The sequence below is a fragment of the Clostridium sp. YIM B02569 genome (assembly GCF_022320765.1).
Lineage (GTDB): Bacteria > Bacillota > Clostridia > Clostridiales > Clostridiaceae > Clostridium > Clostridium beijerinckii.
In genome coordinates, this window is the sequence record NZ_JAKJJX010000006.1 from 1 (window position 1) to 115,343 (window position 115,343).

Below are 115,343 nucleotides of genomic sequence, written 5' to 3' on the forward strand. Positions count from 1 at the left end.
AGGATTTATCATAAATGTTTTTTTATTTTATTCAGTTGTAAAATTATTCAAGCATTTTTGCACTATTATAGTAATAATGTTTAATTTTAAGCGATGGGGTGTATCACTTGAGTAAGTTTTATGGATTTTCAATTCTTAGCATATTACTATTTATAATTGGAACATGGATGTTATTAAAAGATTTATATACATCATATACTCACGGTAGAAATATTGTAAAAGTAAATAAAGGAATAGGATTAGCTATTCTTTGGGGGGGATTATTAATAGTTTGGTGTATGTTATCGTGGAAGGATGCAAAACTTTATGTTAGATATGAAAATGATAATATTATTGAGAGTGTTTTTACTAATATATTTTGGATAGAATTTTCAATCTCTAATATAATAAAAGCATTAAAGAGTTCAGGAATAAGAGAAAATGGAATATATATATCAGGAGATTTTTATAAGTGGCCTAAGGTCAAGAGTTATAATTGGATAGCACCAAATATAATTGAATTTAAAGTTAAAGCCTTTTTCAAAAGTAATTCAAGTCTTGAACTTACAATAAATGAAGAAGTTAAGGCAGAAGTAGAAGAAGTGATTCAAAGAAATATTGCGTTATAGTTTTTTAGATTAATAAAAACAAAATATTCATTAGATTAGATGCCGCATTAGTTGAATGGAAGAATGGGGTGTTTTTTATATTTTATGTGTAGATTTGATGTAGCAATTGATATAAAATATTTTTTTAAAAATTTAATAATTATATGTTCATAAAATACATTGTAATTAATTTTTATGTGGCAAATTATTGTAAGATTCTAAATTCTATAGTTTTGGGAGGAAATAAAATGAAAGAAAGACTAAAAATAATTTATATTACATTTGCTGTGATATTTTCGATTTTTATATTATGTTATGTTGGTTTTCTAGCTCCTTATAATTTAAAGGAGTTAATAAATATAAATATTCAAAGTTTTAGTAAGGATCATGCTGGAGTGTTAAGTGAATACTTTGAGAACTATACAGTAAGTAAAGTAAAATATTTAGGGAATAAATCTTATGAAGTATTCACTGATAAGGGAGATTTTATTGTAATTGCAGATTATTCTGATAACAACTTTTGGAAATACAAAATATTTAAATATGAGGATGAATATCAGTATTTTTCAAACCGTATGTAATATTTTAAGTAACTTATCTTTTTAATTTGTGAAGCAATTTAAAACTGAACAATTTGGAATTTATAAAATATGCTACAATTAAATAAAAGATAAATCATAATTTGAAAGGAATTAAAATAATGGATTTTAAAGAAATTATGAAACAAAATAGAGGATATTGCTCAAAGCACACAGATATGCCATCAGAGTTACAACTAAAAGCGAAAGAATTATGCTGGGAATATAATCAGACTAGACCATCAGAAAAAGAAAAGAGAAGTAATATTTTAAAAGAATTGCTTGGAACTTGCCATCCGCTAACATTTATTGAGCCGTCATTTCGTTGCGATTATGGTTTTAATATACATACCAATGGGCTTGCTGTGATTAATTATAATTGTGTAATATTGGATACATCACCAGTTTACATTGGTGCAAATGCATTTATAGCTCCTGGAGTTTGTTTGGCTTGCTCGGGACATGCTGTATTTCCAACACAAAGGGCAGAAGGGATTGGAACCTCAAAACCTATTAAAATAGAAGATGATGTATGGATTGGTGCTAATGCAACTGTATGCGGTGGAGTTACTATAGGAAAAGGTAGCATTATTGGTGCAGGAAGCGTAGTAAATAAAGATATTCCAGCAGGAGTAATTGCAGTAGGAAATCCTTGCAGAGTATTACGGAAGATTACAGAAGAAGATATAATTAACTTGTCAGTTGAGCAAGGCAATTTCTAATTTGTAGAGTTTACTATATTTTTTTGCAATAATAAAACAAATGTGCAGGTAGAAGTTTAAATAATGTAATTTGAAAAGTTAATAGTGCGATATTTACAAGTATGTTATAATTTATAAAACAAATTGTAATTTAGACTTGGGGGAAAGAAAATGTTTATAGTAAATTTAACTTATGTTAAACCACTAGAAGAGGTTGAAAAGTATTTGGAAGATCATATTACGTTCTTAAACAAATACTATGCTAGCAACAATTTTATCTGTTCAGGGAGAAAAAATCCTAGAGATGGTGGAATAATTTTATGCATTGCAAAAAATAAAGAAGAGGTAAATGAGATTATTAGTGAAGATCCATTTTATAAAAATGGAGTTGCTAATTATGATGTAATAGAATTCCAACCAACAAAGTATTCTGAAGGTTTTAAGGAGTTTGTTGAGTAAAGTTTACTTTATAGATTAAGATAACTCTTAAAAAAATAAATAAGAATTTTAAATATCACATTATTCAAAATAATAAATGGGTAATGTGATATTTACTATTTATGTTAGAATTAATTACAATAGAAATTAGTTAAGAACTAGATATTTTCTATTTTTACTTGAGGAGATGGGATATTATAATACGCCAATAATCATAAAGAATATTGGCGTGAATTTTATAAATATATGATAATAAATAAAATTCATAAAAATATAATTTATTTTGTTAAAATGTTATTTCTTCTATCGTGAGCTTTCTTTTCAATTCAGGATAAATGTTATAGTAAAGATTCTTACGCAATATAGAATGATAAATAGCAAGTACTAAAGTAATAATAATTAAAATAGCAGGTATTATATATAATATAGGATTATTTAGAAAGAATTCAAATATGTTGAATTTTCCATCAATCCACTTACCATATATATAAGCTACTAAAATTATAAGAAGAACTGGAAAGGCAAAAATTCCTGATAGAATGTTGACGGTATTCATTTTTTTATGAGTAGATTGAAAGCAATTTTCCCCAATATAGCGTTCTAACAAAAAGCATTGCTTATCAAAGGAATCACTTTTTTGAACTTGAAGATCTTTTTTAGTAATATGCTTATGTAAAATATCTAATTGAGCACTGAATTCTAAAGTTTCATTTAAAATCTTTCCGAAATTCATAAACACACCTCCTAGAAATATTTTTTACAATTGCGCAATTTGATAACCTATATTGTATCAGGGGAGGATAATTATGTCAATGAATGATGATAGGAATTTCAGGAGAAGGTAAAATCGGAATTATAAGAGATTAATTTAGATATAAGTTAATAACTATAATTAATTAGCATTGTATTTAGTTGTCAAAAGTGCGTTATAAGCCTATTTACTTACGAAGAAAATAGACTAAGTATAAGAAAATTCCTTTACTATTTGGATAAAAGACAAAGCAGCTGGAGATGCCGTATTAAATGATTTAATCAAAATACCGATTGTCCTGGAATATTCAGGAGTTAATTTTATAATCTCTAATTTAAAAGTATTAAAATTCAATGCCATTTTAGGAACTATTGATATTCCTATCCCTTTATTAACCATAGCTAAAATAGCGTTATTATCTTCAATTTCAAACTTTATATTAGGATAAATATCATTTTCTTTAAAAATGTCTTTAATAAGTAAATCACATCCAGACTTCGGCATTATGAATGGCTGTAATTCAATTTCTTTAATAGAAATTGTTTCTTTTAAACCTAAAGGATTCTCTTTATTTGTAACAACAATTAAATCATCTTTCCACAAAGGAAAAAATTCTAGTCCCTTAGGGCAAATCGCAGAAAAACCCAAATCTATTGTTCCGTCAGAAATCCATTTTTCAATTTCAGTATAAGTGCCTTCAAAAATTTCCAAATCTATGTTAGGATATCTCTTTTGATAATTTAAAATTATATCAGGTAATATCTTAGAAGAAGCACTTGGAAAACAGCCCACCTTTAATATTCCAGATTCAATACCTAATATAGATCTAGCTTCTTGTTTTATTAATTCAGTCTTATTTAAAATATCTAAAGCATATTCAAATATTCTTTTTCCTTCAGCTGTCAGACTTATCCCACTACGATTTCTATATAAAAGTGTAAAACCAAGTTCATTCTCAAATGAAGATATAACATGGCTAATAGCTGATTGAGTAAGGGATAATTTTTGCCCTGCCTTTGTAAAGCTGCCTGTTTTAGATACTTGAACAAAAACTTCAAATTGTTGAAGTGTCATATTAAAACCTTCTTTCATGAAAAATATTCATATTAATTATTATAAACATTAATTTTACTAATTTATAGAGTGATAATATAATTAAATAGAAATATTACATAGAAGGAGTGGGATTTTTTGGCTAACAAAAAAATTTATACAAATGGGAAATTTGTTGCTATTATTGCAACCTTATGTTGTTTATTATGGGGGAGTGCTTATCCAGCAATAAAGAATGGATATTTATTATTTAATATAAATTCTAATGATATTCCATCAAAGCTTTTATTTGCAGGGTATAGATTTATATTAGCAGGAATATTTATATTTATCATTGCTAAATTATATGGAAAAACTGTATTTAACATTTCTAAAAGAAACATTTCTAGATTATTTATTTTAGGAATAAGCCAAACAACGCTACAATATATCTTTTTTTATATAGGATTAGCTAATACTACAGGTGTTAAAGGATCAATAATGAATTCTACAGTAGCATTTTTTAGTGTTATATTAGCCCATTATATATATGCGAATGATAAATTGACAAAGAAAAAGAGTATTGGATGTGTCATAGGTTTTATAGGAGTTATAATAGTAAATTTCAATACTGAGTTTTTGGAATTTTCTTTCACTTTAAATGGGGATGGATTTGTTATAATTGCAGCTCTTGTTTTTTCAGTTACAGCTATTTATTCAAAGAAACTTACTGAAGACTTAGATGTTATGATTATAACGGGACATAGTCTTTTCATTGGAGGAATTCTGTTAGTATTACTAGGATGGCTTTCTGGTGGACAAGTATATAGTTTTTCATTACTATCTTCACTAATATTAATTTATCTAGCTTTACTATCATCAGTTGCATTTACATTATGGAATATGCTATTAAAATATAATAAGGTCGGACCGATATCGGTTTATAATTTTCTAACTCCTATTTTCGGTTCTATACTTTCTGCAATTTTTCTAGGCGAAACTATTTTAGAATTTAAAAATATAATTGCTCTTATATTTGTGTGCATAGGAATATGGCTTGTTAACAAAATATAATTTTGGATTTGTCTATTAATTTTATGAATAATATTAATGCAATTGTTAATCCTATCATATTAAATCCAATACTAACTTCATAGTATTCTTACTATATAAGAACAATTAAATTCTTCAATATTATTTAATCAAAAAGAAGTGTGTTATAATTTAGGAATATATTTTTTAAAGTAGATTTTAATAATATTTATTTTAGAAAATTAAAAAGAAAGTATATTTGAAGTTTAATTTTGCTTCAATAGTTAGGGAGAATATATGATTATTATTTTATCAATTATAGTATCTTTTTTATGTGGTTCAATTCCTACAGGATACTTAATTATCAAAAAGTTGCATGGAATTGATATAAGGACCAAAGGTAGTGGGAATATAGGATCTACCAATGTTAATAGAGTAGCAGGACGTAAAATATCTATTATTACTCAAATAGTGGATATTTCAAAAGGTATAATTCCTGTAGCTTTAGGAATTTGTTTAGCAAAGATTTTTGAACTACAGATATCAATGGATACTTATCTTTCGATTATTGCTATAGCGGTAATTTTGGGACACGATTTTACACCATTCCTAGGATTTAATGGTGGGAAGGGCGTTAATACAACTATTGGTGCATTCTTTGTAATTGTACCAATTCCAACATTGGTTGGAGTTGCAGTTCATTTTATATTGCGTTTATTTACAAGTATAGTTTCTATAAGGTCAATTGCAATAGGGATAACAATACCTTTAATGTGTATAATTATGAGAGCACCTGTTTCAATAATAGTAAGTAGTTTAATAGCATGTGTTTTAATGATATATAAACATAAAGATAATTTAATAAGACTTTTACATAATGAAGAAAAATAATCTTAAATTATCATTAATAACTAGAGAATAGATTTACCACTATTTACAATACTGTTATAATTTGTTTATATAGCAAGTTAGTTTGTATTAAATATTAATTGAGTAGTGGGAGGGGTTATGAATATTTCTATTGTTGAAAAGGGAATAAAGGAAATTGAGTTAATGAAACCATTATGGGAACAACTTAATTCTATTCACTATAATAAATCTGTGCACTTTAAGGAGAAATATGAAAGATTTACTTTTGACAAAAGAATAGAATCTATTTGCAAAAAGGCTAAAAACGGTGTTGTTAAGTTTGATATGCTTCTAGACAATGAAACGGGAAGTTATGTAGGATATTGTTTAAGCTCAATTGAAAATAACTTAGGGGAAATAGAATCGATATTTATTGATAAAAAGTATAGAAAGTTTAAGTTAGGAGACAAGCTTATGAGAAATGCTTTAGGCTGGTTTGAATCTAACGCTATAGCAGATATTCAAATTAATGTGGTATATGCCAATGATGAAGCATTACCTTTCTACAGTAATTATGGTTTTAAAATTGGAAATTACATTTTGAAAAGGACGTGATTCTAAAAACTTACAGTCTTGTATTTATAAAAGTGCAATTGGATTGTAAATTTATATATCACATTGCGTGAAATTAGGAATATGATATTTTATACAAAAGTTCAGAATATGTAGTAGTATTAGTGGCACTAGAAATAATTAAATTTGAACTCAATCAATAGCAGGTTAGTAGAAAAATATTTTATAGAGATCGATAGTCTAGTTTATTATTAATTTGAGAGAAGTTTAGAGGGAGATATATGGATATTGAGAGTAAAGAAATAAGAAAAAGTGCAAGATACAGTTTGAAAGGTAATTGGAAGATTGGAATATTAAGTACGCTAGTGTACAGTGGTGCAGGTATTATAGGAGGCTTATTTCAAGATTCTAGTGTTATATGGAATTTGATATTAGAAATTATATTTGGTGCATTATTTACATTTGGATATTTTAGTATAATATTAAACATAGTTAGAGGAGAACAAGTTAATTTTTCAGATATATTTACTGGCACAAAGAAATTCACTAAAGCATTAGGAATTACGCTAGCAGTAAATATTCTTACACTATTATGGTCATTATTATTAATAATCCCTGGTATAATAGCAGCTGCAAAATATTCTATGACATACTATATATGGGCTGATAATCCTAATATAAGCATTCAAGAAGCAATTGATAGAAGTATTAAAATGACAGATGGACACATTTCAGAAATATTTTGGTTATATATAAGTTTTATAGGATGGAGCTTATTAGTAATAGTTCCAGCAGCAGCTATAAAATATTGGCATCCCGAATATTTTGATGTATTTATGTCTTTTGGAATGATTTTTGTAAATGTGTATGTTAATGTATCCTTTGGATCTTTATACACTAAGTTACTTCAAGAAGGGCAGAGAGATTAATTTTAAATTTCTCTAGTTTTTTTATTATTAATGCCTAGGTAAATAAGATATAAGAAAAACGACAGTACTTTTGCAGATACTGCCGTTTTTATATATATTTTAATGATTTAGAGATTAGAATATGGGTTTTAATTTTGCTATCATTTTTTAACTTTTGGAAAGATAATCATGTACAACCTTAGGTGTTCCAAGAGTTAAATCTGTTAGGATATGAGATGCTGATACAATCTCTAATACAGGTAAATCAGCAAGAGGAGCTAGTGCATGGCTAAATAATTGTAGACGTGCACTTCCAGTCCAAGCACCATGAATAGTTATATCAGTATTTTTTGCACATATTAGTTCACAAATTCTTGGCTTACCATCGTAACCTTGAATGATTTTTAGCATAAAATTGGGTCTTGCAATTTGAGCATAGGCTTCTTTAAGATCTAGAGGCTCGTGCTTATATCCCATTGTTGCGGTAGCTACTGGTAATGTACCATACTTAAGTGTCCCAACTAAAGTGTCTGAATCAACAAATAGCTTTGGATAGCCAAGCTTTTTTGGATAAGCGCTACTTTCTCTTCCAACAGCAATAGCAGGTTCATTATCTAGATACATCATATGCAAGTAGTCACCCTTAACACCATTATATTTTACTGGAATAGCTTGACCACATTCTGTATATGAGCCTAGTCCGGTTGTATCAGGCATGGCCATCATCTCAAATCTAACATATGCTCCATCTAATTCAAGTGGCTCTGGTACTATTTTTCGAAGAGCATCTAGATCAGTTCGATAAATAATGTTTAGATATTCTCTATTGTGAAATCTATATGGTCCTCTAGGAAACGCTGGAGCAGCAAGTGGAGTTGTAATTTGTTTAGATACTTCACTTTCTAACATAAAACAATCAACCTCTTTTCTTAGTTTTTAATACATAAGATTTTTAAAGTTATATATTTAAAATAGAATGATTCATATATCCATAATCTTTAAGTTATTTGGAATAATTAAATCTGCATCTGTTAAAAATTTTATTTCATCAATAGTTGTATCTTTATGAATTTCTTTTAAAAGTAAGCCGTCATTTGTTACATCAATTACACAAAGTTCTGTGACAATTAAATCCACCTGAGCTTTAGCAGTAAGTGGGAGAGTACATTTTTTAACGATTTTAGGTTTACTTTTTCCTGTATGTTGCATCGCCACTATTATTTTTTTTGCGCCTATTGCTAAATCCATAGCGCCACCCATACCTGGGACAATTTTATTTGGAACAATCCAGTTAGCTAAATTACCTTTTTCATCAACTTCTAGAGCACCAAGAACAGCAACATCAACATGTCCTCCTCGTATTAGTGCGAAAGACATTGAACTATCAAAAAATGAACCTTGAGGTAATAATGTTACATATTCCCCACCAGCATTTATTATATCTGGGTCATTTTCACCTGATGATGCCATTTGTGCCATACCAACCATGCCATTTTCTGATTCAAAAGTAATGTTCATTTCTTTTGGAACATAATTTGCTACTAAAGTTGGAAGTCCTATTCCAAGGTTTACGAGTTGGCCTTTTTTTAGTTCTTTTGCAACTCTTTTTGCAATTATCTCTTTTGCTAAAACTTTATCTACAATCAATTAAGCCGCCTCCTTAACGATATAATCTACTAATACGCCAGGAGTCATTATGGCATCTCTTTTTAAATCTTCACATTTAACTAAATTTTCTGCTTCAACTATAACTGTTTTTGCAGCCATTGCCATATATGGATTGAAATTTTTAGTAGCAGCTCTATAGAAGGTATTTCCAAATTCATCTACAACGCTACCTTTTATTAATGAAACATCAGCAGATAAAGGAAGTTCTAATAGATATTCTTTGCCATCGATAGTAACTTTTTTCTTACCTTCTTCAACGATAGTCCCAAGTCCAGTTGGAGTTAATACACCTCCGAGTCCAGATCCAGCTGCACGAATTCTTTCAATCAGTGTTCCTTGTGGGGAAAGCTCAACTTTAAGTTCACCAGAGCTCATTTTTTTTCCAGTTTCAGGATTAGTTCCAATATGTGAAGCAATTACTTTAGAAACTTGACCATTTACAATAAGTTTTCCTATTCCTTTATTAGGAAAAGCTGTATCATTGCTTATAATAGTCAGATTTTTTATATTTAAATCAACTAGCATATCTATAATATTTTCAGGAGTTCCACAATCTAAAAAACCCCCAACCATAATTGTCATGCCATCTTTGAAAATGCGCTTTAAATCTGTTAATTTTACTAATTTATTCATTTTAATATCTCCCTTCTAAATAGTTCTTAATATTTTGTGGGAACATTGCATATTAAAGTTATGTGAATAAATGTATAAATTTAGCAAGAAGTTAGCCGGCAAGTACACATCTTCTTTGTCTTGTAAAATTTCTTGCAGAGGTTACTCCTTCACCAGTAGATCCAGCAATAGTGAAAGTTGTAAATCCTTCAGCTTCATAACCAACACCAGCAAAAGATTTAGCATTCTTTACAAAAATAGTAGTATCAATTTCTCTTTCAAATCTATTTAGGTTGTCTATATTTTTAGAATAAATATAGGCACTATGTTTTCTATTTTGTTCTGCTATCTTTGCATATTTAATAGCTTCATCTATATCTTTAACTCTTACAATTGGTAATATTGGCATCATGAGTTCTGTCATGACAAATGGATGATTTGCATTTACTTCGCAGATTATACATTTAACATTTGAAGGAGACTCAACATCTATTTCATCTAAAAATAATTTTGCATCTTTTCCTACCCATTTTTTATTTATAGAGTATTCTTGAGTTTCATTATTTTTTTGTAATACTAAATCTATTAATTTTGATATTTGATATTCATTTATAATTACAGCATTATTTTTTAGCATGTTAGATATTAAATCATCTGCAACATTCTCAAAAACAAATACTTCTTTTTCTGCAATACAAGGTAAATTATTATCAAAAGAACAGCCTTCAATGATGCTCCTACCAGCCTTTTCTATATCAGCAGTATCATCTACAATAACTGGTGGATTTCCAGCACCAGCACCTATAGCTTTCTTACCAGAATTTAAGAGGGTTTTTACCATTCCTGGACCTCCAGTTCCGCAAAGAAGTTTTATTGAAGGATGCTTAATAATTGCATCTAGAGATTCCATAGTTGGATTTTTTATAGTTGTTACTAAATTCTCAGGACCGCCACATGAAATAATAGCTCTATTTATCATTTCGACAGCAAAAGCAACACATTTTTTAGCGCCTGGATGTCCGTTAAATACTACAGCATTTCCAGCGGCTATCATGCCTATGCTATTACATATTACAGTTTCAGTTGGATTCGTAGAAGGAGTTATTGCACCTATAACACCATATGGAGACATTTCTACAACTGTAAGACCATTATCACCTGACCAAGCAGTAGTAGTTAAATCTTCTGTACCAGGAGTATATTTAGCTACCAATTCATGTTTTAATATTTTATCCTCATATCGTCCCATATGTGTTTCTTCTAGAATCATTGTAGCCAAGACCTCTTTATTTTGTAATGCGGCCTTTCTTATCTCAGTTATGATTTTTTCTCTTTGCTCTTTTGTATAATGAAGGGATAATATCTTTTGTGCGTGTACAGCGCTGCTTATAGCATTTTCAACATTTTCGAATACTCCGAAACATGAAGAATTATCCTTGTAGTTCTTTAGAGTGGTATTTTCAACATTTGTTTTTAATTTTAAATCTTTTGTTACAGATACTAGTGTGTCTTTGATCATGACTAATCCTCCTTATGATTTAAAAATTAATAAACATTAAAAATTTTATATGAAAATTAAATTTTTATATGTTATTAAATATATGTTATCACTAAAATTTACAGAATCAACCTTTTGAACCAAAAAAGTAAATATAAGGAAGACAAAACGTTATCAAATGACAAGACTATATGATATTTTTTTTATATGGCTGTTACAGATAAATTATCGTATTATTTTGGAATTATTGTTATATATTGTTTGTAGGTAGAGTTTGTTTGGTATTTGAGTGAAATTTCGAATAAAGACTGTAATATTGTAATATAAAATAAATATTATTGATAATATTCCTTATAATTATATATTAAATGCGTAAATTTTAATAAATATAATCAATAATTCAAACAAGCATCTTAAAAAGTTCGACCTTTTATTAATAAAATATTGACATAAATCCAGAAATTAATTGGTAATTCATAGTGTAAGTGTTTTGAAAAGCAGGAAGTGATATATTGAATACATATGTTATAATCAGTTAGTAATAGCAAGAAGATATGACATACTAACTAATTAATAATGGAGGTAAAATGGAGTCTGAATTTAAAGTTAAGCAAATTACTAAGTTATATGAGAGTTGCAATAAATGTGGGTTGCCAATAATAAATTGTATCTGTAATATTGTGCCTAAAATAAAGACACAAGCAAAGATATTGATATTATCAACAGAAAGAGAATTCCGTAGGCCTTCAAATACAGCTAGATTACTGAAGTTGGCGAATCCGGAATCAACAGAGCTAATTCTTTGGGAGAGAGTAAAGGCTCCTGAAAAATTAATTGAATATATTAATAGCGATGATTATGAAATACATATATTATTCCCTATGGATGATGATGAGCCTCTAGAAAGAAAGCATAAATGCGAAGATTCAGAAAAAATTCCAGCATTTATTATCTTAGATGGCACATGGAAAGAAGCAGAGAAGATACTAAGAAAGAGCGATTACTTAAAGAAGCTTCCAAGAATATCATTAAATCCAATTAATAAATCAGAATATACTTTAAGAAAAGGTGCTTCAGAAGGAGAACTTTGCACTATCGAAGCAGCAATTGAAGTACTTAAGTTAAATTCTGAGTTTGAGAATGCACAGCTAATTAAAGGTACTTTCGATTTATTTATGAGAAGTTTTAAAGCAGGGGTTAGTGGAGTAGAGCTTAAAGATATAAATATATAAGGTTTTCAGATTGTTATTTCACTATAGATATCTAACTTTAAAACTACATTTAGGTGATGACTTACCGAAATCATAAATATTTTGATTCCGAAAAGCTATGAAAATATCGCTGAAGGTTCTAAGCCTCAGGTTGTATCCAGTTTAACATGCTCCAACTTTCATAGGGAAGCTCGACTCATTACATTCGCTGAGGAAGTTCGAGAAACCAAAATAAAATTTTGGATTCTCACTTCACAAGCTAAACTGGAACAACCTAAAGCTAAGAACCTTTAGCAGCTCATTTTCAAATGTTTTCTCCATATTATGACCCTTGCGGTTACAAATATATTTATGATTTTTAGTGAAAATATGACATTAAAGTTTTAGCAACTTTGTAAATATATCAATCTAATAAGTCGAATTATTAAATTGTTTATCCATATAAATGTACATAATTGATAGTTGCTACTTATAGAAGATATACTCGCATTATAAGCAATCTTAAAAATATTGAAGAAGTTAAGATAGAAGATCTCAAATTCATATTGTGAAGTTGGGATTTTTTTGTATAATTTTGAGATTGTATTTGATATATAGTGTTCCACAATGATATTCGAACTTATAAAATTTCAATATCACTGGTATTCATGAAATTGAAACAGTAGATATGTATTGTTATCAATATGGAACTTATATAGATAAGCCAATTATAAGTTAGATTTATATTATGAAATATATCCCAACTAGAAATGAGTAATATACTTTTGTGGAGTGTTTCATTGGTAATTATGATGGATGTGATTCTTTGGCTATAAGTTGTTCCAAATGTGCTAGTTCAAAGCTTGTTCTTTGAGGCTAGCACTTTGGGTGCAACTTTATAGCCTTAGAATCACCCATCATAATTACCTAGAAACTGGAACAAAAGTATGTTATTCATTTTGGCGAGTTATATGCATAAGTTCAGGTTTTAGTTGGGTTATCTATAAATATGCTAATAATAAAACTACATTTACAATATATGTTATAATTTATTTGTGATGGAAGTTTATTGTAAATTATTATAGAATATGGGGGAGTAAGTGAACATGAAAAGAAAATTACCTATGATAGTGATATTTATTGGAGATATGAGTTTGATTTATGCAGCCTTAATGATAATATCAATTTCACCTATGAAAAGCATTATGGAGAAGATTGGAGTTTATCCAATTCCTATATATAATTTTTTAGATGGTGCTCTTAGAGTATTAAGCGTTATATTCCTATTAACAATAGCCTATGGATATTTTAAGCTTAAGAAATGGGCATACTTAGAAATCATAATTTATAATGTATTTTTTTTAGCAGTATCTATGTTCTTTATAGCTATGAAAACAAGCAATCCGTATAATACTCCAAATATTATAGAATCACTGTTAGGACTCATAATTGCATTTCCATCTAAAAGATATTTTTTTAAAGAGGAATGTGATTCGTAATATATATTGACGTAATAAATTTATATTTAAAATTCTGGTAAGCCAAAGGTTAAGATAAGAATGATAATGTAAAAATCAAATTGAAAGGGATAATACATAAGTTAATATGTAAATTATATATCATGAAAATTTATGAGAGGCAAAGTGGTAGACTATGTTAATGTAAGAAGTATTTGATTCAAAATACATACTTCTAACTAACTAGATTATATGAAAGTTCATGAACAGGAGCAGAGGGAAGGGAATTATATGGGAAAAATATTATTTTTTATTTTTGATGAAATGACGGACTATGAAGTTACATTTATCAGTCATTTACTAAGTTCAGAGGCAGGTAAAGAAATAATTACTATCTCTTATGAAGATAAAATGATTAAAGGACGCTCTGGTTTCTTATATAAACCAGATAAATTAGTTAAATATGTCTTAAATTATGACGTAGATGGCTTGATAATTACTGGAGGATGGTATGGTGAAGTAAGAACGGAATTAATAGAGCTTATCGATAAAATGTATTTAGAGGGGAAACTAGTAGGAGGTATATGTGGAGCAGGAACCGTTTTTTTAGCAAAGTCGGGAATTTTAAATAATGTTAAGTATACTACGCCTATTAATCAATGGACACAAAAACATATTGATATATATGGAGAAAATGACCCATTTCCAAGAGAAAATTTTATTTCTGAAAGAGTCGTGAGAGATAAAAATGTAATAACTGCTCAGGGAACAGCTTTTATTGACTTTGCAATAGAAATATGTGATTGGTTCAATTTATTTGAAAGCCAAGAAGATAAGGATAATTTCGAAAAAGAAATTAAGGGATTATAAGTGGATAATTTTAGAAGAGAGACTTAATTATTGTAGAAAAGAGAGCCACTTTAAATTGAATAATATAAATAGGAGGATGATTATGAAGGAATTTATAGTATTTGGCATTATGGGTATAGCTTTTTTTATTTATAGTTTATTATGTTCTAAGAAAAGAAAAGTTATATATGCGATTAATGAATTTAATCTCGTTGTTTTAGATGATAAATATTTCGATTTACAATTAAAAACGAGTATAATAAATTCAATTATAATAATAATTGGAGCAAGCCTTACGCAAGTTCCTCAGTTAGACTCAATTAAATTAGTTCTCCCGTTCATTACCGTATTAATTTTTTGGATTATGAATTTTAGACTAAGAAAATTGGCAATAATTAAAAAGTATGCTGAGATAAAGCAATAAGTTCTTATCCAATTAAGATCATTAATAATATTATAAATTAAGGAGAGTATAAGAAATATCTGCTTTAAAGTTTATTATATTTTTAAGATCATTTATTTAAGGAGGAAGAGGAGAAAAAATATGCTTGAATATAAATTTGATACGCAATTATTAATTGAAGGAAAGAATCTTTCAGAAGATGAAATAAATGAATATATAACAAAAAACATTGAGGGAGATTCTCTGCTTGCAGTTGGAGATGATGAATTGATTAAGATTCACTTCCATACAAATACTCCATGGCAGGTGCTTGAATATTGTGCATCTCTAGGAGAGATATATGATGTTGTAATAGAAAATATGGAGCGACAAGCAAATGGACTCAAAGGCTAAAACAGTGAATTATTGAAATTAAATATAATTCTGAAAAATCCTATTATTCAAAGAAGATGATATGCTCCCTTTAAGATGGACAGATAAAAAATAAAAATCTGTTATTTTGAAAGGGAGTATTTTTATGTCTAAAAATGTGAAGTTTAAAGTTAGTAATTAAGTTTCTTGTAGGTTAACTTTTTCTACTAATATCAACTAGGAATCCATTTACGAAAAATATAGAAGCACATAAAATATTATTAGAGGTGAGGAATATGAAAAAGTTAAATATAGGAGAATGTATTGCTTATAAGAGGAAGGAGAAGGGTATAACGCAGGAGCAATTAGCAGATTATATTGGAGTTTCTAAAGCATCTGTTTCTAAATGGGAATCTGGATTAAGTTATCCTGATATCTTACTTCTTCCTGAGCTTGCGACTTACTTTAATATTTCGGTTGATGAATTATTAGGATATTCCCCGCAGCTTACAAAAGAAGATATTAAAAAGATTTATAAGGAACTTTCGCATGAATTTGCTATAAAGCCATTTGATGAAGTCACAAATAGATGTGAAAAGTTAATAAAAAAATACTATTCTTGTTTTCCTTTTTTGCTTTCAATGGCTCAATTATTAATAAATTATTCTATATTAGCAAAAACTGAGGATATAAAAAATGAAATTTTTCAGAAATGTATATTATTAAGCAAGAGAATAAAAGAAGAATCAGATAATATTTCTGAAATAAAGAGTTCAAATACCATGGAAGCATTGGCACAAATGTTATTAGGAAATAGTGAAGAAGTTATTCGATTATTGGATAATAAATTAATACCGTATAGTGGTGAGGATGTAATGCTAATTAATGCATACAAGATGCAGGGAGAAATAGATAAAGCAAATGAGGTCAATCAAATACTAGTATTTAATAATGTAATAAACATGTTAAGACTTTTAAACAACTATCTTTCAATAAATATTATGGATCGAGTTTTGTTTGAAAAAATTTATTCTCAAGGTATTCAGATCATTGAGTCTTTTAATCTTAATGAGATTTTGACAAATGATGTTTTAGGAATTCATATTGTTGCAGCACAAGGTTATTTAATGCACAAAGATAAGGAAAAGGCCATATGTGCTCTGGAGCAGTATGTAAATATTGTCTGCAAAATAAAGTTTCCATTGAAATTTAAAGGAAATGAATATTTTACTAAGGTTGATAAATGGCTTGAGGATAATAGCTATATTGGAACGAGCACTCCTGTAGATGAGACAACAATAAAGAAAAATTTTTCCTCTGCAATTACTGAAAATCCGGCATTTGTATCATTAAGAGAAGATGAAAAGTACAAATTTCTTGTTAAAAAACTGAAGAGAAAGTTGGATGAATAAAATGAATGCAATAAATATAGAGAATCTTAACAAGTCTTATGATGGAAAGATTAATGCTTTGAATGATATAAACTTGAGTATACCAAAAGGCCAGATATTTGGATTTCTTGGACCTAATGGTTCAGGAAAAACTACAACAGTTAGAATTCTTAATGGAATTCTTTCAGCAACATCTGGTCGTGCTGAAATTTTAGGGATTCCTGTTTTGGAAAATAATATTGAAATTCATAAATTATGTGGAGTTATGACTGAAAGTTCAAGTTGCTATGAGAATCTCACTGCAAAACAAAACTTAATGTTCTTTGGAAAAATGCACGGAGTTGAAGAAAATGTACTTAATGAACGTACTGATTCTATATTAAAAAGGTTGGAGCTGCTAGAGGTGAAAGATAAGAAGGTGAAATCTTTTAGTACAGGGATGAGAAAGAGAGTTTCATTAGCTATAGCATTAGTTCATAATCCCAAAATTTTATTTCTTGATGAACCAACATCTGGTTTAGATCCAGAAAACGCATTAAATGTTACAAAGCTTGTAAAGGAACTTGCAGAAGAAAACGAAGTTACAATATTTCTTTGTACCCATCAATTAAAATATGCTGAAGATATATGTACTCAGTATGGTTTTATAAACAATGGAGATATTCTTGGGGTAGGTACCTTTGATGAACTTGCTTCAAAGAAAAATGCAAAACTTCAGTTAAAAATTAGAGGAAAGAATATTTCTGATAAATTTGGATTTGTATATGAAGGTAATGATATATATAGCAAACCTATTTCAGGAGACCAAGAGGTAAATACTCTAATACAAAGCATAATGAAAGATGATGGAGAAATTTATGAGGCAATGCAGCAGAAATGGTCTTTGGAACAACTGTATTTCAAATATATAAAAGGTACATCTGATGATGTGTCTTTATAAATCAGGAGTGATTAGAATATGAAGAGTAATGAAAAAGCACTTATATATAAAGATATAAATGAGTTAGTAAGTTCAAAACGAGTAATTCTTCCTATGACTATTGTTCCAATTATCTTGACAATAATAGTGCCTCTTGGAATACTCATAGGTGCAAATTTTATTGGAAGTGACTCAAGCACTATTACAAAAATGGCTCCTCTTATAAGGAAATTACCTTATGAATATACAACATACACTCCAGCTCAATTACTAGTAAAAGTGGCTATAAACTTCATGTTTCCATCATATTTTCTTATAATACCTATAATGTGTTCAGCAGTTATTGGGGCTAGTAGTTTTGTAGGAGAAAAGGAACATAAAACTCTAGAGTCCTTGCTTTATACTCCAACATCCATGGAGCAATTACTTAGAGCTAAAATTTTAGGTGTATTTGTTCCATCATACATTGTGACATTGATTTCGTTTGTAGCAATTGGCATAATATTTAATATAGGTGGCTTTATATACTTTGGCGGACTTATCTTTCCAGATATAAAATGGCTGATAATTATACTTTGGCTTTCACCTGCAATTAATTTGCTATCGTTGATACTTACAGTTATGGTGTCAGCAAAGTCAGAAACTTTCCAGGAAGCACAACAAATAAGCGGGCTTCTTGTAATCCCAGTTATTCTTGTATTAATTGGTCAGATGACAGGAGTACTATTACTTAGTAATTTTATAATGATTGTAGCAGGAGGAGTTCTATTAATACTTGATTATGCTCTAATAAAGAGAATTTCTTCAAAGTTCATTCCAGAAAAGTTAATTTAAAATAAGAAAATTTATAAGCGTAGATTCAATAATGAAAGTATTTATTTAAAATTTAATAGAGTGATATCTTGGTGAAAAAATACTGTGATAAAATCTGTTTTTAAACAAATTTCTTGTAGTACTTTTTCACCATTATTTTATTCTATAGGAATTTATATTGGAGTGAAATATATGAATAACTTTTGAAATTATAAAAAAATACGTAATCTGAGAAGGAGATTTTCTTGTAAATTAATGTGATGTTTTAAATGTGTGTTATAATATGGTAAGGTTTCAAAAGGTTATATAAAATTTGGACAGACTTATGTTATAATGAGTGGAGTTGTTAATTATGATATTTGAAGACAAAAAAGTAAAATTGAAAAATGGAGAAGAATGCATATTAAGAAGTCCTGATGTAAAGGATGCAGAAAAATTAATTGATTACTTAAGAAAGGCATCATCAGAAACAGACTATATGCTTAGGTATCCAGAAGAAATTACTATGACTATAGAAGATGAAGAAAAATTCATCAATGACATTAGCGAAAGTAATAAGGATGTAATGATTTCAGCATTTATTGATGATAAACTTGTTGGAAATTCAAGTATATGTATTATTGGAAATATGATTAAAGTTTCACACAGAGCAAATTTTGGAATAGCAGTTATTAAAGAAGCTTGGAATCTTGGTGTTGGAAAAGCTTTGTTAACTGAAATATTAAAATATGCAAAAAAAGTAGGATTTGAACAAGTTGAATTAGAGGTAGCAAGTGATAACTATAAGGCAATAAACTTATATGAAGAATTTGGTTTTAAAAAGTATGGGACAAGAAGCAACTCTTTTAAATTAAAAGATGGATCATATTACACAGAATATTTAATGATGAAAAATTTATAGGTATTCAAGATTTAATATTATTCGCTTATTCTTAATAAAGCGTTATTTTTGTTGTGTGAGTATTTTAAGTTATATAATAAAAAAATGAAATTGTAGTTTTTGTTTAGATAAAATTCTGCTAGGCACAGTGGTGTAATGTTACAGAATTTGGGGTTAATAGAAAAATATTATAAGCTTTACTAACAAACTAAATAGAAGATGAAATCTATAATTTATTTACATTCAAATTATAAAGATAACTTAGAGATTTATTTGAGATTAAAGTAATATTATTTATAGTTTATTGTTTAATTATATTAATGAAAATAGATTGATATTTGCAAAATAATAAAGGAATTTGACTACTTATGTAGAATTATTAATTCTATAAAGATATAATATAGATGAATATAAATATTTGAGGGGGATTATCATGGGATATAAAGAGCATTTAACTGAGAATTTAACGGACGAGGAAATTTTAAGGGCATTTTCTATTGTTTTGCCATATCTTAACGATTTATCAAGAGATGATACAGCGTTTGGATTAACAGATACTGAAAAATATATCGAATATGAAGATCCTAAAGGATTTCAGTTGCAACTTAGAGCTGGTTCTGAACCATTAGATGTTATAAAAGATTCTTTAAGAAGTGGAAGACTTGAAAAAGGTGATACAAATGTATCTGGCAAAGAAATAAAAGTTATATCAATACCTATTAGAAATTCAAAAGGGAAGATTATTGGAACAATTAGTGATGGAATTGATTTAGATGATACTACTAGATTGGTAAATAGTGTTTCAGAAATATCAGAATCATTAGATCAAGTTTCTACAAGTGTTAGTGAATTAGCTAATTCGGCCTCAAATTTTGCTCTAACTGGACAAAAGACTCTAAAGCAGGCTCAAGATGTTATGGAAACTTCAAAGAAAACATCAGACGCTATAGAAATTATTAAAAGTATCGCTGATCAAACAAATTTACTAGGATTAAATGCAGCTATTGAATCTGCAAGAGCTGGTGAGCATGGCAAAGGATTTAATGTTGTATCAACTGAAATAAGAAAGCTTGCAAGCCAAAGTAAAGAATCAACTAGAACAATAAATGATATTGTTATTAATATGAATCAGTCAATAAATACTATAATTGGAGCTGTAAATGAATCAGCATCAGAAAGCGAAGAACAAGCAGCAGCCATTGAAGAAATAAGTGCTACTATCGAAAGTATAAATGCTAATTTAAAAAGATTAAATGAATTTATTGAAAGATTTGCATAATTTTAAGCAACAATAATAAATAATATAGATATTGAAATATCGCGGTATTCATATGAATTTGCGATATTTTTTATTTAGCAATTTTATAATATATAGATACCTAAATTTAAAACTGCATTTATGTGATAACTTACCGAAATCATAAATATTTTGATTCCGAAAAGCTATGAAAATATCGCTGAAGGTTCTAAGCAGCAGGTTGTATCCACTTTAGCATGCTCCAACTTTCATAGGGAAGCTCGACTCATTACATTCGCTGAGGAAGTTCGAGAAACCAAAATAAAATTTTGGACTCTCACTTCACAAGCTAAAATGGAACAACCTAAAGCTAAGAACCTTTAACAGCTCATTTTCAAATGTTTTCTTCACAAATATATTTATGATTTCTAGTGAAGACACGAACTTAAAGTTTTAGAAACCTTGTAAATATGTTCATCTAATAAATAAAATTCCTAAGTTGTTTATCTGTATATACGCTGAAATAATAAATTTGCACTTGAACTCTAGTAAGTCAAATGCTCAATTAAACATAGAATGTAGAAAATTAATTACAATATATATATGGAAGGAGATAGTCATGAATTTTTATATTTTTACTTTAGCTATATGTTCAATAATATTTTTAATATATGCTCTTAATGGAGTATTTTACATACTGAAAAAACCAGAAGCTATAATTAATAAAAAATTATCGAAAACAAAAAGGATATATGAAATTACAGATGTTGATGAGTATTTAAGTAATTTAGGAAAATTAAATTTATATTCAGCTATTATTCTTTATACAGGTGTTTTAATTTCACTTTATGCTGATAAATATAGATATCAGATTTCAATGTACATATATATCGTAATTTACTTTGCCTATTTTTATTTGATAAGAAGTAGATTTATGAGAAAGGTAGAAAAATGTTTAATTCGTAAAGATGCTAAAGATTAAAATAAATGAGCTAGTGATCAAGAATTTATTCTTAACCAGTGGTAATAAAGTATTTTTGAAGAATAAACATTAAATAGAAAGTGCGCATAGTTTTGCACAGATATTGTATAAAAAGTTCACACTTATTTTTGGAAATAAATATAAGTGTGAACTTTTTCGCTTTTTTATGTTTTAATTTTTGAAAAAATTTTCTTAACATAAAATCATCAAAGTGTCTTAATAAGGCAAAATTTGTTTTTTAACGACATTAATTGTTTAAAAGTTATTTTTAATTCTTAGAAATATGAATTTGGCATATGCTTTGCTTATTAAATAAGGTGTAGTAACAAAGCAAGCTTGTTTGTTAAATATTAAACATAGGGAGGCAAAAAAATGATAAAAGGATTATCTAAATTTTTTACAGCTATTGTTCAAAAATTTCTTCCAGACCCACTTGTTTTTGCAATGATTTTAACATTGATTATGTTTATTTCAGGTATTATATTTACTGGCCATACTCCAATTGATATGATAGGATTTTGGGGTAAGAGCTTTTGGAATCTTCTAGCATTTGGTATGCAAATGGCGTTAATTTTAGTCACTGGTAATGCATTGGCTAGTTCACCACCTGTTAAACGTATTCTGCAAAAGATTGCAGGAGTGCCTAAAACACCAGCTCAAGCTATTATGCTTGTTACATTTGTTGCAGCGGTTGCTAATATTATTAATTGGGGATTTGGTCTAATCGTTGGTGCTTTACTTGCAAAAGAAGTTGCCAAAAAGGTGCGACATACAGATTATCGTTTATTGATCGCGTGTGCCTATATTGGTTTTATGACTTGGCATGGAGGCTTATCTGGTTCAATTCCACTTCTGGCAGCGACTAAAGGGAATCCAATGGAAGCGACAATCGGATTAATTCCGCTAGGTGATACTATTTTTGCTCCGTTTAATATCTTTATAACTGTTGCTTTAATAATAATATTACCTTTAATGACAAGAATGATGATGCCTAAAGATGAGGATGTTGTGGAGATTGACCCAGCATTATTAGCAGCAGAGGCATCAAATGAGACTAGTACTGATACTATAACTGAAAAAACATTTGCAGTACGCGTTGAAAACAGCAGAATTATTGCATGGCTAATTGGTATTCTTGGGGTTTGCTATATGGTTCATTACTTCATGAATGGTGGTTCTATGGATGTAAACGCTGTAAATATGATTATGTTTTTTGCAGGTATCATTCTTCATGGTAGTCCTGTATCTTATATGCAGGCTATAGTTGATGGAGCAAAAGGAACAGCTGGTATAATGGTACAATTTCCTTTCTATGCTGGTATACAAGGCATGATGGATTTGTCAGGATTAGGTGGAATGATTACAAGTGGCTTTGTTAGTATATCAAATACTCATACATTCCCAATTTTTGCGTTTTTAAGTTCAGGAATAATTAACTTCTTTGTTCCATCTGGTGGTGGACATTGGGTTGTACAAGGGCCATTTATAATGCCAGCTGCGCAAGCACTTGGTGCAGATATGGGGAAAGCAGCTATGGCAATCGCATATGGTGAAGCTTGGATGAATATGGCGCAACCATTCTGGGCACTACCAGCTTTAGCTATAGCAGGTCTTAAAGTTCGTGATATTATGGGATTTTGTGTAACAACCTTAATTGTAGGTGCTTTAATATTTGGTGTTGGATTAGCTTTATTTTAACAATTGAAAAAAGCAAAAAGTACGTTTAAATCTAGCCCTTGCAACTTATTTGATACTTGCGGATTTTATACGTATTTTTATCAGTTAATAGTATCAGACTATAGTCTGAAATCTGCAAGGTTAAAGTTTGATTATATTAACATTATTATATGGAAAATTAAATATATGGAGAGAAAGGATGATAAAAATGGATATAAAGAATATAGCAGTATTAGGTACCGGAACTATGGGACATGGTATAGCATTATTTTCTGCCAAGGCTGGGTTAAATGTAGTTATGTATGGTAGGTCAGATGCAAGTTTAGAACGAGGCTTTAATAGTATAAAGGCTAGTTTAAATCTTTTGAAAGCTGAAGGAAAATTAGAAGATAGTGGGTATAAAGAAATCCTAAATAAAATAAAAGGAGTTAAAAGTATTGAAGAAGCTACTAAAAATGTTGACCTTATAATAGAATCGTTGGCAGAAGATTTAGAGCTTAAACAAGAAATATTTAAGCAATTAGATGAGCTTTGTCCACCAAGTGTAATTTTAGCAACTAATACGTCAGGATTAAGTCCAACAGATATAGCTAAATATACAAAAAATCCAGAGAGAATAGCAGTTGCGCATTTTTGGAATCCACCACAATTAATTCCTTTAGTTGAAGTAGTTCCAGGAGAAAAAACATCAGAGGATACAATAGTAAAAGTTATGAAATGGGTTGATTTTATAGGAAAAAAATCTGTTCGTATGGAAAAGGAATGTTTGGGGTTTATAGGAAATCGCCTACAATTAGCATTGCTTAGAGAAGCTTTATATATAGTAGAAAAAGGCTGGGCAAAGCCTGAGGAAGTAGATAAAGCCATTGAGTATGGTCATGGAAGAAGGCTTCCTGTTACTGGACCATTATGTAGTGCAGATTTAGGAGGTTTAGATATATTCAATAATATTTCTTCATACTTATTTAAAGATTTGTGCAGTTATACTGAGCTATCTAAGTTATTGCAAGGTATGGTTGAATCAGGGAATTGTGGAAAGAAGAGTAAGCAAGGATTCTATAATTGGTCACCAGAATTTATAGAAAGTAAAGAAAAAGAGCGTGCGGAAGTACTTTTATATTTCTTAGATAGAGATGCTAAAAAGTAACCTGAAGAAATTAAGGCTGTTGAATAAATAAAGTAAGATAAAGTGGGAGGGATTAATTATGAAGTCAAAGGTAATCTCTATAGAACAATCAGTTGATTTAATAAAAAATGGAGCTACTGTTGCAGTAGGTGGATTTGTTGGATGTGCCCATCCAGAACAAATTACATTAGAAATAGAAAAACAATATTTAAAAAGGCATGTTCCTAACAATTTAACATTAGTTTTTGCAGCTGGTCAAGGTGATGGTAAAGATAGAGGATTAAATCATCTTGGTTATGAGGGGTTAGTTCACAGAATAATAGGGGGACATTGGGCATTGACACCAAAGCTTCAAAAACTAGCTTTAGAAAATAAAGTAGAAGCATATAATTTACCTCAAGGAGTTATATCACATTTGTATAGAGACATTGCAGCTGGAAAGCCGGGAACAATTACTCATGTTGGATTGAAAACATTTATAGATCCTAGAATTGAAGGTGGTAAACTTAATGAAATTACAAAAGAGGATATTGTAAAAGTAGTTAATATTGAAGAGAAGGAATATTTGCTATATAAAGCGTTTCCGATAGATGTTGTACTTTTAAGGGCTACTTATGCAGATGAAGACGGAAATGCAACAATGGAAAAAGAGGCTTTAACACTTGATGCAACAGCAATGGCTCAAGCTGCTAAAAATTCAGGGGGAATAGTAATACTACAAGTTGAAAAGGTTGTAACTAAAGGTTCACTTGATCCAAGAAAAGTTAAAATCCCAGGAATATATGTTGATGCTATAGTTGTTGCATCAACAGAAAACCAAATGCAAACTTTTAGTGAAAACTTTAATCCAGCATATTGTGGAGATACTAAGGTACCAGTGGATTCAATAGAACCATTACCACTTAATGAAAGGAAGGTAATAGCAAGAAGATGTGCTAAGGAACTAGTACCAAATGCTGTTACTAATTTAGGTATTGGCATACCAGAAGGAATAGCTATAGTTGCTAATGAAGAAGGTATTGCAGATCAAATGACTTTAACTGTAGAGCCAGGTGGAGTAGGTGGCGTACCAGCAGGTGGACTAAGTTTTGGAGCTTCAACAAATCCGGTTTGCATACTGGACCAATCCAGTCAATTTGATTTTTATGATGGAGGCGGTCTTGATGTAGCTTTCTTGGGATTAGCACAATGTGACAAATCGGGTAATATAAATGTTAGTAAGTTTGGACCTAAGATTGCAGGTTGTGGTGGGTTTATTAATATAACTCAAAATGCTAAGAAGTTAATATATTGTGGCACATTTACAGCTGGTGGTTTAAAAGTAAAAATTGGAGAAGGTAAATTAATAATAGAAAATGAAGGTAAGGCTAAGAAATTTGTTGATGCTGTCGAGCAAATTACTTTTAGTGGTGAATATGCATCAAGCATTGGACAAACTGTCCTTTATGTTACAGAAAGAGCCGTATTTAAGTTAACTAAAGAGGGGTTACTTTTAGAAGAAATAGCTCCAGGAATAAATTTAGAAAAGGATATTCTAGATAATATGGATTTTAAGCCAATAATATCTCCTGAATTAAAGCTTATGGATGAAAATATGTTTAAATAGTTGATTTAATAAGTTCTTAATTGCAATTCCAAGAATATACCTTGTTCATGAATACCCCGCTAAGTAGATTTCAACACAAATGCTTACTTAGTGGGGTAATCTAATTATTATGCCGCAAGGATTTGCCCTTGCTTGACACGAAAATATAGACATATCATAATTATAAATGAGATATATGTAAAATATTAATATTTATGGGGGTATCCTGATGAGGCTTCTTAGTATGCGTTATAAGCTTATAATTATTCTTGCACTTGCGGTGGTAGTACCGCTTATTGGAAGTGGCTATATACTAATTTATAGTGCGGAAAAAGCTATGAATTCAGAGAAGGAAAGCAAGCTCTATGGAATAGCAAGAACTTTGGATGCTAGTATGGAAGGTGATTTTGAATCCTTATTATCTATAGAAGCTAAGAGTGCTTCGCATGACGAAAAGGTACGACTACTTAATCAAAGACTATCAGGAGTTACGGAAAAAATTGTTTCGGGAAATCCCGGAGTAGGAGCTGGGTATTATTCTAAAGATCTCGATTGTATTATTACATATGGACCAGGTTCTGAATATGACACCACGGTTGGACAATCAATAAGTCAAGAACATTTGGGCCGGGAAGTAATGGAAAAGGGGATACCTTTGACTGCAAGTGGTAAGATGGTTAGAGGGAATATTCTAAATGCCATGGTTCCGATCATTCGAAATAATAATGTAATCGGATACGTATGGGCTAATGAAATGACTGAAAGTATAGAGCGTCAAATAAATGAGATGGAAATTGTGATGTACGAAGGGTTAGCTATTGCTTTAGTTGTTGGGTTAAGTATAAGTATGACTTTAGCAAATAGAGTTTCTAATTCCGTTAATGGTATTATTCAAGGACTATCTAGTTTGGGCAATGATTTAAGTCAACGATTGCCAGAAATTAATGGTGAATTTGGAAAGATTGCTTCTGCCATTAATGGAATGGCTCAAAGTCTAATGAATACACGTTCACATACAGAAATTATTATGGAGAGTATGGTAGATGGAATTATTACAATTGATAATGATGAAAAGATAACAGAGATAAACGCTGCTGCTTGGTCTATTATGGGATTAAATAAAGATGTGATTGGAATTAACTATAAAGATCTATTCTCCGGGAATGCTAAAGTTCTTGACATAGTGCTAGAAACTTTACGTTTCGGTAAAAAAATTATTGGATATGAAGTAGAATTTACTCGTTCGGACGGTACAATTATTCCCATTAGTGTCAGCACATCTATGCTATGTAATAATAATAATGTATTGGGTGTAGTTTTAGTTTTCAAAGATTTATCAGAGCATAAGGCTTTTGAGGATTATGTAAGGAGATTAGATCGTCTTGCCGCAGTTGGAGAACTTGCTGCCGGTGTAGCTCATGAAATACGTAATCCTCTATCAGCTATTTCAGGGAGTGTGCAAATTTTGGTGGATGAATTGCCAAAGGATAATTCGACACGGATTTTTGGAAACGTTGTATTGAAAGAGGTTGATCGTCTTAACGGCGTTATTGAAGATCTCTTGTATTTTGCTAAACCTTCAAAACACTATGTGACATCAATTAATATCAACGAACTTGTGGAAAATTCTCTTTTTTTACTTTTACCGAGTATAAAAAAGGAGATTGTTGTTTTAGAAACACATTTTGATCAATCAATTGAAGCTATTTCAGTTGATGCTCAGCTTATTAAACAAGTTTTAGTTAACCTATTACTAAATGCGACACAATCTATGCCTCAAGAAAACGGAAAAATTACAGTTACAACACAAAGGGTGATTAAAGGGATTGAGATTATCATAGAAGACAATGGAAAAGGGATTGATCAGGAAAGTTTACCTAGGATTTTTGATCCTTTTTTTACTACAAAGGATACAGGTACGGGACTAGGACTTGCTGTTAGTAACAAAATCATAGAAATTCACCAAGGATACATTCGAGCTGAAAGTATAGTTGGTATTGGAAGTACATTTACAATATACTTGCCTTATGAAAGTGGAATTAAGGAAGTATAGTGTAAATTTAAATATAGAAAAATATATTAAATACAATTTAAGACTTGTAATCTTAAAAATAGATAAAATTATGTTGCATAACAGAGCACGTTAATATTAATAGTATGACAAGCTAATGCTATTAATATTGCATTGATGGTAAAGTAGCTCAAAATAAATAGAATTTCATCATTGAGTTCACAAAAAATAATCTCACTCTTTAATGTCGCTTTTTGGTATAGGGATTTCAACTGTAATATAAAATTTTAAAAGTATCATTTGAAATACAAAAAATGTCTGAAGTATTTATGCATTAAGAAAAGTAATTTATTACGTTATATTAATTATAAAAAGATGGGATGATTTTATGAAAAGTATTAAGACTTTACTCACGGTTGCTAGTATAATTATTATTTGTTTATCTATGACCGTACTGGAGGTTACAAGTTATATAGAAACAAAACAGATGGTTGAAACAGAAGTGAAGACAAGCATGACTTCTACCACTCAATCAACAGCTAAAGAAATTGGATTGTGGCTTGATATTAGAAAGTCGGAGATGGAAAGTATTGCAAGTTGCCCAGTTTTTGTGAATGGGAGTAGGCAGGATATAATAGATTATATGTCTTCTGAAACAAGTCGTCTTCCTCTATATAGTGCATTTTGGCTTTCAGATGCTAATGGAGATTGGTATTCGGCTACAGGTACAACAGGGAGCATAAGCGAAAGACCTTATTATAAAGAATTACTAGCTACAGGAAAAACAGTGATATCAGATCCTTTACTTGGTAAGGCAGATGGAAAAATGGCTGTAGTTGTTGCTGTTCCGATAAAGGTTAATGGTACTATTAAAGCTATCTGGGGTGGTAATGTAAAACTTGATGAATTAGTACAATACATATCTTCTATAAAAGTAAAACAAAATGGTTATGCTTCACTTAATTTAACAGATGGAACAGTAATTGCAAATCCTAATAAAGATTTAATTCTTAAATATAATCCATTAAAAGATGAGAAAATTGAACCAAAACTAAAAGAAATATATGAAAATATGTTCAAAGGTGAAACTAATGTTGAATATTATGGCTTTAATAAGCAATATATATCATATAAGCCTGTTTCGGGAATTAATTGGACAGTTAGTCTGATAGTGTCTAAAAGTGAATTTACTGGACCACTTACACAACAAATTTATAAATCAGCTTTAACTTTAATAATCACTTTAGTAATAGTAATAATTTTATTTCTATTTATGTTAAATAAAATTCTAAAACCATTAAAGGCTATAGAAGATATGGCATTATGTATCTCAGATGGTGATCTTAGTGTTGCAAAGGTGAGAGTTAATTCAAAAAATGAATTTGGCAGACTCGCTAAAACTTTTGAAAATATGATAATAAATTTGAGAGGATTAATTGAACAAGTTTCAATATCATCTGATAATGTAGCAACTGCCTCAAAGCTGTTAACTGAAAGTTCTGAGCAAACTTCGGATGCATCAAATCATATAGCAACAACTATTATGAATATATCAGAAGGAGCTAATAAACAAATGGAAGTTGTAAATGAAACTTCCTCTGAAATTAAAGAGATGGATAAAAAAATAAAGAATATGGCAGAGAACACAGACAGCATGATAGAAACAGTAGGAGAAACTGCAAATGCTGCACAATTAGGAAGTAAAGCTGTTAGCGAAGTAATTGTCCAGATGGCTAAGATTGAAAAAGCTGTTAACAGTTCAGCAAATGTAGTTGAAATATTAGGTGAAAGCTCAAAGGAAATAGGACAGATAGTAGATACAATATCTACTATAGCTAAACAAACAAATCTTTTGGCACTAAATGCAGCAATAGAAGCAGCATGCGCAGGAGAAGCAGGAAAAGGATTTGCCGTAGTGGCAGAAGAAGTACGAAAACTTTCTGAGGAGTCTAGTGTAGCATCAATGCGGATAGCAAAACTTATTGGAGATATTCAAAGAGAAACTGACGATGTTATAATTGTAATGGAAGAAGGAACTCAAGAAGTAAAAAATGGAACTGATGCTGTAAATTCAACAGGTAAGGCATTTAGTCAAATATCACAGGCAGTTGAGTGTGTAGCAGCCCAAGTAAGAAGTGTATCTGAGACGGTAGAACAAATATCATCAAACAGTAATAAGATTGTTACTTCAATTCATAAGATAGAAAAAATTGGTGGTGACACTGCAGAGAAAACACAGACAGTAACTGCAACAACGGAAGAACAATCTGCATCAATGTATGAAATTGCTGGATCAAGCCAGAATTTACTAAAACTATCTGAAGACTTGCATGAAGCTATAAGTAAATTTAAATTATAGATACATTTCTTTTAAAAATGAAAAGTTTTTTGTGAAAAGTTTATTGTTTTATTATTATAAATTTCACTTTAATATTTATTATTATATTCAACTAAATTCCATATTTCAAATATTAGATCTAAATATGGAATTTGGTTGAATATTGATATATACTGTAAAATGTTGTATAACTAAAGTAGATTAATGATATGTTTATAAAAAGAAAGGCTGATTACAATATGACAGAAAGTGTTCGTGTTTTAGTAGCTGATGATGAGCTAAGCTTGAGAATGGTACTTCAAACAGCATTAAATAAGGTTGGATATGAAGTAGATACTGTTAAAAATGGAAAAGAGGCACTTTGTATGGCGCAGGAAAATCACTATGATGTCGCTATCCTTGATATCCGTATGCCAGAGGTGGATGGGTTGCAGGCATTTTATGAAATTCATAAAATTAAGCCTAACTTGCCAATTATTCTTATGACTGCATTTGGAAGTTCGGAAACTGCAGTTAATGCTATGAAACACGGTGCTTATGACTATATATTAAAGCCTTTTAACCTTGATGAAGTTAAAATTATTGTAAGTAGAGCTATTCGCATGCAACAATTGACTAAAGAAGTTGTATACCTTACGCAGGAAGTGCAAGAAATGGGAATGACAGCAATGACCCCAGGTAAAATTGTTGGGGAAAGCTCTAAAATCCAAGAAGTATATAAAATAATTGGACGAGTAGCGAATTCAAAAGCTACGGTATTGCTAACAGGAGAAAGTGGGACAGGTAAAGGAATGGTTGCTAAGGCTATTCACTATGCGAGTGACAGGAGAGAAAAGCCATTCATTCAAGTGAATTGTGGTTCGATTCCAGAAGGTTTATTAGAGAGTGAGATATTTGGACATGAGAAGGGAGCATTTACAAGTGCATTTTTTCAAAAACCAGGGAAATTTGAACTGGCTGAAGGTGGGACACTTTTTTTAGATGAGATTGCGGAGATGAGTCCAAATCTTCAGGTAAAACTTCTCAGGGTGTTGCAAGAAAAAGAGTTTGAACGTGTTGGTGGTACAAAAACATTTCATACAAATGTACGTATTATTGCAGCAACAAACCGTGATCTGAATAAAGAGATATCTGAAAAGTCTTTTCGGAAGGATCTATATTATCGACTTAATGTTGTTTCAATCTGTTTACCTCCACTTTGCGAAAGGGGAGAAGATATTGTTTTACTAGCTGATTACTTTTTAAAACGTTTTTCTGTAGAAGTAGGACGGAATGGTATGTTTTTCGCTCCAGAGGTTTTGGATATTTTTCGTAACTATTCTTGGCCAGGAAATATCAGGGAATTAGAAAATGCAGTAGAACACGCTATTATTATGAGCAACACCCGTGTTATTTTGCCGGAGAATCTTCCACTTAGCATAAAAGTAGAAGATGTAGAAGCGGATGGTACTATTATTCTTGGAGATGATTCTTTCAAACCTTTGCGAGAAGTATTGCTAGAAGTTGAAAAGCGTCATATATCCGAAGCTATAGAACGAACAGGTGGAAACCGCACACAGGCTGCAAAGCTCCTTCAGATTTCACGGAGAGCCCTTCTGTATAAAATTAATGAGAATAATATCGATTAAATTATTATATGTAAACATGAATTGAGTTCGCGTTAATAAATAATTTTTTTTTTGTGGATTTTAAGGATCACTCTTCATCTACACCATGAAACCCACGACCAATTGTATGTGGCTTAAATAGCTGCTTACAGTTGGTCGTGGGTTTTTATTGTCACTGGTAGTCCACAAATCATGAATTTTAATTAGATCATAATACAAGCTATATATTATTTACTAAAACAGTATTGAATTTAAAGACGTCATATCTATGATGCGTTTTCGAATATTCGAAAATCTTACCATTTTCTAAATAACATATTTTCTCAAGCTCTATAATAAAGTCAGACTCTGTCAAATTTAAATAAAGTTTATCGTTAGAGTTAGCCTCATCACCTTTTATAGAAATGTGGGCACTTTGAATTTTAAATCCAAGTTCATTAGTTATGTAATCATAAATAGAGCCTTCTAAATGTTTTTCTTTTAGTCCGGGTATAACATAAATAGGCATATAAGTTTCTTCTAGTATTTGTGGGTCATTATCTATAGAACGTAATCGTAAGATTTTATATATATATTCATCCGTGATGTTAAGTTTTTCCGCAATTTCCTTAGGTGGTGTGATAATAGAAAAATCTATCACCGTTGATTTCAGATGCTCTTTACTAAATTTTTTAGAATAACCTGAAATATGATCTAATTCTATAGTAGTTCTGCTAGATAGATTCTCCTTAACATAAGTACCAGAGCCCTGTCGTCTTATTAACATACCTTCTTGAACTAATAAATCTAATGCTTTAGCTATTGTAAGTTTACTGCAATTATAGTATTCAGCTAAAGAATCTCCATCTGGAATTTTCTCATTGGTTTTATAAATATAGTTATTTATCTTATTCTTTATATCTTCATATACTACTTTGTATTTAGGCGGCATATATAATCTTCCTTTCTCAATTGTTTCCACACATATATTATATATCAGATATAAATAAAAATATACTGGTATTTATATATCTTTTTATAAAAGGTATATATCTTTTATAAAAAGGTATTGATTATTTTCAAAAGGACATATATAATCATAATTGAAAATGTTTTCTGCTCGAGACGAGAAACATAATATATATAAGATGGGAGTTACTTATGAAAAAATTTTATGAATTTCCAGAAGGATTTTGGTGGGGGAGTGCCTCATCAGCAGAGCAATCAGAAGGCAAAGGTAATACTGATAAAGGCAAAACTATTTGGGATCATTGGTTTCAATTAGAAAAAAACAGATTTTATGATGAAGTTGGACCAAATATTACTTCAGATTTCTTCTATAGGTATGAAGATGATATCAAATTAATGAAGGAACTTGGACATAATTCATTTAGAATGTCTATTTCGTGGGCTCGATTATTTCCAAATGGAGATGGAGAAGTTAATGAAAAAGCAGTTGAATTTTATAATAATGTAATTAATTCATTTATAGCTAATGATGTAAAGCCTTTTATTAACTTATATCACTTTGATATGCCGTTAGTAATGCAGGAAAAGGGAGGATGGGAAAGTAAAGAGGTCGTTGAGGCATATGTGAACTATGCAGATAAGTGTTTTGAATTATTTGGAGACAGAGCAGAGCATTGGTTTACATTTAATGAACCTTTAGGACCAGTACTTGGAGGGTACTTACAAGATTTTCACTATCCAAACATAATAGATTTTAAGAGAGGCGCACAAGTAGCTTTTAATACAATTCTTGCACATGCAAAAGCTATTGAAAGATTTAAAAAACACAATCTAAAATCTAAAATTGGAGTAATATTAAATCTTAGTCCTACTTATCCAAGAAGTTCAAATAAGTATGATGTCGAGGCAGCAGAATATTGTGACTTATTTTATAATAGGAGCTTCTTAGATCCTTGTGTAAAAGGCGAATTTCCTAAGAAGTTAGTAGATACTCTTAAAAAATATAACCAAATTCCTATATATACAGATGATGAGCTAAAAATAATTAAAGAAAATACAGCTCAAATTTTAGGAATAAATTATTATGAGCCAAGAAGAGCAAAGGCTAGAGAAAATGCTGTTAATCCTAATTCTCCATTTATGCCAGAATGGTTTTTTGATCCATATATAATGCCAGGAAGAAAGTTCAATAATTATAGAGGATGGGAAATATACGAGAAGGGAATACTAGATCTTTGCAATGATGTTAAAGAAAATTATGGAAATATAGAAGCTTTTATATCTGAAAATGGTATGGGTGTTACAGATGAAGAACGTTTTATTGAAAATGGACAAATTAATGATGAATACAGAATTAATTTTATTAAGGGTCATTTAAAATATGTTCATAAAGCAATTGAAGAGGGATGTAATATAAAAGGATATCATCTATGGACATTTATTGATTGTTGGTCATGGATGAATGCATATAAAAATAGGTATGGTTTAGTTAGTTTAGATTTAAAAACTCAAAAGAGAACAGTAAAGAAAAGTGGAGAGTTTTATAAACTGTTAGCTACAAATAATGGTTTTGAAGAATAAAAAAAGGGGGAACATTGATGAACAAATTTTTTGAAAAACTAGGGAAAGTATCGCAAAAGTTAGGTGGAGAAATACACTTAAGATCACTTAGAGATGCATTTGCATCACTAATTCCATTCATTATTATTGCAGGCTTAATGATTTTCATTAATTATGTAGTTATTGAACCGACAGGATTTATGTCTAAAGTAATTAATCCAGCAACATTAACTACTTGGCAAGATGTTGGAACATCTATTAATAATGGTACTTTGAATTTCTTAGCAGTATTGCTAGCGGGTACATGTGCATATCATCTGGCAATAAATAGGAAATTTGAAAATCCAATAGCACCAGCTCTTCTAGCTATTTCAATATTTGTTATTTTATTACCATTTGTGATTTCAACTACACCTGTAGGAGTTAAAGAGGCAGTTAAAGTTGCAGGAGTTATTTCTTACAGTTCCACTAATTCAGGTGGAATGTTCGTAGGTATTATAATGTCACTATTATCAACTGAATTATTTATGTGGCTATCTAAAAATGAAAAACTTAAGATTAATATAGGTGGAGAAGCAGTACCTCCAGCCGTTACAAAGTCTTTTAATAGTTTAATACCTATAATGATTACTATTCTAATTTTTGCTGTAGTGTCATTTGCAATAAAGCAACTTTTTGGGACAGATATAAATTCACTGATCTTAAAAACAATACAACGACCATTGGTAGCTCTAGTTACTAGTTTACCAGGATTTATAATATTAATGCTGTTGTCTAATTTATTATTTGCAATAGGGATACATCCAGGAGGGGTAATTGCGCCAATTATGGATCCAGTATTATACACAGCTATGAATGAAAATATGACTGCTTTCGCTCAAGGTCAACCTATCCCTCACATAATTAGCATGTCATTTAAGGATACATTTGGAGTAATGGGTGGATCAGGTAATACTATTGCGTTATTAATTGCTATATACTTATTCTCAAAGAGAAAGGATTATAGAGATATTGCTAAACTTTCCACAGCACCAGGTATATTTAATATTAATGAGCCAGTTATATTTGGTTTACCAATAGTATTTGATTTAACACTAATGATTCCATTTGTATTAGCTTCACCAATTTGCTTAACTGCTGCATACTTAGTGACTGAGGCAGGATGGATGTCACCAGTAGTAATTCAAACACCTTGGACGACTCCACCAATTTTATCAGGATTTCTAGCAACAGGTGGAGATTGGAGAGCTTCAGTATTTCAAATAATTATGATTGCACTTACAGTCTTACTATATGTTCCTTTTTTAAAGGTTTCAGAGAAAAAACAGGTTGAAGAATAAATAGAAATAATATAAAGATAAAAGGGAGATGTTTTGTTATGAAAAAAATATTATTAGTATGTAATGCAGGAATGTCAACATCAATGCTTGTACAAAAGATGATTAGAGTAGCAGGAGAAAAGGGTATAGAAGTAACAATAGAAGCTATACCTTCGACAGATTTATCTCAATGTTGGCAAAGTGCAGATGTAATTCTACTAGGACCTCAAATTGGATTTATGAAAGATAGTACAAAAGACACAGTAGAAAATAAGATACCAGTAGAAGTTATTAGTATGGTGGATTATGGCAGAATGAATGCCGATAAAGTTTTAACTTTCGCTATAGATTTAATGAAATAAGGTGGTTTAAGATGGAAGGAATGGAGTTAATAGCTTTCAATATTATTAGTAATGTTGGAACGGCAAAGAGTATGGGAATCCAGGCTTTAATTAAAGGAAGAGGCGGAAACGAAGAAGAGGCAGAAAAATTACTTGAAGATGCATCTGTGTTTATGAGAGAAGGGCATAAGTCACATTCACAACTTATACAAGAAGAAGCAAAAGGAAATAAGCAAGAGCTTTCACTAATACTTATGCATGCTGAAGATCAATTAATGGCAGCAGAAATAATTTTATCTTTAGCTAAAGAGATGTTATATATGCAGAAAGAAATCAATAATTTAAAGAAAAAATAGTAAAAAAGTCGAGATAAATTCTCGGCTTTTAATAAAATAAACTTATAAAAAGTTTAGAACAAATAAGAAATAAAATTTTTAAGTAAGAACACAATTTAAAAAATATCGTAGAAGCTTTTTATTTAATCAAATAGTTTTGTTAATATTTTAGGAGGTCAAGATGAATTATTATTTAGGAATTGATATAGGTGGGACTAACTTAAGAGCCGCTATTTTAGATAATGAATATAATTTAATCGATAAATTTAAAATAGATAATATTGTTGAAAAATGTGCTAAGTATAATGTAGATAATTTAATAAAAATAATTAGGGAAAAGTGGAATATATATAATATTCAGGCTATTGGTGTGGCATGTCCAGGTCCTTTAGATATAAGAAATGGAGTAATAATTAATCCACCTAATTTAAAAGGATGGGAAGGATTTGAGATAAAAAAATACTTTGAAGAGCGTTTTAAATTACCTACAACTGTAAATAATGATGCAAATGTGGCTGGATATTGTGAAGCTAAGATAGGAGTAGCTAAAAATGCTGAAAGTGTATATTATATTACTCTATCAACAGGAGTAGGTGGCGGATTTGTTTATAAAAATGAGATAATTAATGGATTTAATAACATAGCTGGAGAAGTATGCAACATGATAATAAATGAAGATGAGTATAGTCACGCAGGCTTAAACGTTGGAGGATTAGAAGGGCAGTGCAGTGGAGTAAGTATTTCTAGAATTGCTAGTAAGAAGTTAGGACAGGAACTCACTGCCAAAGATGTTTTTGACAGAGCTAAGGATGGAGAAGTAAATTGCAGAGAGGTTATAAATGAGTGGTCTATAAATTTATCTAAAGCAATTGCTAATATAATAACTATTGTAGATCCAGAAGTTATAGTACTTGGCGGATCAGTTATTTTAAATAATTCTAATTACTTAGAAAAATTAATTAATGAAGTTAAGCTAAGAGTATTTAGCAATATTAATGTAAATATTAAATTGGCTAAAATAGGTGATGATGCAGGATTGCTTGGAGCGGGGATTCTAGCATCTTGCTTAAAATGATAAATTTAAAGGATGAAAAAGTTTTATGACTTAATATTGATAAAGTGAACTATACTATAAATAAATGCGAACTTTACAAAAATTAGGTATATTGAAACTTTAAAGTTGACTCACCATATTAAAATGTACCCTTTGACAAGGACAGTTAAAAAAAGCCTAAGCAACATTAAGAAGATGATTTCTGTATTGAACAGGAGTCATCTTTTTTTAGTTTTACTGGCATCTATAATCATTATGATAAGTCATCTGACTTGCGGATAGTTATTTGTATTAAGTATGCTTATTTCCTAAGTAATTTATATATTTCATTATAATTATAATGAAAATAAACGGAATAAAAATCTTAAAAATATAATAATGCAGTCTTGCTTGAACAATTTTACAGTTCAATAAAAAAAGATTTCTAAGCTGTTTTTAATGACTCAAAAATTTTTTCTATATGCGTACCGCTTGCGGCAGCTTTGTAAATATATATTACTTTGGACTTTTCTAAATTTTTTTAGCAATTTTATATACAGTATTAAATGGTGGAACTAATAACTAAATATAATAGCTGATATTAAATAAAAATTATATAAAAGAAGGATTTAGTCTAAAATGTAAATACAAAACTCATGGTGGTATTTAAATATTATGCCATAGCATGGTATAATATATATTAATATGTTTATTAAGTAATTATTTGGAATAAAGAGTTTTATTTATAAAATTAAAAATAAGCATATCAAGATAATTGGCAGGAGGGTTTTTTGCTAAAAGTATATTATAAATTTATAAAATTTGTAAGAAATAGAAGTTAATAAGGGGATGTTTTTTTGGGAAAGAAAATACAATTAAGAATATATCCAGATGGGACTGTTCAGGCTAATGTAGAAGGGATTAAAGGTAAAAAATGTACCGATTATATAAAGATTATTGAAGATATATTAGACGCAGAAGTAATTGATTCAGAATATACTCCAGAATATTATGAATCAGAAAAAATTGAAGTTAATGAAGAAGATACAATAAAGCTTAATGGGGGAATATAATATGAAAATCACGGAAAAAGGAACAAGGTGGGAAATAGTACATTCTCTATGGATTATATGGAGCTTCATATGGTTAGTAAATGGAGTAGGCATGTTTTTGGCAGGAAGAAAAACGCGAGTACAAAAATGGTATAGACTTGGTTTAATATACACAGCTATAGGGTGGATATCTATGTTAATGGTAGCAGAGGTAGGAAAAGAGAGCATTATAAGTGATGCAATGACTATTATTTTTTTTGGAACTTATATAGCGTGTATAATTCACTCTTTTTCTATAAGAAAAGAGTACCTTATGAGATTGGAAGTTATGGAAAAACAAAAAACAGAGCAAATTGTGTCAAATAACTTGAAAGAAAAAATTGCCAAGGAATATGGCGTAAATTATGATAAAGGAAATTATAGCTCAAATAATATAGAAGATAGAAATCAAAGTAATGCTAATATTTTATATAACAATCAACACATTAATGAGAATCAACAAACATTTAATAGCCAGATGAATTTTAATCAAAATGAACAAGTATATGATAGAGAAGAAAGCATTAATAAAGAAACTAGAATATATAGTACTGAAAATAATTCAGTAAAAAATAATGTTTCGGAACGCAAAAATGAAGAGAGATTAGAAACAAGCAGAACAGAAAAATTATTAGATGCTAACTCATGTACTGAAGATGAATTATTACAATTACCTGGTGTAGGAATAATAGAAGCTAAAAAAGCTATTAATTTTAGAAATAATAATGAATTCAATTCTGTTGATGAATTTATTCAAGTATTAAATATAAAACCACACTTTACGGAAAAAATAAGATCAATGTTAATTTGTAATCAAACTAAAAAAAATGAAAGTACGAATAACTCCAATATTAATACAGGTCGAGCAGGAAGAATGGTAGATTTTTAATGAAAATCAGAGTATACAGAATTTTAAGAAATACAAAAGTTGAAGGGCCAGGAATTCGTTTTTGTTTATGGGTGCAAGGATGTCCTATAAAATGTGACGGATGTTTTGCAAAGGAAACCTGGTCCTTTGATGGTGGTCAGCTTTTTAGTGTTGATGAAATTTTCAGTATGATAAAAGAATGTGATGAAATAGAAGGAGTAACTTTTTTAGGTGGAGAACCATTTGCTCAAGCAGAAGCTTTATATGAATTAGGGAGAAAAATAAAAGCTGCTGGGTTAACAATATTAAGCTTTACTGGATATACATATGAATATATTTTAAATACAAATAAGAAAGAATGGAACGACTTATTATCAATAATTGATTTGCTTATAGATGGGCCTTTTGAAAAAAATAAATTTGATATATCAAGGCCTTGGGTAGGGTCATCAAATCAAAATTATAGGTTTTTATCACCTAAATATGGATATTTAAAGAATAACTTAGGTTCTATAAAAAACAAAGTAGAAGTTAGGGTGAATGAAAATGGAAGTGTATTTATTAATGGAATGGGAGACTTTGAAGATATAAAAAGAAACTTAAGAATTTGGGGAGATGAGGAATACAATGAGTTTAGAAAATAATAGTACAGAAAGAACAAAAAAATATTTGGCAAATTTATTTAAAGCAAGATTTCCTTATGTGTATATATCAACGTGGGAAGAAGAAAGAGCAATATCTGTTATTGACTCTGTGGTGAAAGATGAAAATCTTATCAAGACTCAAAGGATAACTTATATCTGGAGTCAAACTGATGGAATGTGCATCCAAGGAGCAAAAGGAAGGGAAGAAACCAAGCAACCAATAAAGGCTTTAGAGTTCATTGAAAAATGTGAAGAACCAGCAATATTTATACTTAAAGATTTCCATGTGTTTTTTGGTGTTTCTGGAAGAAATGTAGATTATGCACTTATAAGAAAAACAAGAGATTTGGTTAGTGTTCTAAAAAATAGTCCTAGACCTAAAAGTGTAGTATTTTTATCTCCAACTGTTGTGTTACCGAGTGAGCTTCAAAAGGATGTAACTATTTTAGATTTTGATCTTCCAACTATAGATGAAATAAAAAGTTTACTTAATGAAATGATTGACATGAATAAACAAGGTGGAAGAATAATTATAGACTTAGATGAGTCTGAAAAGGAAAGATTATGTAAAGCAGCTTTAGGCTTAACTCTTCAAGAAGCGGAAAATGCTTTTGCAAGAGCTATGGTTGAAGATGGTAGAATGAATATTGGTGATCTAGAAATTATTTTGGAAGAAAAGTGCCAGGTAATTAAGAAAACAGGAATTCTTGAATTTGAAAAAAGTGATCTGAATATGAATGACGTAGGAGGTCTAGAAAATTTAAAAAGATGGGTTTCAAAAAGAAATAAATCATGGCTTGATTCAGCACAAAAATATAATATTCCTGCCCCAAAAGGAGTACTTATAACAGGGGTACCTGGATGTGGTAAGAGTTTAACAGCAAAAGCTATAAGCGCAATGTGGCAGCTCCCACTTTTAAGATTGGATATGGGAAAAATTTTTAGTGGAATAGTTGGAAGCTCAGAAGAAAATATGAGAAAAGCTATAAAAACAGCAGAAGCAGTAGCTCCATCTATATTATGGATAGATGAAATAGAAAAGGGATTTAGTGGTGCTTCTAGTTCTTCAGGAGATAGTGGAACGTCTACAAGAATCTTTGGAACATTTCTTACTTGGATGCAAGAAAAAACTAAACCAGTATTTGTAGTAGCAACTGCAAATAATATAAACAGTCTGCCATCTGAATTATTAAGAAAAGGAAGATTTGATGAAATATTTTTTGTGGATTTACCAACTAAAAATGAAAGAAAGGATATTTTTAGATTACACCTTAAAAAAAGATTGACCAATGAAGAAGTTTGTAAAGATGTGAGTATAACTGATGAGTTGTTATCAGAGTTAGCAGATTTAACAGAAGGCTTTGTTGGTGCTGAAATAGAACAAGCAGTAGTAGCAGCTTTATTCGAAGCATTTTCAGAAGAAAGAGGATTGCATGTTAGTGATTTAGAAAAAGTAATTAAAAATACGGTACCTCTTTCAGTTACTCAAGCTGAACAAATTATAAGTATTAGAGAATGGGCAAATGTAAGAGCTGTTGCGGCTACGGCTAAAGAAGATAGAAGTGAATATTTAAAGAAAGATAATTCCATATCATCAAAATTAGAAGAAGATACAGGTGAAAGTAAATCTGATGATGAAAATAATAGCGAAAGTGCAATAAAAAAAGCTAGAGGTGGAAGAACAATAGATTTTTAAAAGAATAATATATTATTTATTGGAGGAATAATTATGTCAGTAACACTTACATTAATACCATTAGTGTTAGTACTTAGAGCAGCGATTGGAGATAAGAATCTAAATGATTGGATAGAATCATCTCAAATAAAAATACAAACAAATATAAAGGATGAAAATGAACTTATAGTTCTAGTAAAAAAAGCAGGTTATGATGTAATAAAAGAGGGAAAGCTTCTAAAAGCAAATTTTAATGGAGGAAGGGATTTCTTCTTTTTAGAAAAAGCCAATGGCATTTTGGCAGCAACATTTTCCAAGAATGATTCAGTAGAAATAATCAAGAAATTCATTAATGATGTAGAAGGCGTTGCTAAAAGTAAAATTTTCGAGTATAATATTGAAAATCTAGCCAAAAAGGATGAGGGGAATTTTCAAGAGGAGAGTTTTCCGACGAATTTTGTTGACGAAAAGCTGCTTGCAAAAACGCTTCGAGATTATGGAATAAACACACAGGTTGCTGGAAATGGAACGATACAATGTAATGTTGAAAATACTACATTAATTTTTTATAAGGAAAATAGTACTAACTATGAAGTGAAAATTAGAGGAAACTCTCAAATAAGGGGCATATATGAACAATTAAATGCTATAGATGAAGAATATAAAAAGAATGTTCAATCTTATACTTATAATAAGGTTGTTGAGAAGTTAAAGCAAACTAATATGAACATAGAAAGTGAAGAAGTAATGGAAGATGATTCACTAGTGTTGACTATAAATATAAATTAAATCATAGGGCAAACGTAATTCAGAGAGAAAACTTTTTTTGAGCTTGCTGAATACTAACTTATATATTAAAGAAGGATAGAGTAAATTGTGAATTTCAAAGGTCACGTTTCACCTCCACCATAACCCCCACGAAAATCTAAACTTTGGATTTTCGTGGGGGTATTTTTGTGCTTTGAAGATTTTTAGTTAAAAATTATGAACTTTAGATTATATTTAAACTATTTTTGGAAAATTAACAAAAATATATTTAGATTATTGATTTTTTAATATCTATATGATAATATGACATATATATTAAAAAAATGACAATTATTAATGAAATATAGTAATTGAGAGCTATGAAGAATTCTTTTTATGTGGATATTTTAAGAACTTCGAGCTATCTGTGCAGTCGACCAATTTAAACTAATAGGTTCTTTTTTGATTAGTTTAAATTGGCCTTTATTATTTATAAAAATTATATAAAGAACAATATTTTAGGGGTGGAGTATGAGTAAATTTGGGAAGAAAATATTAGGAATGATGTTGGTTATTTTATCATCTATAGCCATAATCTTAGTTTCAGTAAATCTGATTATGTTTGAAAAATTTAAAAAGGAACTTAGGCAAACAGTTACTCAATGTATTTCAGATTTAACTGTTTCTATTGATGGAGACAAGCTTGAAAAGCTTATAAAAGAACAATCAGATGACAGTGTAGAATATCAAGATATATTGAAATCAATGAGTTTAGCTAAATCAAAAAGCGTTGCAAGGAATTTTTATACACTTGAAAGAGTTCAAGGAACACAGGCTAAGTTTTTAGTTGATGTTTCAGTAGATGCATCTGAATTTTTAGAAGACTATACTATTGATAGCGTGATGAAAGAAGCTTTTAATGATAAAGTTATAGTAACAAATGAATCGTTTACAGATAAGTATGGTACTTTTATTTCTGCTTATGCACCAATTAAAAATTCAGAAGGAAAGATTATAGCCATTGCTGGTGTAGATGTAGACTCAAGCATGTTTGAGGGCATGAGAAGTGCATTGCTAAAAACAACAATTCTAACAATAGTTATTGTGAGTATTTTAGCTTTTGTTATGATTTATTTATACTCTAAGAAATTAAGTAATAATATTGTAAAAATACAAAGTGTCTTAGGTAAAATGAGTGATGGTGATTTAACTAGTAATATAAATATAAGAACAAAGGATGAGATTGAGGATATAGCTATATCAATATATAAGGTTCAGAATTCTTTAAAAGCTCTGATAAACGATGTAGCAATTGTATCTAAAGATATGAATACTGTTAATGATACAGTAAATGATAAAGTGAAATATCTAAATAATGATGTAGAAGAAGTTTCAGCAATTACAGAAGAAATTTCAGCGAGTATAGAAGAGAGCGCAGTATCTGCAGAAGAGATGTCAAGAACTTCAAAGGAAATAGGAATTATAGTTAATTCTATAGCTGAAAAATCGCAATACATTGAAAAGAAATCAAATCAAGTAAGTGAAAAAGCTAAAAATATTATGGGAACTTCAAAAGATAATCAAAAGGAAACTGAAAAAGTGTTTAAAGAAACAGGTATTAAATTGAAGCAATCTGTTGAAAAAGCCAAAGCTGTGGAGAAAATAAATGTCTTATCGGAATCTATACTTCAAATAACTTCGCAGATTAACTTACTTGCACTTAATGCAGCAATAGAGGCAGCAAGAGCTGGAGAAGCTGGCAAAGGATTTAGCGTAGTAGCAGAAGAAATAAGAAGGTTGGCAGAACAATCCAATGAAACTATAAATAAGATGCAAAATACAACGTCAATTATATTATCTTCGGTTGAAGATCTAACTAATAATTCTAATAATATGCTTAGTTTCATGGAAAACAGAATATTAAAAGATTACGAAACTTTAGTTAACGCAAGTCATGAATATAATAATGATGCGTTATATTATAAAGAATTTTCCTCAGAGTTAGGTATAACTTCGAAAGAACTTTTATTATCTGTAGAAAATATACTAGAAACCATAGAAAATGTAGCAGATGCATCTAATGAAGGTGCAAGGGGAGTTTCAGATATAGCAAATAAAGTCGGAAATATAATTACTCAATCTAATGATGTATTAGAGGAGGCATTAAAAGCTAAAACAAGTTCTGAAAAATTAAAACAAGAGGTACTTAAATTTAAAATTTAAAAATATGACAATACCCACGAAAATCTAAAATTAGGATCTTCGTGGGTGTTCTATTTTATAACATAGTTTTGCTATTGCACCGCTGTACAATGTAGTACTTTCAGAGAAATTTTCATAGTCCTGCAAAATAATAATGTTTCTACTTTTGATGTATTAGCGCATAAATCTAAATTCAATATTATCTACTGCATTCAGAAGCTTCACCTGTTAGAATATCAATTCCATGAGGAAGAGCTGGTAATATAACCTCTAAATTTTCTACAGCACCTTTGGGACTTCCAGGTAAATTTACTATTAAGGTACTTTTTCTAATTCCGCTAACGGCTCTTGAAAGCATAGCTTTAGGAGTTATTTTTAGCGAAGCACTTCTCATTGCTTCAGGGATACTAGGAACTAGTTTTTCTATAACACTTGTTGTGGCTTCTGGAGTAACATCTCTTTTTGAAAAACCTGTTCCACCATTTGTTAAGATCATATTAATACCTAAGGAATCACAAAGATATATTAGTTCTTCTTTTATCATTTCAACTTCATCAGGGATTATTTTATAATAGTCTACAGAAAACTTATCACTTGGTAGAATATCTTTTATAGCTGGACCAGTTAGATCTTCTCGTTGATTGTTGTAGCCTTTATCACTTATAGTTAGTATAGCTGTACTTATCATTTTATATTTACCTCCTGAGGGAAAATTTATATTAATAAACATTTGAATTTAAATATTATACTATAGTTTAATTATATATGAAATTAATAATATCAATTATAAGCTTCTTGAAGAAAAAATGAAAGACTTAAGATAAGTGATAATTAATTAGAAATATGTCGAAATAAAGCTTTAAATGAAGAATTTCATTAATATTCAGAGTTGACTAAAATATTGCAACAAGGTAGAATTTATAGAACTGGATTTTGTTAATAAAATAGGAGATTTAAATAGAAAATGAGTGCTATAAATCTTGAATTGCAAGAGCAAATTAAAAAAGTTACAGTTAAAATTATAAAACATTATAGAGGCAGAGGGCCAGAATATGTTAAAGTAAGGATTGACTCCTCTGATACAATAACTTTACAGATAAAAGGGATACTTTCAAATCTTAGTGAAATTTTGGTTAATGAAGGTGCTGTCAATATGGTAGCAGATTATTGGAAGATAATGAAGCCTCATCTTGAAAAAAATTTCCTTCAGGAAGTGAAAGAAATATTAAAAAAAGACTTTACTTATAGCTGGAAAATTTGTAATATAGAAAATGATAATAGAACAGTTGTTATAACAATAAAATTAATAGATTAAAATTAAAAAAGTTAATAAATTAAGGTTGGATTGAAAAGAAAAATATTAGGCACTAGAAAGAAAATATACTAGTATACTTACTTGTTATTTTTTGATAGTGCCGAGTTTATGTTTTAGCTTTTAAATAAACCAGTACTAAGGACCGTTGAAACAAACAGTCTTTGTACTGGTTTTTTGTTTTTTTTAGATAATATTTGATTTAGTGATTGAATAATTAAGGCATATGATGATTTATTATTTTTTGATTATGCCTAAAAAGGAGTGTATTAGAATATGGAAAAGAAAGTGTTAACGGTGTGTCCTTATTGTGGAAGTGGGTGCAATTTATATCTAGTAGTTAAGGATGGAAAAATTGTAAGAGCGGAACCTGCAAATGGTGATAATAATGAAGGAAAATTATGTTTAAAAGGATATTATGGTTGGGATTTCTTAAATGATCCTCAAATATTAACTTCTAGAATTAAAAAACCTATGATAAGAAAAAATGGAGAATTAGAGGAAGTTTCATGGGATGAAGCTATTAAATTTACAGCGGAAAACCTTATGAAGATAAAAGCTAAATATGGACCTGATGCAATTATGGGGACAGGCTCAGCTAGAGGTCCAGGAAATGAACCAAACTATGTAATGCAAAAATTTATGAGAGCAGTTATTGGAACTAACAATATAGATCATTGTGCTAGAGTATGCCATGGACCATCTGTTGCAGGACTTACTTATTCACTAGGTGATGGTGCAATGTCAAATTCGATTCCAGAAATTGAAGATTCAGACGTTTTATTTGTATTTGGATATAATCCAGCAGAAACTCATCCAATAGTCGCAAGAAGAATAGTCAAGGCTAAAGAAAAGGGTGCAAAAGTAATTGTGACAGATCCTAGAAAAACAGATGTTGTAAGATTATCTGATTTATGGCTTCAACTAAAGGGTGGAACTAATATGGCTCTAGTTAATGCCTTTGGAAATGTGTTAATAAATGAAAATTTATATGATCATGATTATGTAGAAAAATATACTGAAGACTTTGAAAAGTATAAAGCAGAAGTAGAAAAATATACTCCAGAATATGCTGAAAAAATAACAGGTGTAAAAGCTGACTATATAAGAAAAGCAATGAGAACTTATGCAAAGGCTAAAAATGCCACAATATTATATGGCATGGGAGTTTGCCAATTCTCACAAGCTGTTGATGTAGTAAGGGGCCTCGCATCTATTGCCCTCTTAACAGGAAATTTTGCAAGACCTAATGTAGGAATTGGACCAGTTCGTGGACAAAATAATGTACAAGGAACTTGTGATATGGGGACAATCCCTAATAATTATCCAGGATATCAACTTGTAACAGATAAGAAAGTACAAGAAAAATTTGAAAAGGCTTGGGGCGTTGAACTTTCAGATAAAAATGGATATTTCTTAACTCAAGTGCCTGAGTTAGTTCTTAAGGAAGATAAGATAAAAGCCTACTATATATTTGGAGAAGATCCAGTTCAAAGTGATCCAAATGCAGCAGAACTTAGAGAAGCTTTAGATAAAATTGAATTTATAGTGGTACAAGATATATTTATGAATAAAACAGCCCTTCATGCAGATGTTATTTTACCTTCAACTTCTTGGGGGGAACATGATGGGGTTTACAGTTCAGCAGATAGAGGATTCCAAAGAATAAGAAAAGCAATAGAACCTTTAGGGGATGTAAAAACTGATTGGGAAATAATAAGTGCAGTAGCAACAGCTATGGGTTACCCAATGAATTATAAAAATACAGAAGAAATATGGGATGAAATGAGAAGCCTATGTCCTAAGTTTGCGGGAGCAAGTTATAAAAAGATTGAAGAACAAGGAATTGTTAGATGGCCTTGTCCTACAGAAGATCACAAAGGAACTTCTTACTTATATGAAGGAAATAAATTCACTACTCCTAGCGGTAAAGGAAGATTATTTGCTTGCGAATGGAGACCACCAGTTGAATTAACAGATGAAGAATATCCTTTAAGTTTATCAACTGTAAGAGAAGTTGGACATTATTCAGTAAGAACAATGACAGGAAATTGTCGTGCCCTTCAAAAGCTTGCAGATGAACCAGGATTTATACAAATGAGTATTGAAGATGCAAAGGAGTTAAATATAAAAGATCAAGAACTTGTAAGAATAACATCTAGAAGAGGAAGCGTATTATCAAGAGCACTTATTACTGAAAGAGTTAAAAAGGGTTCTACTTTTATGACATATCAATGGTGGATTGGTGCATGTAATGAATTAACTAATGATAGCCTTGATCCTATTTCAAAAACTCCTGAATTTAAATATTGTGCAATTAAGGTTGAAAGAATCGAAGATCAAAAGTCAGCTGAGGAATATATAATAACTGAATATGAAAACATAAGAAAGAAAATGAGAATAAAATCTGAAAAATAGTATTAGGAATTTAAAAGAAAATGATAAACCACAAGCAAAAAATAGATAAGTATGCTTGTATATTTTACTTCATATGATGAGATATGTTTACCAAATAGGCCCATCAGGTGAACATTATAGGGAGGAAACAGCAATGATTAGTGTAGAAGAAGCTTTAAGAATAATTTTGGAAGAATCTAAGGCCTTAGAATGTGAAGAGAAGGATATTTTATCTTGTTTAAATAAGGTACTAGCAGAAGATATATATTCTAGAGATAATCTTCCACCATTTGATAAATCAGCAATGGATGGATATGCCATAAAAAGTGAGGATACTGATTTATATGAAGATGGAGTTTCAATAGAGCTTGAGATAGTTGATCTTATAAAAGCTGGGGAGTTTAGTAATAAAGAATTAAAGAACGGGCAAGCAATGAAGATAATGACAGGAGCACCAGTGCCTAAAGGTGCAAATGCAGTAATACAAATTGAGAAAGTAGAAGTTCATGAAGATACTCTTTATATTTCTGAGAAAGTTAAAAATGTATGCAATGTAATAAAACTTGGTGAAGAAATTAAAGTAGGAGATATTGCTTTAAGGAAAGGAACACTGATTAGGCCAACTGAAATTGGAGTTTTAGCTTCTTTAGGTTATAGCAAAATTAAAGTTCATAGAGATCCAGTAATATCAATACTTACAACAGGTGATGAACTTGTAGATATAAATGAAACTCCTAAGTTTGGACAAATAAGAAATAGCAATGAATATTCACTAAAAGCATTAATTCAGAATTTAGGATTAGAAGCTTTATGCCTAGGAATTGTTGAAGATAAAAAAGATACTTTAAAAAGCAAAGTTAAAGAAGCATTAGAAAAATCAGATATAGTTATAACTTCAGGTGGTGCTTCTGTTGGTGATTTTGATTTTGTAGAACAAGTGTTGAATGAAATAAATGCTGATATAAAATTTCAATCTGTAGCTATAAAGCCAGGAAAGCCAATAAGCTTTGCAGTCATTGATAAAAAACTATTTTTTAGCTTACCAGGTAATCCATTATCTGCAATAACTACCTTTGAAGAATTCGTAAAGCCAGCTTGTGAGAAGATGCTTGGTAAAAACATGGAGAGTGATAATACTCTCCAAGTTATATTAGCTGAAGACTTTAAAGAAAAAGAAGGCAGAAGTAAATACATATATGTAAAGATAAAAGCTGAGAACGGAAAGTTATATGCATATAAAGTTGGATCTCAAAGTTCTAACCAGTTAATTACTATGAGTAAGGCAAATGGAATAATAATAATGCCAGCAGGAATTGGATATAAAAAGGCAGGAGAAGTTTTAAGTGGAAAATTCATCTTTAAATAAATCAAGTGAACTTAAAGTAATATCTATAGTTGCAACTAAATCTGGAACAGGGAAGACAACATTAATAGAAGCATTAATACCTATATTAAAAGAAAAAAACTATAACATAGGAGTCTTAAAACATGATGCTCACAAATTTGAAATTGACAAAGAGGGAAAAGACAGTTATAGGTTTGTAAAAGCTGGAGCAGACAAAATGGTTATTTCATCAAAAGAAAAAATAGCTATGATAGAAAAGCTAAAGGAAGAAAAGGATCTTGAAGAAATACTAGAACTATTTGTAGGTATGGATTTGGTAATCATAGAGGGATATAAAAATAATGGATACCCTAAAATAGAAGTTCATAGAAAAGAAGTAGATCAAAAGCTTCTATGTGAAAATGAGAGTTTGGATAGAACGAAATTTTTAGCAGTAGCTACTGATGAAAAGCTAAATCTAGACATAGAACAATTAGATATCAATGATGTGAATAAGATAGCTGAATTTATTGAGGATAAGATTATTTTTAAAGTGCGCAAAGGAGAAATAAATAATGGAAAAAACATTAGAATGTAAAGTTTTTAAAATAGAAGACGGCATTTTTAAAGCAGATGTAGATGAACTTCTAGTTAGAGAATACCCACTAACAATTTTTCTTAATGGAAAAAAATTAGCTACACTTTTATGTAGCCCAGAAAACTTAAAAGCATTGTCAGTTGGCTTTTTAAGAACAGAAGGTTTAATAAATACTAGTGATGATATAATATCTTTTAATTTAAATGAAGAAAAAGGAATTGCAGAGGTTGAGACTAAAAATAAAGATGCTGCTCGCGAAAGCTTTTTCTCTAAGAAAATTGATTTAGAAAGTATAAAGGACCAATCAATTGATGGAATTGATAATTTCTTAGATTCCTTAAACTGCAAACCTGTTGAAAGTGATGCTAAAATGCACACTGAAAAGATATTCGAATTTATGAGAACAAATTTAGATTATTCGGATGTTTTTAAGAACACAGGGGGAGTTCACTGCGTTGCATTATGTGATAGCAATGAAATGCTTGTAGTATATGAAGATGTAGCTAGACATAATGCCTTGGACAAGGTTATTGGAGAATCACTTATGAAAGGCATATTCCTTAAGGATAAAGCAGTTATACTTAGCGGAAGAGTCTCTCTTGAAATGATATTAAAGGCAGCAAAGCTAGAAATACCAATAATTATATCTAAATCAGCGCCTACAAGTCTTTCTGTGGCTCTTGCAAAAAGATTAAATATTACATTAGTTGGATTTGTAAGAGGCAACAAAATGAATATATATGCTAATGGATATAGAATTATGAAATAATTCACCGAAATGACAGGTACTCAGTTGTTTCGGTTACTGAGAATAAGTTGAGGATTTCTAACAGTAGAAGTTGCGCCATTTCTGCATGCTCCTAAAGACAAGCTTCAGGACAAGCAAAATGGAACAACTTCTACAGAAGAAATGCCAGCAACTTGTTCTCTAATGTAACACTACACAAAAGAGTACCTCTCATTTCTGGTATGTGTATATTTCAAAATATAAGTGAAATTTAAGTAGTGGGTATATATATGATTTGGGGAAGATACTACATAAGTCTATGTTTAAATTTGGATATCTATAAGTATTAGGTACAAACCCCAGGAATAATAGATCAATATGTTTGATATTTTAGGTCAACGGCGTTTCGTGGTCTATTATTTTCTTGGGAGTGCCTTGAATGTACAGAGGAGTGAAATTAATATGAAAAGTTGTAATTCTTTCATTGTGGGAGATGCTAATAAGTGTGTTGGGTGTAAGGCTTGTGAAATAGCTTGCTTTAAGGCTCATAATGAATCAGTCACTGTTGGAAATATACAAACACCAATAATTTCTAGAATACATGTTATTAAAGAGAAGGACTTTACAGTTCCAGTTCAATGTAGACATTGTGAAAATGCACCTTGCGCAAAGGTCTGTCCTATAAATGCAATTAAAAATGAAGATAATGCAATAATAATTGATGAAGAAATTTGCATAGGTTGCAAAGCATGTGCAGTAGCTTGCCCGTTTGGAGCTATTGAAATGGGAACTAAATATAAGGCTGGAAAAGCAGTCATGCAAAATGTGCAGAAGGAATTATTTGAAGAAGCATTAGAAGAGAAAGAAACAAAGGTTGCATATAAATGTGATCTATGTAAGGAACAAGGTGAACCAGCTTGTGTAAAAGCATGTCCTAAAAATGCTCTTAAATTATTCGATGTCATAGAAGAAAAAAGAATAAGGAACATAAGAGCAGTAAGTAACTTAAACTTATAAAAGAAAGGAATTTAGTTTATGGATATTGGTTTTGTAAATATTGATAAAGAGTTATGTACTGGTTGTCAGCAATGTGTTGAAGTCTGTCCTGTAAATGCAATACAAGGTAAAGTGGGACAACCTCAAGAAATTGATTATGATGTTTGTGTTTCTTGTGGACAATGTATACAGGTATGTAATTCTTATGCGTTTGAAAATAGAGAAAACAGCCATGTAATAGAAGAGAAAAGAAGAGATAGAGGCTTACTTGAAAGTGTAAAGGAGCCAGTGTTTGCAGCCTTTAATAAAGGGAATGCAACTAAGGTGAAAGAGGCTTTACATAATGAAGAATTATTTACTATAGTTCAATGTGCACCAGCTGTAAGAGTTTCTTTAGGTGAAGAATTCGGACTTAAAGCTGGTAGTTTAACAGCTGGTAAAATGGCAGCAGCATTACGAAGATTGGGCTTTAACAGGGTTTACGATACTAACTTTGGTGCGGATTTAACTATAATGGAAGAAGGCAGCGAGATTATAAAAAGGGTAACAGAAGGTGGGAAATTGCCGATGTTTACTTCTTGTTGTCCTGCCTGGGTGAAATTTATGGAACAAAGCTATCCAGAGCTTTTAAATCATCTTTCAAGCTGTAAATCACCACAACAAATGGCTGGAACAATTTTTAAAACTTATGGTGCTAAAATAGATAAGGTTGATCCTAAGAAAATATATAATGTAGCTATAATGCCATGTACTTGCAAGCAATTTGAATGTGATAGAGAAGAAATGCAAGATAGTGGTTTTAAGGATGTAGATATAGTTATTACTACAAGGGAATTTGCTCAGCTTATAAGAGATAATGAAATAGATTTTAAAAATTTAAAGGATGAAGAGTTCGATTTACCACTTGGAAGTTATACTGGAGCTGGCAATATTTTTGGAGTAACTGGTGGTGTAATGGAAGCTGCACTTAGAAGCGGCTATGAGATGCTTACAAAGAAATCTATTCCTAATTTAGAACTTAATTTTGTACGAGGCAGTGAAGGCATTAGAGTTGCAGAAGTGAAATTGCCAAAGATAACACTAAAGGTAGCAGTGGTTTCAGGTTTGAAAAATGTAGTTCAAATACTTGAAGATATAAAAGAAGGAAAGTGTGACTTTGACTTTATTGAAGTTATGACTTGCCCAGAAGGTTGTGTAAGTGGTGGTGGACAACCTAAGTTTATCTTGGATATAGATAGAAGAAATGCCTTGGTAAGTAGAAAAAAAGGTATCTATAAACATGATTCTGAACTTGAAATAAGAAAATCTCATGAAAATCCTTTTATAAAAAAATTATATGAAGAGTTTTTAATAGAACCTCTTGGTGAAAAATCTCATCATCTACTACATACAAAGTTTGTTTCAAGAAAGAAGGAGGAAATATAAATGAATAATTTTGTTATAGCAAATCCAAAAAGGTGTATAGGATGTAGAACTTGTGAAGCTGCATGTGTTGTTGCACATTCTGAAGAAAACATACTTGTACAAAGTAAGGATAAGGTTAATTTTAATCCTCGTTTAAAAGTTATTAAAACTGCAGATGTAAGTGCTCCAATTCAATGTAGACATTGTGAAAATGCTCCGTGTGCTAATGCATGTCCAAATGGTTCGATTATAAATAAAGACGGGGTAGTGTTAATAAATAAAGATACATGCATAGGCTGTAAATCTTGCGCAATAGTTTGTCCTTTTGGTGCCATTGATATAATAGTTGAACATAAAGCTGGAGAGAAAGTTATTCAAAAGGGCTTAATGTGTGATAAAGACGGAAAGTTAGAACATAAAGAAAGATTAGTTGCAAACAAATGTGATTTATGTATAGGTAGAGAAAATGGTCCTGCTTGCGTAGAGGTATGTCCTACAGAAGCATTAAGATTAGTTGAATCTAAAATTATAGATGAAGACATTTCGGAAAAGAGAAAAAATGCTGCAGCTAATTTAGTAAATATATTATAAGTGTATGAATGTAGATGTTTTTAAAACAGCAGTAATACTTGCAGGTGGAAAAAGTTCACGAATGGGCTTTGATAAGCAGTTTTTGAGAATTAATGAAGTAAGAATTATGGAAAAGTTAATTCATGAGCTAAGTAAAGAATTTGAAGACATAATTATTGTCACAAATAAGCCAGAAGAGTATAAAACAGCAGAAAACGGAATAAGAATAATTAGCGATGAAATAAAAGAAATTGGTCCTCTATCTGGAATTTATGGTGGGCTTAAAGAAAGTAAGAGCAAATATGTATATTTTATAGCTTGTGATATGCCTAATGTAAACTTAAAGTATATTAAGTATATTAAGAAAGTGCTTACAAATAGTAAAGCAAATGCTTGTGTTGCTAAAAGAGAGGGTAAACTTGAGCCGTTTAATGCTTTTTATTCTGTAGATATACTGCCTGAAATTGAAAAACTTATAACACTTAATAGAAGATCTATAGCGGGATTAATTGATATTATAGAGCCTATTTTTATTGAAGAAAATGTTCTGAAAAAATATGATTATTCTTTTGATATGTTTATAAATCTCAATTCAAAAGAGGATTTAGAAATATATATAGATAAACAACTTTGACTCTAGAATTGTGTAATAACTAACAGAAATCAAATACATTTTTATTCCACAGGACTATGAAAATTGCGCTGAAAGCACTAAATGAAAGCATGCACCTACATTAGCATGCTCCCGCTTTCAGCGTGACAAGCTAATATGGAACAAGCTTCCATTAAGTGCTTTTTGCAGCTAATTTTCAAATGCCTGTTTCACAAAAATGTATCTGATTTCTAGAAAAGACATTGATTCTAGATTCAACAAATATATGTTTATCTGTTGAGCCTAGGAGGATGCTTGTTTATCTATATAATAAAAATAAGAAGTAAGCACATGAAAATAAATAACGAGTCTCAAATATCCTTGCAAGCGGACTTGTTATTTATTTGATTATGCCGGATAGTAAGAAATAATGGAACTGAAAGAAAATAGACAAGAATCTGACTGGATTATTTTTTGAGGTTCCATAAGCTGGAGGAAAATTATGTTTGATTCGTATGGCAGAAAGATAAATTACTTGAGAATATCAGTCACAGATTTGTGTAATTTAAGATGCAAATATTGTATGCCTGAAAAAGGAATAGATAAGATGTGGCATAAAGAGATTCTAACTTTAGAAGAAATAGAAGCTATTACTCAAAGCTTTGTTGAATTAGGTGTAGATAAAGTTAGGATAACTGGGGGAGAGCCTTTAGTAAGAAAAAATATTTTAAAGCTAATTGATGGTATAGGTAAAATAGGCGGAGTTAGGGATTTAGCTATGACTACCAATGGAATTCTATTAAAGGATTATGCTAAAGATTTAAAAAACGCAGGTCTTAATAGACTTAATATAAGCTTAGATACTTTAAATGAAGAAAAATATTCACAGATAACTAAGGTAGGGAAGATCAAAGATGTACTTCAAGGTATTGAAGCAGCTAAAAAGAGTGGGCTTACTCCAATTAAATTAAATGTAGTTTTAATAAAGGACTTTAATGAAAATGAAATAGAAGACTTTATAAATTTAACAAAATATGAGGATATAGAAATAAGATTTATAGAACTTATGCCAATAGGTACTCTAAAGCATTGGTCATCTAATAAATATATTTCTAATGATACAGTTTTAGAAAAGATGCCAGAATTAATAGAAATAGAATCAGCAGATATTTCTTCTCCAGCAAGATATTATAAACTTCCAAATGCAAAGGGGAAAGTCGGGCTTATTAATCCTATATCATGTAAGTTTTGCGGAAATTGCAATAGAATAAGATTAACAGCAGATGGAAAACTAAAGTCATGTCTTCACTCAAACTCTGAAGTGGATTTAAAGAAATTGCTTAGAGAAGGTAAAGATATTAAGACAGTAATTACTGATACTATTAAAAGCAAACCCAAAGAACATGAATTGGAGAACGGAAATTATATTAATAGAGAAATGACAGCAATTGGAGGTTGATTTTATGGAATTTACTCATTTTAATGAAAAAGGAAGAGCTCATATGGTAAATGTGAGTGAAAAGGATGAGACAAAGAGAGTTGCTATTGCAAGAGGATCAATTAAAATGAAAAAGGAAACTGTAGATTTGATAAAAGATGGCCTTATTAAAAAAGGTGATGTTTTATCAGTTGCCCAAATTGGCGGAATAATGGGCGTAAAAAAAACCTCGGATTTAATCCCTATGTGCCATAATATTTTTATAACAGGATCTGATATAAATTTTAATATAGGTGAAGAAGAAATAGAGATTGAAGCAACAGTTTCAACAGTTGGGAAAACAGGCGTTGAAATGGAGGCATTAACAGCTGTAACAACTGCAGCCCTTACTATATATGATATGTGCAAGGCTGTTGATAAGGATATGGTAATAGAAAATGTTCGATTAATAAAGAAAACCGGTGGAAAAAGTGGAGAATATGTAAGGGAGATTTAAATAAAATTATGGCTAAAGTATTATCAATAAATATTAGTGAAAAAAAAGGTGTTATAAAAACACCTATAAAAGAAGGAATTTTCATAGAAGAGCATGGCTTAAAAGATGATGCCCATGCTGGAAAATGGCATAGGCAGGTAAGCTTATTAGCTCAGGAAAGCATAGATAAAATGATTAAAATGGGCATAAGCGACTTAGATGCAGGAAAATTTGCAGAAAATATAACAACTGAAGGTATTGTTCTTCATGAATTGCTCGTTGGGACAAGGCTAAAAATAGGAGAAACAGTTCAAGAAGTGACACAGATAGGAAAAGAATGCCATAAAGGTTGTGCTATAAAAAATCAAGTTGGTACGTGCATTATGCCAACAGAAGGAATCTTCACAAGAATAATACAAGGCGGAGTGATTAGATCAGGAGATTCTATAGAAATTTTATAGAGGCTAGGCATCAGATAAAAAGGCAAAGGAATTTATGCAAGAATATTGAGAAAAGCTAAAGCAAACTCATTTGCCTAAGGAGATCGTTATTTTGAATTTTGCGGACAAGGAGTTAATATCCCTTGTATCCACATTAAAAACCACTACCATTTGTAAGAGACTTGAATAGCGTCCTACAGATGGTAGTGGGTTTTTATGAGTAAGGTATTCAATTTTTAGTCTTTTTTCCTAAATAAAATCAAAACACCTATGACAATAAATATTATAGGAATGAAGTATTGAGAAGCATAAGATCTGATATATTTGTAAATATCGCTATCTATAAAAACTTGATTTAAGATAGATAAGATTCCAAGAATAATTAAAAAGGAACCTAATATTACCCAACCTTGTCTGTTAATTCTTTCGTTCCATGTAGGAGTTACGCTGTAAGAATTTTCTGTGTTAACGTAATTTTTAAAAATAAATTCAGAATCAGGCACATATTCTCCACGTTTTATTTTGCTTGAAACAGCAAATGTATCAAAGAAAGTATAAAACCATATGCAAATTTTAATTAAATGAGATAAGAACCCAAGTCCTATAAAAGATAAAATAGGTCCAATAAGCATATATAAGAATAAAACCTGAACTCCTTTTTTGATTAGCCCATGATACATATATCCAACGCCAGGAATACAGGCAGTTACAAAAGTAAGAAAACTATTTCTATTGTTCATATTTTCACTCTCCTAATTGTTTTATAAAATTAATAATAGAATGTTGGTTAATTTCAGTAACTACAGCTTTGTCAAAAAAACGTGATTCAAAGTTTGTAATGTGTACCTGAAGACTAGTAATACTAAGAAATATAATAAATAAACCCGCAGCAATTAAAGCATAGGAAGGGATTAGATTATTTCTTTTAGAATCAGGAAGCTGCTTTTTATGAAGTTTTTGCATTAGTTTTTTATTATAGTCATCAGATGCAGTTATATTTTTAAAGGAATTAATAATTATAGTATCAAGATTATCTCTTTTGTTCTGCATAAAATGGAACCTCCGTTTCAATAATATTTTTTAATTTGTTTTTAGCTCTATAAATTCTCCCTTCAATTGTTTTTAAAGGTAAGTTTAATATATCTGCAATTTCTTTTTGAGTTAATCCAATATAATAATATAGTACAAGCGGGGTTTTCAAATTTAGCGGCAGAGATTGAATGCTTTGCCGTATAAAATTTTGCTCGTCTATATCCTGAGTAGATTCCTTAGAAAAGATAAAGAGACCAGTTAAAAAATTCTTAATGCTTCTTTTTCTTGTATAATCTATACATTTTGAAGTTGTAATTTTGTATAAATAAGTAGAAAAGGAACTCTCTTCTCTAAATTTATCAATATTATTAAATACGCTTATAAAAACCTCTTGGGATAAATCTTCTGCCTCATAATAATCAGAGGTATAGGAATAGCATAAGGAGAGAATTCTTTTTTTATAAACGTCTACCATGTAAATAAAAGCATTCTCATCTTTGGTTTTCATTTTTTCAACGAATTCTTGCTCCTCCATTTCTTCACTCTCCACTATTTATTCTAATGGTTCCATTATTTAATTTAGCTTTAACTATGCCCTGACCAGTACCGATATTTTTAGAAATTCCAGAGTTGACTCTTTTTTCATCATTTATTTTGCATGTACCATGGTTTATATCTGTATTGATTGATAAGTTTTTATCTTTTGAGTCTAAAGAGATTGAACCATTATTCATAGAAACATCAATGTTTTTACATAAATTATTATTTAAATCTATTTTACCATTTTCTAATTTTAGAGACGAATTAGGAATGTCACCTTGTAAATCAAATTTTCCATTAGATGCATTTATATTTAAAGCATCAAGTCTTATATCACTATTACTATCTACATTAAGGTTAGCCCCCTTTATAGAAACATCATATCCTTCAGGTAAATAGATAGTGGCTTTAATTGAGTCTATACCATCATCTACAATTTTTAGTGTGTAACCATTTGAATCAGTTATTGGATTCAATTCATAATCCTTTGAAGCATTATCTTGCTTTACATATAATTCAGTATCTATAGTTATTTTATTGTCAGTTGCTTTTTCTATATTCAGTTTACCATTTACTGTTTCAAAATTTAGGTTACTACCAATAGGATCTAAAGTGATTTTTTTATCAATAGATTGTAAGTTTTTACTTGTAAAGATATTATCAAAGAAATTTGTATCTAAATTAAAGGAAGAATTACTTTGTTTTATATTATTAAAAATGTCTATAGATATATTTGTGAAAAAGAAAACTATTATTATAAGAAAAACGAGACCACTTATTCGTATTCTTTCATTTTCTTTTTTGACTAAAGTGTAATACAAAATTTCTATACCTATTAAGATAATAATTATTGGCCAAAATTTTATGAGTTTTCTTCCTAAATCTGGATTGTTAGAATTAATCATAATCCAAATGCCTAAAAGTATAAAACAGATAGCAGAAGTTGTTGTACCTATTTTTCGCATATAAAAATCCTCCATGAATTTTATTTTCATATATTTAGACGTAAGATGTAGATGTAATCCCACGTTTAGAATAAAAAAAATAAATATATATAGAATACACCTTTGCCAATACCTATATAGATTATATATAGGAGATATGGATGGAAAAAATTATTACGAATGAAATTGTTAAAAGCTTGTAATCTAATGAAATAATGACTTTCTATGAAAAAATAAAAATATCATAGGAGGCTTTTTAATGTCATGAAAAAGAAGGAAATAGAATAAATGATTATGAAATGGTGTCAAATTGATAGAAGAAAAGCTTTGAAAATGATATAATAGCAGTAAGAAATTAGAGGAAGCTAGGTGAGTATTTTATGTTGTATCATGCATCGGGAGAAGTAGTAGAATTTCCAGAAGTAAGAAAAAGTAAATATACTAAAGATTTTTCATGGGGATTTTATTGTACAAATAATTTTGAACAGGCTAAAAAATGGGCTAAAAGAAATAGAGAGCATGCTACAATTAACTATTATACTTACAGAGAAAATAAGAATTTGAATATATTAAAATTTGAAAAGATGACAGATGAATGGCTAGATTTTATTGCAGCTTGCAGAAAAGGAAATATTCATGATTACGATATAGTAGAAGGCCCAATGGCTGATGACACTGTTTGGAATTACGTAAATGATTTTTTAGCTGGTGAAATTACTAGAAGTATTTTTTGGGAGTTAGCAAAATTTAAATATCCTACTCATCAAATTAGTTTTCATACATTGAAGGCATTGGATTGTCTTAAGTTTGAGAGGAGTGAAATTATAAATGAATGATGTTGAAAAAGATAATTTATTTTACGTTTGCTCGCTTATAGAGTATATAGGAAGGAAAACTAAAAATAGAAGATCAACTATAGTAAAAATGATAGGAAAGAAAGAACTAGAAAGACAGTTAGAACTTGCAGAAGTTAATCATTGCTTATCATTTGAGGAAGTGTCAGATGAGATAATAGAAGAGTTTGATATTAAAGAAGGTGATTTTGATTCAGTAGGTTTGTGCAAATATACTGTTCCAAGTTTTCAAGCTATAGGTAAAGAATATCAGAGATTAATAATCGATGTTCTTTCAGAAGAAAATAATGTGATAGATGTGCTATATTCGGTATTTGAATCATTTATTAGTGATGAAATATCAGACTTTAACTCATCGGTATATTATAGTAGTCCAGAATATTTGAAGTATTCTTATTTAGAAGGCAAATTATTAGTATGATCGGAAAGATGATTTTAATAAAAATTGTATGATTTGATTTATGAATAAATCATTTTGATTTTATATTCTAGATATAGTAATTGCATTTGAACAAGAATCTTTGATGTTTTTTTATAAGTCAGTATTATTATACTATTATTAGAATACGTGGATTAAAGCTTGTATCATCTAGCAAAAATTATATTAAAGGATTAAAAACATTAGGATTACATGATTTTTAATTTTATTGTGGTGCTTATTTATAATTGAAATTGAATCTATTTTTAAAGTTAATATTACAAACGGTGTAGAGCTGTCAAAATGAAACTCATGAAGATTTATAATTTAGATTTTCGTGGGTTATTTTATTTACGGGTTTTGGCGTTAAAACTTTTCTTTCATTTATGTTATACTAATTATAATTAATATTTAGGAAATTATGGGTTTGTATTACAAATAAGGTTGTTAATATCAACTTAAACACGATAGGAACAAAAGGATATCTTTAGAGTAATGAGCAAATTTCCAGAAATTATAGATAAGTCATTATAAGTTGGACTTATATTATAAAATATATCGCAACTAGAAATAAGAATTATGCCTTTGTGAAATGTTCACTTAAAAACTGGAACAACAGTATAATCATTATTTCCGGGAGCTATATACATAAGTTCAGATATTAGTTGATATCTCTATGCTTAGAAGAAATTTAAAAGATCTAAATGAAGATTTTAGTTGAGAATATTTTTATTATATTTATATTATGGATAAGGGGTATAACATGAACCAGTTTGATGAGCTATTGTGGAAAAATGAAATAGAAACAAATAAAACAGTGTCAAAGGCGATGCGTATTGTTTTGTATTTTTGTTTTGCAGCAGGATTTTTAAATTTAATTCATGTATTTGATGCCGTGCAGAATGTTATGGTAAAAATGAATGCATTACTTATAATTCCTCTTTTGCTGCCAACAATTTTAGTAGATATATTTGAACTTAAGAAACCATGGATAAAGTATTTGATACTTACTTGTGCTGTGATTTCCACAGGAATATGTTATACATTATTAACATTTCAAACAGTTTTAATGTTTGTTATTCCAACAATATTAGCATCTATGTATTTTAGAAAGAAACAGCTTATAGTAGTAATTATTGAATCAGTATTTAATATATTAATAGCCCATTTACTTAGCTTTTATTTTTTGATGGAACCATGGGTTGAACCCTTTACTGGATTAAAAAATATAATGCTATATGGAGCTGTGCCAAGAATACTTCAATATTTATGCTGTGGAAGCTTGTTTTATATATTATGTAATCGTACTTCTGGACTCATGCTTAATTACCATAAGTTTATAAAAGATAAAGAGGTTTTTGAACTGGAAAAATCCATTGCTCTGCAGAAGATAAAATATGAGGAGCGGGAGCAGGTAAGCAGAGATATACATAATAGCGTTGGTCATACAATAATGGCGGCGATTATGAGCTTGGATGCGGCAGAAGCAGTCTACAATATGAATTCTAAAAAAGCAATGGAAAAAATAAAATTTGCTAATATAAGAATGAGTGAGAGTCTTGAAGCTATTAGAAAAGCAGTACGTGGGGTAAACACAAAAGAAAATGGACAAACCATAGAAGATGTGATGAAATTAATAAATGTAAATATTAATAAATTAAAAGAGGATTTTAATATTAAAATAAGAGCCAAAATCGATTATAGTGAACAGCAATTAAAAACGCAGAGTATTTATATCGAAAGAATTGACTTCTTAATAGGAGCATTGCAGGAACTAGTTACAAATAGTGTAAAGCATGGAAATGCAACGGCTATTATTGTTATTGTAAATGTGGATAGAAATAATATAAATATAATAGTTCAGGACAATGGAACAGGTATAGAGAGTATGAGAAATTATGAGGAATTATTGGGCTCTGGATTTGGAATTAAAAAAATTAGAAACCACTTAATTTCTATAGGTGGGATTTTAAAAATAGAAAATCAAGAAGGACTTCTGGTAATGCTAAAAATTCCAACAAGAGCAGGTGATAAGAATGAATAAAATCAGAATATTGATAGTAGATGATGAAAAACTTCTTTTAGAAAGTCTTGAATTAATCTTATCTATGAATGAATCTTTTGCAATAACAGGATTAGCACATGATGGAAAAGAAGCATTAGATATCTTAGAGAAAGAAGAAGTAGATATAGCATTAGTAGACTTAAATATGAAAGGAATGTCGGGACAGGAATTGATATTAAAGGTAAAAGCAGCATATCCTAAAATGAAAATACTTGTTTTGACCACTTTTTATGATGAAGAAAACATTGTGAAGGCAGTGATACATGGGGCAGATGGATACTTATTAAAAGATGCAGGAACAAAAGTTATTGTCCAAGGAATTTTTAATGTTATGAATGGTCAAAGCATGCTTGATAGTAAAGTAATGACTGCATTAGCAAATATAATGTCAAAATGCTCAAATGAAAATACAGATAAAAACAAATATCATAACGTTGATTTATTAAAAAATTTAACTGAAAGAGAAATAGAGATTTGTCAGTTGCTTTCAGATGGATATACAAATTCTCAAATAGCAGAATTCTTATATATTTCTGAAGGTACAGTAAAAAATTATATAAGTACTATTTATGATAAAACGGAAATAAAGGATAGGACCATGTTAGCATTAAAGCTTGCAAAAATATTTTCTTAATAATTAAACATGACCAGAGTCATATGAAAGTAATGACTCTGGTTACTTTTTTATGAATGATATTTTAGTTATTCTATAGAAAATGAAGAAGAAATGAGGAAAAAGAAATGAAAAGAAATAAATCGGTTAAAGTATTTGGAATTATTTTTGTGATAGCTGCATTACTTATTTTTATTAATCTTATTCCAACTCTTAGATTAAAAACATCAAATATGCATGTTATTGAAGGGAAATGGGTGAATGTTTATTATGAAGATGAAGAGGCGGCAGCTAAGGATGTTTTTCAGTTAGCTAATGCAAGAGCCGGTGAATTAGCTAAAAAATTAGGATTTAGTGAAAAGCAAAATATTAATATTTATATTTACGACCATCAATCTACAATGCAAATGAAAAAATATGGACTAATAGGGCCAATGTTAGGGCTAGACTGGTATATTGGTGACAATATAGGAACGAATGTTATATTGACATCGCCTGCAAATCCAGGAAAGGTTCATGACTATGATAATAATAAACAAGCTGCTTTACATGAAATGGTTCATGCCTATGTAAGTATAATAAATCCACATATTAGATTATGGTTAACTGAAGGAATGGCTTTATATTTGTCCAATGCAGAGCCTTTTTACAAAAGATATGCCTATAATATGCACATTCCAACTTTTTCAGAAATTAAGACTAGCAACCCAGTCAAATTTTCAAAGATGGGAGGTTACACCTTTGCCAATACCTATATAGAGTATATAGATAAAAAATATGGATGGGAAAAATTAATGGAGATAATTAAAACAGAAGATTATGAAACGGTATTTGGAAAATCTGATGAAGATATATACAATGAATGGGTGGATTATATTAAAAATTACTATGAATGAAATAATTAAAAGGTTATGAATGGCTTATAATCTAATTGAGGTTATGGATTTTTAGGAAAAAATAAAAGTATGTTTTCATTTCGGCGAGTTATATGCATAAGTTCAGGTCTTAATTTGTTTATCTACACAGATAAACAAATTAAGAATTTTATTTATACTTTGCAATAAATAACATACTAGAAAGGAGAAACATTTTTATGGAACAGGCATTGAAAATGAGCTGGTAAAAGCTCTTAATTGTAGGTTGTTCCACTAATGCTTGTCACAATGAAATTGGGAGCAAGCTTTAGTGGAACAACCTGCAATTTAGCACTTTCAGCGAAATTTTCATAGTCCTGTGAAATAACAATGTTTCTCCTTTCGGTGGATTATTGCATAAGTCCAAGTTATATATTGTTTATCTATAAATAAATTTAAATTACTGTATTGTTGCAATGTTTTTTAATTTTTCAGTGGAACTAGTTATTTCTCCAATTGAAGCAGTTATTTCTTCTGTAGCAGCAGCCTGTGAATCAGCAGCTAAGCTCGATTCTGATATTTCACTTTCGATATGTAATATTGACTCTTTTATTTGAGACATAATATCTGATATTTTTTTACCTGACTCACTACTAAGTTGCGCTAATTTTTTCATTTCATTTGCAACCACACTAAACCCGCGGCCAGCATCACTTGCCCTAGCAGCTTCTATAGTAGCATTTAAAGCTAGCAAATTAGATTGAGAAGCAATGTTTTGAATTGATATAAGAATTGAATCTATGTCTTCTAACTTTTTATTAGTAGCTTTTGTATAATTTACTACGTTAGTTATGGTTGATGCCAATTTTTGAGAAGAACTTGCTATTTCTTCAAGACCTGCATTAGTTTGTTCCATAGAATTGAAAATGTTTTCTGAAGAATCCTGAATAATTGCCTGCTTTTCAAGGCTTTTTGCAACACCAACAGCTCCAAATACATTCCCATTATCATCAATAAGTGGATAGCATATACCCTGGAATACAAATCCAAATATTTCTTTTGGTAAAATATTTGAAGTAACTTTCTTAGTCCTCATAGCTTCTAGATATGGATCACCTTCTTGTATCATATCGCCTACACTTAATTTCATTGGTATTTTTTCATTAGGATAATAAGCTATAAATTTTTCAGTATCTGTAATTGATATGGCAATGTCTTCTCGAAGCATGTCTTTAAGTAATGGAAGTACATCTTTTAGTGAGTTAATTATTTCTCTGTTCATATTATCTCCCCTTATAATTAATTAGTTATTTCATATTATACAACATAATTATACAAATTCCATAAATAGTGTAATAAAATGAAATTTTTTGTATAAAATGCAGAAATATTAGTTTTACATATAGATAAACTAATTATAAGTTAGATTTACACCAAGAAATATATCTCAACTAGAAATAAGAATTATGCTTTTGTGAAATGTTTCATTAGAAACTGGAATAACAGCATAATACCTATTTCGGCGATCCATATACATAAGTTCAGCTCTTAGTTGGAATATTTACATATGATGCATTATTTGAAGTTCCATTAAATAGTCATACTTTGAGGAAACCGATAAATCTACCATCTTAGAAACTAAAAAAGCTGTATCATCAAGTTTCATATTTTTTATATCAGCATATTTAGTTATGTTGTTTATTGCGGACATAGCATTTTCTTCTGAATAAATAAAGCTTTGATTAATATAACGACCTTCACGCAAATTTTTAAATTTTAGCTGAGGAATTTTTTTCTCAGAGAATACACCGAAACCTTTGACATTTAAATTTTTAGTCTTCATATATTCTGATAAGGAGAATAATAAACACATAGTATTATGTTCTGTAATATCTATATTAGTTATATTAGTGATATGTCTATTTACATATTTATCGATATCATAAATAGATGTGTTGAGCTCAAGATAATAAAAGTTTCTGCTCATTAGATATTGCTCATATATTTCAGTTTTTTTGGGAGATTTTTTCAATTCTTTTATATCAGATATCATACTATCTGTAAGCTGCTTTGAATATTCGATAGCAGCTATCTTTTTATCAAGCTGTTCTTTGTGAGACTCTAAAAATGTTAATAGTTTATCATAATCCTTATTCTCATCAAGTATATTTTTGATATCTTCTAATGGAATTAACAGAGTTTTATTTAAATATCGAATCACATCGATTATAAAAAGTTGATCATAACTAAAATATCTATACTTAGTGTCTGGTGAAATATAGCACGGTTTTAGCAAATTTAAATGGTCATAATGACGCAATATCTTAGTTGATATATTCATATAGCGAGATACTTCTCCGATTGTATATAGATTTGTCATTTTTTTCACACTCCACTATTGACTTTACCATTATGGCAACGTTTATATTAATAGTATAAAGTAACTTTTGTACAAGAGTCAAGAAAATTGGAGGTTAACATGAGTAGTATAAAAGTCATAATAGATAACATAGAATTATGCGCTGATGAAAATAAAACAATTATGCAAGTAGCTGAAGAGGCTGATATTTATATTCCACATCTTTGCCATCATCCAGATCTTCATGATGTTGGAGGATGCAAATTATGTGTAGTTGAAATATCAGGAAAAAATGATATACAAACAGCATGTACCACAAAAATTGAAGAAGGAATGGTTGTTAAAACAAAATCGGAAAAACTTGATGAGATGAGAAGATTATCAATGGAACTGATGCTTGCTAACCATGTAGACGATTGTACTACATGTCCAAAGTATTTAAAATGCGAATTGCAATCATTAATTCAATATTTAGGTGTCAGTACTTCAAGATTAAGAAGAACTCTTAATGCAGTTCCTGTTGAAACAGAAAACCCATTAATTATTAGAGATTTAAACCGATGTGTAGCATGTGGCAGATGTGTAAGAGCATGCCATGATATCAGAGGTGTTGGAATTTTAGATTATGATAAAAATGAAGAAGAAAGAATTTATGTTGGAGTTAAAAATGGATTATCATTATCAGATGCAAACTGCCGTTTTTGTGGGGCTTGTGTTGAAGTATGTCCAACAGGAGCTCTTCAAGATAAAAAAGGGGTATTCAAAGATGGAAATAGAGATGATGTATTAGTTCCATGTAAGCATGAATGTCCAGCAGGAATTAATGTGCCTAAATATGTTCGTTACATAAAAGATGGAAATTTCGATGAAGCAGCAGCAGTAATTCGCGAAAAAGCACCATTTCCTAAATCATTAGGTCTTGTATGTATGCGTTTTTGTGAATCTGCATGTAGAAGAAAAGATATAAATGGAGCAGTTTCAATACGTGAATTAAAAAGATTTGCAGCTGAAACTGATTCTTATAAGTGGAAAGATAAATCATTTAAAAAGGATAAAACTGATAAGAAAGCTGCAATTATTGGATCAGGACCAGCAGGGCTTACAACAGCTTACTATCTTGCAAAACTTGGACATGCAGTAGATGTATATGAAAAGCTCCCAGTGGCAGGAGGAATGCTGTCAGCAGGTATTCCAGATTATAGACTTCCTAAAGAGGTTGTAGAATCTGAAATAGATGTAATTCGTGAAGCAGGAGTAAATATTATTACAAACAGCAAGATAGGATCTTTAAAAGAATTAAAAGAGAGTTATGATGCAGTTGTAATTGCTATAGGAACAGATAAAGGTGTAAGGATTCCAATCCCTGGGTCTGATTTGAAAGATGTATATGTAAATATTGATTTTTTAAGAAGAGATTTGATAGATATAGACATTGAAATGAAGAAATCAGTTGTTGTTTTAGGTGGAGGAAACGTAGCATTCGATTGTGCAAGATCAGCAAAGAGATTAGGAGCTGAAAGTGTTGCAGTTGTTTGTTTAGAAGGAAAAGGAAACATGACTGCTAGCGATGAAGAAATCGAAGAAGCAATTGAAGAAGGAATTCAAATTTACAATAGCAGAACTTTTGTAAAAATTGAAGACAATAATGGGAATGCTTCTGGGATAGTATGTCAGGAAGTTGAAGATTTCCACTTTGATGAAAATAAGAAATTAATATTAAATATCAAAGAAAACTCAGAACATTTAATCAAAGGTGAAATGATAATTTTTGCAACAGGCCAAAGAGCAGACCTTGGAGCATTTGAAGAAATTGAGCTTAACGGAAGAGGTCTAGTAAATATTGACGATTGTTATAAAACTAATGAGGATGGAATTTTTGCTGTTGGAGATGCAGTGACAGGAACAGCATCTGTAATTCAGGCAATAGCAGGAGCAAGAAAAGCTGTATCAAGTATTGATAAATATTTAGGTGGAGATGGAGTTATAGATGAAGTCTTATCATCTGAACAGCCTTTAGATCCAATGATAGGAATGGAAGAAGATTTTGCTAAAAAGGAATGCAGTAATTATAAATGTGTCCCAGTAGATAAAAGAATAAATAATTTTAACTTAATGACAGTGGGATTTGACACAAAAACTGCACAATGTGAGGCTTCTAGATGTCTTCAATGTGATTTGCGTCCAAAACTTACAAAGGCAAAATTCTGGACTGAATATAAGGTGAAGTAAAGGTGGTGAAAAAATGCTAGCAGAAAATATAAAAATATCAGGACATGGAATAAAAAATACTAATCTTATAGATAGATGGCAAAGCAGGAAATGGAAGGAATTAGCATGTCTTTTTATTGAAGATAATAGTCAAAGTGAAAATATAAGATATTTATTAGAACAGCACATAAGCAAGGTTATTGATGGAATTAAAATATGCCAAAAGGAATTAGGGATAGAAAAAGTTAAAATTTATCTTAGTGAATGTTATAGTAATTTCAAAATGCAATTAGAATCATATGAAATAGAAGTAGTGCTAGTTGGGAATAAGAAAGCTTTTGAAAAAGATGTATTTAATGAAATAACATTAGTACATAATGCAGAAACAATATATGCCCTTAAGAATTCATTTGAAGAAAATTATATCCCTAAAAAGATTATTTCAATAGCTGGAGATGTTAGAAATCCTGGAATCTATGAAATTCCATTTGGAACATCTTTAAGGAAAATTATAAGTGAATATGGTGGCGGAACTCAATCTGAAAAAGCAATAAAGTTCGTGCAGGTAGGTGGAAATACAGGTGCTGTTTTCACAGAAGAAGAATTAGATACTCCATTCTTATATTCAAGTTTAATGGGAAATGGGACAATGGTAGAAGTATCAAAAATAGAAGTTTATAACGTAGATACTTGTGTTGTGAATTGGGTAACTGAAAAAATGTTAGATAATAGCAAAGAGACCTGCGGGAAATGTGTATATTGCAGGGAAGGGATTTACCAATTATACAAAATCATTAAGGATGCAACTGAAGGAAAAGGAAAAGAGAGTGACATTAGTTTAGCTATCCAGTTAGGTGAAACAATTAAAATTGGGACTTTGTGTGATTTTGGAAGAAGTGCTTCTAATCCATTATATACAGCTATTAATAAATTTAGAGATGAATTTGAAAAGCATATTGATAGAAAAATTTGTAGTACACTAAATTGTATAGCTTATGCTAATTATTTTATAGATCCAAAGGTTTGTAATGGGTGTGGCGATTGTATAGATTGTCCTGAAAAAGCAATCAAGGGTGGAAATAATTTGATTCATATAATTGATATGGATTTATGTAACAAATGCATGAAATGCGAAGAGAGATGCAGCGTAAAAGCAGTAAAAAGATATGGCTCAGTAAAGCCTAAATTACCATCAGAACCAATAGAAGTTGGAAGTTTTGATGACGGTGCCTTAGGCGAAAAGAAAGGCCTTGGACTTGGAAGAAGACGAAGAAAATAGCTCATAATCAAAATTAATATATATTTTTAATCATTAATTAAATTTAGGAGGTAACAAATATGCGTGAAATGGAATCAGATGTAATTATCGTAGGTGGAGGAGCATCAGGACTTGCAGCAGCAATTGCAGCTGCAGAACAAGGAGCTGAAGTTATAGTATTTGAAAAAGCAAATACTACTGGTGGATGTGCTAATATGGCAATGGGTCTTTTAGGAGTAGAGACTAAAATGCAAAAGGAAAGACTTGTTGATTGCACAAGAGAGGGAGCATTTCAAAAATTCATGGATTATACTCACTGGCGCTCAGATGCAAGGCTTGTAAAAAATTATATTTATAAATCAGCAAGTACAATTGAGTGGCTAGAGGCTATGGGTGTAAAATTTGCGCTACCATCAAAATATTTCCCAGGTTCAGAAGCAACTTGGCATATTGTTCAGCCAAAGACAGGAGCACCTGGACTTAGAGCAGCTGCAACAATGATTAAAGCAATGACAGACAGAGCAGAAGAATTAGGTGTTAAAATCTGTTTAGAATCACCAATTCAAAGTTTAATAAAAGATGATGGTGAAGTTATAGGAGTAGTTGCAAAGGATAAAGATGGTGAAATTGAAGCATATGGTTCAGCTGTAATTATTGCTACAGGCGGATTTGGAGACAGTCCTGAATTTATTAATAAGTATACAAAATTCGAATGGGGAAAAGATTTATTTTCGTATAGAATTCCAGGACTTACAGGTGATGGAATCAGCATGGCATGGAATGCTGGAGCTGCAAGAGATAGAATGGATATGGAATTAGTTTTCTTTGCACCTAATACAGGTGGATATGCTCCAATTGAACTTCCATTTAGACAACCAAATGTTTTTGTAAATCTAGATGGTGAAAGATTCTATGATGAAGCGGTAGTTGAAAATCCAGTATTCTCAGTTAATGCTATCTGTAGACAAAAAAATAGAACAGCTTTCTCTATTATAGACGAAAGTATAATGAAAGAATATGAGAAAAATGGTTTAGACTTAATCAATGTTGTTACTTCTAATATAAGTATGGATGATTTCAAACAAGAAATGAATGATCTTATTAAAAATGGAAATGATGTTTTATTTATAGCAGATTCAATTGAAGAATTAGCGGAAAAGACAGGAATTGATAAAGAAGGTCTTGCAAAGACATTAAATCAATATAATGAATGCTGTAAATCAACTGATACATTATTTAATAAAAATCCAAAATACCTAAAACCATTAGTTGGTCCAAAATTCTATGCTTTAAAATTTGCTCCAAGTGCGTATGGAAGCTTAGGTGGAATTAAAATCAATTATAAGACAGAAGTAATTGACACAGAAGATAAAGTAATACCAGGATTATTTGCAGCAGGAACAGATGCAAACTCTATCTGTAATCCTGACTATGTATTTGTACTTCCAGGAAATACTCTAGGATTTGCAGTAAATTCAGGTAGAATAGCAGGAGAAAATGCAGTTCAATATATAAAAGAACACTTTACAGAAGAATAGAAAAGCTTAATTGCTTTTGTGGTGGATTTGAAATAGTATAATTCATCTATTATAGATAGGCAACATATAGTTTAGAATCATGTGATGATTTACCGAAATCATAAATATTTTGATTCCGAAAAGCTATGAAAATATCGCTGAAGGTTCTAAGCAGCAGGTTGCACCCACTTTAGCATGCTCCAACTTTCAGTTTGACAAGCTAAAACGGAACAACCTACAGCTAAGAACCTTTAACAGCTCATTTTCAAATGTTTTCTACACAAATATATTTATGATTTGCTTAAAGTTCTAGCAATTTTGTAAATATGTTCATCTAATAAGTTTAATTCTTAAATTGGATATCTATAAGCCCCATGAAAATCTAGAATTTAGATTTTCATGGGGCTTTCTTTTAAAAGATTTATAGAAATACTCTTATTGATAATATTGATTGATTCTGAAATGCCTAGTATTTCTTAAAGTTGAATTTAGCAGAGGCTACATAAAAGGATTGTTGTACATAAGTAGTTAGTAAAAAGTATAAACTCTTAGATAAACATGATAAAAAAGTGAAAATATATGATATTTATTTTGCCACTTCTAGAGGTAAATAAGCGACTTTGTTTGCGAGATCTTATGTTATATAATACAGGTGTAAACGATAAGAGGAAGGAGGAAGAGATTAGATGGATAAAGAAAATAGGATAAAACCTAAGCATCATGTTACACCCAAAACAGGTTTTTTAAATGATCCAAATGGATTGGTACAATTCAAAGGAACATATCATGCTTTTTATCAATGGTTAGAAGAAGTTACACCACAAGGGGCAAAATGCTGGAGGCATTGTATTTCTAAAGATTTAGTTAACTGGGAAGACAAAGGGATAGCATTAAAGCCAGATATGTGGTATGACAAAAATGGATGCTATTCTGGAAATGGAATTGTATTTAATGAAAAAATTTATCTGTTTTATACAGGAAATGTTAGAAAAGAAAATGGAGATAGAGAAACTTATCAATGTTTAGCAACTTCAGAAGATGGAATTACATTTCAAAAACATGGACCGGTTATCTATCTGCCAGAAGGATACACAGCACATTTTAGAGATCCAAAAGTTTGGAAAGACGAAGAAGAAGATATATGGTGGATGATAGTAGGGGCACAGACCAGTGAAAAGAAAGGAAATGTAGCACTTTTTTGGTCAGAAGATTTATACAATTGGAATTATAAAGGCAATTTGCTTCCAGAGACTATGAACTGGGGATATATGTGCGAATGTCCAGATATGATTCGCCTTGGAGAAGAATATATCTTAATTGTCAGCAGGCAAGAGAAGAAGATAGAAAATGGAATAGAAAAAGATAGCTGTCATGCAGTATGGATGAGTGGTGAATTTTCAAAAGAAAAAGGAACATTTACACCACATAAAGAAGGAATTCGAGTAGATGAAGGATTTGATTTTTATGCACCTCAATCTTTTATAGATGAAAATAAACGAACATTATATATGTCTTGGATGGGGGGCGGTGAATATGACTACCAAATGTCACAGTTATCTGTAAACGATGGATGGCTTCACAGCTTTACATATCCAAGAGAGTTCATATATAAAAATAATTGGTTATATCAGAAACCAATTAAAGAATTACAATCTTTAAGAAATGATAAAATTGAGAAACATATAGAAAATGAAGAAATAAGTCTAGAAGTTAGGGATTACTATAAAGAGATGGAATTCATTTTAGATGATGAAAATGAATTTAATTGTACTATATTAGGAGCGCTTAAACTACATTACAATTCCAATGATAAGATATTAAATATTAAAAGACTTAATTGGCTTACAGGAGAATTTGATGAAAAATACTTAAATGTTAACGAAAGTTTAAAAATGCTTAGAGTATTTATTGATAACTCATCAGTGGAAATATTTATAAACGAAGGGGAAAAAGTTATTTCTAGCAGAGTGTATTTTCAGGATAATGATATCCGAATAAATTCTAATGGAAAATTAAAACTAAATTTGTGGAATTACAAGGGGGAAAATATAAATGAGTGATAATTATGAAAAGATCGCTAAAGAAGTTATTGAAGCAGTAGGAGGCGCAGATAATATTATTTCGGCGGCTCATTGTGCTACAAGATTGAGACTTATTCTTAAAGATAGACAAAAAGTTGATGATAAAGTAGTTGAAGAGATTGATAAGGTAAAAGGATTTTTCTTTACTTCAGGACAATATCAAATTATTTTTGGTACAGGGACTGTAAATAAGGTATTTGAACAAGTAAGTAATCTTGGCATATCTGGTACATCAAAATCAGAACAAAGCCAAATGGTAGCAGAACAAGGTGACAATAAATTTAAAAGAGCAATTCGTATATTTTCTGATATATTTGTACCAATCATACCAGCAATGGTTGCTACAGGATTGTTTATGGGACTTAGAGGCGTTTTATTACAACAACAAATATTAGCAATTTTTGGATTAACACCAGAAAGCATTCCTAGTTCATTATTAACATTTACTCAAATATTAACAGATACAGCATTTGCATTTTTGCCAGTTCTTATTTGCTGGTCATCATTTAAAAAGTTTGGGGGAACACCAATACTTGGTATTATGATAGGACTTATGCTTGTTAGCCCATCACTTCCTAATGGCTGGGCAGTAGCTCAAGGAACAGCTGAACCACTTGTGTTATTCGGTCTTAAGATGTCAGGATATCAGGCATCAGTATTACCAGCTTTCTTTGCAGGATTTATTGGAGCAAAATTTGAGATTTGGCTTAGAAAAAGAATATCAGATACATTTGATTTAATACTTACACCATTTTTGACATTACTTGTTACATTGATTTTTGGATTATTAATTATTGGGCCTATTGCTCATGAAATTGAGGTTTCTCTTGTATACGTTGTAACAATGTTATTTACATTACCTCTTGGATTAGGTGGATTAATTTGGGGAGGAATATCTCAATTAATAGTAGTTACAGGAATTCACCAAGCATTAAGTGTTGTTGAAATTCAGATGCTGGCTCAAACAAACTGGAATCTTGTAAATCCTATAGGTTCTTGTGCAATAGCTGCACAGGCTGGAGCAGCATTTGCAGTAGGTATGAAAACTAAGTCTAAAAAAATCAAAGCCTTATCTTTTCCATCAGTAATATCAGCACTTTTAGGAATTACAGAACCAGCTATATTCGGTGTCAATTTAAGATTTGTAAAACCGTTTATAATGGGACTTGTTGGTGGAGGTGTAGGTGGATTTTTAGCTTCACTATTTAAACTTAAAGCCACTGGTATGGGGATATCTGCTTTACCAGGAATGCTTCTTTATTTAAATAATCAATTTCCATTATATATATTAGTAATAGCGATTTCTTTTGGAGTAGCCTTTGCGCTAACATTCATGTTTGGATATAAAGATAAAGAAGAGCAGTAAGAGAGGAAGCTTATGAAAAATGAAGAGATAAAAACCCTGTTATCTAAGATGACATTGGAAGAAAAAATAGGACAATTAACACAAATCAGAACAAGTTATTATTATAATTCTAATACTTCAGCAACAGGAACGGTTTCTAAGCTTAAATTTACAAAAGAGCAAAAATGGATGATAGGAACTGTTTTAGGTAAATTAGATGCAAAGATGATGTTTGAAATTCAAAAAGAATATTTAGATAATAACCGTTTAGGAATTCCGCTACTTTTTATGCATGATATTATACATGGATTTAAGACTATATTTCCTATACCACTAGCGCTTTCATGTTCATGGGATGAGGAATTAATAGAAAAAACTGCAAGAGTTGCAGCAAGAGAAGGCAGTTCTTCAGGATATCAAGCAACATTTTCGCCTATGGTAGATATAGTCAGAGATCCAAGATGGGGAAGAGTTATTGAAAGTTTTGGAGAAGATACTCTTCTCAATAGTATATTTGGAGCAGCCATGGTTCGAGGATATCAAAATGGTGATTTAAAAGATCCAGATACCTTAATTTCTTGTGTAAAACATTTTGCGGCATATGGAGCTGCAGAGGGAGGAAGAGATTATAATACAGTTGATATTTCAGAATGCAGATTGAGAAATGAATATTTCCCACCTTATTATGAAGCTATAAAAGCTGGAGCAAAATCAATAATGTCTTCCTTTAATGTATTAAATGGAATACCAGCTACTGCTAATACATGGCTCTTGCGCAAGATATTAAGAGAAGAATGGGGATATGAGGGTGTCGTGATCTCCGACTGGGGGGCAGTAAAGGAACTAATACCTCATGGCACAGCGGAAAATAGCATAGATGCAGCAAAGTTATCATTAAAAGCTGGAATAGATATTGAAATGGCTACTACAGCATATTTTGAAGCTTTACCAGAACTATGCAAAGATAAGAGTATGGAAAAGCTATTAGATGAAGCAGTGGAGAGAATTCTTTTACTTAAGAATGAGTGTGGATTATTTGAAGATCCATACAGAGGGATTTCTTATGAAAAAGAAAAGCAAACATTGTTATGTAGTGATTTCAGAAAGGCAGCAAGAGAAGCGGCTTCTAAATCTGCAGTGTTATTAAAAAATTCCGATGTATTGCCTTTGGAGCGTAGTAAAAATGTAATATTAATTGGACCATATGCAAGTGGCTCATCAATATTAGGCCCATGGTCTTTAGATGGAGACCTTAATGATGTAATTACAATTGAACAAGGATTAATAAATAAGAATATCAGGCTTGAAGGCGTAGAAACGACATCCTTTAATGAAATTTCGAAAGAAAAATCAGAGGAAATAATAGAAAAAGCTAAAAGAGCAGATGTTATTGTATTAGCATTAGGAGAAGAAGAAGAAAAAAGCGGAGAAGCAGGATGTGTTAGCAATATAACTCTTCCAGAAGCTCAAATAAAGCTTTTACGTTGTATGAAAAAGTTGAACAAGCCTTTGATAGTTCTTCTAATAAATGGTCGTCCACTAGATCTTACTAATGTAATAGAAGAAGCCGATGCAGCTTTAGAGTGCTGGTTCCCAGGAACAGAAGGTGGAAATGCAATTGCAGATATTCTATATGGTGATTATAATCCAAGTGGAAAGCTTACTATGAGCTTTCCAAGAGGAGTAGGTCAAATTCCAGTTTATTATAATAATTTAGCAACAGGGAGACCAAAAGAATTACTTAAGAATGAAAAAAGATATAAGTCCCAATATTTAGATGTCCCAAATGAACCACTATTTCCGTTTGGATATGGGCTTGGATATTCGAAGTTTAAGTATGATAATTTAAATATAAGTAAAAAAGAACTAAGCAAAAAAGAGCGAATATCATGTAGTGTTAATGTTACTAACATTGGAAAGTATATTGGTATAGAAACAGTACAATTGTATATGAGAGATAAAGTTGCAGACATTTCAAGACCAGTTAAACAGCTAATTAAATACAAACAAATTATAATTAATCCTAATGAAACAAAAACTGTAGAGTTTACCATCGATGAAAAAGATCTTCGCTATTGGAATGGTGAAAATCAATATAAAAGTGATGAAGGATTATTTGAATTTACATTAGGAAAGGATTCTTCAGAAGGAACTTCTTTTGAGATTAGATTAATTAATTAGAATTTAAGAATTTCCCTCATTATTTATGGTGAGGGAAATTCTTTAAAAATATTTTTAAGAACTGTTAAAATATATATCTATTTTTTCATGTGACCTATCTTTCGTATATAATATAGTAAAGAGTCTTGAACAACAAATATAGGGAAGAAAAAATGCATAAAACATATTATCTAATGTTGTAGCAAAAAAGATAATTATATTATAAAAATGGAGGATTTATGAAATCAAGACAAGTAATTATGCTTAGAGATTTATTACATAACGAATATGTGCGGCCCAATGAATTTATGGAAAAGTTAGGTATCAGCTTAAGGACTGTCAGGATGGAAATACATGAAATAAATGATATATTAAGACATAAGAATATGAGGATAAATTCATCTTCAGCTAGAGGATATTTTATTCTTAAGGAAGAGAGAACTCAGTTTTATGAATTTTTAAATAATATGATTTTGAGTTTAAAGAAGGTAGAATTGCCAGAAACCCCTGGAGAAAGATTTTTATTTACTTTTATATATTTGACATTTATAAAAGAGCCTATTTCAGTTCAGAATTTAGCAGATATTATGTATGTATCAAAAACGGTAATGATAAAAACTCTAAAGGAAATTGATGAATATTTACGAAATTTTAATGGACTTAATATTGAAAGAACAAAAAAAGGCATCTATTTTCGTGGCAAAGAAAGAAGCATAAGGCATATATTATCTGAAACATTAAATTATAAAACATTTGGATCTATTTTAATGTATAAAGTTTTGAAATTTCAGTTTGGAGAGTCATATAGCAAAATATATGAAATTTTGCAAAAGGGATTACCTGTTATTTTATATAAAAATAATTTGATTCTAATTGATAAATCGGTAGAAGGATTTTTGTTAGATTTATTTATAATGATATATCGTAATAAGGCAGGATTACTTTTAGAATCAGAAACTAATAGACAGTATCCTCAAGTATTTGAAGATATTATGAAGGAAATTGAGGAACTTTTAATTCAAAATGATATTAGAATATCTGAGTGTGATAGAAACTTTTTAAAAGATTGCCTTTTAACTAAAAGAGTATTATATGATGAATGTGTTAAATTGGAGCCAAGAAAAGAAATCGCGGAGTTAACAGAAGAATTTTTATCGATAGTAGATAAAAAATATAATTGTAGCTATTTAAAAAATCCAGAGTTAAAGAAAATGTTAAGCATACATATAGATAAAATGCTTTATCGTTCAGAACAAGGACATTTTGAGCACAATGCATCTATAAGAAATGCAAAGGAATTATATAAGCTTCAAACAGAAATGGCAGATATATTATATAAACTAATTTTTGATAAGTATGGTTATAAGATTCAAGAAGAAGAATTGGGTTTTATTATACTTTATATGGGAGCTTTTGCCCAAACAAAAATAAAAGCAATAATAATAAGTGATATTGGACAAAGTGCAGCTTCGAGCATGGCAAAACAAATCAATAATTACTGTGGTGATAAAATCGAAATTATAGGAAGTTTCTCCTTAAATTATATAAGACAGTATTCCATAGATGTAGATGTGATCTTTACGCCAATACGGTTATTTAATGTTACATTACCAAGTAAAACTAAGATCATTTATATTAACTATGTATTGCAGGAAGAAAATATCAAGAGAATACAGGAATTTTTAATAAACTATCATGGAGGTGTAAATGAAGATTAAACTTATAGCATTGGATTTAGATGGGACAGTATTAAACAGTTGTGGTTATATAAGTGACAAAACTCTTACTGCAATTAAAATGGCGATTGAAAAGGGAGTTCAGGTGGTTCTGGCAACAGGGAGAAGTGTTGGATTAATATGTGATGAAATAAAATCAATAGAGGAAATTACATATGCAATATCTTCAAATGGAGCGGCTGTAATAAATTTAAGAAAAAATGAAATAGTTTTTTCTAACTTTATTACTATAGATATTTTAAAGAAGATAATTGAAATAATTAAGGATTATCCAATCGTTGTTGAGTTTTATTCTAACGGGAATGCTTATATAGATGAAGAGGTTTTTATAAATCCCGTTAAATATGGATTATCAGAAAAATGCTTAAATCTTATGTCAGACAGTCATAATTTAATAAAGAATATTTTTTCGGTAGTTGATGATAGATCAGAATGTGAATGGATAAAATGTGTAGAAAAAATAAATATTCCATTTTTAAAAGATGATATGAAAAATGAAGTATATAATATTTTGTTATCTATAAATGATAAAGTTAAAATAACCTCATCTGTAGAGGATAATCTTGAGATTAACATTCATAGCGCAAATAAGGGGGCTGGTCTGGAGAAACTAACTGAATTGCTAGAAATAGATTTGAAGGAAGTAGCTGCTATTGGAGATAATAATAATGATATAGAGATGCTTCAGATGGCGGGAATTGGCATTGCAATGGGAAATGCAAGTGAAGATATTAAAGCTAAAGCAGATTTCATTACACTAGACAATGATAAAAATGGAGCAGCAGAGGCAATATTGAAAATTTTAGATAAAAATTTGCAATTTAGTTAATGTATACAGTGTAATTATAATTTTTTGAATAATAAAAAAGTCAATAAATAAGAATTAACGGTGCAATAAATATAGAAAAAGAAGCAGTTTATAAAAGGAAGGCTGGAAAATATGTTTAATTTATTTAACAAAACAAAGTTCAAAATAGTCTCACCAACGGAGGGGAAACTAAAGTCAATAACATCTGTAATTGATGAGGTATTTGCTTCTAAAGCTTTAGGTGACGGTTTTGCAATTGAGCCAAAACAAGGCGTTGTGTATTCACCTATAGTTGGTGTAGTATCAATGATTTTTCCAACTTTGCATGCAATAGGTCTAAAAGCAAATAATGGAGCTGAAATTCTAATTCATGTTGGTATTGATACAGTCAAACTTAATGGTAAAGGATTTAAGACATTTGTTAGAGAAGGGCAAAAGATAAAAATAGGTGATAAGCTTTTGGAATTTGATATAGAAGAAATAAAAGATAAAGTTCCATCAACTGACGTAATAGTTATATTTACTAGTGGCGAAATATGTGAACTGGTTAATGGCGATATACAGGTTGATGCAGGACAAGCTAACATAGTCAATATTGTTAAGTAAGGTAATGAGGGATAAAAGTAAAAGTTCTGTGAAATAGGATGCTTATAACGTATATGGAGCTAGATTATGTGTATCGGATTTTAAATATTATGTTTTGGGCTGTAGGTAGATTTGTGTAAAAACAAAATCTATTTACAGCCTATTTTATTGATATATCTTTATTTCTGATTAGGCTTTAGTGCATTTTCAATAGCCTTTAAAATTGTTTTACTGCTATTTGTTGCTCCTGAAATAGTATCTACTTGTAAACTTTGTGCTTTAACTACCATACTTGGAATAACTTCTGCAGGCTTGCCTCTATCGGTTTTATGTTCTAGTAAATCTATATTTTCAATCTTGTGGTTTTTAACTGTAACTGAAACTTTTGCACTAATAAAATTAACATCGTATGAACCAATATATTTTCCATCGGAAATCTTTGATAAATCTACGTTGCTAATTGTTAATCCTTTAATTGTTTTTTGATAATTTCTAACAGAGATTAGATATTTTCCTCCACCGATGATAACTGTGATAACAACAAGACAAACTACACCTAATAATATTTTTTTAACATTTAACATATAAAATACATCCTTTACTTTTTAATAGATTCTAATAAAAGGCTAATTCCATCTTCTGTTAAATTTATATTATTTCTTTTTCGCATAATAATATTTTATCATAAATTTCCAAATTATTGGATTTGAGATTTCAAAGATAAATTATTGTTCCATTTTTTTATTATGATTCAGAATAGCTAGAAATTAGGGAATTAGTTAAGTTCTATACAGTTTATTAGCTTATAGATTGTCTATACATAATATGAAATATTTAATTTATTTTTATGTTCCTTATATGATTCAGTTATAATATGAGTAGTCTGAAAATGAAATAGAATTTGTACAAAAATGATAACAAATATATTTTGATATAACTTATAATCAAAGTGTAAATATTTACAAAGTGGTTAAAGTGTATCATGAAATGGGGGAAATATGAGTTCATATATTTTTGAAACAATTGAACATGAAGAGAAATATCCAGCAAAGGTGTTTGTAACATCAATTGAGCATTCTAGTTTTCATTGGCATTATGATTATGAATTAATTTTAGTTTTGAAAGGATCCTTAATAGTAAATGCAAGCCCCAAGATAACGGTTTTGGAAGCAGGGGATATTGTGTTATTAAATTCAAAAGCAGTACATGAATTACAACGTACTAAGGAAGAGAATTTATGCTTATTTATTCAGATGAATGAGAATTTGTTCAAAAATACAAAAGATGATAATAGATCGTATTATTTTTACTTAAATAGCAAGCTTGATGATAAAAAACCTAAGAACGGATATGATGCATACGTTACTAATGCTGCTAAAATTGGACTTGAAAGTCAGAATGATGAAATATTTAACACTTACCGGGTAAAATCTTTGGTTTATATGTTAATAGCGGACTTATTTGAATTCACATTATATGATATTCATCAAAAAGCTGTAGATTTGAAAGAAACAGAAAACACAGAATTGCTCATGCAGGTAATAAACTTTATACAAAAAAACTGTACAAAAGATACAGTATTAGATGAACTATATAAATTTATAGGCTTGTGCGAGAAATCAGTTTATCGTTTCTTAAAGGCAAACATTGGATTATCACCTAAGGATTTAGTCCTTAGCAGCAAAATAGAAGCTTCTAAATATATGCTTAAGTTTTCAAATAAGTCAATTAGCTTTATAGCAAATGATTGTGGCTTTTATTCTGAAAGTACTTTTTACAGAGCTTTTAAAAAAGAAATAGGTGTGACCCCTTCTGAATACCGAAAAAGTGGGGCAAGTTTAAATGCTGATCCTAATGTACAAGGCTATTTGCGTTTTGATTTTAAAGAATCTATCAATTTATTAGAAAAATATTGTAAAGGAGATATGTAAAAATGAAATGTACTAAATTAAAAAGATTATCTTATACTGAAAAGGCAAAGGAAATAGTTAACTCTTTAACTTTAGAAGAAAAGGTTTCCTTAATGGGTGGAAATGTTACTCTTAATGATATGCTCTCTGATTTGAGAGATGCTGATGAGCAAAAACATTATAATAGTTATCCTTATCCAGCAGGAGGAATAGAGAAGAATAAGGTACCTCCTATGCTTTTCTGCGATGGCCCAAGAGGTGTAGTTTGTAGTGCAGGAAAAAGCACATGTTTTCCAGTATCAATGCTTAGAGGTGCAACATTTGATACAGCATTAGAAGAAAAAATAGGTAATGCTATAGGGAAAGAAGTTCATGGGTATAAAGGTAACTTATTTGCAGGAGTATGTATTAACCTTCCATATAATCCGGGCTGGGGAAGAAGCCAAGAAACTTATGGTGAAGAATCCTTTCACTTAGGGGAAATGGGACGAGCATTAGTTAAAGGTGTACAAGACGAAAACGTAATCGCATGTGTAAAACATTTTGCCTTTAACCAAATGGAAATTTCCAGATTTAAAGTAAATGTTGAATGTGATAAACGTACAGAGAGAGAAGTATTTCTTCCTCATTTCAAGAAATGTGTTGATGCAGGTGCAGCAGCTATTATGAGTTCTTATAACTTATACAAAGGAACTCATTGTGGACATCATGATTACTTATTAAATCAGGTATTGAAAAAGGAATGGGATTTTGATGGATTTGTTATGAGTGATTTTATCTGGGGAGTCAGAGATACGGTTGAAGCAGCTAATGGTGGACAAGATATGGAAATGTGCTGCACTCAGTTTTTTGGAGATAAATTAGTAGAGGCAGTAAAAAATGGACAAGTAAAAGAAAGTAAAATTGATGAATCTGCATTACGTATCGTGCGTACATTGCTAGCATTTGAAGATGCTTATTCAAATGAATATGATGAGAGCGTAATTGGATGTGAAGATCACATTAAACTTGCACTTCAGGCAGCAAGAGAGGGGATTACATTAATTAAGAATGAAAATAATGTATTGCCACTAAGCAAAGATAAAGCAAAAAAAATTGTTGTGTTAGGAAAGTTAGGAGATAAAGAAGTAATTGGAGATCACGGTTCAAGTCAGGTAAGACCAGCTTATGTCATAACACCATTACAAGGAATTGCAAATTCAGCACCTAAAGCACAAGTTGTATATTACAATGGTGAAAATTTGGAACATGCAAAAGAATTAGCTAAAGATGCAGACGCAGTTATATTTGTAGTTGGATATAACTATGACGATGAAGGTGAATATATATCAGAAGATGAATTTGAATCTTATACAGGAGCAGTAGGTGGAGATAGAAAAAATTCATTAGGTCTTCATGAAAATGAAATTAAATTAATACAGGAAGTAGGTCCTGTTAACACTAATTCCATAGCTGTGTTAATTGGTGGAAATATGATAATGATGGAAGAATGGAAAGAAAGCGTCGGAGCTATAATGATGGCATATTATCCAGGTATGGAAGGCGGAACTGCAATAGGAGAGATTATATTTGGAGATGTTAATCCAAGTGGAAAACTACCATATGTAATTCCATTTAAAGAAAGTGATCTTCCACAAGTAAATTGGGATACAACATCTCAATGGTATGATTACTATCATGGATATACAAAGTTAGAAAAGGAAGGCATAAAACCATCTGCTCCATATGGATATGGACTATCTTATACTAAGTTTGATTTTAGTGATGCAAAGTTTGATGCATCTGATGATAGTGTTATCGCTAAATGTACTGTTAAAAATATAGGAAAAATGGCAGGGGATGAAGTCGTACAAATGTATGTCGGATTCAAAAATTCATCTGTAGAGAGACCTGTAAAATTGTTAAGAGGTTTTGCTCGTGTAAATTTAAAGCCAGGAGAAAGCAAAGAAGTGACAATAACTTGCCCTAAAGAGGAGCTTTGCTGGTATAATCCAAAAACAGAACAAATGGAATTAGAGAAAATGGAGTATGAGGTGTATATAGGAAGCAGCAGCGCAGATTCAGATCTACACATGGGAAAAGTTACATTATAATTGTCTCAAATGCAAATGAAATGACAGAGTGAAAAGTATTAGTTTAATGACAGTTAATATTAGTTGGTTGATTAGTTAATATTACTGTACATAAAAATATAATTACTTTGCTCTGCCATATCAAGTCATATTTTTATAATATATAAGTTTTAATTAGAATTCAATGCTTTTTGAATAGGAATTATTGAAAACTCAAAAAAATTTCAGCATTTATTATTTATTGATAAATGTGCATCATTAATTAGAACATATATATTCTTGGAGTAATCGTTTAATTGCTTTATATGTTGAGTACTATGAAAGGAATGAGTATTTTTATGGAAGAAAAAATTAATTTAAAAGAAAAGATTTCTTATTCAATAGGCGATGTAGGATGTAACTTTGTGTATGTGCCAATTACTTCTTTTTTGATGATATATTATACTAATAGTGTTGGACTTGGAGTAGCAGCAGTTGGGACACTAATGCTGATTGCAAGACTTTTAGATGGTGTAACAGATTTATCAATTGGAGCACTTATTGATAAAACTAATACAAGGTGGGGTAAAACAAGACCTTGGATTTTATGGAGTGCACCATTTATGGGAATTGGTTTGATATTATTGTTTAATGTTCCTATGGGTCTCAGCAATGGTGGAAAGCTGATTTATGCATATATTACTTATATATTTTTAGTGTCAATTGTATACACGGCCTCAAATTTGTCATATTGCACATTGCTATCAAGAATATCAAGTAACATACAAGAACGTTCAGTTTTGAGTTCAATTCGATTTGTTTTTGTTATTTCATTTACTATTATATTATCAATGATTACAAACCCATTGGTTGAAAAGTATGGATGGTCAAAACTTGCAGTTATTTATGGAATAATTTCATGTGCATTTCTATTCATAACATTTGCATTTACCAAAGAAAGAAATCAGGATGAAAAGGGAGAAAAATTCAAGTTAAAAGTAGGAATTGGTTCCTTGATGAAAAATAAATATTTTTTACTTATAGCGATTATGTTTATTATTATTTATACAGATATGGGGCTATTTTCAGGAGCTACTCTTTATTATACAACCTATGTATTAAATAATGCTAACTTAATGGGCATGCTTACTTTAGCACTTTATGCACCTATGATAGTTGGATTTGCACTTTTACCTAAGTTCATAAGTAAATTTGGTAAATGGAAAGTTATGATGTTTGGATTTCTAGTGAAATTAGTAGGTGTTATTATTATGGCAATTAATCCTGCTTCTTATGAGCTTGTTATGGCAGGAAGTATTATAAAGGGTTTTGGTATGGCGCCTCTAATAGTTGGAATTTTCGCAATTGTTGCAGATGCTGTAGATTATGGAGAATGGAAAACAGGAATACGTGCAGATGGATTAATTAACAGTTGTGTAAGCTTTGGAATGAAATTAGGGGGTGGTCTTGGCACTGCAATTCTCGGATGGATCCTTGACTTTGGAAAATATAATGGAACAGCTACTGTACAGACAGGTGCAGCAATAAAGGCAATTAATATTTCGTTTATATACTCAGGAATTGTATTTACCATAATTGGATTAATTGTAATGTATTTTATAAATATGGACAAGTTTTCAAATAAGATGGTAACTGAACTTAATATTAAAAGAACCTCTAAATCTATAGAATTAAATTAATTTATCAAATGTCTTAAAGCGAGATTTAGTTAAGTCAAAAAATAAGTTTTCTTGCTTAAAGAACTTGTGCATTAATAGTTAATTTTATGTAATTTTGTTTTGAAATATTTATGTATAGATCCTTGTTATAATTGCTGTTTAGAAACGCAATTATAACAAGGATTTATCATAAATATTTTTTATTTTTTAGGAATTTATATTCCAATAAAATCTGTAGACGAGGTACTCCTTGAGGGTATAACTTAAAAAAGGTTGATTGACTAGTTTTTGTATTTAAAAAAGAATAAAAAAGAAATCTTATTCGCCTGCATAAAATGTTCTTATATGCAGAATAGTTCAGTATTGTAGCATAGCTACTCTTTTTATAAGTGCATAGCTGCCATTTCTGATGTGCAGATTTTTCTCACATGCGTTCGAAAAGGCAGATGCGTGAAAAAATCTACACATATGAAAAGAGTGCGAAGCACAATACGGAACTTAAACACAGTCGCCTGCGATTTTGTTCTTTTCTAGGAACTCCCTATGAAGGCAAAGTCTTCACAAAATATAATGAAAATAATTTTATTTAATGAGTATTACCACAAATTTCAAGATAAAGTCCTTCAATGTAAGGTTGACAAATTTTACTGATAAATATAAAATAAATAACGACAGTAAATGAAAAACATTATCATTTGAGTATAAAAATCAAATAAAAGTGATTCAGTAAAATACATAACAATTAGGAGGATTATCATGAAATTAAAAGGAATAACTACGATTATTCTTGCTTGTACTTTATTAATAACGGGATGCTCAAGTGGAGCGGCTAAAAATGAAGATAAATCTAATGTGGGACAAAGTGCGAATGTAACTTATCCACTTACTATTAAACATACTTTTGGTGAAACAGTAATTGAAAAACAACCAGAAAAGGTTGTTACAATTTCTTGGGGAAATCAGGACGTACCATTAGCATTAGGAGTTGTACCAGCAGGTGTATCCAAAGCTAACTATGGAAAAGCAGATGAAAATGGTTTATTACCATGGACAGCAGAAAAATATAAAGAATTAGGCGTGGACAAACCTGTTACTTTTGACGATGTAGATGGTTTAGACTATGAAGCTATCAGTAATGCAAAGCCAGATGTTATATTAGCTGCATATTCAGGAATAACACAAGAAGAATATGATTTATTAAGTAAAATTGCTCCTGTTGTAGCATATCCTAAACTTCCTTGGCAAACATATTGGCGTGATCAAATATCAATTAATTCAACTGCAATGGGTAAAAAAGATGAAGGAGACAAATTGGTTTCAGATTTGGAAAAGCAAATAACAGAAAAAACTAGTGAGTATCCTAAGCTTAAAGGTAAAAAGGCTGTTTTCTGTTACTTTAATCCAGCTGACTTAGGTAAATTTTATATATATCTTCCAACAGATCCTCGAGCAGCATATTTAACTGATTTAGGATTAGAATTACCAGAGAGTGCTAAAAAGCTTGCGCAAACTTCAGACAGTTTTGCTCTCGAAATTAGTTCGGAAAATATTGATAAATTAACAGATGTAGATGTAATAGTAACGTATGGAAATGGCACATTAGTAAAACAATTGCAATCAGATGCCCTACTTGGAACAGTTCCAGCAATAAAAAGAGGATCAGTTGCCGTAATAGAAGATGGATCAGCACTTGCAGCATCTTGTACTCCTACTGCCTTATCAATTCCAGCAACAATAGATGAATATCTAAAAATAATTGGAGAGGCAGCAGATAAAGCATAATGAGATTTAGAAAGACAGTAGGAATATATTTAGGTAGTATTTTTTTACTAGGTATATGTGTAATAATATCACTGGCGTTTGGGTCAAAAAATATAGGAATTAGCCAAGCAATAAATGCTTTGTTAAATAGTGATGATACTTCTTTTGCTGCATTAGTTGTTCGAGAACGTGTTCCAAGAACCATTTTTAGTATTATGGCAGGAGCTTCTCTTGGAATATCGGGGGCTCTTATGCAATCAATCACTAGAAATCCAATAGCAGACCCAAGCATTTTAGGAGTTAATACAGGTGCATCTTTATTTGTTGTAATTGGAATAGCATTTTTTAATATAAATTCAGCTAACGAGTATATCTGGATCGCACTAGTTGGAGCAGGAATCACATCAATATTTGTTTATACTATAGCTTCTATTGGAAGTGGAGGCATGACACCAATAAAACTTGCTTTGGCAGGCTCAGCTACTAGTGCAGTTTTAACCTCTTTAGTAAGTGTAATAATACTTCCTAGAAGTGAGGTTATAGATGCATATAGATTTTGGCAGGTCGGAAGTGTAAGTGGTGCAACTTGGGAGAGTATTGACTTAATGTTACCATTTTTAATAATTGGATTAATAATAAGCATAATATCAGCACCAGCATTGGATATTTTAGCTTTAGGAGATGAGGTTGCAACTGGTCTTGGAGTAAATATAGGAATTATTAGGATTATATGTGCAATTGCAGGGGTTATACTATGTGGCGCAACAACAGCTATTGCAGGACCTATAGGATTTGTGGGTTTAATGATTCCTCACAGTATACGTCTCATTTTTGGCTCAAATTTAAGAGGTTTAGTTCCTATGTCAGCTATTGGAGGAGCGGTGCTTTTAACAATTTCAGATGTTTTAGGAAGAGTAATTGGAAGTCCTGGTGAACTTCAGGTGGGAATTATTACTGCATTTTTAGGAGCTCCAATTCTTATTATCATTGCAAGGAAAGCGAAGGTGAGGGCTATATGATAAAAACTACTCACTCTATGATAAAAGAAGGTTATATAAAAAGAAAAAAACGCATGATCAGCGTTAATATAATTCTCTTTGCTTTAACATTAGGTCTTTGCGGAGTTATGCTTTTATATGGTAAAACTAATTATTCATTAAGTACAGTTATAAGAGTACTTAGTGGGGAAGAGATACAAGGAGCTGCATTTACTATAGGAACCTTGCGTTTACCAAGAATGCTTTGTGGACTTTTAGCAGGGCTAGCCTTTGGAATTGCAGGAAATACATTTCAAACTATGCTTAGAAATCCACTAGCTAGTCCTGATATTATAGGAATAAGTTCTGGGGCTAGTGTGGCAGCGGTATTTTGTATATTAGTTCTTCACATGAGTGGAAGCAGTGTTTCTATCGCAGCTGTAATTTCTGGAATTTTAGTTTCAGGACTTATATATATGTTCTCTAAAGGCACAGGATTTTCAGGTGGAAGATTAATACTTATAGGAATTGGAATGCAAGCAATGTTAAATGCCCTTATATCATTTTTGCTGGTCAAGGCTTCAGAACACGATGTCTCAAAAGCACTCACATGGTTAAATGGTAGCTTAAATGGGATGAGTATGAAAGATGTCCAAGGCTTACTTGTGGTTGTTATTATATTTGGAGTTATTGTTTTATGTTTAACTAATCATCTTCAAATATTAGAATTAGGAGATGAATTTGCAACAACACTAGGTATTAAAATAAATTTAATAAGAATCACACTTATCTTAAGTTCCGTATTTTTAATTGCTTTTGCAACTGCTGTTACAGGGCCTATAGCTTTTGTTGCATTTTTATCAGGTCCAATTTCAGCAAGACTAGTTGGATTAGGAGCACCAAATGTTTCAGCATCAGGTTTAGTTGGAGCATTATTAGTACTTGGAGCAGATATGATTGGCCAGTTTGTATTTAGTACAAGATTTCCTGTAGGTGTAATTACAGGAATTTTAGGAGCACCATATATGCTATTGCTTCTAATAACTATAAACAGAAGGGGGCAAGCATAATGAATGAAAAACAACAATTGCTTGAAGCAAAAAATTTAGTAACTGGGTATGAAAAAAAGATTATAGTTGATGGAATTGATATAACTATTCCAAGTAATAAAATCAGTGTTATTATTGGAGCAAATGCATGTGGTAAATCAACTTTGTTAAAAACACTTGCAAGGCTCATTAAGCCAATTTCAGGAGATGTTGTAATTGACGGTAAAAAAATAACTTCAATGCCTTCTAAAAAATTGGCACGAGTTTTAGGACTGCTTCCACAATCACCAGTAGTTCCAGAAGGGATAACAGTCTGGGACTTAGTTTCAAGAGGTAGATTTCCATATCAAGCATTTTTAAAAAGCATGGATAAAAGTGATTTTGATGCTGTAGAAGAGGCGCTTGAAATAATGGGAATAACAGATCTTGCTAATCGTAGTGTAGATGAACTATCCGGAGGGCAACGCCAAAGAGTTTGGATAGCTATGGCACTAGCTCAGCAGACAGATATACTTCTTTTGGATGAGCCGACTACATATCTTGATATTGCTTATCAAGTAGAAATCCTTGATTTATTGACGGATCTAAACCGCAGAAGAGGAACTACTATTGTAATGGTCCTTCATGATATAAATTTATCTGCCAGATACGCAGATTATATATTTGCTCTTCGGAAGGGAAAACTAATTGGTAAAGGTGAACCATCAAAGGTTATAACATCAGGATTAATCAATGAAGTGTTTGGATTAGATTGTGTGGTAATACAAGATCCAGTGTCCAATTCACCTTTTATAGTTCCAAGAGGAAGACATCATGTTAATATATAAATACTAGAGGTATAATTTAAACTAGTAGGTTAACTAAGCATTGAAGGTATAGAGTAAGGTTATCTTCATATACATAGATATATGAAGAAGTCAATTTTATAAGTCATTTGGTAAAATTAGATTAGATTTATTGATGAATTTCAAATGTTATGCTTTGTCTCTACCATAAAATTCACGAAAATATAAAATTAATATACCCCCTCTATAGTAGACAGTTAAAATAATAAAACTGTTTCTATAAAGGGGGTGTTTTATATGGATAAATTTTAAAATTAAAAGTATTCTATTATGTCAAATTATAGATTGTAGTAAATTCAAAAAATTTTCGTAGGAATTGCAATTTAATATTGAATATTTCAAGTCATCACTATTAATTATTTTAAGAAAGATATCGTAAATTTTATCCATCTCAAAGTAATCATTTTTATTAATTGCAATCATAAAAACTAAACTTACACTAGTATTTTTATTCCACAAAATAGGTTCCTTCAATATAGCAATGCATATTTTGGTTGAAATTGCACTTAACTCCATTGGGTGAGGTATTGCTAAAAAGTCATCGATATTAGTAGGAGAAAGAGTCTCCCTATAAAAAACCGAGTTTTTAAAGGATGGCAAAATTATATCGTTGCTATTTAAAGTATCACACATCAAATTTAGTAATTCTTCTTTTGTATTTACATTAGTAGACTTTAAAAATAAATTAGAGTCAAAATATTCACTTAATACTTTATTATATACTATAGGTTCATCAGTTATAGCTTTAGAAATTCCTTCAATATCTTTGTTTAGTAAAGCGAAATCAACTAATATAACGGGATGATTTTTATTTTCAAGAGGAATTGTTGAGATTATTAAGTCAATATTATTTAAATCATGCACAAGATATTGATTGTATGATAAGCATTCAACTATATTTAATTTGTCTCTAAACACTTTATTAAGCCTTGTTTCTAATAATCGGCTTGTACCGTAACCAGAACCACAAACTATAACAACCTTTTTGCAATTAATATTCTTATCAAAATATCTTTCTATCGCCGCACCAATATGTAGAGATACGTATCCTATTTCATCTTCAGTAAAAGTATAGACAGTTTGCTTGAAGATATTTTCTACAGCAGTTAAAGTTATTTCAAATGCAAGAGGATAGTTACTTTTTATAGTATTGATAAGAGGATTTGCTTTATTTTGATTATAGTATTTTGAATTCAAAATAGATTTAAAATGAAGTATTAAATCATTAAGTAAAGTAGTATCATTTTTTAAATCAAAATTATAATGTATATATATATAATCTAGCAAATTTTTAGTATAGTCGATTATTTTTTCATCGGTATTATCTTTAGCTATTAGTTTAGGAGTACTTTTTGACTTGAAATGATTATATATATATATTCTTTCATTTGATGGAATATTAAAATTAAAGTATTCTTCAATTTCAGCATAAATAGGTGTTATAGCCTTTTTTAGATATGAATCTTCAGGCAGATTGTCTAATTCTCCTATTAAAACATGTCCATTATTAACTCTACTTATTGCTATAGCAAGGTGGATTATAAAATTTTTTAAACTGAAATCGGAGAATTCTATGTGGAATTCATGAACATACCTTAAAACTATCTCTTGAAGTCTCTTTAAGTCAATATTTTTAAATACTTCAACTTCTTCATCTGTTATACCTAAAATATAATTTTCAAAATCTCTATTTATTATATTCTCTGAAATACATTTTCTTATATTTAGTTCATTACCTTGAATTTTAATTCCATAGTAAGGTTTTGATATAAGATTGAGATCGTATCTTGATAAAATAGATTTTATGATTTTTATATCATTTAATATAGTAGTTTTGCTAATATATAATTGATCAGCTAAGTCTTCAAGCTTTGTATAGTTATCGCTATATAAGAGATATCTCAAAATGTATTTATTTCTCTCTATTGGAGAGTTTGGTATATCATTATCTTCCATGATATCTTGAGTAATTTCTGCTAGATATTGCTGATATTTATTTAAATCCAAAATATCAATGTAGTATCCTTCATTTCGTTTTATTTTTATTGCAGCCCCATGACTTTCCAGAATGGAATTTAATGCTGCAATATCTCCTCTTATTGTTCTTTCACTTACATTTGTTATTTTACTTAAAGCTTTACAAGAAATTTTTGATTCATTCTTATTTAAAAGTTCAAATAGAACAAGAAGCCTTTTTTGAATAAGCAAACAACTTACCTCCTTAGTGTTAAAAAATAATATGAATAGTACATAAATGTTTGTCTATATTACGAAAATAAAGTTGAGATTTAAACATGTACTATTAGCACAAAATATAGACTATTTAAAATTCTGACTATATTATTTAATAATAATATAAATAGTTAGGAGGGTAAAGGAAAAACTTAGTATAATAATTTCCACTTTAAAATGGAAATAGTATATGTTTAGGTTTCTATAAAAAAGATTTATATTAATAGTGTAATCAATATCAAAGAGAAGAGAGATGAGCGAAAATGTTAGATGAAAAAAATGTATTTTTAAATGTAGAAATAGATACAAAGACTGATGCATTAAAATTTTTGGCAAAGAAAGCTGTTGAGAATGGTATAGCTAAAAATGAGAAGGGAGTGCTTAAAGATCTTTTAGCGAGAGAAGAAGAATATTCAACTGGTGTGCAGGATGGATTTGCAATTCCACATGCAAAAAGTTCAAATGTTGTTGAACCGTCTATATTTTATATTAAGACAAAAAATGAATTAGAATGGGAAACCTTAGATGGTAGTAATGTAAAGTATATATTTAGTCTTATGGTTCCAGAGGAAAATGAAAATAATGTACATTTAATGATGTTATCAAAACTTGCTACTTGTTTGATGGAGGATGATTTTAAAAAAGAAATAATGTCTTCAGAAGACAAGAGCAGTTTAATAAAATATATATCAAAAAAAATGGAGGAGGAATAAAAATGAAAATTGTAGCAGTTACATCATGCCCAGCAGGATTAGCCCATACACCTATGGCAGCAAAAGCATTAACTGAAGCTGGAAAAAAATTAGGACATGATATCAAGGTTGAACAGCAAGGAATTATGGGGAAAGTAAATGGCATAACTCAAGAAGAAGCTAAAGCAGCAGACTTTGTATTAATTGCTTCGGATCAACATATTGATGGTATGGAACGATTTGAAGGAAAAAAAGTGATAAAAGTAAAAATAGGAGTTGCACTTAAGCAGCCAGAAGCAGTTTTAACAAAATGTATAGAAGCTTTAACAAAATAAAAATAATCTCATTCCGGCAAGAACGAGATTATCAATATACTTATTAATAATAAGTATACATAATAAATATTTCATACTAATTATATCATTTTAAGGATACAATAAATAGTTTATAATTAAATATTTTGTGAAATTTTATAACCAAATATTCAGGGAGGTTTTTATTTATGAAAAAAGGGAATTCATTACTTCAAGAATTAAAAGGTCATTTGATGACTGGTATTTCATATATGCTGCCACTAATTATAGGAGCGTCTTTAGTAGTTGCAGTGCCAAAGCTTATAGGATTAGCTATAGGAATAACAGATTTCGGCCCATATAAAGATACAACAGGGTTTTATCATATATTATACTTAATAGAACAATCAGGCTGGGTAGGCGTTGGTATGGTTAATACTATACTTGGTGGATTTATAGCTTATTCAATTGGAGAAAAGCCAGCTATGGCGGCAGGGTTTATTGGAGGCTTAATTGCAAGTAATACAAAAGCAGGTTTCTTAGGTGCAGTTATAGCAGGTTTTGTGGCAGGATATGTTGCTAAATTTATAAAAGAAAAAGTACAAATTACTGGAGCCGCAGCTTCGATGGTGCCACTTATAATTTTACCACTTATTACAGTTGGAACGGTTGCTATATTAATGGGTGTAATACTTGCGGATCCTTTAGCAGCGATTAATACAGCTCTTATTGAATGGATTAAAGCTATGACTGCCAATGGAACAAATGTTGTAATATTAGCTGTTATTTTAGGAGCAATGATTGGATTTGATTTAGGAGGGCCAGTAAATAAGGCAGCATGGATGGCAGGAAATGTATTGCTTACAGAAGGTGTTTATTTACCAGCAATTTTAATTAATTGTGCTATTGTTATACCTCCACTAGCATATGGTATTGCTACATTTATCAGAAAATCAAGGTTTTCGCCATCTTTTAGAGAAGCTGGAAAAGGAAATTTGATTATGGGATTCATAGGAATTACAGAAGGGGCGATTCCTTATACATTATGTAATCCCTTAAAGTTAATTCCTGTCAATATGTTAGGATGCGCAGTTGGAGCTGGGCTTACAGCACTATTAGGAGCACATGCTATAATGCCTCCAATTGGTGGATTATATGGATTTATTTCAGTTGGATCTGGCTGGGCATACTTAGTAGGAATAGTAGCTGGATCACTTGTAATTGCAATCTTATCAACTATCCTTGTTGATTTTAATGATAACGAAGAAGCAGCAGTAAGTGATGGCGGAGATAATGAAGAAATAATTTTAGAAATGGAATAAAATATTGAGGCTAGCTCAAATTAAACACTAAAATAATTTATATTATTTGGAAATTTGAGAGAGCCTCACTTTATAGGAGGAATTATGAAAAATAAAGTACATGTTGTACCACATAGCCATTGGGATAGGGAGTGGTATTTTACAACTTCAAGATCAAAGATATACTTAATGAAAGATTTTAAAGACGTTTTAGATACATTAGAAAATAATAAAAGTTTTAAATATTTTATGATTGATGCACAGGCATCCTTGTTAGATGATTATTTAAAATGGGTTCCACAAGATAAAGAGAGAATAAAGTCTTTAGTTAAAAAAGGTAAATTAATAATTGGACCTTGGTATACTCAAACGGATCAGCTCGTTATATCAGGTGAATCAATAGTTAGAAATTTATATTATGGAATTGAAAGGTGTAAAGAATTTGGAAATTATATGAAGGTTGGATATGTACCAGATTCTTTTGGCCAATCAGCTCAAATGCCTCAAATTTACAATGGGTTTGGAATAAAGGATTCGCTATTTTGGAGAGGCGTTTCTGACGATATGGTAGATTCAACAGAGTTCAACTGGAAGGGCTCTGATGGAACAGTAGCTTTTGCTGTACAAATTCCTTTTGGGTATTATTGTGGTGGAAATATTCCAGAAGAGGAAGGTGATTTAAAGAAATATTTAGATGAGCAGATAGGAAAGCTAAAAGAAAAAGCGACTACTAATAATGTATATCTGCCAAATGGTTTTGACCAAGCTCCAATAAGAATTAATCTTCCAGAAATATTAGAAAAAGCAAATTCTATAGATAAAGATAATGAATATATTATAAGCAATATTGAAAATTATATTGCAAGCGTTAAGGCAGAAAGAAGTAATTTTAAAGAACTTGAAGGGGAATTTGTTAATGGGAAACATATGAGAATTCATAAATCAATTTTTTCATCAAGATCTGATTTAAAGATGATGAACAATCATCTGGAAAACTACATAGTAAATGTGGTGGAACCAATATTAACTATGAGTTATTCGCTAGGAAATGAATATCCTCATACAACTATGAAAGACATATGGAAGCTAATGTTTGAAAATGCAGCTCATGATAGTATTGGAGCATGTAATAGTGATACGACTAATGAAGATGTTTATATGAGATATAAACAAGCAAGAGATTTATCAACAAATTTATTAGATCTTCATATGAGATTAATATCAACTAAGATTAAAAATAATAATGAAGAAATTACACTAACATTATTTAATGCACATCCTAAAAATAGAACAGAAGTAATTGAATTTGAAGTTTTTATACCGGAAGAAGATTTTATAATTAAAAATAGGGAAGGAAAAGAACTTAAATACGTTATAAAGTCTAAGGAAGATATAACTGATTATGTTTTAATGCAGACTATAAGATTGAATCCAAGTAAAAAGATTTACATGCCAGATAAGGTATATAGGGCTAAAATAGCACTTAAGGCTGAAGATATACCAGCTGTAGGATATACACAAGTTGTATTTGAGTTAAACAAGAAAAACAACCTTTCAGTTAAGGCCGAGCTAGGGGATACAATAGAAAATAAGTATTATAAAATTTCTGCAAATGAGCATGGTTCTATTGATATTTTAGATAAGAGTTCTAACAGGCTTTATTCAAAGCAAGCTGTTCTTGAGGAAAATGGAGATGATGGAGATTCTTATAACTATTCGCCTCCAAGAAAGGATTTGATAGTATCTTCCTTATCATTTAAATCACAAGCTAAGGTTTTTAAATCTGAAATACAAGAAGAATTAATACTAAAATATTGTATGAAGGTGCCAGCTTCCTTAGAAGAAAGAGCAGGTGGAAATGCTTCTGTAGATATGCCTGTAGAAATGAAAATCTTATTAGACAATGATAAAAATATGATAAGCTTTAAAGTTGATATAGATAATGTAGCCTTATCTCATAGAGTTAGGGTATTATTTAACACTGAAATTGCATCAAAATTATCAATTGCAGATCAGCAATTTGGAATAATAAGCAGAAAAACTGTATTAGAAGAAGACATAAAGATTTGGAGGGCAAATCAAGATCTATGGCAGGAAAAACCAATAACAATAGAACCGATGCAAAGCTTTGTAACATTAGAAAATGGTGAAAGAGGATTAGCTGTAATAACTGAAGGTGTTAGAGAATATCAAATAATTGGAGAGAAATTGGATACTATAGCTTTAACTTTATTCAGAAGTTTTGGTTATATGGGAAGAGAAAATCTACTTTATAGACCAGGTAGAGCTTCAGGAGAAAAGATTGTAGAAACTCCAAATGCACAGTTATTAGGAAAGCTGGAATTTGATTTTGGTGTTCACATTTATAATGAGGAATTTGATAAAGCTCATATTGCTAATGTGGCAAAAAGATTCTTAACTCCAATTCAAGTATATGAGTATGCTGATTTCCTAAATGGAAGAATGATATTTGCCTTTAGAGATGAAGAACAAATATATGAAAATAGTTACAGCTTATTTGAATTTGAAAATGAGAATTTTGCTTTGAGCTCAATAAAGAAAGAGGAAAATGATACAGGATTAGTTATTAGAATATTTAATCCAATGAAGAGTGAAGTTACAAAAGGGAAAATAACATTTAACAAGAAAGATAAAGATGCTTATTATGCAATGCTTGATGAAAGTTACTTAGAGAAAAGTAAAATTTCAATAGAAGATAGAAGCATTAATCCTAAGCCATTAAGCCATTGTAAAGTACAGACTATAGTAATTAAATAACAATTTTAAATAAGCATATTTTGACTTGTTAATTTATTTTACATGACTTAGGAAAATTAAAAGGTTGAATAAAATATATTCAACCTTTTAGCATAATAAGGAATGTAAAATTTCAGTAGTTATTAGTGAGGAGGAGATAGTTTTGTCTTATTCAATTGGAATTGATATTGGAGGAACAAATTTAAGAGTTGCTATTGTTTCTAAGGAAGGAAAAATAATAGAAAATTATAAAACCGAAAATGAAGTTGTAAAAGGAGCATCATATAATTTAGATAAGCTAGTTAATCACATTAAAACAGTATGGAAGGATTATGAAATAGAAAAAGTTGGAGTTGGAGCACCAGGGCCATTAGATTTAAATATAGGAAGAATAATTAATCCTCCAAACTTAAAAGGGTGGGAAAACTTTGATATAGCAGAGTATTTGAAGAAAAAATTAAAGATGTGTGTTAAAGTGAACAATGATGCAAATGTAGCAGGTTTTGCAGAAAGTTTATTCGGAAATGCTAAAGGATGCTCATCTGTATTTTATATAACTGTTTCAACTGGAGTTGGAGGTGCACTGATTATGGATGGAAAAATAATAAATGGAGCTCATAGCCAAGCAGCTGAAATACACAATATGATTATAAATGAAGATTCATACAGTCATTCTGGATTAAATAAAGGAGGCTTAGAAGGCCAATGTAGTGGAGTTAATATAGCAAGAATAGCTTCTGAGATTTATGGAAGAAAAATAAGCACTAAGGAAGTCTTTGAATATTATGACAATAAGGATGAAAGAGCCGTTGAAATAATAAATAATTGGATAAACAATATTTCTATAGGAATTGCAAATATCATTACAGTAATAGATCCAGAGGTTATAGTTATTGGAGGCGCTGTATTAATATATAATCCATATTTATTGTCTAAAATCATTGAGTGTGTTAAAACTAAAGTTTCAAACACCAATGTAGTAGATATACGAATAGCCAAAATGGGCGATGATGCAGGTCTAATTGGGGCAGCAATGTTATAAAAATAATAAGGAATATTGAAATAGTAAAGTCGCATGGTATAGATTTAATAGATGTGTTATGTTCAGTATTTAATTCATTTATTAGTGATGAAATCTCAGATTTTAATTCATCAGTATATTATAGAAGTAAAGAATATTTGAAGTATTCTTACTTAGAAGGTAAGTTATTGGTATAATAAAAAAATACAAATCGTGCAAATAATAATTAGTAAAGTTCAAAGGTTATGCTTCATCTCAACCAAATAAATCCTCGACAATACGAGTGTAGTATTGTCGAGGATTTATTTATTCTCTAGAAAATTATATCGCTGGACAATCATGTGATCATTGGGGTTCGTTAGGGGATTAATTATGAGAAAGGCTTATTCGGAAAGTTACCTTTTAAAAGAGAATAAAAAAAGAAAATATATTTACTTGGTGACGAATTAAAAAACTAATCTTATATCAGGATGAGTTTGAAAAAGTCACATGTTAAATTACATATTAATGAAAATTGTATACTCCTTTTTGTGAAAAAGTATAGGGGAAAATATGAGAGTACTTGCCCTTTTGATTCACAGTAGTCTAAGCAAAAACTCGTATTATTTTTATAGCATTATGTTAGATGTAAAATCAAAAGGTGGTACTAATTCTATAAAAGTTCATATTATAAAATATAACAAGCTTTATGTAAAAAAATACATTGTTTTTATATAAGGCTAATTTACAAAAGAGGGTGACTATATGAAATGCAAAACAAAATTAACTGGAAAGGTAATCCGTCCAAATGATCCTGAATATAGGGAAGCACGAATGAACTGGAATCCGTTCACCAATGCGTTTCCTAGTGTATTTGTTTTTGCAAAGAATAATAAGGATGTAGAAAATGCAGTCAAATGGGCCCGCGAGAATGACGTACCAATTAGGATGCGAAGCGGCAGGCATGCTCTAGCAAAAGATTTTTCACAAACAAATGGTGGAATTGTAATAGATACTGGTCTAATGAAAAGAGTAAAGGTTGATAAAGCAAATTTAATTGCAACAGTTGAAGCGGGAATACGTGTTGGTGTTCTTGTGAGGATGCTGGCAAAGGAAGGTTTCCTTGCTCCTTTTGGAGATAGTTCTACTGTTGGTATAGGCGGAATAAGTACTGGTGGAGGAATTACGGCTATACAACGAACAGCAGGAGTAATTTCAGATAATATTTTAGCCGCCACTATAGTTAATGCTGATGGTGAGATTATGCACGTTAGCGAAAAGGAAAATCCAGATTTACTATGGGCTATTCGTGGAGGTGGAGGAGGTAACTTCGGTATTATAACCTCATACACATTTAGAATACGTCGTGCTCCTGCTGAAGTTGGGATATTCCAAATAATTTGGCCTTGGGAGCAATTAGATGAAGTTATTGATGCATGGCAAAGGTGGTCCCCATTCGTAGATGTAAGACTTGGTACTATATTGGAGATATATTCTAAAACAAATGGTCTTCTCCGTTCGCAGGGATTATTCCTTGGGACTAAAGCAGAACTGAAGAAATTAATAAGACCTTTGATAGAAGTAGGATGTCCTTTAAAGGTAGTTATTGATGGGGTTACACTAAGTGAGGCAATAGATTTCTGGGCTCCAAATGAACCTTTCTTCGATGAACAGAAGAGTACGTGGTCATCTGCCTGGGTTGAGCAAACTCTACCTGAAGAAGGAATTGAAGCAATAAGAAGCTTCTTAGAAAAGGCAAAAGGAAGCGAATCTAATTTCTTTTTCCTTAACTCTGGAGGCGTTATGAATAGTGTAAATCCAAAGGATACAGCCTTTTTCTGGCGAAATACTAAATATTATTTGGAATGGGATGCTTCATGGATTGAAAAAGGTGAAGCACGAGAGAATATTATCCTTGTTGAGAAGACACGTGCAAGATTGCAGCCATATATAACAGGATCATATGTAAATGTACCAGATTTATGTATAAAAGATTACGGTCATGAATATTATGGTGATAATTTTGCTAGACTTAGGAGAATTAAAGCTAAATATGATCCGGAAAATGTTTTTAACTTCATACAGAGTATTCCACCAGCTCGTAATTGTGATTATGATCATAGAAATGAAAGATAGTAGCATAATCCATTGTTGTAGCTAACTATTGATTAATCTGTATAATTTATTTTTAGTCTTAACTAAAAATATGAAATTTAAAATCGCACATTCCTGTAATTTTTTGCTTAATTGATGAAAAGATCGAGCAATACTTCAGATTGAAAGATATAGTGTAAACTTTATTCTTAATAACGGATGGATCATAAGATAATTAGATTGTATCCTATAGAATAGACGATAAAAAAGTCAACTCTATAGGGTATTTTAGTTTATAAAAACCTCAATCATTTGGACTTCAGAAGCACATGAAATATTTAAATTATCTAAATATGACATTAGACTCCTCATAAATTTCTTTTAAAGCGTATCATATGATACGGAGTCTATAGTGAAAGTATAATATAATACTTATAAGAAGTAAATGAGAATGAATTTCAAAGGAGGGTGTTATGAATAAGTTAGGAATAGATATTGGTTATTCAACTCTTAAGTATGTTTACTTAGATAGTAATGATAATTTAATTGAAAGTAATTATATATTCCATAAAGGAAATATTAATAAATATTATAGTGAGTTAATTGAGAAGGTTAAAGCAATTAATAAAGAATCAAATATGGTTATTGGGATAACAGGAAGTTTATCATCAAGAATTAATTTAGATAAAAAATATCATATCAATAATAGTATTTCTCTTATTGAAGGAGCTTTATTTAAAAATAAGAATGTTAAATCTATTATTGAACTTGGTGCACAAGAAACAAAATATATTACAGATATAGACGTTAAAAATGTAAAATTCTTTATGAATACAAGCTGTGCAGCTGGTACTGGTTCTTTTTTAGAAGAGCAGGCTTCAAGATTATCTATAGATATAAAAGATATATCAGCCTACACAGAAAAAGCTACAGAAATTCCAAGAATAGCTGGAAGATGCAGCGTTTTTTCAAAGACTGACATGATACATCATATGCAGGATGGAGTGAAAGTAGAGGATATATTACAAGGATTATGCCATGCACTTGTAAGAAATTATAAAGCAAATGTTCTTCAGAAAAATAAGCTTAATAAACCAATCATGCTTTCTGGTGGGGTAATACATAACAAAGGAGTAGTTAAAGCTCTAAAGGATGTATTAAAGTTAGAAGACCAAGACATTATAATTGAAGAAAATTTTGAGCTACTTACATGTTTTGGAGCTTGCAAGATAGCAGAAGAAAAAGGATTAATTATAGATGTAAATAAACTTAGTTCTTCTGAAAAATTAATTATAGAAAAGCCTAAAAATAGTTTGTTTGAAAAGTTAGATAAATTCGGAGTAAATGATGGCTTAAATAAGCATACTTGTATAAATAATAATTTAAAAGAAGGTTACTTGGGCGTTGATGTTGGATCAACAAGTATCAATTTTGTTGTTATTGATGAAGATAACAACGTAATTGATTATATTTATACAAAAACTAATGGAAAACCAAAAGAAGTTGTTACCGAGTATTTTGATATATTAAAGGAAAGATTAGGAGAAGACTTTAAATTCAAAGGAATAGGTACAACTGGTTCTGGTAGAGAGTATATTGGAAAATTAATTAATGCAGATTTAATTGTAAATGAGATTACAGCTCAAGCAGAAGGAGCTATAAATGTATGTGGTGATGTTGATACCATATTTGAAATTGGTGGTCAGGATTCAAAATATATATGTATAGAAAATAAGTTAGTAAAAGACTTTGAAATGAATAAAATATGCGCAGCTGGAACGGGAGCGTTTATAGAAGAGCAAATTAAGAAACTTGGAATAAGTATTAATGAGTTTGGAAAGGTTGCTTTAGAAGGCGATAGCCCTTGCAATTTAGGGGATAGATGTACAGTTTTTATTGAAGGAAACATAGGTAAAGCAATAGGAGAAGGCGAAAGCATTGAGAATATTTCAGCTGGACTTGCTTACTCTATAGTAAAAAATTATTTGAACAGAGTTGTTGGAAATAGGCCTATTGGAAATAAAATTTTCCTTCAAGGTGGAATTGCTCATAATCAAGCAGTAGTAAATGCATTTAGAGCTTTACTTAATAAAGAAATTATTGTTCCAGAATTCTTTAGTGTTACAGGAGCTTTAGGAACAGCAGTTTTAACAAAGGAAAGTATAAAGAATAACGAGAAAGATAAGAAACAAAATAGAAGTATAGATTATTCAAATAAAGGTGAAAAATTATTCTTAGATGGATATATAACTGATAAAGATGCTAATAAAAAAACAATAGGGATACCAAGAGTATTATTTCTTAATAAAATGTTCCCGATGTTTAATGAGATATTTAAAAAATTAGGATATAATGTTTTACTTTCAGATGCAACTAATGAAGATATAATAGGCCTTAGCCAGGAATATTCGTTTGAAGAAACATGTTTTCCAGTTAAATTAATAAATGGGCATGTAGCGTGGCTTTTAGAGAGAAAGGTTGATTATATATTCTTACCACATTTATATACTATGAAGCATGCAGGTTCAGATGTGAGAGAAGATTATGCATGTGTATATATGCAGACTTCACCAAAGATAATTGAAAGCGTGTTTAATTTGGCAGAAAAAAATATAAAGTTAATATCACCAACATTATCATTTAATTTTGGCAAACAATATATGATTAAAACTTTATTAAGCATAGGGAAAGATCTTGGAAAAAACAAAATAGAAACAGCGGCAGCAGTAATGTCTGGTATGAAAAAGTTTATGGATTATGAGAAAAATCTTGAATCACTCGGATCTGATGTTTTAAAGAATATAGGTGAAGATGAAAAAGTATTTGTAATGATAAGCAGAGTATATAACATAGTTGATCCAGCATTAAACATGGGCATAGAAAATGAATTGAAAAAGCGTGGATATAAAGTACTTCATTTAACTCACCTTGAGGCTTCTGAAATGAATATTGGAGAAGAATATTCTAATATGTATTGGCCTTTTGGGCAGCACATAATAACTGGAGCAAAAATTATTAGAAAACATAAAAATTTATATCCAATATACATTACTAATCATGGATGTGGACCAGATACAATTCTTACTCATTATTTTAAAAAGGAAATGGGAAGTAAGCCTTACTTGCATATAGAAGTAGATGAACATTCTTCAAAAGTTGGAGTAATTACAAGGGTAGAGGCATTTATAAATTCGATTAAAAATTGTGATACTAATGGCCTTTTAGAAAATAAAGTTGAGGAATCTGTTGAAGGTAATTGTAATAAAAAACTTGGAATGATTAATGAAGTTAAATTTGATGATAAACTTCAAAACTCTAAGAATGAAATGGAAACTGAAAATGAAGTGATAATTCCATATATGTATCCATACAGCAATATACTAAAAGCTTTCTTAGAAAGAAAAAATACAAAGGTTACAATATTAGAACCTGTAAGTGAAAGCACAATTGAAATTGGAAAACAATTTTCTAGAGGGAAAGAGTATTTTTCATTAACTGGTTTAATATCAGAAGTCATAAGTAAAGTTAAAGAAAGTGAAAAAGAATATACATTATATCTCCCTACAGATGAAGGAAGTGAAACCTTTGGGCAGTATGGGAAGCTTATACAATATAAAGCCTTAGAATGTGGCAGAAAATTAAATCTCGAAGCGCCATTTATAGAAGATTACTTAGGTGATAAAGATTTTGGTCTAGAATTCTTTAAAGCATTGGTAATAGGGGATTTGATTAATAGATTACATGAAGATAAAAAAGAAACATCCTTAGATGATTTAATTAAAGCAATAAAAAATAATAATATGACAGACTCATATTTTGATAAGAAATTAGAAATCCTAAACAATGAGATATTAAAGGAAAATAAAAAGAAACTGATTATAGTGGGAGAATCTTTGGTAGTGCATAAAGATTATTTAAATAATAAGCTCATAAAAAGGCTAATGGAAGATTATGATGTTGTAAAACAGCCATTTGCAGAAGAATTATATATGCTATATAAAGACTTTAGCAGTAAGAGAAATAAGACTAATAAACAATATTTGAAATTAGTAGATGAAGCTAAGAAAATTATTAACAAAGTTAATTTGATTCTAGAAGAAAAATCTCCATTTAATAAGGATATTGATAGTCTTAATGAAATACTAAAAGATAAGCTTCCCAATTATGCAGGAGGAAGTGGAAGATATAGATTTGCTAAATTATTAACAGCAGAAAATGTTGATGGGATTATTGTTGTAAGCTCTATGTATGAAAATACAGCTACAATATTAAAAATATTAAGAGAAAAATATAAAGAAGAAATAAAAATTCCTATATTAGATCTATATTTTGATAGTAATATAAACAAAAATAATGAAGAACTAATAGAAACATTTACAGCTTATCTGTAGATAAACTAAATGAATCTTAGAGTTATGGATATAATCACCGAAATAACAGGGATTCTGTTATTTCGGTTTCTAAAGAATTTCACTGTGGATTTCTAACAGTATAAGTTGTACCAATTTCTGCATGCTCCTTTGACAAGCAAATGACAAGCAAAAATAGAACAACTTGTACTGAAGAAATCCTACAGCAAAATTCTCAATGAAACACTGCACAAAAGAATCCCTATTATTTCTAGTATGGCTATATATATAAATCAATGGAGAGAGGTTGTTTACCTACATATAAAAATGAAAAGGAGAATGTAATATGCAAGAATTAATTAAGAATATAGAAAAATCAAAGGCAATAGATTTTGACAGTTTAGTAAGCTGCAAGGAAGGTCAAATAGAAACTGTTACAATGGCCCAAAAGAAAGGTGTAGGACTTACTGCATTAGCTTTTGGAAAAGGTGAGGGCGTTGGACCTCATGCAGCTAAAGGTGATGCTATGATTGTTATTCAGGAAGGAGTAGCTACTGTAAAGATAGGTGATGAAGTAATGGAAGCTCACAAAGGTCAGGTGGTAGTTATGCCTGCAAATATTCAGCATCAAGTAACTGCAAAAGAAGATATGAAGATGCTATTAATAGTAGTGAAAGAGGATTAAGCCTATGAAGTATTTAAGAAACATCAAACCATTTGAACCAATGAAAATGAAAGATATGATAAGTCATTCAGGAAATACAATAGCAAGTAAGGCCCTAGTAGATAATGAAAAACATGAAGTTAGATTCTTTTCATATGCAAAAGGAGAAAGCATTGATAAAGAATATTATCAAATGGAATCTTTATTTATTGTAATAGAAGGGGAAGCTAAAGTTGTTTATAATGAAAATGACGAATCAGTAATAAGCGAAGGTGATATTTTTGCATTGGAAGCTGATATACAATATGGAATGGAAGCATTAACTGATGTAAAGTTATTGAACATATTAATAAAAGAGTAATTTATATCAAAAAGTTATAAATTAAGAAGGCAAGGCTAGATTTTAGTCTTGCTTTTTAATATTTAAATAGTTCCTTATAAATTAACAGAACGAAGGAGAATGTAGAACAACTGGTGTAAATTGAATATTTGATATTTTATATTTTTGGTGTGTCCGTATAGGCACGTGCTATAATCGGTGAAAGTTTGCAATGGGGATATTCCATAATATATTTAAAGTTAGAAGCTAAAATTATTATAATAATTGAACAAGAGACGTTGTAAAATAATACAAAATATATAGAAACTACCCCTGTGCCGTGAAACACGGTGCAGGGGTAATTATTTGAAGAAGTAAAAAACGAAGCCAATGGTTGAGTTAAATCATCTTGCTATAACATAACTTCAGCAGCAGACGAAGAGTTCTCGTTTAAAAATGCATATGAATATTTATGTAAGCCAATTATGTAATTTTTACTCCACTTCATTATTTCCTTTTGCATTAGAGGAGTAAACAATGATGAAACTCCTGGATTTTCAAATGAATATCTTAACTTTCTTATTTCCATATTAAGTTTTCTGTGACACATTTTAAGTTCAGAACAGTTGTATTTTGTTTGGGTCATTTCTTCATCAAAATTATTATTTGCATAATGTTCAACAGAGTCTAAAACTTTTATAATTTCATTACTATCCTTTTCCTTTTCTAAAGCATAAAGAAGTTTATTAACTCGATTAAATAATTCTTTATGCTTATTGTCAATAGCATCAAACTCCATAGAAAAACTAGTATTAAAATTAAAATTCATAAAACACACCCCTCATAAATTAATATTTTTATATTTATTTACCTATAATTTAAAATTCTTAATAAATTCGAGAGTTCCTTCTTTCTTAAGAATATATTTTAATCTTAATTTCAACAAAATATGCCAATATAAATTATAAAATATCTGTTATTCGAGCTGGAATACATAGAATTTTGAATGATGTAGATGTATTGTGTCAAAGAATGTAATAAATTTAATTGGAGTCTATTAAAAATGTATATTGTAATTAAGTTTCTAAATTTTAGTTTCAATCGAACATCTGGTTTGCTAAAGATTTAAGTAAAAAAATATAATTTCATATTTCAGCACATAGACTGAAACTTAATAAAATTTAAATGATTTATAATTGTAATATATGTTATTATTTAGTTATAATGTCAGAATATTTTAGGAGAAATAAAAGGCTGTAGCAATGCTAAATTTAGGTAATTTATAAAATATTTTTAATAGAAAGGACAAGGTAGAATGAATGAAATATTTAGGCAAATACCATTGGATAGATTTATCATGTTCTGTAATGAAACAACTATGGATAAGGTGGTTCTAGATTGTGGTGCAGGAGGTAATTGTCCACCGTTAAGCTTATTTTCAGAATATGGATATAAAACACATGGAATAGAATTGGATATTAATCAATTAAAAAAGGCTAATATGTATGCAGATGAAAAAAATCAAGATTTAAATATTGAACAAGGAGATATGAGATATTTAAAATTTGAAGATGAAACATTTAGCTTTGTTTATTCGTATAATTCAGTATTTCACATGAGAAAAGAAGATGTTTTAAAATCAATAAATGAAATGAAACGTGTATTAAAGCCTAGAGGTTTACTTTTTGTAAATTTTCTTACGACAAAGGATTCTCGGTATGGAACAGGTTTAGATATTGGTGAAAATCAATATGAGCAAATGGAGAGAAACACTCCTGTAATACATTCATATTTTGAGGAATGTGAGCCAGATACATATTTTGAAGATATGGAAATATTGCATAAAGAAATTAGGGTATTAGAAAGAATGGATGAAGGTGAAAAAATAAGACAAGGATTTGTTGATTATATTGTTAAGAAAATATAGTTTGGGTTAATATTCTCAAGAAAATAAGAAATGAGGGGGAGTTTAGTTATGAAGGATTTTGAAAGTATACTTAAATATTATAAGGAAGAATTGAAATGGAATCCGCCATTTGCTGATGCACTTTCTAAATATTCACCAGATGGGTTAAGTGGATATTTGGCAATGCGTGAATCAATTGAAAATGGACATCTTCCTAAAAAAACAAGAGAATTGATTTTTACTATATTGGATAGTTTAGATGATGAAGTAAGTGGAGCAAAGGCGCATGCTGTTGCAGCTGTAGAAGCAGGTTTAACTATGGAAGAATTAGTAGAGGCATATGTAATTGTAACTATTGTTAAGGGAATAAATGTACTTTGTAAAACAGGAACTCAGGCAATTAAAGCAGCGGAGGAAAGGTTAGAAGAGATAAAGCTAGCTAAAGGAGAGGAATAAAATGAAGTTTTCAAATCCAATGATAGTTGTTTCTAATATGGAGAAATCAAAGAAATTTTATTATGAAGTACTTGGGTTAGAGGTTGTTGTTGACTTTGGAGCAAATGTAACTTTGACTGGTGGTATTGCATTACAAACAAAAGATACTTGGTTATCATTTATATGCAAACAGAATGATAAAATTGCTTTTGGTGGAAATGTAGGGGAATTATATTTTGAGGAAGATGATTTTGACAGCTTTATCCAAAAGATTAATACCATCTCAGATATTAATTATGTACATCATATGATAGAACATTCTTGGGGGCAGCGTGTTATTAGATTTTATGATCCTGACAAGCATATTATCGAAGTTGGAGAAAATATGGTCATGGTCGTAAAAAGATTCTTAAATAGTGGTCTATCCCTAGAAGAAACGGCTATTAGGATGGATGTGCCAGTTGAGTATATAGAGTCGTGCCTAAAATAGGTATAAAAAATAGCAATACTATGATCTTAGAGCGCTACAGGAAAAGGGTTAGAAATTATAATGTAGAACAACACAAGGAAATCTGATTTAAGACCATATATTTCTTATAATTTTAGAAATTACCCACAGATTTCACCAAAATATAAATGAAAAAGCCATTGAAGGAGCTAAACTAATTATATACATGGAATTAGTAGTTGTTTATATTAACCTATATTTTACTAAAGCTAATTAATACTCTAGTAAAGTTAATTAATATGACATGATGCTGTCAAGTTTTATGCTGTATTATTATACAAAATAGGAGGTGTAGTTATGGAGCAATATGCGGATAAAGAAACTTTCATAAATGAAATAAAAAAGACATCAACACTTTTTATAAAGGAATTTGATGATGTAGCAGAAAGTGATAAGAATCTTATTATAGAAGGAGTAGATAGAGCCCCTGGACAAATCATTGCATACCAACTTGGGTGGATGGAGCTGCTTAAAAGCTGGGAAAGTGATGAATTAGCTGGAAAGGAAGTAATAACACCAGATAAAGATTTTAAATGGAATCAACTAGGAAAGTTATATGAAAGATTTTATACTAAGTATAATGGCTATTCTTTATCAGAGTTAAAGGAAATGTACATTTCAGATGTAGAGGATATTATTTTATGGATAAAAGATTTTAATGAGGATGAGTTATTTAATCAAGGAGGCAGAAAGTGGGCAGAGTCAACACCATCTAATTGGCCAGTTTGGAAATGGATTCATATAAATACTGTTGCACCTTTTAAATCTTTTCGCAGCAAAATTCGAAAGTGGAAAAAACTTCGTGCAGCACAGGTATAATCCATTAAGTAAGTACTGCATAGTAATTAATAATAGAATTTATCATTGAAATCTGTATATTTTTAAATAAGTTTAAGTCGAATGATATTCAAGTTTTCTTAATTTAAATGTGAATTAGCCTCTATTGTTTGTTATAAAAGGTAAACTTATAATAAATTTATCAAAAGGTATTTTGAAGCCTAAATATCGGAGGTATAGAATTGAACGAATTAAATATAGGGGAAACAATTTTAAAGTTAAGAAAAGAGAGAAAATTGACTCAAGAGGAATTAGCTCTTATGATTGGAATTTCAGCAGGAGCAGTAAGTAAGTGGGAAAATGGAAATTCAATGCCTGACATTTCAATATTAGCTCCTCTAGCCAGAGCTTTAAACATATCTATTGATACATTATTATCATTTCATAAAGAACTTTCAGAAGAAGAAGTTAATAATATAAAATCAAAGCTCACAAAACTATTTCTTCATGAGGGGTATGCAGTTGGTGAGAAAGAATGTAAAAAATATCTGAGCGAATATCCAAACAGTATTCATTTAAAAGTCGAAGTTGCAGGGTTACTTAACACATACCTTATGATGTCTGAGGATGATTCAGAAGAGCTTATAAAAGCAAAAAGACAAGAAGCTTTAGATCTGCTTAATGAGGTAGCTGAAAGTAAAGATCCTAAATATATGCAAACAGCTCTGTTTTTTATTGCTCATATAAATATGATTTTGGAAAATTATGAAGAAAGTGAAAGAGCACTTAATGAACTTCCCAAAAGCTTAGATCCAGTAACTTTATACCCAATTATTCTTGAAAAACAGGGAAAGAAAAAAGAAATTCAAAAATTTTGCAGCAACAAATTATTGAATTATCTAAATAATAGTATCCTTATGCTAATTATAATGGCGAAGACATCAAAGAAAGAAAAAGATTATGAAAAGGCAATACTTTATTTAGATGCATGTCATAAGATTCAGGATATGTTTCATATTGGATTAGGTTCAGCTGCATATAAATATGTTGAATTATATATTGAAATTGGAGATAAAGAAGCTGCTGCCAAATGGTTTAAAACCTATATTGAAGAAGTAATTTATATGGGATATGACTACAGCAGCAATCCTTATTTTAATAAAGTTGAATTAGAAATAAAACCTGAAGAACAAAAAATAATTAGAAAGAAAATGCTTAAATCAATTATTGATAATGAAGAATTTAAAGTCTTAAGTGGAATTTCGGAGTACGAAATGGCTATTAGAGAAATAGAAAAAGCCATTCTTAGCAGCTTTCAATAGGATTATATTTGATTTTTGTAAGAATTCACATAAGTTCGATTTTCATAGCTTTTCGGAATCAAAATATTTATGATTTCGGTGAGGTATACGCATAAGTATATATTATAGTTGGGTTATCTGTAATAGGGCATTTTGATTAGGGGGATTTGAGATGAATTGGCTTGGTATATTACCAATTTTAATTGGAGTAATCTATTTAATATATTCTATTTGGTGTAAAGATAAAATTACTTACTACAATAAAAGATTTGCAAGAAAAACAGCAATGACAATTATAAAACCAAGAGAATTTTTCAGGATGCAATTAAAGTTTGCAATATTAAATTCAGTGTATCTTATTATAGCTGGAATAGTAATAATAATTTTTAATGTTTCTAATATTTTTGTTATATTATCAATTGGAGGATTTCATTTTGTAAATCTTATATTAGTGATACAAAGTAAAATGAAGGGGTATACTTACTATGAATAATTGGTAAGTATATTAATAAGAGATTATAATGATTAAAATATAAGAAGGGCACTATTTCTAGTGCCTTTTAGTAAAAGGTAACACTTGAATTACCAACGACTATGATTAAGGAACCATAATCAAATGGCTTTAAAGTGTGTTCAGTGGATTCGGTTTCTAACTTTACCATTTCCTTCATTGAATAATCAGAATCAAGTATAAAGATAATAGCCTTGCCGCTAGGAGAATCAATCTTAACTGTCATAGGAGTACTTATTAATAAATTTGAATCTCTTGCATTATAAATTCCTTGAGAAAGAGTTTTACCAGATTGACTATAAGCGCTGGTTGTTAATGATGTAACTAATACTAATAAGAAAGCAAATAATGCTGTACGAAATCTCTTCATTAAAAATCATCCACCTTTCTTAATTAAACTGTATAATTAATTGATTTATTTTATTATGTGAAAAGTTAATATATATATTCAGAATAGATCTTTATTTAATAAAACAAAAATAAGCCCTTGAAAATAAGGGCTTATTCTGGTGGTTCACTTTTAATGAAATTAAATTACTACTATCTTACGAGAGTAGTATATGCTGTTTATGAAAAAATATTCAAAACTATAATATTGTAAATAATTGTTAGCTTAAATAAATAATAAAAAAGAGATAGCAGGGTAATCTAAAATGCTATCTCTTTACCATAGTTGAAAGTTAATACTTCATTGATAATTATTTGCAAAAGTTAAGTGAAATATTCAAAAGTATTAAAATTTTTTCATAGAGTGGATTTAATAAGTTTTATTTATTCCCCATTAAAGTTAATATTAAAATTTAATGAATTAATATAATCCTCGATTTTACTTTTTGAATCAAGACTTATTTTATATGAAACAGTAAAAACTTTTTCTAAAAAGGTATAATATATCTTTACAATGAAAACCTCATTCTTTTCTTCTATAAAGTCAAGGCTCCTTATATCTATATATTCAATGAATTTATTTCCAATAAAAATTCCATCTTCAAGAAAATACATTTTAGATACAACTTTGTCATATAAAAATAGACACAAAATAATAATAAATATAAGAATACAATTGCTTAGCAGTAAGTATAAAGAAAAGCTTTCTGTAATATTTCTTATTATAAGAAATACAATAAAGATATACATAAAATATGAGTGTTTATTAGAGCATAAATGTGAATCAATTACTAAATTAGCTTTTTTATCTCCAACTAACCTATGGTAGGATTGGATATAATTTATCATAAAAATTAATGAAATGCAGAAAAAAACAAGGAATAGAAGAATATCTAAATATTTAAATATTAAAATCATAAATCACCTCAATCTAAGTCTATTTAAATTATATTATACATAAATATATGACAAAAATAAACATAATAGCATTATGCTTACACGAAAATAAAAGTATATAATCAATAAAGTTTAAAGATTATATACTTTTATTTTATATTATTAAACACTTTTTAATGCACATCTCAAAGAAATAACTGGATTATATATTAAGGAAATCTGAAAAATAAAGCTTAATTAATCTTAATTTTGATTTCATTTAAAGCTGAATTCATAGAATCTAAAAGATTTAATTTATCAGTAAGCTCCTTAATTATTTCCCGATAGTTCTTTTCTCTTTCTTCCTGCTTCAAGTCTCTGGTTTCCTGTGCTTTTAATATGTATACTATAAGCACACAGCTGAGTAATGTCCAGATTCCTTGAGTCATAGAAACTTTTATAAGGTCATCATACATAATATCAACCCTCCATATATAACTTAGTTTTTAGTAGATTTAAAGAAACTCTTTTAGCTGTATTTACAGATTGTCTAGATATTTTAAGAATTTTACCAATTTCAATATCTGAAAGCTGCAGATAGAATTTATAATAAACAATTTGTTTTTGTCTAGGTTTTAATGATGAAATTAAATCATTGAAGAATACATCTGAATAATCATTAGAATTATTTTCATTAAATGATTCTAATGATTCATCATCACAATTAAAGGTGAGGAGACTATTATCACGATTGACTTTATATGATAATCTAATTGCTTGATTTCTAAGACATCTTTTTATATACATTGAAGCATCAGCGCCAGAAACAAATTTATCAAAATTTATCTTTGTAATTAATTCATAAAGAAATATGATAAGGTCTGTTTCAGCTTCGGGATATTTTAGTTTATAGATTAGGTATTTTATCTTTGAATTAAAATAAGATAAGATTTCCATAAAATTATTTTTATTTTTCTGAAAAATTGTAAGTTTTTCTAATAAGTCTATATCCATATTCTAACCTCCAAGCGATTTATTTAGGCTTGCTTATTTGCTATTAAATAAAGCTAATGTCATGACATATATTAATTTTAACGGTTATATTGATAAAATGAAACTGGCGATATCATAGAAACTGAATTATATTATGAGATAGTATATATGAGATTTATGTTTTCATCTGTTATCTTAAATTTGCTAAAAAGATTATCTGTAATAATGATAAAATAGTTGAAATTCAAAAAATAATATCAGATATTGAACTAGATGAATTTTCATTAATCTTTCTAGTTTACTATAATAAGTTTATAGTCAGTTAAATAACTGCTATAGACTTAACTGATTATGCGGCTAAAAAGAAAATACCTTATCATAAAGTTATTAGAAAGAAAAATGTTGACCTAAAGATAGAATTGTGGAGAGATAAAAATAACCTGCAAAGATTCTGAAGGTTATTTCTATAATGTACACTTTATAATATTATTACAAAAGCGCATTTACAATTTAGAGTAAATATAAAAATTGTAAGCCATGTATGTTTATGTTAAAATATGTTCGTATTAAAATACAACAAGTTAATCCAATAAGGAGAATAAAATTGAAAAAGATAAAAATTATTTTATCAGTAGCAGCTATATTAGTAACATTAAGTGGTTGTGGAAATCAAAAACCACAAAATAATGCTAACCAAACCAATAATGATACAACTACTGAGGCTACTACAGATACTAGTGATAATACTACTAGTAACAGTGATTCAAAAAATACAGATAATAATACTGAAACAAATAATACTGCTAGCTCATCTACTGATAGCAAAGATACAAATATTGCAGTGGAGAAAAACAATAATAGCACGAATAATAATTCTAGTTCACAAAACAATGATAAAGAAACTAGTAATGATGAAAAATCATTTTATGGTAATTGGGAAATCAAAAAAGTAGCAGGATATGCAAAGGTATCTGTTGGTGAAAAAACATCACTAATAGGTTTAAAGATTAGTTTGTCAAATAACTTAGCGACCTTTGGTAATGAATCTTATAATAATCCACAATATAAGATGATAAACAAAACTCAAAATAATATGGCGAGTGAGTATAAGACCAATCTTTCAAAAATAGGTGTTAGTACTGATTCTATTATGCAATTAAATGTATCAGATAAAATAACTTTATTCATCAAGGACAATAATACTTTACTTTATTTTGATG

At 30.0% G+C, this 115,343-nt stretch carries 106 protein-coding genes and 1 pseudogene (1 of these 107 running past the window's edge); 85 read left to right on the plus strand and 22 right to left on the minus strand.

Annotated elements, in window-relative coordinates; translation table 11 throughout:
- The first annotated feature begins 98 nt into the window (after positions 1–98).
- From L3B96_RS06980 to L3B96_RS06995, 4 genes are all read left to right on the plus strand, one after another.
- On the plus strand, positions 99–608 hold the full coding sequence (locus tag L3B96_RS06980; protein ID WP_238859654.1) for a DUF5673 domain-containing protein: 510 nt from the start codon (positions 99–101) through the stop codon (positions 606–608).
- Positions 609–835: 227 nt separating this feature from the next.
- Complete coding sequence (locus L3B96_RS06985) at positions 836–1,168, plus strand: hypothetical protein (RefSeq protein ID WP_238859656.1); 333 nt, start codon at positions 836–838, stop codon at positions 1,166–1,168.
- Positions 1,169–1,287: 119 nt separating this feature from the next.
- Entirely contained in the window at positions 1,288–1,887 is a 600-nt protein-coding gene (locus tag L3B96_RS06990) for a sugar O-acetyltransferase (RefSeq protein WP_238859658.1), read from the plus strand.
- A 150-nt stretch (positions 1,888–2,037) separates the two neighbouring features.
- On the plus strand, positions 2,038–2,325 hold the full coding sequence (locus tag L3B96_RS06995; RefSeq protein WP_173712182.1) for a YciI family protein: 288 nt from the start codon (positions 2,038–2,040) through the stop codon (positions 2,323–2,325).
- A gap of 265 nt (positions 2,326–2,590) precedes the next feature.
- Here L3B96_RS06995 and L3B96_RS07000 read toward each other — a convergent pair whose 3' ends face one another.
- Both L3B96_RS07000 and L3B96_RS07005 read right to left on the minus strand, forming a co-directional pair.
- Entirely contained in the window at positions 2,591–3,037 is a 447-nt protein-coding gene (locus L3B96_RS07000) for a DUF6097 family protein (protein ID WP_041898851.1), read from the minus strand.
- A 225-nt stretch (positions 3,038–3,262) separates the two neighbouring features.
- Complete coding sequence (locus L3B96_RS07005) at positions 3,263–4,129, minus strand: LysR family transcriptional regulator (protein ID WP_238859666.1); 867 nt, start codon at positions 4,127–4,129, stop codon at positions 3,263–3,265.
- Positions 4,130–4,246: 117 nt separating this feature from the next.
- Here L3B96_RS07005 and L3B96_RS07010 point away from each other — a divergent pair, with 117 nt between their 5' ends.
- From L3B96_RS07010 to L3B96_RS07025, 4 genes are all read left to right on the plus strand, one after another.
- Positions 4,247–5,161, plus strand: a complete 915-nt coding sequence (locus L3B96_RS07010) for a DMT family transporter (protein ID WP_041898847.1) — start codon at positions 4,247–4,249, stop codon at positions 5,159–5,161.
- Between the two features lie 255 nt (positions 5,162–5,416).
- Entirely contained in the window at positions 5,417–6,010 is a 594-nt protein-coding gene (gene plsY / locus L3B96_RS07015) for a glycerol-3-phosphate 1-O-acyltransferase PlsY (protein WP_238859668.1), read from the plus strand.
- A gap of 117 nt (positions 6,011–6,127) precedes the next feature.
- Entirely contained in the window at positions 6,128–6,583 is a 456-nt protein-coding gene (locus L3B96_RS07020) for a GNAT family N-acetyltransferase (RefSeq protein WP_238859670.1), read from the plus strand.
- A gap of 239 nt (positions 6,584–6,822) precedes the next feature.
- Positions 6,823–7,470, plus strand: a complete 648-nt coding sequence (locus L3B96_RS07025) for a DUF975 family protein (RefSeq protein ID WP_238859677.1) — start codon at positions 6,823–6,825, stop codon at positions 7,468–7,470.
- A gap of 147 nt (positions 7,471–7,617) precedes the next feature.
- On the opposite strand, the gene L3B96_RS07030 is transcribed toward L3B96_RS07025, so the two are convergent.
- The 4 genes from L3B96_RS07030 to L3B96_RS07045 all read right to left on the minus strand — a co-directional run bounded on the left by L3B96_RS07030 (position 7,618) and on the right by L3B96_RS07045 (position 11,248).
- Positions 7,618–8,358 carry an acetoacetate decarboxylase gene (locus L3B96_RS07030; RefSeq protein WP_238859680.1) on the minus strand — a complete coding sequence of 247 codons (741 nt, stop codon included), beginning with the start codon at positions 8,356–8,358 and terminating at the stop codon, positions 7,618–7,620.
- A gap of 72 nt (positions 8,359–8,430) precedes the next feature.
- The gene (locus L3B96_RS07035; RefSeq protein ID WP_238859689.1) at positions 8,431–9,096 is read right to left on the minus strand and encodes a 3-oxoacid CoA-transferase subunit B; all 666 of its coding nucleotides are present in this window, start codon (positions 9,094–9,096) and stop codon (positions 8,431–8,433) included.
- On the minus strand, positions 9,097–9,750 hold the full coding sequence (locus L3B96_RS07040) for a 3-oxoacid CoA-transferase subunit A (RefSeq protein WP_041898836.1): 654 nt from the start codon (positions 9,748–9,750) through the stop codon (positions 9,097–9,099).
- A 91-nt stretch (positions 9,751–9,841) separates the two neighbouring features.
- Positions 9,842–11,248, minus strand: coding sequence for an aldehyde dehydrogenase family protein (locus L3B96_RS07045; protein WP_238859690.1), 1,407 nt, complete (start codon positions 11,246–11,248; stop codon positions 9,842–9,844).
- A 566-nt stretch (positions 11,249–11,814) separates the two neighbouring features.
- On the opposite strand from L3B96_RS07045, the gene L3B96_RS07050 reads away from it, so the two are divergent.
- From L3B96_RS07050 to L3B96_RS07130, 17 genes are all read left to right on the plus strand, one after another.
- Positions 11,815–12,459 carry a tRNA-uridine aminocarboxypropyltransferase gene (locus L3B96_RS07050; RefSeq protein WP_238859691.1) on the plus strand — a complete coding sequence of 215 codons (645 nt, stop codon included), beginning with the start codon at positions 11,815–11,817 and terminating at the stop codon, positions 12,457–12,459.
- 1,064 nt (positions 12,460–13,523) lie between these two features.
- Positions 13,524–13,916 (plus strand): hypothetical protein, encoded by a 393-nt coding sequence (locus L3B96_RS07055; protein WP_077831596.1) that lies wholly within the window; start codon positions 13,524–13,526, stop codon positions 13,914–13,916.
- Positions 13,917–14,165: 249 nt separating this feature from the next.
- Positions 14,166–14,744 (plus strand): DJ-1/PfpI family protein, encoded by a 579-nt coding sequence (locus L3B96_RS07060; RefSeq protein WP_238859692.1) that lies wholly within the window; start codon positions 14,166–14,168, stop codon positions 14,742–14,744.
- Positions 14,745–14,826: 82 nt separating this feature from the next.
- Entirely contained in the window at positions 14,827–15,147 is a 321-nt protein-coding gene (locus tag L3B96_RS07065) for a hypothetical protein (protein ID WP_238859694.1), read from the plus strand.
- A 120-nt stretch (positions 15,148–15,267) separates the two neighbouring features.
- A complete protein-coding gene (locus tag L3B96_RS07070; protein WP_038457840.1) occupies positions 15,268–15,519 on the plus strand; it encodes a dihydroxyacetone kinase in 252 nt (83 codons plus the stop codon).
- A gap of 254 nt (positions 15,520–15,773) precedes the next feature.
- Positions 15,774–16,889 carry a helix-turn-helix transcriptional regulator gene (locus L3B96_RS07075; protein ID WP_238859696.1) on the plus strand — a complete coding sequence of 372 codons (1,116 nt, stop codon included), beginning with the start codon at positions 15,774–15,776 and terminating at the stop codon, positions 16,887–16,889.
- A 1-nt stretch (position 16,890) separates the two neighbouring features.
- A complete protein-coding gene (locus L3B96_RS07080) occupies positions 16,891–17,808 on the plus strand; it encodes an ABC transporter ATP-binding protein (protein ID WP_238860103.1) in 918 nt (305 codons plus the stop codon).
- 18 nt (positions 17,809–17,826) lie between these two features.
- Entirely contained in the window at positions 17,827–18,621 is a 795-nt protein-coding gene (locus L3B96_RS07085; RefSeq protein ID WP_238859698.1) for an ABC transporter permease subunit, read from the plus strand.
- Between the two features lie 331 nt (positions 18,622–18,952).
- Positions 18,953–19,501, plus strand: a complete 549-nt coding sequence (locus L3B96_RS07090) for a GNAT family N-acetyltransferase (protein ID WP_238859700.1) — start codon at positions 18,953–18,955, stop codon at positions 19,499–19,501.
- A gap of 412 nt (positions 19,502–19,913) precedes the next feature.
- Entirely contained in the window at positions 19,914–20,759 is an 846-nt protein-coding gene (locus L3B96_RS07095; RefSeq protein ID WP_012059987.1) for a methyl-accepting chemotaxis protein, read from the plus strand.
- Between the two features lie 577 nt (positions 20,760–21,336).
- Entirely contained in the window at positions 21,337–21,699 is a 363-nt protein-coding gene (locus tag L3B96_RS07100) for a hypothetical protein (RefSeq protein ID WP_238859702.1), read from the plus strand.
- A gap of 372 nt (positions 21,700–22,071) precedes the next feature.
- Positions 22,072–23,397, plus strand: coding sequence for a TIGR00366 family protein (locus L3B96_RS07105; protein ID WP_238859703.1), 1,326 nt, complete (start codon positions 22,072–22,074; stop codon positions 23,395–23,397).
- Between the two features lie 187 nt (positions 23,398–23,584).
- Positions 23,585–24,523, plus strand: coding sequence for a 3-hydroxyacyl-CoA dehydrogenase family protein (locus L3B96_RS07110; RefSeq protein WP_238860105.1), 939 nt, complete (start codon positions 23,585–23,587; stop codon positions 24,521–24,523).
- Positions 24,524–24,581: 58 nt separating this feature from the next.
- Positions 24,582–26,108, plus strand: a complete 1,527-nt coding sequence (locus tag L3B96_RS07115) for an acyl CoA:acetate/3-ketoacid CoA transferase (protein WP_023975635.1) — start codon at positions 24,582–24,584, stop codon at positions 26,106–26,108.
- Positions 26,109–26,316: 208 nt separating this feature from the next.
- Positions 26,317–28,140 (plus strand): two-component system sensor histidine kinase AtoS, encoded by a 1,824-nt coding sequence (gene atoS / locus L3B96_RS07120; RefSeq protein WP_238859718.1) that lies wholly within the window; start codon positions 26,317–26,319, stop codon positions 28,138–28,140.
- A 346-nt stretch (positions 28,141–28,486) separates the two neighbouring features.
- A complete protein-coding gene (locus tag L3B96_RS07125; protein WP_238859720.1) occupies positions 28,487–30,457 on the plus strand; it encodes a methyl-accepting chemotaxis protein in 1,971 nt (656 codons plus the stop codon).
- A gap of 188 nt (positions 30,458–30,645) precedes the next feature.
- A complete protein-coding gene (locus L3B96_RS07130; RefSeq protein WP_012059981.1) occupies positions 30,646–32,064 on the plus strand; it encodes a sigma-54 dependent transcriptional regulator in 1,419 nt (472 codons plus the stop codon).
- A 199-nt stretch (positions 32,065–32,263) separates the two neighbouring features.
- Here L3B96_RS07130 and L3B96_RS07135 read toward each other — a convergent pair whose 3' ends face one another.
- The gene (locus L3B96_RS07135; protein ID WP_238859722.1) at positions 32,264–33,004 is read right to left on the minus strand and encodes a GntR family transcriptional regulator; all 741 of its coding nucleotides are present in this window, start codon (positions 33,002–33,004) and stop codon (positions 32,264–32,266) included.
- 179 nt (positions 33,005–33,183) lie between these two features.
- Here L3B96_RS07135 and L3B96_RS07140 point away from each other — a divergent pair, with 179 nt between their 5' ends.
- From L3B96_RS07140 to L3B96_RS07160, 5 genes are all read left to right on the plus strand, one after another.
- Positions 33,184–34,572, plus strand: a complete 1,389-nt coding sequence (locus L3B96_RS07140) for a glycoside hydrolase family 1 protein (protein WP_238859731.1) — start codon at positions 33,184–33,186, stop codon at positions 34,570–34,572.
- Between the two features lie 17 nt (positions 34,573–34,589).
- Entirely contained in the window at positions 34,590–35,891 is a 1,302-nt protein-coding gene (locus L3B96_RS07145; protein ID WP_238859733.1) for a PTS transporter subunit EIIC, read from the plus strand.
- 38 nt (positions 35,892–35,929) lie between these two features.
- Positions 35,930–36,232: a PTS sugar transporter subunit IIB gene (locus L3B96_RS07150; RefSeq protein ID WP_238859735.1), complete on the plus strand. Its 303-nt coding sequence runs from the start codon at positions 35,930–35,932 to the stop codon at positions 36,230–36,232.
- Between the two features lie 11 nt (positions 36,233–36,243).
- Positions 36,244–36,567, plus strand: coding sequence for a PTS lactose/cellobiose transporter subunit IIA (locus L3B96_RS07155; protein ID WP_238859737.1), 324 nt, complete (start codon positions 36,244–36,246; stop codon positions 36,565–36,567).
- A 160-nt stretch (positions 36,568–36,727) separates the two neighbouring features.
- Positions 36,728–37,621: an ROK family protein gene (locus L3B96_RS07160; protein WP_238859738.1), complete on the plus strand. Its 894-nt coding sequence runs from the start codon at positions 36,728–36,730 to the stop codon at positions 37,619–37,621.
- 156 nt (positions 37,622–37,777) lie between these two features.
- Here the strand turns inward: L3B96_RS07160 and L3B96_RS27415 are convergent.
- Positions 37,778–37,867: pseudogene (locus L3B96_RS27415) on the minus strand (IS3 family transposase); the annotation flags it as partial.
- 569 nt (positions 37,868–38,436) lie between these two features.
- Here L3B96_RS27415 and L3B96_RS07165 point away from each other — a divergent pair.
- The 6 genes from L3B96_RS07165 to L3B96_RS07190 all read left to right on the plus strand — a co-directional run bounded on the left by L3B96_RS07165 (position 38,437) and on the right by L3B96_RS07190 (position 44,827).
- Positions 38,437–38,652, plus strand: coding sequence for a DUF2997 domain-containing protein (locus tag L3B96_RS07165; RefSeq protein WP_012059974.1), 216 nt, complete (start codon positions 38,437–38,439; stop codon positions 38,650–38,652).
- A gap of 1 nt (position 38,653) precedes the next feature.
- Complete coding sequence (locus L3B96_RS07170) at positions 38,654–39,559, plus strand: helix-hairpin-helix domain-containing protein (protein ID WP_012059973.1); 906 nt, start codon at positions 38,654–38,656, stop codon at positions 39,557–39,559.
- Positions 39,559–40,182 (plus strand): anaerobic ribonucleoside-triphosphate reductase activating protein, encoded by a 624-nt coding sequence (gene nrdG, locus L3B96_RS07175; protein WP_077855332.1) that lies wholly within the window; start codon positions 39,559–39,561, stop codon positions 40,180–40,182. The genes L3B96_RS07170 and nrdG overlap by 1 nt, the downstream gene beginning before the upstream one ends.
- Positions 40,166–41,878, plus strand: coding sequence for an AAA family ATPase (locus tag L3B96_RS07180; RefSeq protein WP_012059971.1), 1,713 nt, complete (start codon positions 40,166–40,168; stop codon positions 41,876–41,878). The genes nrdG and L3B96_RS07180 overlap by 17 nt, the downstream gene beginning before the upstream one ends.
- 33 nt (positions 41,879–41,911) lie before the next feature.
- Entirely contained in the window at positions 41,912–42,646 is a 735-nt protein-coding gene (locus L3B96_RS07185) for a hypothetical protein (protein WP_238859740.1), read from the plus strand.
- A 489-nt stretch (positions 42,647–43,135) separates the two neighbouring features.
- A complete protein-coding gene (locus L3B96_RS07190; protein ID WP_238859742.1) occupies positions 43,136–44,827 on the plus strand; it encodes a methyl-accepting chemotaxis protein in 1,692 nt (563 codons plus the stop codon).
- A gap of 178 nt (positions 44,828–45,005) precedes the next feature.
- Here the strand turns inward: L3B96_RS07190 and L3B96_RS07195 are convergent, their stop codons facing one another.
- Entirely contained in the window at positions 45,006–45,494 is a 489-nt protein-coding gene (locus L3B96_RS07195; RefSeq protein WP_238859744.1) for a MogA/MoaB family molybdenum cofactor biosynthesis protein, read from the minus strand.
- 276 nt (positions 45,495–45,770) lie between these two features.
- On the opposite strand from L3B96_RS07195, the gene L3B96_RS07200 reads away from it, so the two are divergent.
- The 12 genes from L3B96_RS07200 (at position 45,771) to L3B96_RS07255 (ending at position 57,100) form a co-directional block, all read left to right on the plus strand.
- The gene (locus L3B96_RS07200; protein ID WP_238859746.1) at positions 45,771–46,121 is read left to right on the plus strand and encodes a Na-translocating system protein MpsC family protein; all 351 of its coding nucleotides are present in this window, start codon (positions 45,771–45,773) and stop codon (positions 46,119–46,121) included.
- 273 nt (positions 46,122–46,394) lie between these two features.
- Positions 46,395–48,536 (plus strand): formate dehydrogenase subunit alpha, encoded by a 2,142-nt coding sequence (fdhF, locus tag L3B96_RS07205; RefSeq protein ID WP_238859748.1) that lies wholly within the window; start codon positions 46,395–46,397, stop codon positions 48,534–48,536.
- A 133-nt stretch (positions 48,537–48,669) separates the two neighbouring features.
- Positions 48,670–49,881: a gephyrin-like molybdotransferase Glp gene (gene glp, locus L3B96_RS07210; RefSeq protein ID WP_238859751.1), complete on the plus strand. Its 1,212-nt coding sequence runs from the start codon at positions 48,670–48,672 to the stop codon at positions 49,879–49,881.
- Positions 49,859–50,437 (plus strand): molybdopterin-guanine dinucleotide biosynthesis protein B, encoded by a 579-nt coding sequence (gene mobB, locus L3B96_RS07215; RefSeq protein WP_168982438.1) that lies wholly within the window; start codon positions 49,859–49,861, stop codon positions 50,435–50,437. Before glp ends, mobB begins: the two co-directional genes overlap by 23 nt.
- Positions 50,415–51,206, plus strand: a complete 792-nt coding sequence (gene fdhD / locus L3B96_RS07220) for a formate dehydrogenase accessory sulfurtransferase FdhD (protein WP_238859758.1) — start codon at positions 50,415–50,417, stop codon at positions 51,204–51,206. Before mobB ends, fdhD begins: the two co-directional genes overlap by 23 nt.
- A 420-nt stretch (positions 51,207–51,626) precedes the next feature.
- Positions 51,627–52,181 carry a 4Fe-4S dicluster domain-containing protein gene (locus tag L3B96_RS07225; RefSeq protein WP_238859760.1) on the plus strand — a complete coding sequence of 185 codons (555 nt, stop codon included), beginning with the start codon at positions 51,627–51,629 and terminating at the stop codon, positions 52,179–52,181.
- Between the two features lie 18 nt (positions 52,182–52,199).
- A complete protein-coding gene (locus L3B96_RS07230; RefSeq protein WP_238859762.1) occupies positions 52,200–53,585 on the plus strand; it encodes a [FeFe] hydrogenase, group A in 1,386 nt (461 codons plus the stop codon).
- Complete coding sequence (locus L3B96_RS07235) at positions 53,586–54,155, plus strand: 4Fe-4S dicluster domain-containing protein (RefSeq protein WP_039773742.1); 570 nt, start codon at positions 53,586–53,588, stop codon at positions 54,153–54,155. It begins immediately after the preceding gene.
- Between the two features lie 4 nt (positions 54,156–54,159).
- Positions 54,160–54,768, plus strand: a complete 609-nt coding sequence (locus L3B96_RS07240) for a molybdenum cofactor guanylyltransferase (RefSeq protein WP_238859764.1) — start codon at positions 54,160–54,162, stop codon at positions 54,766–54,768.
- Between the two features lie 460 nt (positions 54,769–55,228).
- Complete coding sequence (moaA, locus tag L3B96_RS07245; protein WP_173712211.1) at positions 55,229–56,185, plus strand: GTP 3',8-cyclase MoaA; 957 nt, start codon at positions 55,229–55,231, stop codon at positions 56,183–56,185.
- 4 nt (positions 56,186–56,189) lie between these two features.
- Entirely contained in the window at positions 56,190–56,660 is a 471-nt protein-coding gene (moaC, locus tag L3B96_RS07250; RefSeq protein ID WP_238859765.1) for a cyclic pyranopterin monophosphate synthase MoaC, read from the plus strand.
- Between the two features lie 8 nt (positions 56,661–56,668).
- A complete protein-coding gene (locus L3B96_RS07255; RefSeq protein WP_238859767.1) occupies positions 56,669–57,100 on the plus strand; it encodes an MOSC domain-containing protein in 432 nt (143 codons plus the stop codon).
- Positions 57,101–57,315: 215 nt separating this feature from the next.
- Here the strand turns inward: L3B96_RS07255 and L3B96_RS07260 are convergent, their stop codons facing one another.
- The 4 genes from L3B96_RS07260 to L3B96_RS07275 are packed head-to-tail and all read right to left on the minus strand — an operon-like array spanning position 57,316 to position 59,616.
- Positions 57,316–57,819 (minus strand): hypothetical protein, encoded by a 504-nt coding sequence (locus L3B96_RS07260; protein WP_077855346.1) that lies wholly within the window; start codon positions 57,817–57,819, stop codon positions 57,316–57,318.
- Between the two features lie 4 nt (positions 57,820–57,823).
- Positions 57,824–58,129, minus strand: a complete 306-nt coding sequence (locus L3B96_RS07265; RefSeq protein WP_173714136.1) for a hypothetical protein — start codon at positions 58,127–58,129, stop codon at positions 57,824–57,826.
- A complete protein-coding gene (locus L3B96_RS07270; protein ID WP_026885742.1) occupies positions 58,110–58,646 on the minus strand; it encodes an RNA polymerase sigma factor in 537 nt (178 codons plus the stop codon). Before L3B96_RS07270 ends, L3B96_RS07265 begins: the two co-directional genes overlap by 20 nt.
- Positions 58,647–58,650: 4 nt before the next feature.
- The gene (locus L3B96_RS07275) at positions 58,651–59,616 is read right to left on the minus strand and encodes a hypothetical protein (RefSeq protein ID WP_238859769.1); all 966 of its coding nucleotides are present in this window, start codon (positions 59,614–59,616) and stop codon (positions 58,651–58,653) included.
- 359 nt (positions 59,617–59,975) lie between these two features.
- Between L3B96_RS07275 and L3B96_RS07280 the strand changes: the two genes are divergently transcribed.
- From L3B96_RS07280 to L3B96_RS07300, 5 genes are all read left to right on the plus strand, one after another.
- Entirely contained in the window at positions 59,976–60,431 is a 456-nt protein-coding gene (locus tag L3B96_RS07280) for a DUF3990 domain-containing protein (protein WP_238859771.1), read from the plus strand.
- Entirely contained in the window at positions 60,424–60,870 is a 447-nt protein-coding gene (locus L3B96_RS07285) for a hypothetical protein (protein ID WP_077308511.1), read from the plus strand. The genes L3B96_RS07280 and L3B96_RS07285 overlap by 8 nt, the downstream gene beginning before the upstream one ends.
- Positions 60,871–61,630: 760 nt before the next feature.
- A complete protein-coding gene (locus tag L3B96_RS07290) occupies positions 61,631–62,911 on the plus strand; it encodes a histidine kinase (protein ID WP_238859773.1) in 1,281 nt (426 codons plus the stop codon).
- Positions 62,904–63,566, plus strand: a complete 663-nt coding sequence (locus L3B96_RS07295; protein WP_238859775.1) for a response regulator transcription factor — start codon at positions 62,904–62,906, stop codon at positions 63,564–63,566. The genes L3B96_RS07290 and L3B96_RS07295 overlap by 8 nt, the downstream gene beginning before the upstream one ends.
- A gap of 107 nt (positions 63,567–63,673) precedes the next feature.
- Positions 63,674–64,441, plus strand: coding sequence for a hypothetical protein (locus tag L3B96_RS07300; protein WP_238859778.1), 768 nt, complete (start codon positions 63,674–63,676; stop codon positions 64,439–64,441).
- 418 nt (positions 64,442–64,859) lie between these two features.
- On the opposite strand, the gene L3B96_RS07305 is transcribed toward L3B96_RS07300, so the two are convergent.
- Both L3B96_RS07305 and L3B96_RS07310 read right to left on the minus strand, forming a co-directional pair.
- A complete protein-coding gene (locus L3B96_RS07305; RefSeq protein WP_238859780.1) occupies positions 64,860–65,681 on the minus strand; it encodes a methyl-accepting chemotaxis protein in 822 nt (273 codons plus the stop codon).
- A 279-nt stretch (positions 65,682–65,960) separates the two neighbouring features.
- On the minus strand, positions 65,961–66,779 hold the full coding sequence (locus L3B96_RS07310; RefSeq protein WP_238859782.1) for a helix-turn-helix domain-containing protein: 819 nt from the start codon (positions 66,777–66,779) through the stop codon (positions 65,961–65,963).
- A 99-nt stretch (positions 66,780–66,878) separates the two neighbouring features.
- Between L3B96_RS07310 and L3B96_RS07315 the strand changes: the two genes are divergently transcribed.
- The 9 genes from L3B96_RS07315 (at position 66,879) to L3B96_RS07355 (ending at position 80,477) form a co-directional block, all read left to right on the plus strand.
- A complete protein-coding gene (locus tag L3B96_RS07315) occupies positions 66,879–68,987 on the plus strand; it encodes an FAD-dependent oxidoreductase (protein ID WP_238859792.1) in 2,109 nt (702 codons plus the stop codon).
- A 13-nt stretch (positions 68,988–69,000) separates the two neighbouring features.
- Entirely contained in the window at positions 69,001–70,245 is a 1,245-nt protein-coding gene (locus L3B96_RS07320) for an NADH-ubiquinone oxidoreductase-F iron-sulfur binding region domain-containing protein (protein ID WP_238859794.1), read from the plus strand.
- 59 nt (positions 70,246–70,304) lie between these two features.
- Positions 70,305–71,762: an FAD-dependent oxidoreductase gene (locus L3B96_RS07325; protein WP_238859796.1), complete on the plus strand. Its 1,458-nt coding sequence runs from the start codon at positions 70,305–70,307 to the stop codon at positions 71,760–71,762.
- A gap of 665 nt (positions 71,763–72,427) precedes the next feature.
- Complete coding sequence (locus L3B96_RS07330) at positions 72,428–73,801, plus strand: sucrose-6-phosphate hydrolase (protein WP_238859798.1); 1,374 nt, start codon at positions 72,428–72,430, stop codon at positions 73,799–73,801.
- Positions 73,794–75,188 carry a sucrose-specific PTS transporter subunit IIBC gene (locus L3B96_RS07335; protein WP_077856280.1) on the plus strand — a complete coding sequence of 465 codons (1,395 nt, stop codon included), beginning with the start codon at positions 73,794–73,796 and terminating at the stop codon, positions 75,186–75,188. The genes L3B96_RS07330 and L3B96_RS07335 overlap by 8 nt, the downstream gene beginning before the upstream one ends.
- Positions 75,189–75,200: 12 nt before the next feature.
- Positions 75,201–77,348, plus strand: a complete 2,148-nt coding sequence (locus L3B96_RS07340; RefSeq protein WP_238859800.1) for a glycoside hydrolase family 3 N-terminal domain-containing protein — start codon at positions 75,201–75,203, stop codon at positions 77,346–77,348.
- A 218-nt stretch (positions 77,349–77,566) separates the two neighbouring features.
- Positions 77,567–79,045: a PRD domain-containing protein gene (locus L3B96_RS07345; protein ID WP_238859812.1), complete on the plus strand. Its 1,479-nt coding sequence runs from the start codon at positions 77,567–77,569 to the stop codon at positions 79,043–79,045.
- The gene (locus tag L3B96_RS07350; protein WP_238859814.1) at positions 79,035–79,892 is read left to right on the plus strand and encodes a Cof-type HAD-IIB family hydrolase; all 858 of its coding nucleotides are present in this window, start codon (positions 79,035–79,037) and stop codon (positions 79,890–79,892) included. The genes L3B96_RS07345 and L3B96_RS07350 overlap by 11 nt, the downstream gene beginning before the upstream one ends.
- 111 nt (positions 79,893–80,003) lie before the next feature.
- The gene (locus L3B96_RS07355; RefSeq protein WP_077308477.1) at positions 80,004–80,477 is read left to right on the plus strand and encodes a PTS glucose transporter subunit IIA; all 474 of its coding nucleotides are present in this window, start codon (positions 80,004–80,006) and stop codon (positions 80,475–80,477) included.
- Positions 80,478–80,635: 158 nt separating this feature from the next.
- Here the strand turns inward: L3B96_RS07355 and L3B96_RS07360 are convergent, their stop codons facing one another.
- Positions 80,636–81,040 (minus strand): FMN-binding protein, encoded by a 405-nt coding sequence (locus L3B96_RS07360; RefSeq protein WP_238859821.1) that lies wholly within the window; start codon positions 81,038–81,040, stop codon positions 80,636–80,638.
- A 414-nt stretch (positions 81,041–81,454) separates the two neighbouring features.
- Here L3B96_RS07360 and L3B96_RS07365 point away from each other — a divergent pair, with 414 nt between their 5' ends.
- From L3B96_RS07365 to L3B96_RS07395, 7 genes are all read left to right on the plus strand, one after another.
- Positions 81,455–82,387 (plus strand): AraC family transcriptional regulator, encoded by a 933-nt coding sequence (locus L3B96_RS07365; protein ID WP_238859838.1) that lies wholly within the window; start codon positions 81,455–81,457, stop codon positions 82,385–82,387.
- A gap of 2 nt (positions 82,388–82,389) precedes the next feature.
- Entirely contained in the window at positions 82,390–84,459 is a 2,070-nt protein-coding gene (locus L3B96_RS07370) for a glycoside hydrolase family 3 C-terminal domain-containing protein (protein WP_238859840.1), read from the plus strand.
- A 317-nt stretch (positions 84,460–84,776) separates the two neighbouring features.
- On the plus strand, positions 84,777–86,117 hold the full coding sequence (locus L3B96_RS07375) for a glycoside-pentoside-hexuronide (GPH):cation symporter (protein WP_238859843.1): 1,341 nt from the start codon (positions 84,777–84,779) through the stop codon (positions 86,115–86,117).
- A 735-nt stretch (positions 86,118–86,852) separates the two neighbouring features.
- Positions 86,853–87,878, plus strand: coding sequence for an iron-siderophore ABC transporter substrate-binding protein (locus tag L3B96_RS07380; protein ID WP_238859845.1), 1,026 nt, complete (start codon positions 86,853–86,855; stop codon positions 87,876–87,878).
- Entirely contained in the window at positions 87,878–88,876 is a 999-nt protein-coding gene (locus L3B96_RS07385) for an iron ABC transporter permease (protein ID WP_238859847.1), read from the plus strand. The genes L3B96_RS07380 and L3B96_RS07385 overlap by 1 nt, the downstream gene beginning before the upstream one ends.
- Entirely contained in the window at positions 88,873–89,904 is a 1,032-nt protein-coding gene (locus tag L3B96_RS07390) for an iron chelate uptake ABC transporter family permease subunit (RefSeq protein WP_238859848.1), read from the plus strand. Before L3B96_RS07385 ends, L3B96_RS07390 begins: the two co-directional genes overlap by 4 nt.
- Entirely contained in the window at positions 89,904–90,710 is an 807-nt protein-coding gene (locus L3B96_RS07395) for an ABC transporter ATP-binding protein (protein ID WP_238859850.1), read from the plus strand. Before L3B96_RS07390 ends, L3B96_RS07395 begins: the two co-directional genes overlap by 1 nt.
- A 291-nt stretch (positions 90,711–91,001) precedes the next feature.
- Here the strand turns inward: L3B96_RS07395 and L3B96_RS07400 are convergent, their stop codons facing one another.
- On the minus strand, positions 91,002–92,936 hold the full coding sequence (locus L3B96_RS07400) for a BglG family transcription antiterminator (protein WP_238859852.1): 1,935 nt from the start codon (positions 92,934–92,936) through the stop codon (positions 91,002–91,004).
- Positions 92,937–93,223: 287 nt separating this feature from the next.
- On the opposite strand from L3B96_RS07400, the gene L3B96_RS07405 reads away from it, so the two are divergent.
- The 9 genes from L3B96_RS07405 (at position 93,224) to L3B96_RS07445 (ending at position 106,471) form a co-directional block, all read left to right on the plus strand.
- Positions 93,224–93,673, plus strand: coding sequence for a PTS sugar transporter subunit IIA (locus L3B96_RS07405; protein ID WP_171787747.1), 450 nt, complete (start codon positions 93,224–93,226; stop codon positions 93,671–93,673).
- Between the two features lie 2 nt (positions 93,674–93,675).
- A complete protein-coding gene (locus L3B96_RS07410) occupies positions 93,676–93,987 on the plus strand; it encodes a fructose PTS transporter subunit IIB (RefSeq protein ID WP_017213069.1) in 312 nt (103 codons plus the stop codon).
- Between the two features lie 167 nt (positions 93,988–94,154).
- Positions 94,155–95,267 carry a PTS fructose transporter subunit IIC gene (locus tag L3B96_RS07415; RefSeq protein WP_238859860.1) on the plus strand — a complete coding sequence of 371 codons (1,113 nt, stop codon included), beginning with the start codon at positions 94,155–94,157 and terminating at the stop codon, positions 95,265–95,267.
- A gap of 84 nt (positions 95,268–95,351) precedes the next feature.
- Positions 95,352–98,024, plus strand: coding sequence for a mannosylglycerate hydrolase (mngB, locus tag L3B96_RS07420; protein ID WP_238859862.1), 2,673 nt, complete (start codon positions 95,352–95,354; stop codon positions 98,022–98,024).
- 142 nt (positions 98,025–98,166) lie between these two features.
- Positions 98,167–99,045, plus strand: coding sequence for an ROK family protein (locus tag L3B96_RS07425; RefSeq protein WP_238859864.1), 879 nt, complete (start codon positions 98,167–98,169; stop codon positions 99,043–99,045).
- A 723-nt stretch (positions 99,046–99,768) separates the two neighbouring features.
- Positions 99,769–101,139, plus strand: coding sequence for an FAD-binding oxidoreductase (locus L3B96_RS07430; RefSeq protein WP_238859866.1), 1,371 nt, complete (start codon positions 99,769–99,771; stop codon positions 101,137–101,139).
- Between the two features lie 431 nt (positions 101,140–101,570).
- Positions 101,571–105,488 (plus strand): acyl-CoA dehydratase activase, encoded by a 3,918-nt coding sequence (locus L3B96_RS07435; protein ID WP_238859874.1) that lies wholly within the window; start codon positions 101,571–101,573, stop codon positions 105,486–105,488.
- 304 nt (positions 105,489–105,792) lie between these two features.
- Positions 105,793–106,131 (plus strand): cupin domain-containing protein, encoded by a 339-nt coding sequence (locus L3B96_RS07440; protein ID WP_012059922.1) that lies wholly within the window; start codon positions 105,793–105,795, stop codon positions 106,129–106,131.
- A gap of 4 nt (positions 106,132–106,135) precedes the next feature.
- The gene (locus L3B96_RS07445; RefSeq protein ID WP_238859876.1) at positions 106,136–106,471 is read left to right on the plus strand and encodes a cupin; all 336 of its coding nucleotides are present in this window, start codon (positions 106,136–106,138) and stop codon (positions 106,469–106,471) included.
- Between the two features lie 370 nt (positions 106,472–106,841).
- Here L3B96_RS07445 and L3B96_RS07450 read toward each other — a convergent pair whose 3' ends face one another.
- Positions 106,842–107,258, minus strand: coding sequence for a hemerythrin family protein (locus L3B96_RS07450; protein WP_238859878.1), 417 nt, complete (start codon positions 107,256–107,258; stop codon positions 106,842–106,844).
- 486 nt (positions 107,259–107,744) lie between these two features.
- Here L3B96_RS07450 and L3B96_RS07455 point away from each other — a divergent pair, with 486 nt between their 5' ends.
- The 6 genes from L3B96_RS07455 (at position 107,745) to L3B96_RS07480 (ending at position 111,849) form a co-directional block, all read left to right on the plus strand.
- Positions 107,745–108,356 carry a class I SAM-dependent methyltransferase gene (locus L3B96_RS07455; RefSeq protein WP_238859880.1) on the plus strand — a complete coding sequence of 204 codons (612 nt, stop codon included), beginning with the start codon at positions 107,745–107,747 and terminating at the stop codon, positions 108,354–108,356.
- Positions 108,357–108,404: 48 nt separating this feature from the next.
- Complete coding sequence (locus L3B96_RS07460) at positions 108,405–108,791, plus strand: carboxymuconolactone decarboxylase family protein (protein ID WP_017213060.1); 387 nt, start codon at positions 108,405–108,407, stop codon at positions 108,789–108,791.
- A gap of 1 nt (position 108,792) precedes the next feature.
- A complete protein-coding gene (locus L3B96_RS07465; RefSeq protein WP_238859881.1) occupies positions 108,793–109,260 on the plus strand; it encodes a VOC family protein in 468 nt (155 codons plus the stop codon).
- Positions 109,261–109,575: 315 nt separating this feature from the next.
- Positions 109,576–110,097, plus strand: a complete 522-nt coding sequence (locus L3B96_RS07470; protein ID WP_238859883.1) for a ClbS/DfsB family four-helix bundle protein — start codon at positions 109,576–109,578, stop codon at positions 110,095–110,097.
- Positions 110,098–110,297: 200 nt separating this feature from the next.
- Entirely contained in the window at positions 110,298–111,377 is a 1,080-nt protein-coding gene (locus L3B96_RS07475; RefSeq protein ID WP_238859885.1) for a helix-turn-helix transcriptional regulator, read from the plus strand.
- 151 nt (positions 111,378–111,528) lie between these two features.
- Positions 111,529–111,849 (plus strand): hypothetical protein, encoded by a 321-nt coding sequence (locus L3B96_RS07480; protein WP_238859887.1) that lies wholly within the window; start codon positions 111,529–111,531, stop codon positions 111,847–111,849.
- A 67-nt stretch (positions 111,850–111,916) separates the two neighbouring features.
- On the opposite strand, the gene L3B96_RS07485 is transcribed toward L3B96_RS07480, so the two are convergent.
- From L3B96_RS07485 to L3B96_RS07500, 4 genes are all read right to left on the minus strand, one after another.
- Positions 111,917–112,237: a hypothetical protein gene (locus L3B96_RS07485; protein ID WP_238859889.1), complete on the minus strand. Its 321-nt coding sequence runs from the start codon at positions 112,235–112,237 to the stop codon at positions 111,917–111,919.
- 401 nt (positions 112,238–112,638) lie between these two features.
- Positions 112,639–112,869, minus strand: a complete 231-nt coding sequence (locus tag L3B96_RS07490) for a hypothetical protein (protein ID WP_236886692.1) — start codon at positions 112,867–112,869, stop codon at positions 112,639–112,641.
- Positions 112,870–113,384: 515 nt separating this feature from the next.
- Positions 113,385–113,606 carry a BhlA/UviB family holin-like peptide gene (locus tag L3B96_RS07495; protein WP_238859891.1) on the minus strand — a complete coding sequence of 74 codons (222 nt, stop codon included), beginning with the start codon at positions 113,604–113,606 and terminating at the stop codon, positions 113,385–113,387.
- Between the two features lie 4 nt (positions 113,607–113,610).
- On the minus strand, positions 113,611–114,144 hold the full coding sequence (locus L3B96_RS07500) for an RNA polymerase subunit sigma-24 (RefSeq protein ID WP_238859893.1): 534 nt from the start codon (positions 114,142–114,144) through the stop codon (positions 113,611–113,613).
- A 583-nt stretch (positions 114,145–114,727) separates the two neighbouring features.
- Between L3B96_RS07500 and L3B96_RS07505 the strand changes: the two genes are divergently transcribed.
- A protein-coding gene (locus L3B96_RS07505) for a hypothetical protein (protein WP_077308431.1) crosses the window boundary here: on the plus strand, positions 114,728–115,343 show its 5' portion. It continues 32 nt past the right edge of the window; the window shows 616 of its 648 coding nt (coding positions 1–616); its start codon is at positions 114,728–114,730; its stop codon lies off the right edge, out of view.

Bases quoted from the DNA above. Each gene is read 5' to 3' on its own strand.
- L3B96_RS06985 (WP_238859656.1), top strand. From the start codon at position 836: ATGAAAGAAAGACTAAAAATAATTTATATTACATTTGCTGTGATATTT.
- L3B96_RS06990 (WP_238859658.1), top strand. From the start codon at position 1,288: ATGGATTTTAAAGAAATTATGAAACAAAATAGAGGATATTGCTCAAAG.
- L3B96_RS06995 (WP_173712182.1), top strand. From the start codon at position 2,038: ATGTTTATAGTAAATTTAACTTATGTTAAACCACTAGAAGAGGTTGAA.
- L3B96_RS07000 (WP_041898851.1), bottom strand. From the start codon at position 3,037: ATGAATTTCGGAAAGATTTTAAATGAAACTTTAGAATTCAGTGCTCAA.
- L3B96_RS07005 (WP_238859666.1), bottom strand. From the start codon at position 4,129: ATGACACTTCAACAATTTGAAGTTTTTGTTCAAGTATCTAAAACAGGC.
- plsY (WP_238859668.1), top strand. From the start codon at position 5,417: ATGATTATTATTTTATCAATTATAGTATCTTTTTTATGTGGTTCAATT.
- L3B96_RS07020 (WP_238859670.1), top strand. From the start codon at position 6,128: ATGAATATTTCTATTGTTGAAAAGGGAATAAAGGAAATTGAGTTAATG.
- L3B96_RS07025 (WP_238859677.1), top strand. From the start codon at position 6,823: ATGGATATTGAGAGTAAAGAAATAAGAAAAAGTGCAAGATACAGTTTG.
- L3B96_RS07030 (WP_238859680.1), bottom strand. From the start codon at position 8,358: ATGTTAGAAAGTGAAGTATCTAAACAAATTACAACTCCACTTGCTGCT.
- L3B96_RS07040 (WP_041898836.1), bottom strand. From the start codon at position 9,750: ATGAATAAATTAGTAAAATTAACAGATTTAAAGCGCATTTTCAAAGAT.
- L3B96_RS07045 (WP_238859690.1), bottom strand. From the start codon at position 11,248: ATGATCAAAGACACACTAGTATCTGTAACAAAAGATTTAAAATTAAAA.
- L3B96_RS07050 (WP_238859691.1), top strand. From the start codon at position 11,815: ATGGAGTCTGAATTTAAAGTTAAGCAAATTACTAAGTTATATGAGAGT.
- L3B96_RS07055 (WP_077831596.1), top strand. From the start codon at position 13,524: ATGAAAAGAAAATTACCTATGATAGTGATATTTATTGGAGATATGAGT.
- L3B96_RS07060 (WP_238859692.1), top strand. From the start codon at position 14,166: ATGGGAAAAATATTATTTTTTATTTTTGATGAAATGACGGACTATGAA.
- L3B96_RS07065 (WP_238859694.1), top strand. From the start codon at position 14,827: ATGAAGGAATTTATAGTATTTGGCATTATGGGTATAGCTTTTTTTATT.
- L3B96_RS07070 (WP_038457840.1), top strand. From the start codon at position 15,268: ATGCTTGAATATAAATTTGATACGCAATTATTAATTGAAGGAAAGAAT.
- L3B96_RS07075 (WP_238859696.1), top strand. From the start codon at position 15,774: ATGAAAAAGTTAAATATAGGAGAATGTATTGCTTATAAGAGGAAGGAG.
- L3B96_RS07080 (WP_238860103.1), top strand. From the start codon at position 16,891: ATGAATGCAATAAATATAGAGAATCTTAACAAGTCTTATGATGGAAAG.
- L3B96_RS07085 (WP_238859698.1), top strand. From the start codon at position 17,827: ATGAAGAGTAATGAAAAAGCACTTATATATAAAGATATAAATGAGTTA.
- L3B96_RS07090 (WP_238859700.1), top strand. From the start codon at position 18,953: ATGATATTTGAAGACAAAAAAGTAAAATTGAAAAATGGAGAAGAATGC.
- L3B96_RS07095 (WP_012059987.1), top strand. From the start codon at position 19,914: ATGGGATATAAAGAGCATTTAACTGAGAATTTAACGGACGAGGAAATT.
- L3B96_RS07100 (WP_238859702.1), top strand. From the start codon at position 21,337: ATGAATTTTTATATTTTTACTTTAGCTATATGTTCAATAATATTTTTA.
- L3B96_RS07105 (WP_238859703.1), top strand. From the start codon at position 22,072: ATGATAAAAGGATTATCTAAATTTTTTACAGCTATTGTTCAAAAATTT.
- L3B96_RS07110 (WP_238860105.1), top strand. From the start codon at position 23,585: ATGGATATAAAGAATATAGCAGTATTAGGTACCGGAACTATGGGACAT.
- L3B96_RS07115 (WP_023975635.1), top strand. From the start codon at position 24,582: ATGAAGTCAAAGGTAATCTCTATAGAACAATCAGTTGATTTAATAAAA.
- atoS (WP_238859718.1), top strand. From the start codon at position 26,317: ATGAGGCTTCTTAGTATGCGTTATAAGCTTATAATTATTCTTGCACTT.
- L3B96_RS07125 (WP_238859720.1), top strand. From the start codon at position 28,487: ATGAAAAGTATTAAGACTTTACTCACGGTTGCTAGTATAATTATTATT.
- L3B96_RS07130 (WP_012059981.1), top strand. From the start codon at position 30,646: ATGTTTATAAAAAGAAAGGCTGATTACAATATGACAGAAAGTGTTCGT.
- L3B96_RS07140 (WP_238859731.1), top strand. From the start codon at position 33,184: ATGAAAAAATTTTATGAATTTCCAGAAGGATTTTGGTGGGGGAGTGCC.
- L3B96_RS07145 (WP_238859733.1), top strand. From the start codon at position 34,590: ATGAACAAATTTTTTGAAAAACTAGGGAAAGTATCGCAAAAGTTAGGT.
- L3B96_RS07150 (WP_238859735.1), top strand. From the start codon at position 35,930: ATGAAAAAAATATTATTAGTATGTAATGCAGGAATGTCAACATCAATG.
- L3B96_RS07155 (WP_238859737.1), top strand. From the start codon at position 36,244: ATGGAAGGAATGGAGTTAATAGCTTTCAATATTATTAGTAATGTTGGA.
- L3B96_RS07160 (WP_238859738.1), top strand. From the start codon at position 36,728: ATGAATTATTATTTAGGAATTGATATAGGTGGGACTAACTTAAGAGCC.
- L3B96_RS07170 (WP_012059973.1), top strand. From the start codon at position 38,654: ATGAAAATCACGGAAAAAGGAACAAGGTGGGAAATAGTACATTCTCTA.
- nrdG (WP_077855332.1), top strand. From the start codon at position 39,559: ATGAAAATCAGAGTATACAGAATTTTAAGAAATACAAAAGTTGAAGGG.
- L3B96_RS07180 (WP_012059971.1), top strand. From the start codon at position 40,166: ATGAGTTTAGAAAATAATAGTACAGAAAGAACAAAAAAATATTTGGCA.
- L3B96_RS07185 (WP_238859740.1), top strand. From the start codon at position 41,912: ATGTCAGTAACACTTACATTAATACCATTAGTGTTAGTACTTAGAGCA.
- L3B96_RS07190 (WP_238859742.1), top strand. From the start codon at position 43,136: ATGAGTAAATTTGGGAAGAAAATATTAGGAATGATGTTGGTTATTTTA.
- L3B96_RS07195 (WP_238859744.1), bottom strand. From the start codon at position 45,494: ATGATAAGTACAGCTATACTAACTATAAGTGATAAAGGCTACAACAAT.
- L3B96_RS07200 (WP_238859746.1), top strand. From the start codon at position 45,771: ATGAGTGCTATAAATCTTGAATTGCAAGAGCAAATTAAAAAAGTTACA.
- fdhF (WP_238859748.1), top strand. From the start codon at position 46,395: ATGGAAAAGAAAGTGTTAACGGTGTGTCCTTATTGTGGAAGTGGGTGC.
- glp (WP_238859751.1), top strand. From the start codon at position 48,670: ATGATTAGTGTAGAAGAAGCTTTAAGAATAATTTTGGAAGAATCTAAG.
- fdhD (WP_238859758.1), top strand. From the start codon at position 50,415: ATGGAAAAAACATTAGAATGTAAAGTTTTTAAAATAGAAGACGGCATT.
- L3B96_RS07225 (WP_238859760.1), top strand. From the start codon at position 51,627: ATGAAAAGTTGTAATTCTTTCATTGTGGGAGATGCTAATAAGTGTGTT.
- L3B96_RS07230 (WP_238859762.1), top strand. From the start codon at position 52,200: ATGGATATTGGTTTTGTAAATATTGATAAAGAGTTATGTACTGGTTGT.
- L3B96_RS07235 (WP_039773742.1), top strand. From the start codon at position 53,586: ATGAATAATTTTGTTATAGCAAATCCAAAAAGGTGTATAGGATGTAGA.
- L3B96_RS07240 (WP_238859764.1), top strand. From the start codon at position 54,160: ATGAATGTAGATGTTTTTAAAACAGCAGTAATACTTGCAGGTGGAAAA.
- moaA (WP_173712211.1), top strand. From the start codon at position 55,229: ATGTTTGATTCGTATGGCAGAAAGATAAATTACTTGAGAATATCAGTC.
- moaC (WP_238859765.1), top strand. From the start codon at position 56,190: ATGGAATTTACTCATTTTAATGAAAAAGGAAGAGCTCATATGGTAAAT.
- L3B96_RS07255 (WP_238859767.1), top strand. From the start codon at position 56,669: ATGGCTAAAGTATTATCAATAAATATTAGTGAAAAAAAAGGTGTTATA.
- L3B96_RS07260 (WP_077855346.1), bottom strand. From the start codon at position 57,819: ATGAACAATAGAAATAGTTTTCTTACTTTTGTAACTGCCTGTATTCCT.
- L3B96_RS07265 (WP_173714136.1), bottom strand. From the start codon at position 58,129: ATGCAGAACAAAAGAGATAATCTTGATACTATAATTATTAATTCCTTT.
- L3B96_RS07270 (WP_026885742.1), bottom strand. From the start codon at position 58,646: ATGGAGGAGCAAGAATTCGTTGAAAAAATGAAAACCAAAGATGAGAAT.
- L3B96_RS07275 (WP_238859769.1), bottom strand. From the start codon at position 59,616: ATGCGAAAAATAGGTACAACAACTTCTGCTATCTGTTTTATACTTTTA.
- L3B96_RS07280 (WP_238859771.1), top strand. From the start codon at position 59,976: ATGTTGTATCATGCATCGGGAGAAGTAGTAGAATTTCCAGAAGTAAGA.
- L3B96_RS07285 (WP_077308511.1), top strand. From the start codon at position 60,424: ATGAATGATGTTGAAAAAGATAATTTATTTTACGTTTGCTCGCTTATA.
- L3B96_RS07290 (WP_238859773.1), top strand. From the start codon at position 61,631: ATGAACCAGTTTGATGAGCTATTGTGGAAAAATGAAATAGAAACAAAT.
- L3B96_RS07295 (WP_238859775.1), top strand. From the start codon at position 62,904: ATGAATAAAATCAGAATATTGATAGTAGATGATGAAAAACTTCTTTTA.
- L3B96_RS07300 (WP_238859778.1), top strand. From the start codon at position 63,674: ATGAAAAGAAATAAATCGGTTAAAGTATTTGGAATTATTTTTGTGATA.
- L3B96_RS07305 (WP_238859780.1), bottom strand. From the start codon at position 65,681: ATGAACAGAGAAATAATTAACTCACTAAAAGATGTACTTCCATTACTT.
- L3B96_RS07310 (WP_238859782.1), bottom strand. From the start codon at position 66,779: ATGACAAATCTATATACAATCGGAGAAGTATCTCGCTATATGAATATA.
- L3B96_RS07315 (WP_238859792.1), top strand. From the start codon at position 66,879: ATGAGTAGTATAAAAGTCATAATAGATAACATAGAATTATGCGCTGAT.
- L3B96_RS07320 (WP_238859794.1), top strand. From the start codon at position 69,001: ATGCTAGCAGAAAATATAAAAATATCAGGACATGGAATAAAAAATACT.
- L3B96_RS07325 (WP_238859796.1), top strand. From the start codon at position 70,305: ATGCGTGAAATGGAATCAGATGTAATTATCGTAGGTGGAGGAGCATCA.
- L3B96_RS07330 (WP_238859798.1), top strand. From the start codon at position 72,428: ATGGATAAAGAAAATAGGATAAAACCTAAGCATCATGTTACACCCAAA.
- L3B96_RS07335 (WP_077856280.1), top strand. From the start codon at position 73,794: ATGAGTGATAATTATGAAAAGATCGCTAAAGAAGTTATTGAAGCAGTA.
- L3B96_RS07340 (WP_238859800.1), top strand. From the start codon at position 75,201: ATGAAAAATGAAGAGATAAAAACCCTGTTATCTAAGATGACATTGGAA.
- L3B96_RS07345 (WP_238859812.1), top strand. From the start codon at position 77,567: ATGAAATCAAGACAAGTAATTATGCTTAGAGATTTATTACATAACGAA.
- L3B96_RS07350 (WP_238859814.1), top strand. From the start codon at position 79,035: ATGAAGATTAAACTTATAGCATTGGATTTAGATGGGACAGTATTAAAC.
- L3B96_RS07355 (WP_077308477.1), top strand. From the start codon at position 80,004: ATGTTTAATTTATTTAACAAAACAAAGTTCAAAATAGTCTCACCAACG.
- L3B96_RS07360 (WP_238859821.1), bottom strand. From the start codon at position 81,040: ATGTTAAATGTTAAAAAAATATTATTAGGTGTAGTTTGTCTTGTTGTT.
- L3B96_RS07365 (WP_238859838.1), top strand. From the start codon at position 81,455: ATGAGTTCATATATTTTTGAAACAATTGAACATGAAGAGAAATATCCA.
- L3B96_RS07370 (WP_238859840.1), top strand. From the start codon at position 82,390: ATGAAATGTACTAAATTAAAAAGATTATCTTATACTGAAAAGGCAAAG.
- L3B96_RS07375 (WP_238859843.1), top strand. From the start codon at position 84,777: ATGGAAGAAAAAATTAATTTAAAAGAAAAGATTTCTTATTCAATAGGC.
- L3B96_RS07380 (WP_238859845.1), top strand. From the start codon at position 86,853: ATGAAATTAAAAGGAATAACTACGATTATTCTTGCTTGTACTTTATTA.
- L3B96_RS07385 (WP_238859847.1), top strand. From the start codon at position 87,878: ATGAGATTTAGAAAGACAGTAGGAATATATTTAGGTAGTATTTTTTTA.
- L3B96_RS07390 (WP_238859848.1), top strand. From the start codon at position 88,873: ATGATAAAAACTACTCACTCTATGATAAAAGAAGGTTATATAAAAAGA.
- L3B96_RS07395 (WP_238859850.1), top strand. From the start codon at position 89,904: ATGAATGAAAAACAACAATTGCTTGAAGCAAAAAATTTAGTAACTGGG.
- L3B96_RS07405 (WP_171787747.1), top strand. From the start codon at position 93,224: ATGTTAGATGAAAAAAATGTATTTTTAAATGTAGAAATAGATACAAAG.
- L3B96_RS07410 (WP_017213069.1), top strand. From the start codon at position 93,676: ATGAAAATTGTAGCAGTTACATCATGCCCAGCAGGATTAGCCCATACA.
- L3B96_RS07415 (WP_238859860.1), top strand. From the start codon at position 94,155: ATGAAAAAAGGGAATTCATTACTTCAAGAATTAAAAGGTCATTTGATG.
- mngB (WP_238859862.1), top strand. From the start codon at position 95,352: ATGAAAAATAAAGTACATGTTGTACCACATAGCCATTGGGATAGGGAG.
- L3B96_RS07430 (WP_238859866.1), top strand. From the start codon at position 99,769: ATGAAATGCAAAACAAAATTAACTGGAAAGGTAATCCGTCCAAATGAT.
- L3B96_RS07435 (WP_238859874.1), top strand. From the start codon at position 101,571: ATGAATAAGTTAGGAATAGATATTGGTTATTCAACTCTTAAGTATGTT.
- L3B96_RS07440 (WP_012059922.1), top strand. From the start codon at position 105,793: ATGCAAGAATTAATTAAGAATATAGAAAAATCAAAGGCAATAGATTTT.
- L3B96_RS07445 (WP_238859876.1), top strand. From the start codon at position 106,136: ATGAAGTATTTAAGAAACATCAAACCATTTGAACCAATGAAAATGAAA.
- L3B96_RS07450 (WP_238859878.1), bottom strand. From the start codon at position 107,258: ATGAATTTTAATTTTAATACTAGTTTTTCTATGGAGTTTGATGCTATT.
- L3B96_RS07455 (WP_238859880.1), top strand. From the start codon at position 107,745: ATGAATGAAATATTTAGGCAAATACCATTGGATAGATTTATCATGTTC.
- L3B96_RS07460 (WP_017213060.1), top strand. From the start codon at position 108,405: ATGAAGGATTTTGAAAGTATACTTAAATATTATAAGGAAGAATTGAAA.
- L3B96_RS07465 (WP_238859881.1), top strand. From the start codon at position 108,793: ATGAAGTTTTCAAATCCAATGATAGTTGTTTCTAATATGGAGAAATCA.
- L3B96_RS07470 (WP_238859883.1), top strand. From the start codon at position 109,576: ATGGAGCAATATGCGGATAAAGAAACTTTCATAAATGAAATAAAAAAG.
- L3B96_RS07480 (WP_238859887.1), top strand. From the start codon at position 111,529: ATGAATTGGCTTGGTATATTACCAATTTTAATTGGAGTAATCTATTTA.
- L3B96_RS07485 (WP_238859889.1), bottom strand. From the start codon at position 112,237: ATGAAGAGATTTCGTACAGCATTATTTGCTTTCTTATTAGTATTAGTT.
- L3B96_RS07490 (WP_236886692.1), bottom strand. From the start codon at position 112,869: ATGTATTTTCTTGAAGATGGAATTTTTATTGGAAATAAATTCATTGAA.
- L3B96_RS07495 (WP_238859891.1), bottom strand. From the start codon at position 113,606: ATGTATGATGACCTTATAAAAGTTTCTATGACTCAAGGAATCTGGACA.
- L3B96_RS07500 (WP_238859893.1), bottom strand. From the start codon at position 114,144: ATGGATATAGACTTATTAGAAAAACTTACAATTTTTCAGAAAAATAAA.